Below are 112523 nucleotides of genomic sequence, written 5' to 3' on the forward strand. Positions count from 1 at the left end.
GAAATAGCCGTGCTTGAGCGCTTGCATTAAAACCACAACAGCTAACGCAGACAGAGCCAATGAATTCGCCCCTACAGGTTTGGCATCCGTGGGGCGGGGTGAAACCCGCGCAGCTAGGCTCGGAAGCGCCTCGATGGCGTTCAATCCCGCCGGCGCTTGCCGAACACGGTCTTGGGGGATTTGCCGAAGAAGGCGGTGAAGGCCGCGCTGAAATTGTTCGGGTGGCGGTAGCCCACCTGCCAGGCCGCCTGGGCCACCTGGCAGCCGGACTCCAGCAGCAGGTGGGCCTTGTGCATGCGCATTTCCAGCAGCAGGCGATGGGGGGGGGGTGGCGAAGCAGTGGTGGAAGCCTTGCTTGAGCTTGAACGCATTGAGCCCCACGGCCGCGCAGAGGTAGGCGACGGTCAGCGGCTGGTCCAGCTGCGCCTGCATCAGTTCGCGGGCCTGGTGCAGCCGCTCGATGTCCGCCTGGCTGAAGCGTGCGGTCGGACGGGGTGGCGGGTTCGCCAGCGCCTCCAACTGCGTGGCCAGCAGGCTGAGCGCGTGGATGTGCATCTGCAGCGGGCCGCCCGCTGGTTGTTCCAGGGCGAGGGCCAGGGCATTGACATGGGCCGTGCTGGCCGGGGCGGTGGGGCTACCGGCCAACTGGCACAGGCTGCCATCGCCCAGCAACTGCCCGGCGCGCTCGGCACCCAGGTAGCGGGTGAGTAGGCGGCGGTCCGCCAGCAGGCGCAGTTGCAGGACTTCCTGCGCCGCGTCGTAGCGGCGTTCGCCGCTGCCGCCGTGGAAGCGGCTGACCGTGGTGCGCCCGGCGTCGAAGGCCAGCGCCGAACCGTCGCGCCCCAGGTAGCCGGAGCGGCCACGCAGGCCGAAGGTGATCACCAGCATGGGCTCTGGATGCGGGTTGGTGGATTCCTCCACCAGCGGCCGGTTGGGCAGGTACCGCGTGCTCACCAGCGCCAGGCCATCGTCCAGCGACAGGCGCTCCGTGCGGCAGTCGCCGAATGCGGCGGGCAGGCGGATGCGCTGGCCGCCAGGGTGCGGCGTGGGGCCCGACTCCAGCTGCGCGGGGGGGATCCGCTGGCTTCTTGTGCTGCCCTGTGCCGTTGTCATCTGCCTGCCTCCGTTGGCCGCGCTGCGGATTCCATGGATATCGATCCGTTTCCCATAGTTCTCTGGATGATACTCATTCTCGATAATCCCTAGCATCTCCATGAACGCCGGGCGACGCCTGGCACGGCGGTACAGAGGAGAGGCACCCATGGAAACCCTATCGATACACCCCTTGCAGGCGTGCTGGGACAGCCTGCTGGCGAGCGTGCGTGCCGACGCCTTGCGGGTGGCGCTGGAGCGCAGGCTGTTCGCCGCACTGGAGCAGCCGCTGGACGCAGCGGCTGTCGCCACCGCGCAAGGCTGGCAGGCATCGCCCACGCGGGCGCTGCTGGACCAACTGTGGAGCATGGGCCTGCTGTCGCGGACGGAAGTGGGCGAGGGCGCCTACCGCAACGCGCCGGTGGCCGCCTGCTACCTGCACCCGCAAGCGCCGCGCTACTGCGGCGATGCGTTGCTGTTCCGCCTGCGCACCTTGCGGGCGCTGGGCGCGCAACTGGAGAGCCGGCTTGCCGGCGAGGTGCCCGCCGGACCGCCACCGGGCGGCTGGGCCGAAGCGGCGCGGGTGCAGATCGCCCAGGAGCAGCGGGCGGTGACCGTCGATACCGCACTGGCCCTGATGCAGCGCCTGGAGGCTTTCACCGGCGCGCCGCGATTGCTCGACCTGGGCGGCGGCCCCGGCCTGGTGGCCATCGCCCTGGCCCGCGCCAACCCGCAACTGCATGGCGTGGTGTTCGACCTGCCGGATTCCGCTGCCGTGGCCCGGGAGAACATCACCGCTGCAGGGCTTGGTGGGCGGCTGGAGGCGTTGGGCGGCGATCTGCTGCAGGACGACCTCGGCAGCGGTTATGACCTGGTCTGGTGCTCGTCGGTGTTGCACTTCATGCCGGACCCGCCCGCCGCACTGGCGAAGATTTATCGGGCGCTGCGCCCGGGCGGCACCCTGGTTTGCGCCCACGCCGAGGTGCCGGAACAGGCGGCCGATGCGGCGCGGGTGCTGCCCTATTACCTGGGGCTGCGCATGCAGGGCCGTTACCTGCCGCAGCCGGGCGAGCTGGTCTTGGCGCTGGAGGCGGCGGGCTTCGAGGTGACCGAGCAACGGCCGGCGGTGACCTTCCCCTTGGCGCCAGTGGCGGTGCAGATCGCCCGGCGACGCTAGCCGGGCCGATTGCGCGGGGCGCGTTATAGGCGCCCGTTCCCAGCAGCGGGCCTCTTAGCACCAATCGGTCGAAGGGCCGGCCAAGGGCGGGCGAACTATCACTGTCTATGCTTGGACGACTTTTTTTCAGCGGGCCTGTCGATCCGGTCCACGGCCGTTCGACTAAGGATGCAAGCCCTACAACAAGGAGCGAATGATGAAGTACCTGTGCCTGATCTATTTCGACGAGACCGTGCTCGACTCCATGCCCGCCGAGCGCTTCGAATCCATCGTCGGCCACTGCATGGAATACGAGCAGCGCCTGCAACGCAGCGGCCAGTACATCGCCGCCGAGGCGCTGCAATCCACCGCGACCGCCACCACGCTGCGCCTGCAGGGCGACAAGCTGTCGATCACCGACGGCCCCTTCGCCGAGACCCGCGAGCAACTGGGCGGCTTCTACCTGATCGATGCCAAGGACCTCAACGAGGCGATCCAGATCGCGTCGAAGATCCCGCCGGCCCGCCTGGGCTGCATCGAGATCCGCCCGATCAAGGAACTGCCCAGGCTCTGAAACGGAGGAACCCCCGATGAAGATCGAATCCCATCCCGTGGTCAGCCACGAACAGTGGCTGGACGCCCGCAAGGAGCTGCTACGCAAGGAGAAGGACTTCAACCGCCTGCGTGACGAGCTCAGCGCCGCACGCCGTGACCTGCCCTGGGAGCGGGTGAGCGATGCCTACCGCTTCGAGGGCCCCACGGGGCAGGAGACGCTGGAGCAGCTGTTCGCGGGCCGCAGCACCCTGGTGGTCTACCACTTCATGTTCGGCCCGGGGTGGAAGGAGGGCTGCGACGGTTGCTCCTTCCTCGCCGACCATTTCGACGGCGCCAACCTGCACCTGGCCCATCACGACGTCAGCCTGGTGGCCGTCTCCCGTGCGCCCTGGCAGGAGTTCCAGGACTTCAAGCGGCGCATGGGCTGGGCGTTCAAGTGGGTGTCGTCCCACGGCTGCGCGTTCAACGCCGACTTCGGCGTCAGCGCCACGCCCGAGGCGATCGCCGCCGGCACCGCCCGCTACAACTACGACACCAGCCGCGACCCCGGCGAGGAGATGCCCGGCCTCAGCGTGTTCTTCCGCCTGCCGTCGGGGGAGGTGTTCCACACCTATTCCACCTATGCGCGCGGGCTGGACATGCTGGTGGGCACCTACAACTTTCTCGACCTGCTGCCCAAGGGGCGCGACGAGGACGAGATCATGGACTGGGTACGCCACCACGACCGCTACGAAGGCGCCGGCCCGTGCCACGACTGCTGCTCGGCCAAGGACGGGGGCGATTGATGGAGGCGACCCAGGCCCGCCAGCGGGTGGAAGCGGTCTACCGCGAGGAGTCGCGCCGGGTGCTGGCGACGCTGATCCGCCTGCTGGGGGATTTCGAGCTGGCGGAGGAGGCGTTGCACGACGCCTTCATCGCCGCCGTCGAGCAGTGGCCGGTCGACGGCGTACCGGCCAACCCGCGCGCCTGGCTGGTATCGGCGGGGCGCTTCAAGGCTATCGACGCCTTGCGCCGGCGTGCCCGTTTCGATGCGCGCCAGGCGCAGCTGATCATCGAGCTGGAGCGTGACGAGCCCGAGGAGATCGAGGATGTGGAAGACGACCGCCTGCGCCTGATCTTCACCTGCTGCCACCCGGCGCTGCCGGCGGACGCCCAGGTGCCGCTGACCCTGCGCGAGGTGTGCGACCTGAAGACCGAGGAGATCGCCCGGGCCTTCCTCGCCACGCCGTCGACCATCGCCCAGCGCATCGTCCGCGCCAAGGCGAAGATCCGCGACGCGCGCATTCCCTACCAGGTGCCGGCCATGGCCGAGCTGCCGGAGCGCCTGGATAACGTGCTGCGGGTCATCTACCTGGTGTTCAACGAGGGTTACTCGGCCACCTCCGGGGATTCGCTGACCCGCGCCGACCTTTCGGCCGAGGCCATCCGCCTGGGGCGCCTGTTGCTGGAGCTGCTGCCGGATTCGGAAGTCATGGGGCTGCTGGCGCTGATGCTGCTGCACGATTCGCGGCGCCAGGCCCGCACCGGCGTGGATGGCGAGCTGGTGTTGCTGGAGGACCAGGACCGTGCGCTGTGGAACCGCCAGCAGATCGACGAGGGCTGCGCCCTGGTGGAGCGCGCCCTGGAGTCGCGGCGCATCGGCATGTACACGCTGCAGGCGGCCATCTCCGCCGTGCACGCCAGCGCCGCCACGCCCGAGGCCACCGATTGGGCGCAGATCGTCGCGCTCTACAGTGTGTTGCAGCGCGGTATCGGCTCGCCGGTGATCGAACTCAACCGTGCGGTGGCGGTGGCCATGCACCAGGGGCCGGAAGCCGGGCTGGTGCTGATCGAGGCCATCCTCGAACGCGGCGAGTTGCGCGACTACCAACTGGCGCACTCGGCCCGCGCCGATCTCTATCGCCGCCTCGGCCGCCGCGAGGAGGCCCGCGCGGCCTACCGGGTGGCGCTGGGGCTGACCCGCCAGGACACCGAGCGGCGCTTCATCGAACGGCGCCTGGCGGAGCTGGGGCAGTGATGTGGATTGCCCGGGCTCAAGCCCGGGCCAGGGTTTTTCAGGGTTGGACCACGAAGGAGAAACAGCATGAGCAGCAATGAACAGGCCGTCGCCGAGATCCAGGCCCTGCTGGCCGATTGGGCCGAGGCGGTACGCAGCAAGGACGTGAAGCGCATTGTCGGTTTCTATGCCGAGGAGGTGGTGGCCTACGACGCCATCCTTCAGCTGCAGTTCGTCGGCCGCGAAGCCTATGGCGCGCATTGGGCCTACTGCATGGAGATGTGCCAGGGCCATTCGATTTTCGACCCGCAGCACGTGAGGATCCGCGCCAGTGGCGATGTCGGTTTCGCCCACTTCCTCTGCCTGTGCGGCGGCACCAACGCCGAAGGGGTCGAGCAGCAGGGCTACATGCGCGTCAGCTGCGGCTACCAGCGCAGCGGCGGGCAGTGGCGCATCGTCCATGACCACTTCTCCGCGCCCTTCGACATGGAGAGTGGCCAGGCACTGTTCGACCTGCAGCCCTGATCAGGCGCCGAGGCTGCGGAAGTGCTCGAGCATGCGCTGGGCGTCCGCCTCGGTGCCGCTGAACAGCTCGAAGGCCTTCACCGCCTGGAACACCGCCATGGTGCCGCCGTCCAGGGTGCGGCAGCCGAGGGCGCGGGCGTCCTTGAGCAGCTGGGTTTCCAGGGGGAAGTAGACGATCTCGGCGACCCACAGGGCGGGCCGTAGCAACTCGGCCGGTACCGGTGTGCCCGGCAGCTTGGCCATGCCCATGGGCGTGGTGTTGACCAGGCCGTCCGCCGTCGCCAGGGCGCCGGGCAGGTCCTCGCCCGCGTGGGCACGGCCGGCGCCGAAGTGCTGGTTGAGGTTGTCCGCCAGGCTCTGGGCGCGCCCGGGGTCGACATCGAATATCCACAACTGGCCGACGCCTTCGGCCAGCAGCGCATGGGCCACCGCAGCGCCGGCACCACCGGCCCCCATCTGCACCACGCGCTCACGGGCGACGTTGCCCAGGCCACGTCGGAAGCCTTCGGCGAAGCCCAGGCAGTCGGTGTTGTGGCCGACGCGCCGCCCACCCCGCAGCACCACGGTGTTCACCGCGCCGATGCCGCGCGCCTCGGGGGAGAGTTCGTCGAGCAGCGGGATGATCGCCTGCTTGCAGGGGAAGGTGATGTTGAGCCCGGTGAAGCCGGTGCGCTCGGCGGCTTCCAGCAGCTGGGGCAGGGCGCTGACATCGAGCTGGAGCGGGTCGAGGTCGATCAGCCGGTAGAGGTAGCGCAGGCCCTGGGCATCGCCTTCGTGTTCGTGCAGGGCAGGGGTGCGCGAGGCCTGGATGCCGGAACCGATCAGGCCGGCGAGAACGCTTGCATGTGCAGTCATGGCTTCACTCCGCGAGCCGCTTGGCGAAATGCTGCACGCCGGCGCGGTAGCCGTCGCTGCCCAGGCCACAGATGACCCCGACGGCGATGGCGGAGACGAAGGAGTGCTGGCGGAATTCCTCGCGCTTGTGGACGTTGGAGAGGTGCACCTCGACCACCGGCAGCTCGCTGGCCACCAGGGCGTCGCGGATGGCGACCGAGGTGTGGGTCCAGGCACCGGGATTGATCAGGATGCCGGCGCAGCGGCCGCGCGCCTGGTGGATCCAGTCGATCAGCTGGCCTTCGTGGTTGGTCTGGCGGCACTCGACCTCAAGGCCCAGCGCGGCGCCCGTTTCGCAGCAGAGCCGCTCGATATCGGCGAGGGTTTCATGGCCGTAGTTGGCGGGCTCGCGGGTGCCGAGCATGTTCAGGTTGGGGCCGTTGAGGACCAGCAGGGTGGGGGACATCGCGGACATTTCTCCATTGTTATGAACCCTCCCGGATGCACGGGGAGCGTTGCAATGGAAAATGTACTAACTGGTTAATTTAATCAATCGATGGTGGGCGGACGGTGGGTTTGCCCTGGGTTATTTCGTTCGATAATCGGTCACTCGACGGCGTCACCCGTGTCCAGCAGCACCGGCCCGCTGCCCAGGTCGGAGAGTTCGTCGCCGGGGTTGCGCAGCGGGCAGACTTCCATGGTCAGGCAGCCGCAGCCGATGCAGCCGTCGAGCTGGTCGCGCAACTGGGTGAGGCGGCGGATGCGTTCGTCCAGCTCCGCCTTCCAGCGCGCCGAGAGCGCATGCCAGTCGGCGGCGGTGGGGGTGCGGCCTTCCGGCAGGGTCATCAGCGCCGCGTGGATGGACGCCAGCGGGATGCCCAGGCGCTGGGCCACCTTGATCACCGCCACCCGGCGCAGCACCTCCCGTGGATAGCGGCGCTGGTTGCCGGCATTGCGGGTACTGCTGATCAGCCCCTTGGCCTCGTAGAAGTGCAGGGTGGAGACCGCCACCCCGCTGCGTTCGGCCACCTGGCCCACCGTCAGCGCCTTGCCGATGTTGCTCGCCGTCACCTTGGGCATGCGTGCCATTTCCTCTTGACCTAAAGTTAAGTTGAGGTTTTACCCTCGCGGCCAGCATTGCACAACGGTAGAAGGAGTTTCGGCATGACCAACGAGCATTTGCAGGGCGTCGTCTCATCCATTCATTTCGCGGCCGACCCGGCCTGCCTGCCGGCGCTGGTGGAGGACCTGGGTGTGCGCCTGGCCGCCTGCCTGAAAGCCCAGGTGGGGCTGCTGTCCACCAGCCTGGAAACCAGCGCGGACGGCCGCTGGCTGATCCATCGCAGCCGCTGGGCTTCGGCCGATGCGGCGCAGGCGGCCCTGGACGGCGACTCCTGCAGCGCGCGCCTGCTGGGTGAGGCGATCTGGCGCTACGGGGCCAAGGCGGTGCGCTTCGAGATGCCGGAGGAGGGCCTGGTCTAGGCGATTGGTCTCCCCGTCTTCCGTGGGATTGGCTATAGGGCACGGGTGCTACGGGTCTTAGGCTGGGCCATCCATCCTTGACCCGGAGAGCCTGCATGAAAATCCTCAACCTGATCCGCACCGGCGTTGCCGGCCTCGCTCTCCTGGCCAGCCTTGGCGCCTGGGCCCACGGCGAGGGCCAGGAGACCATCGAGGTGCTCCAGGAACACCCGCTGCAGAACGCCCTGGGCATGAAGGGCACGCTGATCACCGTCGGCTATGCGCCGGGGCAGCAGTCCATCGCCCACCGTCACGGCGGCTCGGTGATCGCCTATGTGCTCGAAGGCGAGGTGGTGTCCCAGTTGCAGGGCGAGCCGGCGCACACCTACAAGGCCGGCGAGAGCTGGTACGAGCCGGCGGGCACAGTGCACCTGGCCTCGCGCAACGCCAGCGCCACGAAGCCGGCCACGCTGCTGGTGTGGCTGCTGACCGAGGAGAAGCAGCCGCTGCTGGAACCCCTGGCGGAGTGACTCGCGCGGGGTGGGTCGGGCCTTGCTACCATTGCCGGCTTTCCCGACCCGAGTCCGCAGCGTGGATATCGACCTGGCACGCACCTTCCTGGAAATCGTCCGCAGCGGCAGCTTCGTCGCCGCCGCCGAGCGCTTGCACGTCACCCAGACGGCGATCACCGCGCGGGTGCAGAACCTCGAGAGCCAGCTGGGCTGCAAGCTCTTCGTGCGCAACCGCGCCGGCGCGCGGCTCACCGCCGAAGGCGAGGTCTTCGTCGGCCACGCCACCCAGTTGGTGCATACCTGGGAAGCCGCGCGACGCGACCTGCCGTTGCCCAAGGGCTACCGCGACCTGCTGGCCATCGGTGGCGAACAGAGCCTGAGCAACCCCTTGCTGCTGGGCTGGATGAGCCGCCTGCGCGAGCGCATCCCCTCCCATGCGGTGCGCGTCGAGGTCGCGCCCGGGCAGCAGTTGCAGAAGCAGCTGGAGTTGGGCCTGCTGGATGCCGCGTTGGTCTACCAGCCGGAGTACTGGCCGGGCATGCAGGTGGAGCAACTGCTGGAAGAGAAGCTCATCCTGATCCGCTCCACCGCCAACCCCGAGCCCTACGTGCAGGTGGACTGGGGCCCGACCTTCCGCCAGCAGCACGACGCCGCGCTGCCGGACAAGGCCCGCGCCGCGGTAACGGTGAACCTCGGGCCGCTGGCGCTGCAGTTCATCCTCCAGCACGGCGGTTCGGGCTACTTCCGTACCCGCGTGGTGCAGAGCTACCTGGACAGCGGCCAGCTGGAACGCGTGGAGCGCGCCCCGGAATTCACCTACCCGACCTACCTGATCTATTCCCGCGACAAGGATTCGCCGCTGCTGCAGCAGGCCATCGCTGTGCTGCGCGACGTGGTGGGCGAGGACATCGACTGGTCGCAGCGCTGGGAAGCCACGCTCTGAGCCCGCAGTGCGTGGCCTTCCCGGGCTGAAGCCCGGGCTACTGGGCGTCAGCTGGCGACTTTCAGCGTTGGGGCCGGAGCGCGGGCGGTGAGGTCCTTGAGCCAATAGCGGTAGAGCCCGCCGATCAGGTCGCTCTGGGTCACCAGGCCCACCAGCGTGTCGTCATCACCCAGCACCGGCAGGCAGTGCAGGCCCTGGTCGGAGAGCATCGAGACCAGCACGCCGATATCGGTATTGCGCTTCACGCAGCGCACCGAGCGGGTCATCAGCTCGCCCAGGCGCGGCGCCGGGCGGTGGCGCAGGCGGCCGAACAGCGAGCCGGGGGTGTCTTCCTGGGCGTGGCGGAACAGGTCGCCGGGGGTGACGATGCCCACCAGCTGCTTCTGTTCGTCGAGCACGGGCAGGGCCTTGATGTGGTGCTTCTCGAACAGCTTCCAGGCTTGCTCGCGGGTGGTCTGCGGGGTGGCGGTGAGCAGGTCGCGGGACATGATCTGCTCCGCCGTCACCTGGCCGACGCTGCGCCGCAGGGCATTGCGCTCGGTCTGGCGCAGCAGGCGTTCCAGGTCGTCGCGGGTGATGTCGACGAACTCGCCGAATTCTTCCAGGGCCTGGTCCAGGTCTTCATCGGAGAACACGCCGCGCTCGCTGGGCAGCGGGTCGGCGGTCAGGTGCTGGCCGCTGCGGGCCTGGCTCGGGGCGGTGCTCAGGGCGCTGCGGGTGACGCGGTTATAGGCCAGGGCCACCGCCACCAGCAGGGCGGAACCGAGCAGAACCGGCCCGGCGACGGCAAAGCCCTGTGCCTCGAACGCGGGGCCGCCCAGGGCCACCGATACGGCGAGCGCGGTGCCCGGCGGGTGCAGGCAGCGCAGGGCGTACATGGCCAGCACGGTCAGGGCCAGGCCCAGTGTGGCGGCCAGTATGGAGTAGTCGATCCACAGGCCCGCGGCCGTGCCCACCAGGGCCGCCACCAGGTTGCCCATCACCACCGACCAGGGTTGCGCCAGCGGGCTGGAGGCGACGGCGAACACCAGCAGCGAGCTGGCGCCGAGCGGGCCGGCCAGGCGCAGGGCGATCTCGGTGCCGAACACATGGCCGCAGGCGATGCAGCACAGCGCCAGGCCCAGGCAGGCGCCCAGTGCGGCACGCAGCCATTCCCCGGGGTGCGCGGTACGTGGGGTGGGGGACAGGCGTTTGCGCCAGCGCTGCCAGAGGGCGTCCGGGTTCTCGTGCATCGGGGTCTCGTTCGCTTTTCAGTCGTTCGGGGCGATAAAAAAGGGCCCTTAAGGGCCCTGCAGGAGTCCCACTGCGTGCGCGGGAGGGGTGCCATCCTTGGACATGGAACAGGAGCAAGGGTGGTGCGATCGTTACCGCAGCCGGCGTAGCCGGGCGGCGAGATGGTGGGCATCCTACGGGCGGCATCAGCCATGTCGCCAATGAATAATATTGCTCGTTTGCAGCAATTTATTTGCATCAAGGGTGCCGGTCGCCGTCTGGGCAAGGATCGGGGGCCGGCGTAGCATCGGCACCCTCCAGGTATTCGAGGCGGTGGTGAAAGCATGCAGCGACACACGGTGGGTGCGGGGCTGGACGCGGAACGGCAACTGCTGGACCAAGTCTACGACGGGCAGCGCGACAGCGGCCTGCTGTTGTGGCGCCCCCTGCATGCGGCGCTGGTGATGCCCCGGCGCATGAGCCGCCTGCCAGCCTACGAGACCGCCCGGCAGGCTTGCCTGGAGCAAGGCTGGCCCATCGCCCTGCGCGACACCGGGGGCGAGCCGGTGCCGCAATCATCGGCGGTGCTCAACGTCGCCCTGGCCTATGCGGTGCCCCGGGAAGAGAGCGAACTGACGCGTATCGAGACTGCTTATAGGCGGCTGTGCCAGCCCCTGTGCGATTGGCTCAGCGGATTGGACCTGGAGCCGGGGCTAGGCGAGGTGGAGGGCGCCTTCTGCGATGGCCGCTTCAACGTCAACCTGCAGGGCCGCAAGCTGGTGGGCACCGCCCAGCGCTGGCGCCGCCGACAAAGCGACGGCCGTCACGTGGTGCTGGCCCACGGCGCCATCCTCATGGGTAACCAGCGCGAGGCCATGGTGGAGGTGGTCAACACCTTCTACCGCGAGTGCGGCCTGGACACCCGCTGCCGCGCCGACAGCCATATCGCCCTGGAGGAATGCCGCGCCGATGCCTGGGATGCCAGCGGGCAGCTCGCCGGGTATTACCAGCGGATGCTGGAAGCTGCCGGAATCGATACCGACCTGTAGCCCGGGCTTCAGCCCGGGAAGCTCAAAGTGTTGCTAGAAGAATTGAGTCCAGCTGATTGCCGAGCTTTGTTGGTGCTTCTGATTTCGCCCACCCGGGCGAGTCACTTTTCTCAGTCGCCAGAAAAGTAACCAAAAGGGCTTGCCCCATCATCCGGCCCCGGCTTCGCCGAGGTTCCCTCACTCCATCGCCGTTACTCGCTACGCTCGCCCTTCGGGCCGCACTGAAGTGCGTTCGCCGCAAGCGGCGTCTGGGGGCCGGCGCGATGGGCCATCCATGGCCTGGCGCGCCTCTCGCGGCATCCATGCCGCTCGTCCCCCGGCGCAACGACTGCGTTCGGCCTCCTGGAGGGGCGTTGGCGGCTGCCCCACCTTTCTTCGTCCAGCGCATCGCCACGTGGTGCGCACGGGCTTTCGTAGGATGGCGTAGAGCGAAGCGAAACCCATGCGGCGGAGCCGGCAGAACCGTTGGGTGCCCGGAAAGCACCGCTTGCTTTAAAACCACAGCAGCAAACGCAGACGAAGCCAATGAGTTCGCCCACATGGGCATGCCGCTTTCCGGTCAGCGATAGATGTAGGCGAGGGTGCCGGCGATGATGAGCGTGACGGCGACCAGGGTTCGGGCCAGCCAGGGCGCGGCGAGCCAGACGCCTGCGACGCCGGCCACCTGGCCGATGTTCTTCTCCGAGAGCAGGCGCGGGTTGGCGCCGCCCTTCATCGGGTAGCCGCATTGCGGGCAGCTGGGGGCTTGGTCGGAGATGGAGCGGTTGCATTCGGGGCAGTCGATGAGGGCCACGTCGGGAACTCCTTGTCAGTGATCGTGCTGACCTTCTGACAAGGAGCGCGTGGCCCGGTTCAGCCGCCGGTCGTGTCGACCTAGAAGTCGAGGGTGGCCGAGACCTTGAGGGTGCGCGGCGCGCCCTGGGTCAGGTAGCCGCTGTAGGCGGATTCCCAGTAGTCCTCGTTGGCCACGTTCTCCAGCCCGGCGCGCAGGGTGATGTCGCGCTCGTCCAGCTTGAAGGCGTAGCGCGCGCCCAGGTCGACGCGGGTCCAGGCGGGGATGCTCAGGGCATTGCCCGTGTCGTAGTACTGGCCGCCGGTGCGTTGCAGCAGGGCGTTGACTGCCAGCCCCTTCACGCCGGGCACATCCCAATCGGCGCTGAGGTTGTACTGGAACTCCGGCACGCCCACGGCGCGGTTGCCGTCGTTGGCGCCGTTGGTGGTTCCCGATAGTTCGGTGTCCATCAGCGTGCCGCCAGCCAGCAGGCGCAGGCCCGTGAGCGGCTCGCCGAAGACGCTGAACTCGATGCCCCGGTTACGTTGCTGGGCGTCCACCCGGTAGTAACCGTCGCCGCCGATGAGCCCCTGGGGCTGTTCGATTCGATAGATGCCGAGCTGTGCGCCGAAGGAGCCCTGGTCGAGCTTCATGCCGGCTTCGATCTGCTTGGTGCGGTAGGGTGCGAACATCTGGCCGGCGGGATTCAGGGACGCCGCCGGCGCAATCGGACCCGGGGCCAGGCCCTCGATACGGTTGGCGTAGAGGGAGATCGAGTCGGTGGCCTTGACCACCAGGCCGTAGACGGGGGTGGTGATCGAGTCGTCGTAGTCGGACGTGCGGACGCCTGCGGTGGACCAGCCATCGGTGGCGATCGACTGGCGACGGATGCCCAGGGTCAGCAGGGCACGATCATCGAAGAAGCCCAGGGTGTCGGAGACCGCCACGCTGCGTGCCTTGCTGGAGCCCGTCTTGCCCGGGTGGTGCAGGTCGCCGTTGCGATTCGGCGTCGGTTCGGGGCTGGGGAAGGGGTCGTAGAGATTCCCCGGTAGGCGATTGGCAAGGCTGGTGGACTGGTTGGCGCTGCGGTATTCCCGCCAGTTGCCGGACAGCCCGAGGTTCACCTGGTGGCTTACCGCGCCGGTATCGAAGTGCCCACGCAGGCCGCTGCTGATGCTGTTGCTTTCCTCATCACGCGGGGCGTACAGACGGCCGACACGGGCGGTGCCGCTGGGGTCGCTGACATAGAGGGAGGAGTAGACGCCGTTCTCGCGGGTGTACTTGCTGCCGAAGGAAAGGTAGCTACTCCAGCTGTCGTTGAGGTCGTACTCGGCGTTGAGCATGCCGTAGGTATCTTCCAGCTGCGACCAGGCCCAGGGCTGGGAGTAGCTGTGGTTGGCATCCGGCACCTTCGGGGTCTTAGGCAGGCTGGCGCCGGTGACCAGGTAGACCACCGAGCGGCCGTCGTTGATGCGCTGCTTCTGGTAGCCGAAGTCGCCGGACAGGCGCAGGCGGTCGCCACGGTAGTCGAGGCCGACGCTGAACAGGCTGAAGTGCTGATGCTCGTCGTCCACCGCCGTCTCGCCGTCACGCTTGGCCATGTTGACCCGCACGCCGAAGCGGTTGTCCTGGCCGAAGCGCTGGCCGAAGTCGAAGTGGCCGCCGACGCGGTCGTCACTGGCGTAATCCAGGGTCAGGCTGCGGGTGGGCGCGTCCTCGGCGCGCTTGGGCACCACGTTGATATTGCCGCCGATGCCGCTGCCGCCGGGGGACACGCCATTGAGGAAGGCGCTGGGGCCCTTGAACACCTCCACGCGCTCCACCGACTCGGTGGCGATGATCTGCCGGGGCAGCACGCCGTACAGGCCGTTGAAGGAGATGTCGTCGCTGAACAGGGCGAAGCCGCGGATCACGAACACCTGGGAGAAGTTGCCGAAGCCGTAGGACTGGCGCACCGCCGGGTCGCTGCGCAGCACATCGCCGATGTTCTGCGCCTGGCGGTTCTCGATCAGCTCGCTGGTGTAGCTGGAGAAGCTGAAGGGCACGTCCTGCATGTCCTGGTTGCCCAGCATGCCGATACGCGCGCCGCGCGCCACCTGGCCGCCGGCGTAGCTTTCCGGCAGGCCGTCGCCCCGCAGCGCACTGTCATTGATGTTGGTGGCGCTCAGCTCCAGGCCCGCACCGGTGGCGGCCGGCACCAGGGTGTAGCCGTTGCCGCTGCTGGCCAACTGGTAGCCGCTGCCGGCAAGCAGGGTGGCGAAGCCGTCCTGCACGCTGTAGCTGCCTTGCAGGCCGGGGCTTTGCTGGTCATCGAGCAGGCCTTGCTGGAAGGACAGCGGCACGCCGGCCTGGGCGGCGAAGCGGGCCAGCACATGGCCCAGCGGCCCGGGGGCGATGGCGTACTGGCGCGCGGCGGCCTGTTGCGTGGCGTCCTCGGCCAGGGCCGGCTGGGCGAACGGTGCGGCGCACAGGGCGAGGCCGATGGCCAGGCTCAGGGCGTGCAACGGAGTACGGGCTGGAGCCGGTTGGGTGGCGGAGCGAAGCTGCTGGGGCGACCACGAAGTCATGCTGCTTTCCTGTCGACGCTTGGATGAAAGGGGTTCATCCAACACACCGGACGAAATCGAAAAAGGTGTCAGGGCACCGCGAAAATAATTCCGCGAGGCCGTGGGGCCCCGTTTCCCTGGGGTTTCGATCCGTGAGGTGAAGCGGCCTGCGGTCCTGTCGCAGGGCGTTGCGTCCGTGGGGGTTGGCGCCTGTCTGGTGGGGTCAGGCGGATGCCGCCGGCTCCAGCGTCACCCAGTAGCGAGTCAGGCTGCTGAGGGCGATGGGCAGGGTGTCTTGCAGCAGGCGCAGGCTGGCATCGGTGTCGCGCAGCGGGAAGGCGCCGGAGACGCGGATATCGGCAATGCGCGGGTGGCAGCGCAGCACGCCGGGGCGGTAGCGGCCGAGTTCGTCCACCAGGTCGGCCAGGCGCATGTCCTGGGCCAGCAGCATGCCGGTTTCCCAGGCGGTGGCGGCCGGGTCCAGGGCGGTGCTTGGCAGCACGTGCTCGCGGTCGAAGGCGGCTTGTCGGCCCGCCTCGATCACCTGCGAGTCGCTGCGCCCGCTGTTGCTGACGCGTACGGCACCTTCCATCACCGCGACCCGGCAACGCTCGCCGTCGAGGCGCAGGCTGAAGCGGGTGCCCAGCGCCTGGGCGATGCCCTGGGGCGTTTCCACCAGGAACGGCCGCGGTGTGGGGGACGGGTCCTTGGCGGTGGTGATCAGCACCTCGCCGCTGAACAGGCGCAGGCGCCGACTGGTGGCGTCGAAGGCCACGTCCAGGGCGCTGGCGGTATTGAGCAGCAGGCGGGTGCCATCGGGCAGGTGCAGGTCCTTCTGTTCACCGGTGGCGGTGCGCAGGTCGGCGCTCCAGTCCTGCCAGGGCAGCTGGCGCCAGGCCGCCCAGGCGACCGGCGCGGCGAGCAGCAGCATGCCCAGGCGGGCGATGGCCTGGCGGCGACCGATGCCTTTGCGCTTGGCATTGTCCAGGGTCTGCAGTGCCAGGCTGCCGGGCAGGTTGCGGAAATCACCGAGGATGCTTTCGGCGCGAGCCCAGGCCTGGGCATGCTGCGGGCTGCGGTTGCGCCACAGCTGGATGGCGCGGTGGTCGTCCTCGGTGGCACTGCCGGAATGCAATTGCACCAGCCAGTCGGCGGCCTCGCCGAGGATCTGCGGGTCGATGCGGTTCATCAGGCCGCGCTAAGGCAGGCGAGGAAGGCGTCGCGCATGTAGCGCTTGACGCTGGCCAGGGACACGCCCAGGCGCGTGGCGATCTCGGCGTAGCCGAGGCCTTCGAGCTGGGACAGGAGGAAGGCCTGGCGGGTCTTCTCGGGCATTTCGGCGAGCAGCGCCTCGATGCGGCACAAGGTTTCCAGGATCAGCAGCCGGGTTTCGGGGGAGGGTGCTTCGGGCTCGGGCAGGTGGGCGATGCTTTCCAGGTAGGCCTGTTCGATGTCCTGGCGCCGCCAGCGGTCGATCACCAGGCCCTTGGCGATATGGGTGAGCAGGGCGCGGGGCTCGTTGCCGAAATCACGCCCGACCTGACGGCCCAGCAGGCGCAGGAAGGTGTCGTGGGCCAGGTCCGCTGCATCCCAGGCGTTGCCCAGGCGCCGGCTGAGCCAGGCATGGAGCCAGCCGTGGTGGTCGCTATAAAGGGAGTGGATCTGGCGGTTGAGGGTCTGATCGGCTGCCGACATGGGCTACTGCGTCCGTCAGGGCGGCCCGCCCTGGATGTAGATAAGAATTGATCTCATTCTATATTCGCGCCCGGAAAGCTGGCAATCGCCGCCGCTGGCCAGCCGTCAGCCGGTTGCGGCCCCTGGGTTCTGGCGGCGACGTTTCCACGAGGTTTTTTTCACGAATTCTTGACCGGTCGCTACCTAGGCTGCGAGCCGTCTCCTGCAACCCCTGCAGGGCCGGTCGAGCCCCCTCCATGCTGAAGAACCTCCGGTTGCGCCCCGAAGCCCTGACCCTGCTGGTCAGCGTCGCGCTGCTGCTTTTCTACAACCTGCCGCTGTGGCGCCATGTCGCACAGATCGTGCCCGACCCCTGGTTGCGGGTGGTCTTCGGCTTGCTGGTGGTGCTGATCTTCAACCTGGTGCTGACGTTGTTTTCCTTCCGCTGGGTGTTCAAGCCACTGCTGACGCTGGTGCTGCTGGGCAGCGCCGGGGTGCTGTATTTCATGACCCAGTACGGCGTGGTGGTGGACATCGAGATGCTGCGCAATGTCGCCGAGACCGATGTCGGCGAGGTGCGTGACCTGCTGACCCTGAAGTTCGCCGGCTTCCTGCTGCTGTTCGGCGTGCTGCCGGCCGGCTTGCTGTGGCACCTGCAGATCGGCCATCGCCCGCTGCTGCGTGAGCTGCTCAGCAAACTGCTGGTGACGGTGGCTTGCCTGGTGGCCCTGGGGGCGATCGCGTTGAGTAACTACCAGGCGCTGGCCTCGTTGTTCCGCAACCACCACGAGCTGCGCCTGATGGTGGTGCCGAGCAACTATCTGGGCGCGTCGTTCAGTTACCTGCGCACTCACTTCGCCACGGCGGACGAGCCCATGCGGGCCATTGGTACCGATGCCCGCCGTGCGCCCGCCTGGCAGGGCCATGCACGCAAGTCCCTGACGGTGCTGGTGGTGGGGGAGAGCGCCCGTGCCGCCAACCTCGGGCTGCTGGGCTACGGCCGCGACACCACGCCGCTGCTGGCGAAGCAGCAGGGCCTGACCGCCTTCACCCAGATGCGCTCCTGCGGCACCGAAACCGCCGTGTCGGTGCCCTGCATGTTCTCCAACATGACCCGCAGCGATTACAGCTACGCCCGCGCCAAATCCCAGGAAGGGCTTTTGGACGTGCTCAAGCACGCCGGCCTGGCGGTGCGCTGGCGCGATAACCAGTCCGGCTGCAAGGGCACCTGCGACCGCGTGGCCTTCGAGGACATGGGCAACGCCAAGGACCCCAGCCTGTGCGCCGACGGCGAATGCCACGACGCCATCCTCCTCGACGGGCTGCAGGGCTATATCGATAACCTCAAGGACGACAGCGTGCTGGTGCTGCACCAGATGGGCAGCCATGGCCCGGCCTACTACAAGCGCTACCCGGCTGCCTTCGAGCGCTTCACCCCGGTGTGCCGCAGCGCGACCCTGAGCGACTGCTCGCGGGAGAGCATCATCAACGCCTATGACAACACCCTGGTCTACACCGACTACCTGCTGTCGAGCCTGATCGACCTGCTGCGCAAGAACCAGGACCGCGTCGACACGGCGATGATCTACCTCTCCGACCACGGCGAATCCCTCGGCGAATACAACCTCTACCTGCACGGCACGCCCTACGCGATGGCACCGGACGAGCAGAAGCACGTGGGCCTGCTGACCTGGTTCTCCGAGGGCTACCAGAAGGACTTCGGCCTGGACAACGCCTGCCTCGGCAGCCAGCGCGACAAGCCGGTGAGCCAGGACAACCTGTTCCATTCCATGCTCGGCCTGCTGCAGATCGAGACCGGCGAATACCAGCGCGACCTGGACCTCTTCGCACCTTGCCGGAGGTCGGCGTCCTGATGACCCTGTCCCCCTGGTTCGGGCGCTGGCGCCAGCGGCAGATCGCCCGGCGCGCCCTCAAGGCCGCCGGCGAGCCCAACCTGGTGCTCGACCTGCCGTGCGGCCTGGGGCGTTCCTGGGCGCTGCTGGCCGAACACCCGAACCGCTTCATCCTCGCCGCCGACCCCTCGCGGGAGGTGCTCGACCGTGCCCTGGCCGCCCGCAGCGGCCCCCTGGTGGAGCGGGTGCGCGGCTTCCAGACCTCGGTGCTGGCCATCCAGCTGCCGGAGAACGCGGTGGACAGCATCCTCTGCCTGCAGTCGCTGAGCCGCCTGAGCCCCGAGCAACGCCTGATGGCCCTGCGCGAGCTGCGCCGGGTGACCCGCGACACGCTGATCCTCTCGCTGCCGGTGGACGGCAACCTGGAGGCCTGGCACTGGCGGCGCCACCGGGGCGAGGGCGCCAGCGTGCCGCCGTTGCGCCGTGACGTGCTGGAGGACGAGTTCCGCCAAGTGGGCCTGCAGATCCTCTCGCACCAGGACTTCCTGCCCGGCTGGGCGATGGTGCGCACCTATGTCCTACGCAAGGACGGGTGATGGAAAAGCCGGTTACAGCTGAACCTTTCCCATTTGCGTCACCTAAGCACTATCATCGCGCCTCCCCGGCATCCCGTTACGGGCGCCCGGCAGTTCGCATTTCCTTTCCAATTGGATGGACTCCGAGACATGAGTAGAACCCGCAACCCGTTGGGCGCCTACCGCCCGACCCTGGGCAGCCACCTGGCCTTCACCCTGTCGTGTGGCCTGGTGTTCCTGGTGATGTACACCCTGTTGCGGGGGGCGTTGCTGGTCTACAACCGCGAGCTGATCGGCGCCACCCCGGCCGCCACCTTCGTCGAGGCCTTCTTCAACGGCTTCCGCTTCGACCTGCGCCTGACCATCTACGCCCTGGCGCCGTTGCTGCTGTCCATTCCCTTCGCCGGTGCCATGGCCGCGCGCCGCCTGCACCTGGTGTGGTTGACCGGCTTCGCCAGCGTCACCCTGTTCTTCGGCCTGCTGGAGCTGGATTTCTACCGTGAATTCCACCAGCGCCTGAACAGCCTGGTGTTCCAGTACATGAGCCAGGACCCGAAAACGGTGCTGAGCATGCTTTGGTACGGCTTCCCGGTGGTGCGCTATCTGCTGGCCTGGGCCATCGCCACCTGGCTGCTGTTCAAGCTGTTCCAGTGGCTGAGCCGGGTGCACCGCCCCCGTGGCGAGGCGCTGGCGGGCGAGGGCAGCGGCCGCGCCGCCATCGCCCCCTGGTACCTGCGCGTCGGGGTCTTCGGCCTGGTGCTGGTGCTCGCCGTGGTCGCCGCCCGTGGCACCCTGCGCCAGGGCCCGCCGCTGCGCTGGGGTGATGCCAACACCACCGACTCGGCCTTCGCCAACCAGCTCGGCCTCAACGGCACGCTGATGCTGATGAACGCCGCCCAGGCGCGCTTCTCCGAAACCCGTGACAACCAGTGGAAGGCCAGCCTGCCGGAAGGCGAGGCCCAGGACGTGGTCCGCGACATGCTGCTGACCCCGCAGGACCAGCTTGTGGACGAGGGCAGCGCCGCCGTGCGCCGCCTGCTCACGCCCAATGCCGATGGCAGCCTGCCGGTGCGCAACGTGGTGGTCATCCTTATGGAGAGCCTGGCCGGGCACTACGTCGGCGCCCTCGGCGGCAAGGGCGACATCACCCCCAACTTCGACCGCCTGAGCAAGGAAGGGCTGCTGTTCACCCGCTTCTTCTCCAATGGCACCCACACCCACCAGGGCATGTTCGCCACCATGGCCTGCTTCCCCAACCTGCCGGGCTTCGAGTACCTGATGGAGCAGCAGGAGGGCACCCACAAGTTCTCCGGCCTGCCGCAGCTGCTCAGCGCCCGCCAGTACGACGACCTGTACGTCTACAACGGTGATTTCGGCTGGGACAACCAGCTGGGCTTCTTCGGCAACCAGGGCATGCGCAACTTCGTTGGCCGCAATGATTTCGTGAACCCGGTGGTCTCGGACCCGACCTGGGGCGTTTCCGACCAGGACATGTTCGACCGCGCCGCCCAGGAGCTGAAGGACAACTACGGCAGCAAGCCCTTCTATGCGTTGTTGCAGACTCTCTCCAACCACACCCCCTACGCGCTGCCCGAACAACTGCCGGTAGAGCCGGTGACCGGTTTCGGCTCGCTGGACCAGCACCTCACCGCCATGCGCTACTCCGACTGGGCCCTGGGGCAGTTCTTCGAGAAGGCCAAGCAGTCGCCGTACTACAAGGACACCCTGTTCGTGATAGTCGGCGACCACGGCTTCGGCACCCCCGAGCAGCTCACCGACATCGACCTCTACCGCTTCAACGTGCCGCTGCTGCTGATCGCCCCCGGCCTCCAGGAGAAGTTCGGCGCGCGCACCGATGTGGTCGGTACCCAGGTGGACGTGGTGCCCACCATCATGGGCCGCCTCGGCGGCGAGACCCGCCACCAGTGCTGGGGCCGCGACCTGCTGAGCCTGGCGCCGGAAGACAAGGGCTTCGGCGTGATCAAGCCCTCGGGCAGCGACCAGACCGTGGCCATGGTGGCCGACGGGCGCATCCTGGTGCAGCCGCGTGGTGGCGACCCGCTGCTCTACGACTACCGCCTCAACAGCGAGCAGGGCGCGACCCGCGTCGAGGACCCGGAAGCGGTACAAGCCATGAGCCGTCGCCTCGAAGCCTTCATCCAGGTGGCCACCAAGAGCCTGCTGGGCAACACCACGGGCGTCGTCGACGCCAAGTGACCCCCGCCGCCCCGGAGCCATTCCGGGGCGCACTCCCTCGCTTAACGGCGCCCTGTTCCTCGCGGAGCGGGCGCTGGCAGAACTGCCAATACGTCTGGCATGCAGGAAAAACCCCGGGCTCTCCCGAGCGGTAAGAATCGACTGACCGCCACCCCATAGGCTGTTTCTCTTCCGGAGCAGCAGCCCTGAGGGCGGCATTTCCCGCAGGGCGCCCCGGTGTCCGCCGGGTGGCCCAGGTCATCAAGGTTCGTTGCATGCCGCATAACAACAAGATCCGCCCGTTCTTCGCTACCGCCTCGTTGCTGTTCCTGCTGCCGGCCCTGCCGGTTCTCGCCGATTGCGGCCAGGCCGGGGTGGAGCGGGGCGCCAATGCCTTCGCCGCCGAATGCTCGGTGTGCCACGCCGCCAGCAAGGATGCCGCGCCGGGCATGGGGCCGAACCTGGCCGGGGTGATCGGCCGCAATGCCGGCAGCCAGCCCGGCTTCGCCTATTCCCAGGCGATGAAGGCCCGCGCTCAACCCTGGCAGCAGGACAGCCTGCAAGCCTTCATCGCCCAGCCGCAGGCCCAGGTGCCCGGCACCTACATGCCCTATGCCGGCCTGGCCGACGCGACGGATCGCCAGGCCATCGCCTGCTTCCTCGCCCAGCAGCACTGAGGCGCCCCGGAACTCCCATGAACGAGGAAAGAACATGAGCAAGGTTGACGTACTGCCGCAGGTCGCGGCCTTCCTGCAACGCCGCCACGGCTGCTTCATCGACGGCCAGTGGGTGGTGCCCGAAGGCGCTTCCACCCCGGTGCTGAACCCGGCCACCGGCGAGGTGATCGCCGATGTGGCGGAAGCCGATGACGTGCTGCTGGACCGCGCCGTGCAATCGGCCCACCGCGCCTTCAAGGCCGGCGTCTGGTCGGGCCTGCGCCCGGCCGACCGCGAACGCATCCTGCTGCGCTTCACCGCGCTGGTGGAAGAGCACGGCGAGGAGCTGGCGCAACTGGAAACCCTGAGCCAGGGCAAGTCCATCAACATGGCGCGGATGCTCGATGTCAGCGCCACGGTGGAGTTCATGCGCTACATGGCCGGCTGGGCGACCAAGATCGAGGGCCAGACCCTGGACGTGTCCATCCCGCTGCCCGAAGGCGCGCGCTTCACCGCCTTCGCCCGTCGCGAGCCGGTGGGCGTGGTGGCCGGCATCGTGCCCTGGAACTTTCCACTGATGATCACCACCTGGAAACTGATGCCGGCGCTGGCCTGTGGCTGCACGGTGGTGATCAAGCCGGCCACCGAGACGCCGCTGACCGCGTTGCGCCTGGCCGAGCTGGCGCTGGAGGCGGGCATTCCGCCGGGCGTGTTCAACCTGGTGACCGGGGGCGGCGCCACCGTGGGCAACGCCCTGGCCTCGCACCCGCTGATCAACAAGGTGTCCTTCACCGGCTCCACCGCCGTGGGCAAGAGCGTCGGCGTGGTGGCGGTGCGCAACATGACCCGCTTCGCCCTGGAGCTGGGCGGCAAGAACCCGATGATCATCCTCGCCGACGCGGACATCGACAAAGCCATCGGCGGCGCGCTGCTCGGCGGCCTGCTCAACCAGGGCCAGGTCTGCGCCGCGGCGTCGCGCTTCTATGTGCAGCGCTCGCGCTACGACGAGTTCGTCGAGAAGCTGGCCGCCGCCGTGTCCGGCATGAGCATCGGTGCCGGCATGGACTGCACGGCAGCCATCAACCCGCTGGTGTCGCGCAAGCAGCAGCAGGGCGTGCTGCGCCATATCGAGCTGGCCCGCAGCGAGGGTGCCCGTGTGGTCACCGGGGGCACGCCGGTGGACAGCGAAGGCTTCTACGTGCGCCCCACGGTGCTGGCCGATGTCGACCACTCCATGACCGTCTCCCGCGAGGAAGTGTTCGGCCCGGTGCTGTCGGTGATCCCCTTCGACGACGAGGAGAGCGCCATCGCCATGGCCAACGACAGCGAATACGGCCTGGCCGCCAGCCTCTGGACCAACGACCTGACCAAGGCGATGAACCTGGTACCGCGCATCGAAGCGGGCACCGTGTGGGTCAACGCCCACGTGCTGCTGGACCCCAACATGCCGTTCGGTGGCGTCAAGCAATCGGGCATGGGCCGCGAGTTCGGCCGCACCGTCATCGAGGCCTACACCGAGCTGAAATCGGTGTGCATCGCCCACTGAGCAAGTGCGACACCCTCCTAATTCACAGGCCTTCGGGCCTGTTTTTTTATGGGGTGGAGTCATTCCTCGCCTGTGTCGACGGCTCGCTCGTAGGGCGGGTGAAACCCGCAGATGTCCTGTGTGGGGTTGTCGGGTTTCACCCGACCTACGCGACGCAAACCCGGTCCCCGGTCATAACCAAATCTGTTGGCCTGGCCCGGAATCAAGGCTAGGCTTCCGGCATTTCCCTGATCGGGCGCCTGCCGTGAATATCGATACCCGCATCAAGTTCCGCCACCTGGTGTGCTTTCTCGAAGTGGCGCGCCAGGGCACCCTGGCGCGGGCGGCGGACAAGCTGGCGGTGAGTCAGCCGGCCATTTCCAAGACCCTCAAGGAGCTGGAGGACCTGCTCGGCGCCAGCCTGTTCGCGCGCAGCAAGAGCGGCGTCACCCTTACCGAGGCGGGCGTGGCCTTCATGCGTTACGCCGGCCCCTGCGTGCAGGCGTTGCGCGATGGCGTGGACAGCCTGCGCAGTGGCGAGCACGAGTCCGCCACCCTGCGCCTGGGCGTACTGTCCACGGTGGAGAGCCTGCTGGTGCCCGAGGTGGTGCGCCGCCTGCACGCACGCCACCCGACCCTGGTGGCCAGCGTGGTGACCGGCCCCAGCGCCTACCTGCTGTCGCAGCTGCACGTGGGCGAGCTGGACCTGGTGGTGGGGCGCATGACCGACAGCCCGCAGATCCAGGGCCTGCTGTTCGAGCACCTGTACAGCGAGTCGATGACCCTGGTGGTGCGCCCCGGCCACCCGCTGCTGGCGGGGCCGCCGGCACGGGAGCGGCTGCAGGATTACCCACTGGTGCTGCCGCTGGCCGGGACCACCATCCGCAAGTACGCCGATGCCTTCTTCGTGCAATGCGGCATCAACCCGCCGCGCCAGCGCCTGGAGACCCTGTCCGTGGCCTTGAGCCGGCGCTACGTGCAGACCAGCGAGGCGATCTGGATCGCCCCCACCGACGCGGTGCAGCTGGACCTGCGCCGGGGTGAGCTGGTGGAACTGCAACTGGGCATCCAGGAACCGGGCGGTTCGGTGGGCATCTGCAGCAACGCCGCGCTGCCGCTGCCCCTGGCGGCGCACTGGTGCGTGGAGGTGCTGCGGGAGCTGGGGCAGTCCTACCGCGAAGGGCAATATCCTTAACTGAATGGTTATGGATGGGTGGCGTTATTTCAGTTTTACCGCCGCCAGCGAGGCGCGACACTCCGCCACAGCCTGCTGCCCCGCAGCCTCCATAAATCCAATAAGAAGGAGATCGACATGTCCGATGCGGAACAGAGCCGCTTCGTCATTCGTGACCGCAACTGGCACCCCAAAGCCCTGACGCCTGACTACAAGACCTCCATTCCCCGTTCCCCGCGCCAGGCGCTGGTGAGCATCCCGCAATCGGTTTCCGAAACCACTGGCCCGGACTTCTCGCACCTGAAGCTGGGGCGTTTCGACAATGACCTGCTGCTCAACTTCGACCACGGCGGCCTACCCATCGGCGAGCGCATCATCGTCGCCGGGCGTGTCTGCGATCAGTACGGCAAGCCGATCCCGCATACCCTGGTGGAGATGTGGCAGGCCAACGCCGGCGGCCGCTACCGCCACAAGAACGACCGCTACCTGGCGCCGCTGGACCCGAACTTCGGCGGGGTCGGCCGCGCGCTGACCGACAGCGAGGGCTACTACAGCTTCCGCACCATCAAGCCCGGCCCCTATCCGTGGCGCAACGGCCCCAACGACTGGCGCCCGGCGCATATCCACTTCTCCATCAGCGGCCCGTCGATCGCCACCCGGCTGATCACCCAGCTGTATTTCGAGGGGGACCCGCTGATCCCCATGTGCCCCATCGTCAAGTCCATCGCCAACCCCGAGGCGGTGCAGAGCCTGATCGCCAAGCTCGACATGAACGCCGCCAACCCCATGGATTGCCTGGCCTACCGCTTCGACATCGTCCTGCGCGGCCAGCGTCGGACCCACTTCGAAAACCGCTGAGGAGCTGCGCGCATGCCCATTCAATTGCTGCCGGAAACCCCGTCGCAAACCGCCGGCCCCTACGTGCACATCGGCCTGGCGCTCGCCGCCGCCGGCAACCCGAGCCGCGACCAGGAGATCTGGAACGAAATGGCCAAGCCCGGCGCACCCGGCGAGCACATCCTGCTCATCGGCCACGTCCATGACGGCAACGGCCACCTGGTGCGCGACTCTTTTCTCGAGTTCTGGCAGGCCGACCATGAAGGCCGCTACGACAGCGCCTTCGACCTGGAGAAGCCCTTCAACGGCTTCGGCCGCACCACCACCACCTTCGATGCCGGCGAATGGACGCTGAAAACCATCAAGCCCGGCGTGGTGCACAACGCCGCCGGGGTGCCGATGGCGCCGCACATCAACGTCGCGCTGTTCGCCCGGGGCATCAACATCCAGCTGCAGACGCGCCTGTACTTCGACGACGAAGCCGACGCCAACGCCCGGTGCCCGGTGCTCAACCTGATCGAGCAGCCGCAGCGGCGTGAAACCCTGGTCGCCAAGCGCTGCGAGGTGGACGGCAGGCTCGCTTACCGCTTTGATATCCGCATCCAGGGGGAAGGGGAAACGGTCTTCTTTGACTTCTAACGCGCAGATTCATGAGGCGGGTCAGCCCGCCGAAGCGGTCCTCGATCGCGTGCGGCGACACTTCAATGCCGTGCTGGAGGCGCGGGGCTACCGTGCCGACAGCGCGCAGCAGGCGGCCATCGAGCACCTCGGCGACTGGCTGGGCAAGCACCTGGCCGCCCGCCATGGCTGGTTCCGCCGGCCGGTGGCGGGCGTCTACCTGTGGGGTGGCGTCGGCCGTGGCAAGAGCTTCGTGATGGACGCCTTCTTCGCCGCGGCGCCGGTGCAGGCCAAGCGCCGCGTGCACTTCCACGCCTTCCTGCAGGAGCTGCAGGTGCGCATGCTCGCCTTCAGCGGCCAGGCCGACCCGCTGGTGCGCGTGGCCCGGGAGATCGCCCAGCAGACGCGCCTGCTGTGCTTCGACGAATTCCACGTGCACGACATCGGTGACGCCATGCTGCTCGGGCGCCTGCTCAAGGTGCTGGTGGAGGAGGGCGTGGGCCTGGTCTGCACCTCCAACTACAGCCCCGACAAGCTCTGCCCCAACCCGCTGTACCGCGAGCGCTTCCGCCCGGCCATCCAGCTGATCGAGAAGCGCTTCGACGTGGTTTCCCTGGATGCGGGGCAGGATTACCGCCAGCACAGCACCGAGCTGGAAGCCTGGGGCGATTACTGCTGGCCCGAGCCGGATGACGGCGGCGCATCGATCCGCCGTGCCCTGGGGCTGGGGGAGGGCGCCTTGCTGGACCAGGTGCTGGAGGTCAATCACCACCCGCTGCGGGTGCATGCCCTGGAGGGCGACCGTGCCTGGCTGGACTTCCACGAACTGTTCGCCACGCCGCGCTCGGCCAGTGACTACCTGTGGCTGATCGAGCATTTCCCGCATATGGCGGTGGGCGGGCTGGACCGCCTCGGTGACCACCCCCAGGACGTCAGCCAGCGCTTCCTCAATTTCATCGACATCGCCTACGACCGTGGACTGCACCTGCGGCTGTACTCCGCCGTGGCGCTGGAGCAGCTGGCCGAAGGCGGCAATGCGGTGGACTTCGCCCGCACCCTGAGCCGCATGAAGCAGCTGCGCAGCGTGAAGCTGGATGCTGCCCAGTAGTCCCGTATTCGCGAGGGTGCGCCGACAATTGCGATAACCGCCCACCGCTTCGATAATCGCCCGACTCTCGCCGTGACCGCCAAGGACAACAACAATGAGCGACGAACAACGCGTCCCCCTACCGCCCCTGGCGCCGCCCATCATCGCCTCGCCGGCCAAACGCATCGAAGCCTTCACCGGCGACCCCAACTTCATGACTTCCCTGGCCCGCGGCCTGGCGGTGATCCACGCCTTCCAGGAGCGCAAGCGCCACCTGACCATCGCCCAGATCAGCCACCGCACCGAGATTCCCCGCGCCGCTGTGCGCCGCTGCCTGCACACGCTGATGAACCTCGGTTACGTGACCACCGACGGGCGCACCTATTCGCTGCTGCCCAAGGTGCTCACCCTCGGCCACGCCTACCTGTCGTCGACGCCCCTGGCGGTCACCGCGCAGCCGATCCTCGACCGCCTCAGCGAGCAGCTGCACGAGGCCTGCTCCATGGCCACCCTGGAGGGCGACGAGATTCTCTACATCGCCCGCTCGGCCACGCCGCAGCGGTTGATCTCGGTGGACCTCAGCGTCGGCAGCCGCCTGCCGGCCTATTGCACCTCCATGGGCCGCATTCTTCTCGCCGCGCTGGATGACGCGGCGCTGGAGGAGTACATCGAGCACGCCGACCTGCAGATCAAGACCAGCCGCACCGTGCACACGCCCGAGGGGCTGCGCGCGAGCGTCGCGGAGATCCGCACCCAGGGCTGGGTGATCATCGACCAGGAGCTGGAAGTCGGCCTGCGCTCGGTGGCGGTGCCGCTGAAGGACTCCGCCGGCCAGGTGCTCGCCGCCCTTAACGTCGGCACCCACGCCGGGCGCGTCACCCGCCAGGAATTGGAGACGCGCTTCCTGCCGGTGCTGCTGGAGGCCAGCAAGGAAATCAGCGCGCGTCTGTTCCAGTGAGGGCATTCCCACGCGGCGTGGATGTCGCTCCGACATCCACGCACAGCACCGCTTGCAAAGCGTTCGATAAGCGCACGCATAGTCGATTATCGAATTGAACTGCCCCGGGCCTCTCCGTAGTGTTTGCCGGGCCGCACGACACGATGCGGCGCCATAAAAACAATGAGAGTCAGCCATGGCCAGCAGCCATCCGCAGCGCGCAAGCGCTCCGTCGTCGCACGCCGCAGGGGTTCGCCTGCCGGGCACGCTCATTCCTGTCTCATTCGCGCAGTCCGGTTTAGAGGTCGAACCCATCGACCCGCGCCGCGCGAAGACGCCTTCACAGGAACTTCCTACATGACCCGCCCTGCACAGCTACCGGCCGCCGGTACCCTCGACGTCCAATCCTTCATCAATGCCCAGCCTCTGTCCCGCTACCAATGGCGGATCGTGCTGCTGTGCTTCCTCATCGTCTTCCTCGACGGCCTCGACACCGCCGCCATGGGCTTCATCGCCCCGGCCCTGACCCAGGACTGGGGCATCGACCGCGCCAGCCTCGGCCCGGTGATGAGCGCCGCGCTGATCGGCATGGTCTTCGGCGCCCTGGGCTCCGGCCCGCTGGCCGACCGCTTCGGCCGCAAGATCGTGCTGGTGGTGGCGGTGTTCCTCTTCGGCCTGTTCAGCCTGCTGTCGGCCTTCAGCAGCAACATCGACCAGTTGCTCGCCCTGCGCCTGCTCACCGGGCTGGGCCTGGGCGCGGCGATGCCCAACGCCACCACGCTGCTCTCCGAATACACTCCGGAACGGCTCAAGTCGCTGCTGGTGACCAGCATGTTCTGCGGCTTCAACCTCGGCATGGCGTCTGGCGGCTTCGTCTCCGCGAAGATGATCCCGGCCTTCGGCTGGCACAGCCTGCTGCTGCTCGGCGGCGTGCTGCCGCTGCTGCTGGCGGTGGTGTTGGTTGTCTGGCTGCCGGAATCCGCCCGCTACCTGGTGGTGCGCAATCGCGGTGCCGACAAGGTGCGCCAGGTGCTGGCCCCCATCGCCCCGGCGGAAGTGGCCGTGGCCACGGACTTCAGCGTGCCGGAGCAGAAAACGGTGCAGAGCCGCAACGTGCTCAAGGTGGTCTTCGCCGGCACCTACAGCGCCGGTACCCTGTTGCTGTGGCTGATCTACTTCATGGGCCTGGTGATCGTCTACCTGCTCACCAGCTGGCTGCCGACGCTGATGCGCGACAGCGGCGCGAGCATGGAGCAGGCCGCCTTCATCGGTGCGCTGTTCCAGTTCGGCGGCGTGCTCAGCGCCGTGGGCGTGGGCTGGGCGATGGACAAATTCAACCCGCACAAGGTCATCGGCGTGTTCTACCTGCTGGCGGGCGTCTTCGCCTACTTCGTCGGCCAGAGCCTGGGCCAGGTCACCCTGTTGGCGACCCTGGTGCTGCTCGCCGGCATGTGCATCAACGGCGCCCAATCGGCCATGCCGTCCCTCGCCGCACGCTTCTACCCCACCCAGGGCCGCGCCACGGGCGTCTCCTGGATGCTCGGCATCGGCCGCTTCGGCGCCATCCTCGGCGCCTGGATCGGTGCCACGCTGCTGGGCCTGGGCTGGAACTTCGAACAGGTGCTCACCGCGCTGGTGGTCCCCGCTGCGATCGCCACGGCGGCGGTGGTGATCAAGGGGCTGGTGAGCCATGCGGATGCGACCTGAGAGGACCTGTTTGGGCTGCCTCTTTGAGATCATGCCCAGAGATTTTTGATCAGCGCTCGGCCTCTACGAGGCCGATATTGAGGGATAGGACATCGTGCTACTGAACAGCCTGTTCTCCCCAGGTGACTAGGTGATCGAGGGACTGATGAGTCATGAGGGGGCGGCCCGTTATCGGTGTCTCGGCTTGGGTCTGATGCGCCGGGGCTTTCCTTCCCTGCGTATCCGGACCGATCCCGTGACCCACCGTCCTTGGCGGTATCCAACGCACATCTTTCCCCGCCAGATGCGGGGTGCTGGCGGCTCTATCCGAGCAGTCCCCGTGACCTTCGCCTTCTTCCTTCCCCGTTTCTTGACCGTTCATCTACTGGACCGGTCGTCGGCAGACAGGCGGTTTTCAACCAGGGACAGGCGGTGGCCTTTGTGTCTGAGCTAAAACAATAGCGACAACTTCCAACGCGAATCACTGTCGGACAATAAGCCAATTGTCCTGATGCCTTTAAGGCCGACTCAGAGATTCGTTGTATGACTATTGGAGTTTTCGCAATGGACCTGCTAGCCGAATCTGCTCGTTTACCTGAGTTCCTCCCACCATTCGACGAGAGGAGTCGTCCTGTCCAATCGGGCTTCTCGTTAATTGAAATGATGGTGGTGGTCGCGCTGCTGTCGTTGTTCGCCGGCATCGCCTTGCCGTCATTCGGCACGTTGATCCAATCCAATCGCGTGGAGTCCAGCGCCTTTTCCGCTTTTCGTGTACTGCAGTTGGCACGCTCCGATGCCGTCACCACTCGTTCTCCGCAGACGCTGTGCCAAAACGGTAGTGCAGCCGAATGGTTGCTGGTTCGGGCAGCAAATTGCAGCTCCCTGGATGACAACCTGGTTGCCCAGCGCCTGAGCTTGCCCAGCAGCCTTACGGTCACCAGTACCGTGAGCAGTGTGCCGTTTCGATCGGATGGCACCGCGACTGCCATGACGCTGACGCTGTCCAGCAAGAGAACCAGCAGTGTCTATACCGTCAAGGTGGCTGGGTCCGGCTTTATCACCATGTCATCGAGCAAGTAGCCCATGGTCTATGCCCGGCAGGCTGGATTCGGCCTCATCGAAGTATTGGTGGCACTGGTGGTGATCTGTATCGGCGTGCTGGGAATGTTGTCGATGCAGGGCCGTACCGTCGGCTATGCCCAGGACACCAATCTGCGCAGCAATGCGGCCGAGTTGGCAGACGAGTTGATGGAGATGATGCGTGCCGATCTGTACTCGACCCAGGACGGCAGCAGTACCGCCCTGACTCCGCCCGCATCCTGGGGGTACTACAAGGCCAAGGGCAGCGATTTTCCCAGTGCACCCAGCAATTGCACTTCCATGGCTTCGCTGTCGGCGTCTCAGCGTCTCGGCTGCTGGGCCCAGCGTGCGCAGCTGGCATTGCCGGATTCGGTCAACCTGATGAAGCCGGAGTTCTATATCTGCCGCAGCAACGGCGCCAGTCTCTGTAGCGGTACTGGATCGGCCATCGAGATCCAGGTCGCCTGGCGGGTCAAGGCGGGGGAGTGCCTGGATGCCAACGCCGGCAGCGACAGCGACCCCACCATCTGCCGCTACGTTCTCAGGGAGGCGCCCTAGGATGAACGACGCTCCCGCTCGTCAGGCCGGTTTTTCTCTTGTCGAACTGATGATCTCCATGACCATCAGCCTGTTCCTGATCCTGGGTGTCACCCAGATGTACATCGACGGCAAGACGCGTGCGCTTTACTTCAATGGCCAGGCACAAAACCAGGACAACGCGCGGTACGCGCAGATGGTTCTGGAGGGTCGCCTGGCCAAGGCCGGCTACCGGCGCTTGCCGTCGACCCGCATGAGCGCTGCCTTCCCGACACAGACCGCCAATGGTTGCAGCTTCACATCCGGCCAAGCACTGGTACGGGTCGATGCCAGTACCCTGTGCTTGCGCTACCAGCCCCGGGACAACGTCGACGTGGATTGCACCGGAGCCTCCTTGAGCGGTGTAGCCGGTGTGAGTACGCCCTACGGTGTCTTCAGCCCCAGCAACAACGTGGTGGAAAAGATCACCCTCAGCGGCGGCAACCTGACCTGCAACGGCACCGTGCTGGTGGAGAACGTGGTGGCGGTGCAGTTCGACTACGGAGTGGACACCAGCAGTGACGAGTTCAAGCGCAAGATCGCCCAGTACTCCGCATCACCTGGCAGTGGGCAGACGGTACGGGGCGTGCGCTATGCGCTGTTGCTCACCAGTAGCCACAGCAACCTCACCGACGGCATTGCCGCTACCGCGTGCCAGAACTGGAAAACACTCACCGGCGTCACCTCCTGCAGTGACACCGACGGCAGCCTGCGTCGCATCGTCAGCGGGACCAGCATGTTGAGGAACCTGATGCCATGACCGCCACCTCTCCGGAATACCAGCGTGGCGCCGCGCTCTTCGTCGCCCTGATCATGCTGTTGGTGCTGACCATGGCTGCGGTGAGCGGCATGCGCCAGATGCAGCTGGAAGGGCGCATGACCGGCAACCGCCTCGAGCAGCAGCGTTTGATGAGCGCGGCGGATTCCGCCCTGCGCGAAGCCGAGGGCAGGCTACGCGGCAGCAACAAAGCGTTGAACGCCTGCTCGGCATCGTCCAGTCCCTGCTACATGTCCCAGGCCAGCACCTACAACACCGACTTTTCCGGCTCCATCCTCTATTCGGGCCTGGAGGGCTCCACCAGCCTGCTGCGTAGCGCCCGCTGGTATTTGCGCTACATCAGCACCAGTTGTACCGGGGGCTCGGGTGGCGGTGGCAACGCCTACCTGTCCAAGGGGCAGTCGGGCTGCACCTACTATTACGAGATCAATTCCGAGGCCTACAAGGGGACCGCCACTTCCAAGGCCTGTGGCCCTGATGCCCTGTGCCTGCGCTCGACCTTCGCCCTGGTGGTGCAGTGAAGCCCCGTTTCGATCGAGGAATGCCGTCCATGTCCGTTTCGCGCGCCATCCAGCTGTTCATCCTCCTCCTTATCCTGGCCAGTGGTGCCGCCAGGCCGGGGGTGATGGCGCAGACACCGCTCTTCGTCAGCAATATCGCGCCGCCGATGAACATGCTGGTGGTGGGGCGTGACCAGAAGCTCTATTTCCCGGCCTACAACGACGCCTCGGACATCGACGGCGACGACCAACTGGACATCTACTACAAGCCCGCCATCGACTACACCGGCTACTTCGATTCCTACAAGTGCTACACCTACGACGCCCTCAATGGCGTCTTCGTCCCCGCATCCACCACCAGCACCAAGAAGTGCACCAGCGCCACCGGGCGCTGGAGTGGCGACTTCCTCAACTACCTGTCCATGTCGCGCCTGGATGTGCTGCGCAAGGTGCTGTACGGCGGTTACCGCTACACCGACAGCGCCACCTCCACGGTGCTGGAGCGCACCTTCATCCCCAACGACGCCCACAGCTGGGGCAAGGAGTACCTGAGCATCGCCCGGGACGGCTACAGCATCGCCGACTACACACCGCTGGCCGTACCCACCAACGGCAAGTACATCCTCTTCGCCAACACCTCGATCGGCAGTAGCACCCTCAGCGCCTACAGCAATACGGCCGTGCCCAAGCTGCGCATCATCAGCAGCACCAACCAGAGCATCTACACCTACCGTATCTGGGGCTGGGTATCCCGGGAGAGCCCCCAGGCCACCAACAGCGTCACCAGCACCACCAACGTCACCAACACCATAGTTCCGGACTACGACCTGACCGTGAGGGTCCGGGCCTGCGTCAGTGGGCTGCTGGAGGCCAACTGCACCCAGTACGGCAGCGCCTACAAGCCCACCGGCGTACTCCACGACTACGGTTCGGCCGACAAGATGTACTTCGGCATGGTCACCGGCACCTACAGCAACAACCTGCGTGGCGGGGTGGTGCGCAAGGCGGCGGCGTCCTTCAGCAACGAGTTCACCTCGGCCAACGGGCGCTTCCTCACGGATGCCACGTCCGGCACCGGTTGCCAGAACGCCCGTTGCTATGTGAACAACAGCGGCATCGTCGCCAACCTCGATCGGCTGGTGTTCTCCGCCGGTTGCACCTCGTCTTCGGGCTTCAACCTCAATCCGTTGACCAACGGCAACTGCCTGGACTGGGGCAACCCCCTGGGCGAGATGGCCTACGAAACCCTACGCTATTACGCCGGCAAGGCACCCAACAGCGCCTATGCGGCCGGCACCTCGGACACCAGCCTGGGCATGAGCAGCCTGGCCAGCTGGACCAATCCCTATTCCACCTACCCGTCGTGCACCAAGCCGTTCATGACCCTGATGAGCGACATCAACCCCAGCTACGACTCCGATGTGCCGGGCAGCAGCCTGGGCTCGGACAGCAAGCCGACCACGGATATCGGCTTCGACTTCGCCGCCCTGGGCGCGACCCTGTGGAGCAAGGAGGTAGGCGGCTCCGTCTCGGTAAACGTCGGCCAGTCCGGCAACACCAGTGATTCGGCGCCCACCGCCAAGAGTGCCAGCAGCTTCGCCACCATTCGTGGGTTGGCCGAGGAGCCCACCCGCCAGGGTAGCTACAGTGCCTCGGCCGTGTCCTATTTCGGCAGCCAGACGGCCCTGACCACGGCAGGCTCGAACAAGGTGCAGAGCTTCTCCATCGCCCTGTCTTCCACCTTGCCCAATATCCGTATCAAGACCAGCCGGGGCACGCTGAAGCTGGTGCCTTTCAGCATGAACGTCAGCCAGAGCGTGGTGAGCCAGATCACCGGCTTCTACATCGACACCCTGACCAACGACAGCGCGGGCAACCTCACGTCCATCACCTTCCGTGTGGTCTACGACGACGCGGCCCAGGGTCGCGACTACGACATGGACGCCATCGTCCTCTATACGGTGACGGCCAAGAGCGACGGCACGGTGGACGTCACCGCCCGCACCGAGTACTCGGTGGCCGGTGACGAGTCGCACATGGGCTACACCATGGCGGGTACCACCAGCGACGGCGTCTACCTGGAGGTGTCCGGTGGTGGCAGTGGCAACGTGCGCAACCGGCTCGATACGCCGGATGGCCGTTCCCCCGGCGATTGCGCAAGCATCACATGCGCCTTGCTGCCCGGCCTGGGCAACAACAGTTCCGCCCTCAGCGGAAATCGCCCGGCCTTCCACACCCGCAATTTCACCCCATCCGCCTCCAGGGCCGTCACCACGCTGCAGGACCCATTGTGGTACGCAGCCAAGTACGGTCAGAGCGACCTGGCATCCTGGGACCAGGACGGTGATGGCACGCCGGACAACTACTTCCTCGTCAGCGACCCGAGCAAGCTCGCCAGCCAGTTGAAATCGGCCTTCGACGAGATCCTCCAGCTCAACAGCTCGGTGACCGCGGTGGCGGTGGATTCCCAGTCCACCGACAGCGGCAGCTATGTGTACAGCACCGGTTTCACCTCCGCCGACTGGAGCGGGGACCTGATGAAGAAACAGAAAGCCAGGACCACCACCGGCGGTACAACGACCACGACCGGCGGTACAACGACCACGACGACCACCACCTTGTGGCGGGCCGCGGCGCAGCTGGGTACGCCCAGCAGCCGCAACATTCTCTTCGCCAAGAACGGAGTGCTGACCGGCTTCTCCTGGGCCAACCTGACCAGCACTCAGCAGACCCAGTTGAACAGGAACGTTTCGGGGACGGTGGACAACCTGGGGCAGACGCGGGTGGGCTTCCTGCGTGGCGAGAACAGCAGCTTCAGGACCCGCGCCTCGCTGATCGGCGACATCATCAACTCATCGCCCGTCCTGGTGAGCGGTGCCGATTACCTCAGCGCACGGGCCGACGCCCTGGAGGGCAGTACCAACTACTCGACCTTTGCCAACGGCCAGGCCTCCACCTCGCCAGTGGTCTATGTCGGCGCCAACGACGGCATGCTGCATGCCTTCAATGCCAGCACCGGAGCGGAGCTCTTCGCCTTCATCCCCAGCGCGGTGTTCTCCAGCCTCAATGCCCTCACTGCCAGCGACTATGGCCAGCGCGATGGCACCGAGCACCGCTATTACGTCGACGGCACGCCGGTGGTGGCGGATGTGTACTACAACTCGTCCTGGCGCAAGGTACTGCTGGGCACCCTGGGTGGAGGCGGACGGGAAGTGTTCGCCCTGGATATCACCACGCCGTCCTCGCCAAGGCTGCTCTGGGAGTTCACCAGTGACAACGACGCCAGTCTCGGCTACACGGTGGCCAAGCCCACCATCGCACGCCTGCATAACGGCAAATGGGCGGCCCTGGTGCCCAGCGGCTACGACATCGGCTCGACCTCGGCCTCCCTGCTGGTGATCGATATCCAGACCGGTGCCTTGCTGACCAAGCTCACCGCCACCCCGACCCTGGCCACGGGCGAAACCGTTGACTCCCTCGGCAACGGCCTGTCCCGACTCTATGTGGCCGATATGAACAGCGATGGCATCGCCGACTACGCCTACGCCGGTGACCTGCTGGGCAACCTGTGGCGGCTCGACCTGATCGATACCAGCGCGACCAGCCCGCTCACTGCCACCGCTGCCGAGAACCGCTACGCTGTGGCCTTTGGTGGCAACCCCCTCTACGTAGCGCGCAGCGCGGGTGGCGCCAGACAGCCCATCACGTCCGCGCCGTACCTGATTCCGCACCCGAGCGGCACCGGCTACATCGTCACATTCGGCACCGGCCGCTACCTGGTGACCTCGGACAAGACCTCCAGCGCGGGGCAGAGCATGTACGGCATCTGGGACCGGCGCACTGCCGGCCAGGCCAGCACCAGCTCGCCGTCCTCCGACAAGGTTCGGGCCAATCTGCAGCAGCAGACGCTGACCGCCAGCAGCCTCAGCGGCGTCACCACTTATGGCTTGAGCGGGACTGAAGTGGGTTGGTACGACAGCTCCGGCAATACCGCCGACAGCAATGTCAGCCGCTGGGGCTGGTACTTCGACTTCACCCAGACCGGCGAGCGGCTCATCTATGACACGACGCTCTATGGCTCCAGCCTGATCTTCAGCAGCGTGACACCGCAGACCGGAACCTGCGCGGCAGGGCTGTCGGGTACGGTGTACGCCATCAATCCCGACACCGGCGGGCAGAGTCTCTACAAGGTGTTCGACATGGACGGCGACGGCACCTTCGATGACCTGTCCGGCTTCGTTACCGACGGTGGGGATATCACGCTTTCCGGGGGCTACACCTGGGGCAACTCCCAGCTCACCAATACCCTCGACGGCGTCGCCACCGACACCGGGGCGGTCACCGGACGACGGACCTGGTACATCCAGCCGGCCAATTCAAATTGACGCAGAGGTGATATGAAACGAGCAGCCCATATAGGTGGCTTCACTCTTCTGGAGATGCTGATCGCGATGGTGATCCTCGCCATCCTGGCATCCATAGCCCTGCCTAGTTACCTGAGTTATGTGCTGCGTAGCAATCGCAGCGAGGCCCAAGCGCTGCTCAGCGAGGCGGCGTCCCGGCAGGAGCGTTATTTCACCCAGAACAACAGCTACGCCAGCACCGCTGCGGCGCTGAACATGACCAGCTACGTGGCCAACCTGAAGAGCTACAGCCTTTCCATCTCCAACGTCGGTGCTGCCACCTACACCCTGACCGCCACGGCCATCGGCTCCCAGGTGAAAGACAAGGACTGCAAGACCCTCACCCTCGACCAGGCCGGCGCCAAGGGCTACAGCGGCACTGCGGCCTCCGCCAGCACCTGCTGGCCCTGATGCTTGTGGGTCGCTTAAGTGTTCGATAATCGAACGAATAGTCGATTATCGAATTGTCCAGGGGCAAGTGGGGAGGTACCTTGCCAAGCACCCGGCACTCCGCCTGGCCTGGACACGAACACGAGATCGACATGGCTGAAATCATCTCCCTGCGCGAAGCGGTCGAGCGCTTCGTCAACGACGGCGACACCGTCGCCCTCGAAGGCTTCACCCACCTGATTCCCACGGCCGCTTCCCACGAGCTGATCCGCCAGAACAAGCGCGACCTGACCCTGGTGCGCATGACGCCCGACCTGGTCTACGACCTGCTGATCGGTGCCGGCTGCGCGAAGAAGCTGGTGTTCTCCTGGGGCGGCAACCCGGGCGTGGGCTCGCTGCACCGCCTGCGTGACGCGGTGGAGAAGGGCTGGCCCCGTGAGCTGGAGATTGAGGAACACAGTCACGCCGACCTGGCCAACTCCTATGTGGCCGGCGCCTCCGGGCTGCCGTTTGCGGTGCTGCGCGCCTATGCCGGCTCCGACCTGCCCAAGGTCAACCCGCTGATCAAGAGCGTGACCTGCCCCTTCACCGGCGAAGTGCTGGCCGCCGTGCCCTCGGTGCGCCCGGACGTGACCGTGATCCACGCGCAGAAGGCCGACCGCAAGGGCAACGTGCTGCTCTGGGGCATCCTCGGCGTGCAGAAGGAAGCGGCCCTGGCGGCCAAGCGCTGCATCGTCACGGTGGAAGAGATCGTCGACGACCTTAATGCACCGATGAACGCCTGCGTGCTGCCCACCTGGGCCCTGACCGCCGTCTGCCACGTGCCCGGCGGCGCGCACCCGTCCTACGCCCACGGCTACTACGAGCGCGACAACCGCTTCTACCAGGCCTGGGACCCCATCGCCCGCGACCGCGAGACCTTCAGCGCCTGGATCGACGACTACATCCGTGGCACCGAGGACTTCGCCCAGTTCCAGCAGAAAATTGCGGAGGCCAAGCAATGAGCGCCCAATCCACCGGCTACAGCACCAATGAAATGATGACCGTCGCCGCCGCCCGCCGCCTGAAGAACGGCGCGGTCTGCTTCGTCGGCATCGGCCTGCCGTCCAAGGCCGCCAACCTGGCGCGCCTGACCTCGTCCCCGGACGTGGTGCTGATCTACGAATCCGGCCCCATCGGTGCCAAGCCCACGGTGCTGCCGCTGTCCATCGGTGATGGCGAACTGGCCGAGACCGCCGACACCGTGGTGCCCACCGGCGAGATCTTCCGCTACTGGCTGCAGGGCGGGCGCATCGACGTCGGCTTCCTCGGCGCCGCCCAGGTCGACCGCTTCGGCAACATCAACACCACCGTGATCGGCGACTACCACAAGCCCAAGGTGCGCCTGCCCGGTGCCGGTGGCGCGCCGGAGATCGCCGGCTCCGCCAAGGAAGTGCTGATCATCCTCAAGCAGTCTCACCGCACCTTCGTCGACAAGCTGGCCTTCGTCACTTCGGTCGGCCATGGCGAAGGCGGCGATTCGCGCCAGCGCCTGGGCCTGCCCGGCAAGGGCCCGGTGGGCATCATCACCGACCTGTGCATCATGGAGCCCGAAGCCGGCACCCACGAATTCATCGTCACCTCGCTGCACCCGGGGGTGACCCGCGAGCAGGTGGTCGAGGCCACCGGCTGGGCGATCCGCTTCGCCGACAGCGTCAGCGAAACCCTCGCCCCCAATGCCGAGGAACTGGCCGCGCTGCGCGCCCTGGAGGCCCGTACCGCTGCCGCCCACGGCCAGCAGGGAGGTGAGGAATGAGCCGCGACGTATTCATCTGCGATGCCGTGCGCACGCCCATCGGCCGCTTCGGCGGGGGCCTGGCGCCGGTGCGTGCCGACGACCTGGCGGCCATCCCGCTCAAGGCGTTGATCGAGCGCAACCCGCAGGTACGCTGGGACGAAGTCGATGAAGTCTTCCTCGGCTGCGCCAACCAGGCCGGTGAGGACAACCGCAACGTCGCGCGCATGGCGCTGCTGCTGGCGGGCCTGCCGGAAAGCGTTCCCGGCGTCACCCTCAACCGCCTCTGCGCCTCGGGCATGGACGCGGTGGGCACCGCCTTCCGCGCCATCGCTGCCGGCGAGATGGAGCTGGCCCTGGCCGGTGGCGTCGAGTCCATGTCCCGCGCGCCCTATGTGATGGGCAAGGCGGACAGCGCCTTCGGCCGCAGCCAGAAGATCGAAGACACCACCATCGGCTGGCGCTTCATCAACCCGCTGATGAAGGCGCAATACGGTGTCGATGCCATGCCGCAGACCGCCGACAACGTCGCCGACGACCATCAGGTCAGCCGCGAGGACCAGGACGCCTTCGCCCTGCGCAGCCAGCAGCGCGCCGGTGCGGCCCAGGCGGCGGGCTTCTTCGCCGAGGAGATCGTCCCGGTGGTGATCAAGGGCAAGAAGGGCGACACGGTGATCGACCAGGACGAGCACCTGCGTCCGGACACCACCCTGGAGGCCCTGGCCAAGCTGAGGCCGGTCAACGGTGAAGGCAAGACCGTCACTGCCGGCAACGCCTCGGGCGTCAACGACGGCGCCGTGGCGCTGATCCTCGCCAGCGCCGAGGCGGTGAAGAAACACGGCCTGACCCCACGTGCCAAGGTGCTGGGCATGGCCAGCGCCGGCGTGGCACCGCGGGTCATGGGCATCGGCCCGGTGCCGGCGGTGCGCAAGCTGCTGGAACGCCTCAACCTGGGCATCGACCAGTTCGACGTCATCGAACTCAACGAAGCCTTCGCCGCCCAAGGGCTGGCAGTGACCCGTGACCTAGGCCTCGCCGATGACGACGCCCGGGTCAACCCCAACGGCGGCGCCATCGCCCTCGGCCATCCCCTGGGCGCCAGCGGCGCGCGCCTGGTGCAGACCGCGTTGCACCAGTTGGAGAAGTCCGGCGGCAAGCTCGGCCTTGCCACCATGTGTGTGGGGGTAGGGCAAGGGCTCGCACTCGTCATAGAGAGGGTGTGACAGGCTACTGCGCTCGCTACGCCTGCTGTGCGCGGCGCAGCTGTAGGGACGTTCCGTGGAGCTGCGAGGCACATGATGGGTTTCGCTCCGCTCTACCCATCCTACGGCTGGTCGGCGTGATGCAGTCGTAGGGTGGGCTTCAGCCCACCATGACCCATCCGACGAAGCGGTTTGAGCTCGCTACGCCTGATGTGCCAGGCGAAGTGCGTAAAGGCTGGTCGTGACGGGCCGGCTGCTATAAAACGATTCACCTTCCTGATTTCCGGAGCACTGGCTTGAACAGCCCGAGCAACCAACTCTTCGATGCCTATTTCACCGCGCCGGCCATGCGCGCGATCTTCTGCGACCACGGCCGGGTGCAGGGCATGCTGGATTTCGAGGCCGCGCTGGCCCGCGCCGAGGCCCGTGTCGGGGTGATCCCTGCAGAGGCGGTGGCGGCCATCGAGGCGGCCTGCAAGGCCGAGCTCTATGACTTCTCCGCCCTGGCCGTGGCCATCGGCAGCGCCGGCAACTCGGCGATTCCGCTGGTCAAGGCGTTGGGCAAGCGTATCGTCGCCAGTGATGCTGCCGCCGAGCGCCATGTGCACCTGGGCGCCACCAGCCAGGACGCCATGGACAGCGGCCTGGTGCTGCAGCTGCGCGCCGCCGTCACCCTGCTGGAAAACGACCTCGCCACCCTGGCTGATGCACTCGCCAGCCAGGCCCGCCTGCATGCCGATACACCGTTGGCCGGGCGCACCTGGCTGCAGCACGCCACGCCTGTGACCCTGGGCATGAAGATCGCCGGCTGGCTGGGCGCGGTGACCCGTCACCGCCAGCGCCTGGCCGAGCTGAAACCGCGCCTGCTGTGCCTGCAGTTCGGCGGCGCTTCCGGCAGCCTCGCGGCACTGGGCGACAAGGCCTTCGCCGTGGCCGGCGCCCTGGCGGAGGAACTGGACCTGACCCTGCCTGAGCAGCCCTGGCACACCCAGCGTGACCGCCTGGTGGAGTTCGCCAGCCTGCTGGGGCTGGTCGCCGGCAGCCTGGGCAAGCTGGGGCGCGACCTCAGCCTGCTGATGCAGACCGAGGCGGGCGAAGTCTTCGAGCCCGCCGCGCCGGGCAAGGGCGGCTCGTCCACCATGCCGCACAAGCGCAACCCGGTGAGCGCCGCCGTGCTCATCGGCGCCGCCACCCGCGCGCCGGGACTGGTGGCAACCCTGCTGGCCGCCATGCCCCAGGAGCACGAACGCAGCCTCGGCCTGTGGCACGCCGAATGGGAAACCCTGCCGGAGCTCTGCTGCCTGGTGTCCGGCGCCCTGCAGCAAGCGCTGCTGGTGGTCCCGGGCCTGGAGGTGGACGCCGCGCGCATGCGCCACAACCTGGACCTGACCCAAGGGCTGGTGCTGGCCGAGGCGGTGAGCATCGCCCTGGCCCAGCGCATCGGCCGCGACGCCGCCCACCACCTGGTTGAGCAATGCTGCCGCCAGGCGGTGAAGGAGGGCGCGCACCTGCGTGCCGTGCTCGGCGCCAACCCCGAGGTCACCGCGCAACTCTCCGCCGACGAGCTGGACCGCCTGCTCGACCCGGCCCATTACCTCGGGCAGGCGCGTCGCTGGGTCGACCGCGCCGTGGCCGAGCATCAGAATTTCTCGCGTTAGGAGCCTTTGCATGCCTGCCGTACGACTCGCCGATGGCGACCTGAATTACCTGTTCGAAGGCCCGGCTGGTGCGCCGGTGCTGGTACTCAGCAACTCCCTGGGCACCGACCTGCACATGTGGGACGCGCAGATCCCGGCCTTCACCGAGCACTTTCGTGTGTTGCGCTACGACACCCGTGGCCACGGCGCCTCGCTGGTGACCGAAGGCCCCTACAGCATCGAGCAGAACGGCCGTGACGTGCTGGCCCTGCTGGATGCGCTGGATATCGCCCAGGCCTCGTTCTGCGGCCTGTCCATGGGTGGGCTGATCGGCCAGTGGCTGGGGATCCATGCGCCGGAACGCATCCAGCGCCTGGTGCTGTGCAACACCGCTGCGAAGATCGGCACCCCGGATGTGTGGAACCCGCGCATCGAGACGGTGCTGCGCGATGGCCAGGCGGCCATGGCGGCTCTGCGCGATGCCTCCATCGCCCGCTGGTTCACCCCGGACTTCGCCGAGGCGCAACCGGGCAAGGTGGAGCCCATCGTCGCCATGCTGGCGCAGACCTCGCCCCAGGGCTACGCCGCCAACTGCGCAGCGGTGCGCGACGCCGATTTCCGCGAACAACTGGGCGCCATCCGCGCGCCGACACTGATCGTCTGCGGCAGAGGCGATGCGGTGACCACGCCCGAGCACGGCCGCTTCCTGCAGGCGCACATTGCTGGCGCGGAGCTTGTGGAGTTCCATGCCGCGCACCTGTCCAATGTCCAGGCCGGCGAGGCCTTCACCCGCCGGGTGCTGGACTTCCTGATCGCCTGAAGGCCCAGGGTTAGCGAGGAGCCACCGATGGACGAAAAAGAACGCTACGAGGCCGGCATGCAGGTGCGCCGTACGGTGCTGGGCGATGCCCATGTCGACCGCAGCCTGCAGAACCTCACGCCCTTCAACGAAGAGTTCCAGGAGATGATCACCCGCCACGCCTGGGGTGATATCTGGACGCGCCCGGGCCTGCCGCGCCACACCCGCAGCCTGGTGACCATCGCCATGCTCATCGGCATGAACCGCGAGGGCGAGTTGCGCCTGCACCTGCGCGCGGCGAAGAACAACGGCGTGACCCGCGACGAGATCAAGGAAGTGATCATGCAGAGCGCCATCTACTGCGGCATTCCCGCTGCCAATGCCACCTTCCACCTGGCCGAATCGGTGTGGGACGAGCTGGGCGTGGAATCGCTGCAGGACTGACTCGCGCGCCACACAAACGCCGCCCGGACCCCGCATCCGGGCGGCGTTTTTGTGTGTGCGGTGTATCTCGCCCATGCACCAAGGGCCACCGCCGCCCATGGCACCTGTAGGGGCGAATTCATTCGCCAAGCAGGCCGCAGGGCTGCCCTCGCACCGAGTTCACCGGTGGCACCGCCTGGTGGATGGGTGAAGCGTCATCCACCCCCCGATGGGTGTTTTTGATCGTGCACGGTGGCGCAGCCCCCTGTGGGAGCGGCTTCAGCCGCGAAAGACCTTCCGCCGGCACCTGGCTGTGGATGGCCGGGCACTCCATCGCGAATGAATTCGCTCCCACGGGATGGGCGGTCCGTGCCACCCGACGATCCCTGCGCCGGGTTTTGCGGGTTCTACCCGCCCCATAAAAAAGCCCGTCACAAGGACGGGCGAGGGGCTGCAGCTACGAGGATGAAGCGGGGATTCAGAGCAGCGAGAAGGGGTAGCTGACGATCAGGCGGTTCTCGTCGAAGCTGTTGGTGTTGCCCCAGTCGCGGCGCTGGCTGGAGTTGCGCCATTTCACCGCCAGGCTCTTGAAGGCGCCGGACTGCACCACGTAGGCGAGTTCGCTTTCGCGGCCCCATTCCTTGCCGTCGGTGACGCTGCCGGTGTGCACGTTGGAGCCGTGGATGTAGCGGTTCATCAGGGTCAGTCCGGGGATGCCGAGGGCGACGAAGTTGTAGTCGTGGCGCAGCTGCCAGGACTTCTCCTTGGCGTTCTCGTAGCTGGAGTTGTAGCTGTCGTTGGCCAGGGTGCCGCCGCTGGTGCCGTTGACGCGCATCCAGGCGTCATCGCCGCTGACCTTCTGCAGGCCGAGGTAGAAGGTGTTGCCGCCGATCTTCGCCGAGAACAGGCCGGACCAGGTGCGGTTGTCCAGGTCGCCGGCCAGGGCGCTGCCGTCTTCCTTGCCGTTGAACCAGCCGATGTTGGCGCCCAGGGTCCAGTCGCCGATGGGCTGGCTGTGGGTCAGTTGCAGGTAGTTCTGCTGGTAGATGTCCTCCAGTCGGACGTGCCAGGCGCCGAGCAGGGTGCGGCCCTGGTTGAAGGCGTATTCGCTACCGGCGAAGTCGAAGCGGTCCGAGGTGAAGGCCGCGCGGCCGTTGAGGGACATGTCTTCCATACTGGCGTCGTTGCGCGGGCTGTTGCCGCGGAACTGGCCGGCGTAGAGGGTCAGGCCGTCGAACTCCTTGGAGGTCAGCTGGGCGCCCTCGAAGGTCTGCGGCAGGGAGCGGCCGTCGTCGGAACGCAGGATGGGCAGCACCGGCATCCATTCGCCGACCTTCAGCTCGGTCTTCGACAGGCGCATCTTGCCGGCCACGCCGAGGCGGCCGAAGTCGTCGGCGGGGCGGCCATCGTCATGCACCGGCAGCAGCTGGGTGCCCCGGGTGCCCTTGCCACCGTCGAGCTTGAGGGAATACAGGCCGAGCATGTCGACACCGAAACCCACCGGCCCCTGGGTGAAGCCGGAGCGGGCGTCGAGAATGAAGCTCTGGGTCCATTCCTCGGCCTGGGCCTGGGTGGTGTCGCCGACGAAGTTGCGGTTCATGTAGAAGTTGCGCGCCGTCAGCGTCGCGGTGGCGTCTTCGACGAAGCCGGGCTCGGCAGACACGGCGCCGGCGCTTAGGGCCAGGGCGATGGCCAGCGGCAGGCGGGTGTGGGAAAGGCGGTTGCGATGCGGCTGTTGCATGGTGATCGTGCCTCTTTGCTTGTTGTTTTCAGGCATGGCGAAGCCGTCTCGCGCCGTGGCGCGAAAGGCGTTGAGTGGTGCAGGTGAGTGCGGGGCCCCGGAGGAGCCCCGGGGGCGTCAGTGGCTGGCGACGCGCAGGCTGTTTTCGCGGCTGCTGTCGTACTGGGTCTTGTCCATGGGCTTGGCGTCGGGCTTGCCGAGGTCTTCCATGCCCAGGCGGTAGGTCTCGGGCGCCAGGTAGGCGGCGAGGGCGCAGATGCAGGTGATGGCGAAGGCCAGGCTGCCGACGATCACCGGGACGTTGTCCGAGCCGGGCGGGGCGACGGCGGCGAACAGCGCCGGCAGCATGGCGGTGAACAGGGTGCCGATGTTCTGCGAGATGGCCATGGCCGAGACGCGGTAGCGGGTCTGGAACAGCTCCGGGTAGAAGCTCGGGAACACCGCGTTGTAGCCCTGGTAGACCATGCCCCACATGAGGATCGACATGCCGAAGGCCAGCGGCACGTTGTGGATGCTGATGGCGTAGAGGTAGGCGAAGGCCAGCAGGCCCGAGCCCAGCGCACCGGCGATCATGGTCGGGCGGCGGCCGATGCGGTCGGAGAGGTTGCCGACGAAGGGGATGACCAGCACGGCGACGATGTTGCCCACCACCGGTATCCACAGGTAGACGCTCTTGTCGAAGCCGATGCCGTAGGCGGGCTGCACCGCGTAGGCCGCGCCGAAGATGGTGGCGACCACCGGGACCACGTTCATCAGCGCCATGAAGGTGACCAGGATCATGTTCTTCCAGCTGTGGCGGAAGGCTTCGGTGACCGGCGACCTGGCGACCTTCTGCTGTGCCTCCTCGTTGACGAAGGCCGGGGTCTCGTGGACTTCGCGGCGGATGATGTAGCCAGCCACCAGCACCAAGGCGCTGAGCAGGAAGGGAATGCGCCAGCCCCATTCATTGAAGGCGTCGCTGGGCATGAAGTAGGCCAGCGGCAGGAACACCGCGGCGGCCATCACCTGGCCGGCCTGCACGCCCTGCAGGGTGAAGCTGGCGTAATAGCCCCGTCTGCCGAAGGGCGCGTGCTCCATGATCATCGAGCTGGCCCCGGAGATTTCCCCGGCCACGGCGAAGCCCTGGATCAGGCGCAGCACCACCAGCAGCACCGGCGCGAGGATGCCGATGTCGTGGTAGGTGGGCAACAGGCCCACGGCCATGGTGGAGATACCCATAAGGAACATGCACAGCAGCAACACGTTCTTGCGGCCGCGGGTGTCGCCCCAGTGGCCGAGCACGAAGGCGCCGATGGGGCGCGCCAGGTAGCCGACGCCGTAGGTGGCCAGCGAGGCGACGATGGCGATCTTCGGGTCGGTGGAGGGGAAGAAGATCTGCGGGAAGATCAGCGCCGCGGCCTGGGCGTAGATGAAGAAGTCGTAGTACTCGAGGGCGGAGCCTATCCACCCGCTGGCAGTTGCTTTCTTGGCTTGGGAGCTTGAGGGAGTAGCCATCGTTGTCTCCGTTGTTCTTGTCTGTACGCCGGGCAAGCGGGCTCGACCGGTAGTGTGCCGGGTCGAATGAGGTGCACGCAGGCTTGGCCGGACTGGCGGTGCCCTAGGGGCACGTACCGGGTTGACCGGTCTGGTTCAGGGAGTGCTGCCGGGGATGGCTAGGCCGTTCGCGCCCGGGTGTCGGGGCACGGCATGGCTGGGGGAGGGGGGAGTGCGGTGAGGCGGCTTGGCGTGAGCATGAGCATTTACCCGATTCTTGAAATTGTTATGTGGTGACGCTGGGTTTCGATTGCGTTTTGCCGTGGCGTTTTCAGCAGGCTGTGCCGACGGCGGGTTGCAATGTGGTGAAGATGGTTGCGCAGCGAGCGAAAGACCGTCAATTCGATAACCGGCCTTCTGTTCGATAATCGAACACAAAACTAACCAGTTCGTACATTTCAATTGCTGGGCGGACTTTAGCTACGAATAATCGATTGCGCTACGGCTGCCGCGCAAAATCCTCCGACATCGTGTCGGGACTCGCGGCGACCACCCCTGCCGCCGACCGCAGAGCCGGCGCCCTCGATCAGGAGCTGAAGCATGCAGCGTTCGATTGCCACCGTCTCGTTGAGCGGCACCCTGCCGGAAAAGCTCGAAGCCATCGCCGCCGCCGGTTTCGACGGTGTGGAGATCTTCGAGAACGACCTTCTCTACTACGCTGGCAGCCCCCGTGAAGTGCGCCAGCTGTGCGCCGACCTCGGGCTCGCCATCACCCTGTTCCAGCCGTTCCGCGACTTCGAGGGCTGCCGCCGCGACCGCTTGCAGAAGAACCTCGATCGCGCCGAACGCAAGTTCGACCTGATGCAGGAGCTGGGCACCGACCTGGTGCTGGTGTGCAGCAACGTCGCCGCCGATTCCCTGGGCGATGAGCGCACCCTGGTGGACGACCTGCGCCTGCTCGGCGAGCACGCCGGCGCGCGCGGCCTGCGCATCGGCTACGAGGCCCTGGCCTGGGGCCGCCACGTCAACACCTGGCAGCAGGTCTGGAACCTGGTGCGCCAGGCCGACCACCCGGCCGTGGGCGTGATCCTCGACAGCTTCCACACCCTGTCGCTCAAGGGCGACCCCCGGGCCATCGCCGACATCCCCGGCGAGAAGATCTTCTTCGTGCAGATGGCCGACGCGCCGATCCTGGCCATGGACGTGCTGGAGTGGAGCCGCCACTTCCGCTGCTTCCCCGGGCAGGGCGAGTTCGACCTGCCGGGCTTCCTCGCACCCATCCTGCGCAGCGGTTATCGCGGCCCGCTGTCCCTGGAAATCTTCAACGACGGTTTCCGCGCCGCACCGCCCCGGGCCAATGCCGCCGACGGCCTGCGCTCGCTGCTGTACCTGGAAGAGAAGACCCGCGACCTGCTGCGCCAGGACCCGACGCCGCCCGCCGACCTCGACCTGCAGTTCGCGCCGCCGCCGGCCGGCCGCTACGACGGCGTGGAGTTCCTCGAATTCGCCGTGGACGGCGAGCAGGGCGCGCGCCTGGCCACCTGGCTGGAGCGCCTGGGCTTCGCCCGCGCCGGGCAGCACCGCTCCAAGGACGTCAGCCTGCTGCGCCAGGGCGATATCAACATCGTCCTCAATGCCGAACCCTATTCCTTCGCCCACGGCTTCTTCGAGGCCCACGGCCCGTCCCTCTGCGCCACCGCCCTGCGCGTGGGCGACAGCGCCTCGGCACTGGAGCGGGCGCGGGCCTATCGCGGGCAGCCCTATCGCGGCCTGGTCGGCCCCAACGAGCGGGAAATCCCCGCCGTGCGCGCGCCGGATGGCAGCCTGATCTACCTGGTGGAGCCCTCCGCGCCGGGGCAGACCATCTACGACAGCGACTTCCGCCTCGACGCCACCGCGCAGCCCAGCGGCAGCCTCACGCGCATCGACCACATGGCCATGGCGCTGCCGGCCGACAGCCTCGACAGCTGGGTGCTGTTCTACAAGGGGCTGCTGGATTTCGAGGCCGACGACGAGGTGGTGCTGCCCGACCCCTACGGCCTGGTGAAGAGCCGCGCCCTGCGCAGCCGCTGCGGCAGCGTGCGCCTGCCGCTGAACATCTCGGAGAACCGCAACACCGCCATCTCCCACGCGCTGTCCAGCTATCGGGGCTCGGGCGTGCACCACATCGCCTTCGCCTGCGACGACCTGTTCGCCGAGATCGCCCGGGCCAAGGATGCCGGCGTGCCGCTGCTGGACATCCCGCTTAACTACTACGACGACCTGGCCGCGCGCTTCGACTTCGACGACGAGTTCCTCAGCGAGCTGGCCTACTACAACGTGCTCTACGACCGCGACGCCCAGGGCGGCGAGCTGTTCCACGTCTACACCGAGCCGTTCGAGGGGCGCTTCTTCTTCGAGCTGCTGCAGCGCAAGGGCGGGTATGCCGGCTACGGCGCGGCCAACGTGGCGGTGCGCCTGGCGGCCATGGCCAAGGCGCGCAGTGGCCTCGCGCGCCAGGCCCGGCTCTAGCCGATGGGCGGGCCGGCGCTTCCTTCGACGGGGCGACCGGCCCATAATCGGGCCGGTATGCATTTGGCCTGAGTCCGTTATGACCCTTACTGCTGACCTGCCCGACGAGCCTGTCGAAACACCCCGCAAGAGCCGCAAGAACAACCCCGAGAAGACCCGCGAGAACATCCTCCAGGCGGCCGTCGTCGAATTCGTCCAGCAGGGCCTCACCGGTGCCCGCGTCGACGCCATCGCCGAGCGCACCCAGACCTCCAAGCGGATGATCTACTACTACTTCGAGAGCAAGGAACAGCTCTACCTGCGGGTGCTGGAGAAGCTCTACGGCGACATCCGCCACACCGAGGCGCAGCTGCACCTGGCCGAACTGGAGCCCCGCGAGGCGATCCGCCGGCTGGTGGAGTTCACCTTCGACCACCACGACCGCAACGTCGATTTCGTGCGCATCGTCAGCATCGAGAACATCCAGCACGGGCAGTACATCCGCGAGTCCGATGCCATCGGTTCGCTCAACGTCACCATCCTCACCAGCCTCGACGACATCCTCCGCCGTGGCGTGGCTGCGGGCGCCTTCCGCGCCGGCGTGCAGGCGATGGACGTGCACCTGCTGATGTCGTCGTTCTGCTTCTACCGCGTGTCCAACCGCCACACCCTGGGCGCGATCTTCGCCATCGACCTCAACGAGGACGAGGTGAAGGCACGCCACCGGGACATGATCGTCGAATCGATCCTGCGCTTTCTCCAGGCCTGACCCCGGGCGGGGTCAGATACCCAGCAACTGGCGCTGGCGCACGGCCGGGGCGCTGGTGGGGAACAGCGGGCGGGTGGGGATGTAGCGGGCGAGGGCGCAGGCAGCGGCGACGCGCTGGCGCTGGTAGCCGGTCTTCAGTACGTCCAGGCAGCGGGCCTCGCTCAGGGGCTGGCCCAGCAGGTAGCCGGTGCCCTTGGTGAAGCGCTCCTGATTGGCCTGCCACCAGGCTTCCACCCGTGCCGGGTCCGGCCAGGCCAGGTCGGTGTCCGGGTCCATGTCCACGTTCGGGTCGTCGGGGTCGTCCGTGGGGCCGGCGTCGTAGTCGGGGTAGACCTTCAGCTCCAGGTCCAGTTCGGCCAGGTCCGCCCCGGTGATCAGGGTGAAGGCTTCGCCGGCCACGCGGGCATGGGGCAGGTCGCCCATCTGCTGGATCAGCCAGGGCACCGTCACCGGGTCGCCGAACAGGCCGGTGGCCTGGATCACCAGGCGTCGATGCTGCGGGCTCTGCATCAGCCCGCGCAGCCAGGCGATGCTGGCCTCGCGGGGTTGCCAGCAGAGCAGGGCGTTGAGGGCCCGCAGGCGGAACACGCCTTGCTGCTCGGCCAGCAGGCGCAGCGGGCCCAGGGCCTCTTCGTCACCCATCTGCACCGTTGCCCAGTTGGCCCAGAAGCGCACCGCCTCGTCGGCGTGCAGGCGATGGGCACGGATGGCTTGCATCAGGTCGCGCCGGCGCAGTTCGCCGGCGGTGCGCGCGGCACGGGCCAGCACGCCGGGGTCGGCGTGGGAAAGCCCGGCGATCAGCGCCGGGCCCGGGTCGCGGCGGTGCATGCCGCAGGCGGCCAGGCCCAGGCGGCGGAACAGCGGCTCCTGGGACGCCAGCAGGCGCTCGGTCCAGGGTTCGACCTTGTCCCACTCCAGCCAGCCAAGGGCCGCGGTGAAGGCCCGCTCGCCGTCCGGCGCCTTGCGCAGGTGCTCGGCAAGGGTTGACAGCGCCGGGCCGTTGCCGGCCATGAAGGCCAGCGCGGTGGCGGCGAACACCTCGCCCGTGGCCAGCGGATGCAGCCCCTTGAGCAACAGGTCCAGCCCCTTGAGCCCGGCCACCAGCAGCCCGTCCAGGTGCGCCTCGATGCGGCCATCCAGGGTGCGCAGGTGCTTGAGGTCGTAATGCGGCGCGCGCACGGCATAGTCACGCAGGCCGGCGAGGAAGCCGGCCTCTTCGGCGTGCTGGTCGAGGACGATGGGCAGGGCGTTCATCGTCCTTCGCTCCTCTCGTCCCTGGAGGGGGTCAGTGCGCTATCAGCCAATTTGCAGGATCCGCTTCCAGGTGGAACCGTTGAACTCCATGACGTCCTTCGGGCCGATGGACCACATGATCCCGTCCGCGGCGCTGAGGTGGTAGCAGCTGCCCGGCACGTCATCACCGAAATCGACGGCCTTGAGCTTGCCGTCCACCAGGCGGTAGACGAAGTGGGTGGACGCCACGTAGACCTCGCCATTGAAGACTTCCATGCCCCAGAGGTCTTCGGTGGTGCTGTCGTGCTCGATCACTTCCCACTGGTCGCCACGGCCGCGCAGCAGGGTGCCGAGTTGGCCGCAGGCGTAGACGAAGCCGTCCGGCGCGCAGCGCACCTTGTACAGCGCCAGGTTGGTGGGGCTGGTCAGCTGGGTGAAGGTGGCGCCGTCGTATTTCCAGATCTCGCCTTCCCAGCCGACGGTGTAGATCTCCTGCTCGTCGAAGCCGTCAATGGATTCGAAGCTGGTGTCGGTGATGTCCACGTCGCCGCCCTGGGCGGACTGGTCGATGCATTTCCACTGGCTTTCGTCGGTGCGCACATAGGCCTGGCGGCAGGTGCCGACGGCATAGGCGCGACCTTTGGCGAAGGCGCGGATTTCACGCAGCGGGCCACGCTTCTTCGGGTCTACGCCGCAACTGGCGATGGGCGACTCTTCCTTTACCGAACCACCACCGCTGGCACGGATCGAGCCATCGGTACCCAGCACCAGGTAGCGCTCGGCGGGGGTGTGGCAGACAGTTCCGGAGCAGGCCAGCCAGTCGACGGCACCCGCACCCCAGGTGCCACGGTCCAGGGTGAACAGCAGGGAGCCGGTGTGCCCTTCGCTGATGGCCTCGTCATTGGTCGTGACCAGATAGCTGAGGTCTGAGTAGCGAACGGTTCCGGTACCGATGCTGTAGCCGCTGAATCGTGGATCTCGGGTGTCCATGGTGTTCTCCTGGGTGCTTTGAAATTAACGGGCGGATTCGCTGGCGAACATCTCCGCCGTCGCCTTGTTTCGTTCCGCCGGATCGCTGGTCATGGTGGCATTGGCCTTGATTGGCTTTTCCGGACCATCGTCCTTGGCTTTGTCGTGGTACTTGTTCAACTGGGCTTCCAGGCATTCCTGGGAGCAGTTGGAGTCGGGGAAGGTCTTCTTGGCAGCCTTGGCCCCGGTTTCAGTAGCTTTGGAGCGAGGCCATTCCCCGTTCTCCTGGCGCAGCGCCACCACGCCACGGCGGGTGTGCATCTGGCCGTGGGTGGCGGTGGTCTGGTTCGGCCCTTCGGCGCACATTACCGGTGCCTTGTCGGTGTTGTACTTGCTCCAGCCATCGATCTTGGTGCCGTCCCGGGGGCCGAAGGAAGCGGCGTCCACCAGGTGGTCGCCGGTCTGCCCCGGGCAGCAGCGGTTGGGCTTGTAGGGTGCCAGGAAGCAGCGCATGGCCTTCTGGCAGGGGTCGTCGTTCATGGTCTTGGCCAGCGCCCCGTAGTGGCCCTGCACCTCGGCATGCTTTTTCATGTACTCGGGGTCAGCCTGGAAGTTGTCGCCGGCCTTGTCCTTGGCCTGCTTGCGCGCCTTGGAGGCGGCCTGCAGTGCGGAAATGTCCGGGCAGATCATCTTCTTGCTGGTGTCGCCGCAGGCCTTCTCGGCCCGGTCCTTCTCGCCCGAGCATTGGGTGATGCCATCGGCGAAGGCCATGCGGTCCGCGTAGGTCCAGGGGGCCGTGTTGCCGGGTGGCGAGGCATGGTTGTGGGTGGTCAGGTCGAGGTGTCTGACCACGTTTTCCGCTTCGAATTTCACGTTCATCGACCAGGACGTGAAATAAACCTTGCCCTTGATCTTGCTGGTGATCACCCCTTTCTTCGGCGCGCAGCCGGCTTCGTCGCCATAGCTGGTCTTGAAGTAGCTCTTGTTCTTGAGCATCGCCTCCTTGCCGGTGATCTTGATGGTGCGCGTGCCGTTGGTGGTGTCGCTGGCCATCCCGGTATTGGGGTAGGGGATGGGCACCCCGGTGGGCGTGGGCGGCGCCTGGGGCGGGGTGAAGCAGACGTCCGGGAAGCAGGCGATGGCCTTGCCTCCCGCCGACTTGCAGGAGACCTCCATGTTGTTGGCGTAGACCTGGTTGCTCATCAGGCGGCCCTCACGTGCTGATAGGTGAGCAGGGCAACGGCACGCTGCCCCGCATCATTGCCGAGCTGGCAGCAGATATTCGGCCCGTCGCCGTAGTCCTTGCGGCTGGCGGCCAGGGCCACCACCAGCATGGCCGGGCCGATGGCGGCGCCGCATTCGCCGATGCAGTCGGCGGGGTGCCAGATATGGAAGAACTCCTTGCGCACGCGCAGGGTGCGGCTCAGGGCCAGGGATGCTTCCTTGAAGTAGTACTGCTCGCCGGAGAGGTCGGTGAGGCGGTAGTCCATGCTTTCGAGGCCGCATCCGGCTTCCGCGAGGGCGGTCTTGAGCGCCTGGGTCAGCCCATCCGCGCGCAGCTTCTTCTCTTCGGTATCCACCGTCACCGGCTCGACGCCGAAGCCCAGGGCGATGCAGGCCAGCTGGGGTGCGTCGCTCTGCACCGGCGCGCTGAGGGTGATGGCCGCGGCGCCTTCGCCGGGGATGAAGCCGTTGGAGTTCTGGCTGGTGAGCAGGCGGTCGCGCTTCTCGAATGCGCTCAGGGTGGCGCCGTTGAGGAAGGAGTCGACGCCGGCGACCAGCACGTGGCGGTGGCCCTGCTCGTGAACCAGCTTGCGGGCGTTGAGCAGGGCCACCGCGCCGCTGACGCGGCCACGGGGAATGAGGCTGGAGGCTTCGTGGAAGCGCAGGCCCAGCTCCTGCTCGATCTCGCGCAGCAGGCTGCGGTCGAGGTTGGGCAGGCGGCCCGGGCGCTCCTCCTCGGCGACGCAGAGCAGCAGCGGGGTTTTCTGTGGGTCCACACCCGGGGTCGTGGCCAGGGCTTCGGCAATGGCGCGGGCGGCCATCTTCACCAGCTTGATGCGGCCGCGCCAGGGTTGCTCGAAGGGTACGCTGGCGCCCAGCAGCCACTCACCGGCCTGATCGACGAAGCGGGTTTCCTGGAAGTTGTCGATGGCGCAGCGGATGGCTGCGCAACTGGAGGGGGCGTCCAGGCCCACGGCACTGACCATGCCGGTGCCGACGATGCACAGCGCGCTCATCGCAGGGCATCCTCGCGGGCACGCTTGGCCCGGCTCAGGGCATCCAGCGAGGTGTAGTAGTCCTTGCCCAGCAGGCGGGCGCGCCACCAGGCCCTGGGCATTTCGCCGATGAGAATCTGCGGGATCTCGAACATGTCCTTCTTCAGCACCCGGCTGGTGCGCCAGGTGATCTCCACCTTGCCGGCGTCGGTGTCGATCACCAGGGTGTCGATCACGGCATGGACCTGCTCATGCTGGTTCTTCTTCAGGAAGAAGGTCACCGGCACCTGCATCCTCGGCACCTTGAAACCGGCGCGTTCCTGCTTGGTCAGGTTGAGCAGCAGCACGTCCTCGCCGCCTTGCAGGTGTTCGGTCTGCTGGTCCGGCGGGGCGGCCTGGTAGTAGCGGGGGTCGAAGTCCGGTGGCAGGAAGGGGAAGTGGTCGGCCAGCCAGGCGTCGTCGTAGGTGCCGGCGTAGCTGATGCGCGGCGGCCAGTGGCGGCCGATGGGGCCGAGGGCCATGGGGGTGAAGTCGCCGTGGGGGCCGTCGATGGGCTGGCCCAGGGCTTCGGTATTGGGCATGGGCATGCCGACGATCTCGGCGGTGCCGGCGCTCTTCGGGTACCAGCCGGTGCCGGCCGGGTTGGGCAGGTAGGTTTCGGCGAAGTCCGGGCGGTCGGCCATGGCGCGGCTGCCGCCGAAGGCGTGGGCGTAGCCGATGTCCTGTTCCAGGAAGGGCTGCGGTACGCCGGGGCTGGCGCCGAGCATGCCGGGCTGCCACTGGCGCGGGCCGAGCACGGTGAAGGCCTTGCTGACCCGGCCGACGCGGATGCCGGCGGTGAACTGGGTGGCGGGGCGGCCGTTGGGGGCGTGGGCCTTGCCCATCACCAGCACGTCGCAGAAGGGTTTGAGCGGGGCGAAGTCCATTTCCTGGCGCGGCGCCGAGAGGCCGGGCTCGCCGACGTATTCGTCGGCCATCAGCAGCGGGCGCTGGACCTCGGCCAGGCGCGCTTCGCTGCCGTCCAGCGGCAGGTCGAAGGTGCCCTTGGCGACCACCACCAGGGACTCGCGCCCGTCGGGGGCCAGGCCTTGGGTGTAGGCGGCCATCAGGCGGGTGGCGTTGAGCAATTCCATGTGCGCGGCTCTGTCAGTTGATCTGCACCGAACCGCCCTTGATGCGGTTGACCCCGGAGGAGCGGCTGGAGAGGTAAGCGCCCTTGATCAGCACCTTGCCTTCGCGGGTGAGGGTGATGCTGGCCTTGCCGCAGCGCAGGACGATCTCGCGCTCGGCGGAGAACTCCAGGCGCTCGCCGTCGATATGCGCCACCGCCGGTTCCTTGCGGGTTTCCGGCAGGCGCTGGATGCGGCCGATCACCAGGGGCTGGGCCGGGTCGCCACCGACGAACATCAGCGCCACCTGGGTGCCGATGTCCTCGCGGGCGAGCACCGTGGTGGTGGTCGCGGCGATGCCGGTCTCCGAGGGGCAGCCGGGGAAGGCCACCACCGGGCTGGAGGCCTCGGGCACGTCGAGGAGGATGCCGATCACCACGCCGTCGAGGCGGGTGGCGGCGGGGGTGTGGATCTGGACTGTCATGCTCTGTACTCCCTGACCGAGCGCGGGCTCAGTTCTGCAGGATCTTCTGACCCTTGACCACGACGTTGCTGCTGGCCTTGATGTTGATCGCGCCGGAGCCGTCGATGGTGATGTTCTTGCCACGGATGACGATGGTGCCGTCCTTCTTCATGGTGATGCTGGCAGAGCCGGTGACCAGACTGATGGAGTCGCCTGCGTTGAGCGAGAAGCTCTTGCCGATGTCGACGCTGTCGTTCTGGCCGACATCGGTGCTGCGGTTCTGGCCGATGCTGCGCGACTCGTTCTTGCCGATGCTGGTGGTCTGGTTGCTGCCGATGTCCACCTGCTCGTTGGCACCCACGCTTTCGGTGCGGTCGGCGCCGATGGTGATGTTCTCGTTGCTGCCCACGCTCTCGGTGCGGTTGCTGCCGATGGTGATGTTCTCGTTGCTGCCCACGCTCTCGGTACGGTTGGTGCCGATGGTGATGTTCTCGTTGCTGCCGACCTTCTCGGTGCGGTTGGCGCCGATGGTGATGGTCTCGTTGCTGCCGACGTCCTCGGTGCGGTTGACGCCGATGGTGATCTTCTCGTTGTTGCCGACCTTCTCGGTGCGGTCGACGCCGATGGTGATGGTCTCGTTGTTGTCCACGGTCTCGGTGCGGTCGTGCTTCACGTGCACCGTTTCGTCGTGGTCGATGGTCTTGGTGCGGTCATGGCCGACCCAATGGGTCTCGTCGTTCTCGACCTCGATGTCCTGGTTCTTCTCCGCGTGGATGAAGAGCTGCTCCTCGCCCTTCTTGTCCTCCATGCGGATCTCGTTGAAGTTCGCCGGCGTGCCACCCTTGCTCGAGCGGCTCTTGGTGCCACTCTGGGTGGCATTGGCGGGCAGCTCGTAGGGCACGGTCTGTTCGGCGTTGTACACGCGGCCGGTGATGATCGGCCGGTCGGGGTCGCCTTCGAGGAAGCTGACGATCACTTCCTGGCCGATGCGTGGAATCTGGATATGGCCCCAGTTCTTGCCGGCCCAGGCCTGGGAGACGCGCATCCAGCAGGAGCTGTTCTCGTTGGACTGGTCGTGGCGGTCCCAATAGAAGTGCACCTTCACCCGGCCGTACTGGTCGGTCCAGATTTCCTCGCCCTTGGGCCCGACGACCATGGCCGTCTGCGGGCCCTGGACGATGGGCTTGATGGTGGTGGGCATGGGGCGGAAGGCCTGGGAGGCCTCGATGCAGTCGAGGGCGCTTTCGAACTGCAGCACGCCACCGGCGGAGCCGCTTTCGTAGCTTTCCTGGCTGACCGAATAGCGCGCGCCGACGATCAGGTACTCGCGGTTCTGGTCGTCGCGGGGGTAGCCGGTCATCTTGAACAGGTGGCCGCAGCCCAGGCCGCGGGCGTTGGTGCGCAGCTGCACGCGCTCGAACTGGGTCTGGATGGCTTCGATGCGGTTGCGCGCGTACTGCTCGCCGTCCTTGCTCTGCACGTATTCGCCCGGGTAGTCGTACAACGGGTGCTCGGCGTTGCTGTGGGAGCGGCTCACGGTGGAGCGTACTTCCAGCCGCGCGCTGGGGCGCTGGAAGTCATAGTCGTTGAGCGCCAGGGAACCCGGTTGCACCTCGCGGGCCAGGTACCACTCATAGATGTGGTCGCGCTCGCGCATCTGGTCTTCGAGCGGGTAGAAGGGCACCGAGGCGTAGTCGGCCACCGTCTTGTGCGCGCCATAGGCATCGGAGAGCACCAGCACGTGGCGCTCCTTTTCATGGCGGAAGTAGTAGTAGATGCCTTCCTGTTCCATCAGGCGGCTGACGAATTCGAAGCTGGTCTCGCGGTACTGCACGCAGTACTCCCACTCACGGTAGGAGCGTGACAGCGAGTCTTCGAAGTCGGAGAAACCGAGGTCGCGGAACACCTGCTTGATGATGTCCGGCACCGTCTTGTTCTGGAAGATGCGGCAGTCGGAGGTGCGCGACAGCAGCCAGAACCAGGGGCGCAGGCTGATCTGGTAGCCGGCGAACTGGCCGGTACCGGAAGTCTGGCTGCAGCGGCAGGCGATGCCGTGGAAGTAGCGCTGGCTGCCGTCGGGCAGTTCCAGGGAAACGCCCATGGGCTTGCCCAGCAGCGCATCCAGCTTGATCGAGTAGTTTTCCGAAACCAGGCTCAGTTCGTAGTCGAAGAGCCGGCCGAGCTCCTCGTGGCCGTCGAGCCGGTCCAGGACCAGCACGTTGGGCCCCAGCGGGCTGCTGACCTTGGCCATGCGGGCCTGTTGTGTGATTGCCATGCTGTCCTTGCCTCGTATACCACTGGGGATCGGAGCGAACCGCCAACGGGCCGACGTCAGGGTATCGACGCGGGGCGGGCAGGCCGGGATTTCCGGGGAAACCTTGGTCGAAGTATTAGCAGACGACGCTCGTCCCGGGCGCTTTTTCCGATATCCGCGAATCCATTCGGGGGTGGCGAGAAACAACTGTGCCGATCATGCGGCAGAGTCTCGCCGGCGATTGTTGTAGTGCAGAGCGGCTCCGCTGTCCAGACGCCCGTTCTTCGAGCGCCCGATGCGCGCTCCACTTCAAGACGGGGTTCACATTCATGGCAACGGGGCGGGCGAGGGGGGACAGGGGCCGGGTGCTATGCTCGCCGCCTGCCCGAACCCCGGAGCCCTCCATGAACGACACCCTCGAACGTGCCATCGCCCTGGCCTGCCGTGTGCACGCCGGCCAACGCGACAAGGCCGGCAAGGCCTATATCCTCCACCCCCTGCGCCTGATGCTGCGCTTCGACGATGCCGAGTCGCAGATGGTCGCCGTGCTCCACGACGTGGTGGAAGACGGTGACGTCGGCCTCGACGACCTGCGCGCCCTCGGCATTCCCGAACCGGTGCTGGCCGCCATCGACTGCCTGAGCAAGCGCGAGGGCGAAGGCTACGAGGCCTTCATCGAACGCGTCCGCCCCAACCCCCTGGCCCGCCGGGTCAAGCTCGCCGACATCCGCGACAACCTCGACGTCTCGCGCCTGCCGCACCTGGACGACAAGGACCTGGCGCGGGTGGCCAAGTACCACAGGGCGTTGCAGGTGCTGGAAGCACAGGGCTGACCTCGCGATTCCGGGCTGGCCCGTAGGAGCGAATTCATTCGCGAAAAGACCTGCAGCGCCTATCGCGCCCCATCGCGGATGAATCCGCTCCCACCCGACCTGCTCCCCTGTAGGTCGGGTGAAACCCGACAGGTCGCTCCCCGCGCAGATAAATCGAGACCTGGGGCATATCCAGCGGCCTTGCTCCTTGATGTTTGTTTCGCGTTCCCCGAAAATTTTTCGCCTCACCGGTTGTCGAACCCGCACCCCCGGGTCGCGACGAGGTATTCGGCGACCCGCTCATGCGCGATACAGACTAGGGAAGGCCTTCAGCAGTGACTCTCTACCGACTCCACGAGGCGGATCTGGATATTCCGGACTCCTGGCAGGACCAGAGCATCAACATCTTCAAACTGCCCGCAACGGGCCCCGCCAAGGAAGCCAGCTTCGTCATCAGCCGCGACCCCAGCAAGGGCGATGGCGTGTTCGCCGATTACATCGAGCAGCAGCTTTCCAATGCGCGCCAGCAGTTGCCGGGCTTCGCCCTGATCAAGCAGTGGGACATCAACATCCAGGGCTCACCCGCCGTGCTGCTGGATTACACCTGGCAGCGCGAAGGCCGCCAGCTGATGCTGCGCCAGGTGTTCATCGAGCTCAGCGCCACGGTGCTGATCGCCACCCTCACCACCACGCCCCAGGACCTGCCGTACCACGAGCCGGCCTGGAAGCAGGCGATGCAGACCTTCAAGCCGCTGCCTCCGGCGGCCTGAACCGAGCGCCGCGAGGCGCCCCGCAACAAGGATGTAGACGTAACCCATGGATGCACAGGCAGCAGCACGGCTCGGTGATGAGATAGCCCACGGTTTCGGCGTGGCGGCCATGGTCGCCGGCGCGGTGGCGGGTGCACTGATCGGTGCGGCGGTGATCGCCGCCACGGCCGCCACCGGCGGCGTGGCCCTGGCGGTGATGGCCGGCTCCATCGCTGCGGGCGGCCTGTCGATGTTCCAGATCCTCAAGGGCCTGAACACCATCTTCAACCTCCCCGAACCCACCACGGGGGTGTTGATACGGGGCAGCCCGAACGTCTTCATCAACATCCGCGCCGCCATGCGCGCGGGAGACGATGCCTCGTCTTCCTGCAGCGGCTTGCCCTGCAACCACCCCATCTGGCCCTTCGAGGTGACCATCGCCGAGGGCAGCGCCACCGTCTACATCAACGGCAAGCCGGCGGCGCGCATCACCAGCAAGATGGTCTGCGGCGCGCACATCAAGAGCGGCAGCGAGAACACCTTCATCGGTGGCCCCACCGAGCGGGTCGCCTTCGTGCTGGACATCGAGGGCTGGATGCATACGGGGCTGGAGGCCCTGGGCCTGGCTGCCCTGGGTGTCGGCCTGGTGGTGGCGGCCATGGCCGGCCTGGCCGCGCTGGCCACTACTGTGCTTATCGGTGGTGCCATCTTCGGCGGCATGGAGCTGCTGGGTGACCTGGGCGACCGTCTCGGCCCCGGCTACCGCGACCTGCTGCAGGGCGTGGCCGGCATGGCGATGCTCGGCCTGGGGCCGAAGATGGCGCGCCTGGGCCGCCCGGCGGCCGAAGTGCCCAAGTTCAAGCCAGGTATCAGCGAGGCAGACATCCTCGCCATTCCCAAGGGCTCGCGTCCGCCGGCTACTGATTACCTGACACCGGAATACGTGTCCCAGCATCTGGGCCAGTTCGACAAGGGGGCCTCGCGCTTCATGACCAAGTCGAACCTCGACAAGTACGGGATCGCCCAGCGCGATGGCACCTCGTTCATAATGCCCAAGCACGAAGCCGACCAGTTGCTGGCCTCCACCAAGGGCAACAAGCGCGCCATGGAAGAGGCCCTGGGCCTGCCGAAGGACTTCCTCGAAAGCAACAGCCTGGTCCGGGTCGACATCCCGGAGCCTGGCAAGCTGAACCTGCGCATACCATCGGGTAACGAGGCAGGTGCCAACGAATTCTGGATACCGGGCGGCAAGCTGCCCAATGGCAATACGGAAGCTGTGATCGACGCTGGCAAGATCAGCTCCAGCGAGTTCAACTGGCTACCCTTGGATCTATAGAGGTAATGATGAAATTCACCGATCTGTTCGTCAGCCGGGAGTACCTGTTTTCCCTGGGGATCGAGGAGGAGTCGGGCCGTTTGTTCCTGTCGATTCCCGTGAGCAATGGTCTCGTTGATTACGAGGAGTATTACGAGGTCAACAAAGCGACTTTCGACTTGCTCGAGAACGATGTCGAAGCGGCGATCGAGTTCGCCCGTCGATGCAAGAACCGCGAAATGGATGACCTGCTGATGGTCAAGCCGGGCAAGCTTCGCGGCACCGCAATCTAGGTGGTTCAAAGCTCGCTTCGTCTCGCCCTCGCCAACGATGAACTGGACTGCTTCCTGGTGGGCGAGCCGTTCTACTTCCTCGAAGCGCGCAGCGACAACGACGAGCCGCAGAACGTGGTGGCCGCCTTCGACCAGTTGGTGGTGCCCTATTGGCGCGAAACCCGCGACCCGGCCTTCCCCCAGCGCTTCGTCGCGGCGCTGCTGAAGATCCTGGCCACCTACCCGGACCGCAACCGCGCCATCTACCTGGCCCACGACTGGGTCTGGTACTACCGCTTCTGCCTGGCGAAGAAACGCGCCCAGCCGGAAGGGCCCTATGGCGAGCTGTTCGAGGTGGACATGAACGGCGTGGCGATAGCCCTGCAACGCCAGCTGGAAGCCAACAAGGCCGCCCTGCAAGCCGACACCCGCTGGGCCGGCGCCGCCTGGAACAGCCCCGACGGCATGTGGACACCGCTGCTGCGCACCGCCGTGACCGTGCGCGACAAGCTCGGCGGCCCGGACTTCGTGCCGGCCAACGCCTGACGCACCGCCTGATGGGCAACGCCGTTGCCCTTGGGCGAATGAATTCGCCCCTACACCATCCCCAACCCGGGCGCCGTGCCGTGGCGCGCCTCGTGGGAGCGAATTCATTCGCGATGGAATACCCGGCGACTCGCCGCCCTGTACCGGCTGCAGATCTTTCGCGGCTGAAGCCGCTCCCACAGGGAGAGCCCGCCGCAAGACCGGACATGGCGGTGTTGGGCCTCGCTGCGCTCGGCGCCAACCTACGGCACCGCGCCCAACCCGAACCACGGTGCCAACCGGTGTGTAGGGTGGATGGCGCTTTTTCCATCCAACGGTGTGGCCGGCGAGCACGCAAGGTGGACCGATGGAGCGGGGTCCACCCTACGCGGCGGGGGCATTGGTGATCGGCCGGCGGCACCGCATCGCGAGTGAGCTCGATCCTGCAGGGGCGGGCCTTGGGATATCGCGGCCCCCCTCGTAAACCGAACTCCGCCCGTAGGATGTGCTGCGCGCACCGAGAACGTCACGCGCACCTCGAAACCCTATGAGCAAAGGCTGGTGGGGCAGCGACAAACGCCCCTTTCAACCGGGTAGGGCGATCAGGCCTTGGGCGGGGGGAACAGTGCCTTGACCATGGCGTCGATGGTGCCCTTGATGCCCTTGCCCTTGCTCGGCACTTCGCTGGCGACCCCGGAGTTGAGGTCGAGGCGGCTGCCCGTGTCGATGGCGGTGTTGCCGCTGGTGTAGAGGTTGAAGGCGGTGCCGGAGATGTTGATCTCGCCGCTGGCGTTGAATTCCAGCACGCTCTTGCCGCACACCAGGCGGATCTGCGCGCCGGCTTCGATCAGGTACTGGGTGCTCACGCTGTCGGTCTTGGCGCCGCCCACCATCAGGGTGTCGTTGCGTTTCACCGCGCGGGTGCGGTCCTGGCCGATGCGCGCCAGCTCGTCGTTGTCCACGCTCTTGGTGCGGTTGTGGCCGACCCAGTGGGATTCGTCGTGCTCGACGGCGATGTCCTGGTTGCGCTCCGCGTGGATGTACAGCTGCTCGGCGCCCTTCTTGTCCTCCATGCGGATTTCGTTGAAGTTCGCCGGCGTGCCGCCCTTGCTCGAACGGCTCTTGGTGCCGCTCTGGGTGGCGTTGGCGGGCAGCTCGTAGGGCACCGTCTGCTCGGCGTTGTACACGCGGCCGGTGATGATCGGGCGGTCGGGGTCGCCTTCGAGGAAGCCGACTATCACTTCCTGGCCGATGCGCGGGATCTGTACCGAGCCCCAGTTCTTGCCGGCCCAGGCCTGGGACACGCGTATCCAGCAGGAGCTGTTTTCGTTGGACTGGTCGTGGCGGTCCCAGTAGAAGTGCACTTTCACCCGGCCGTACTGGTCGGTCCAGATTTCCTCGCCCTTGGGGCCGACGACCATGGCCGTCTGCGGGCCCTGGACAATGGGCTTGATGGTGGTGGGCATGGGGCGGAAGGGCTGGCGCGCCTCGATGCAGTCCAGCGAGCTGTCGAATTGCAGCGGGCCGCCCGAGGCGCCGCTTTCATAGCTTTCCTGGCTGACCGAATAGCGCGCGCCGACGATCAGGTACTCGCGGTTCTGGTCGTCGCGGGGGTAGCCGGTCATCTTGAACAGGTGGCCGCAGCCCAGGCCGCGGGCGTTGGTGCGCAGCTGCACGCGCTCGAACTGGGTCTGGATGGCTTCGATGCGGTTGCGCGCGTACTGCTCGCCGTCCTGGCTCTGGGTGTATTCGCCCGGGTAGTCGTACAGCGGGTGCTCGGCGTTGCTGTGGGCGCGGCTGACGGTGGAGCGCACCTGCAGGTGGGCACTGGGGCGCTGGAAGTCGTAGTCGTTGAGGGACAGCGAACCCGGCTGCACCTCTCGCGCCAGGTACCAGTCATAGACGTGGTCGCGTTCGCGCATCTGGTCCGCCAGCGGGTAGAAGGGCACCGTGGCGTAGCCGGCCACCGGCGCATGGGCGCCGTAGGCATCGGAGAGCACCAGCACATGGCGCGCCTGCTCGTGGCGGAAGTAGTAGTAGATACCTTCCTGTTCCATCAGCCGGCTGACGAACTCGAAGCTGGTCTCGCGGTACTGAACGCAGTATTCCCACTCGGTGTAGGGGCGGGTGAGGGCGTCTTCGAAATCCGAGAAGCCGAGGTCGCGGAACACCTGCTTGATGATGTCCGGCACCGTCTTGTTCTGGAAGATGCGGCAGTCGGAGGTGCGCGACAGCAACCAGAACCAGGGCCGCAGGCTCACCTGGTAGGCGGCGAACTGGCCGGTGCCGGCGGCCTGGCTGCAGCGGCAGGCGATGCCATGGAAGTAGCGCTGGCTGCCGTCGGGCAGGTCCAGGGAAACCCCCATGGGCTTGCCCAGCAGGGCGTCGAGCTGGATCGAGTGATCCTCGGAGATCAGGCTCAGTTCATAGTCGAACAGCCGCCCTAGTTCCTCATGGCCGTCGAGCCGGTCCAGCAGCAATGCATCGCCGCCCAGCGGGCTGCTGACCTTGGCCATGCGTGCCCGTTGCGTAATCGCCATCCCACTACTTCCTTAGCGCTGCGCGCGTCACTGCCGGGTTCCGACGCGCCGGAACCGTTTACATCAGGCGGCGCACTCCAGGGCGGAGTGCGCCGCGTCGCTTCAATCGAAGCTGTAGGTGAACTCGCCGTTCTCGGCGCCCACCACCACCTTCTCGACCTTGCGGCCTTCCAGCATGCGGCCGAGGAACTCGCGGGAGAGGTCCGGCAGCATGCTGTTGGTGAGGATGGCGTCGATCTGGCGACCGCCGCTCTCGGTTTCGGTGCAGCGCGAAACCACCAGGTCCACCACCTTGTCGTCGAAGTCGAAGGGCACCTTGTGCGAGCCTTCCACGCGCTTCTTGATGCGGCCCAGCTGCAGGCGGGTGATGCTCTTCAGCATCTCGTCGGTCAGCGGGTAGTAGGGGATGGTCACCAGGCGGCCGAGCAGGGCCGGCGGGAAGATCTTCAGCAGCGGCTCACGCAGCGACTTGGCGATGCCTTCGGGTTCGGGCATCAGCTCGGGGTCGTTGCACAGGCTGGCGATCAGGTCGGTGCCGGCGTTGGTGGTGAGCAGGATCAGGGTGTTCTTGAAGTCGATCACCCGGCCTTCGCCGTCTTCCATCACGCCCTTGTCGAACACCTGGAAGAAGATCTCGTGCACGTCCGGGTGGGCTTTCTCCACCTCGTCCAGCAGCACCACGCTGTAGGGCTTGCGCCGTACCGCCTCGGTGAGCACGCCGCCTTCGCCGTAGCCGATGTAGCCGGGCGGGGCACCCTTGAGGGTGGAGACGGTATGGGCTTCCTGGAACTCGCTCATGTTGATGGTGATGACGTTCTGCTCACCGCCGTACATAGCTTCGGCCAGGGCCAGCGCGGTTTCGGTCTTGCCCACGCCCGAGGTGCCGGCGAGCATGAACACGCCGATGGGCTTGCTGGGGTTGTCGAGCCCTGCGCGAGAGGTCTGGATGCGCTTGGCGATCATCTCCAGGGCGTGGTCCTGGCCGATGATGCGCTTCTTCAGGTGGGTGCCCAGGTTGAGCACGGTCTCGATCTCGTTGCGGGCCATGCGGCCCACCGGGATGCCGGTCCAGTCGGCCACCACCGAGGCCACGGCCTGGTAGTCCACGGTCGGCAGGATCAGCGGGTTCTCGCCCTGCAGCGTGCTCAGGCGCTGTTGCAGGTCGGCCAGCTTGGCGCGCAGGCCATTGAGCTCGTCCTCGCTCAGGCTCGGCGCATCGGCGCCACCTTCGCGGCTGGTGCCGTCCACCGGTTCGGCGGCGGCGCGCAGGCTGGCACGGGTGGCCAGCAACTCGTCCACCAGGGCCTTCTCTTCGTTCCAGCGGGCTTCCAGCTCGGCCAGGCGGCCGCGCTCTTCCGCCAGCGCGTTGTCGACGTCGGTGCGACGGCTGCCGATGGCGACGCCGATGGCGTGCTCGCGGCCGATGATGGCCAGCTCGGTTTCCAGGGCTTCGATGCGACGGCGGCTGTCGTCCACCTCGGCCGGCACGGCGTGCAGGCTGATGGCGACGCGGGCGCAGGCGGTGTCCAGCAGGCTCACCGACTTGTCCGGCAGCTGGCGGGCAGGGATGTAGCGGTGGGATAGCTTGACCGCAGCCTCGAGCGCTTCGTCGAGGATCTGCACCTGGTGGTGCTTCTCCATGGTCGAGGCGACGCCGCGCATCATCAGGATGGCGCGGTGCTCGGACGGCTCGTCCACCTGCACCACCTGGAAGCGGCGGGTAAGGGCGGGGTCCTTCTCGATGTGTTTCTTGTACTCGGCCCAGGTGGTGGCCGCGACGGTACGCAGGGTGCCGCGCGCCAGGGCCGGCTTGAGCAGGTTGGCCGCGTCGCCGGTGCCGGCAGCACCACCGGCACCCACCAGGGTGTGGGCTTCGTCGATGAACAGGATGATCGGCTTGGGCGAGCTTTGTACGTCTTCGATCACCTGGCGCAGGCGCTGTTCGAATTCGCCCTTCATGCTGGCGCCGGCCTGCAGCAGGCCCACGTCCAGGGCGCGCAGCTCGACGTCCTTCAGCGAGGGCGGCACGTCGCCGGCGACGATGCGCAGGGCGAAGCCTTCCACCACTGCGGTTTTGCCCACGCCGGCCTCGCCGGTGAGGATCGGGTTGTTCTGGCGGCGACGCATGAGGATGTCCACCAGTTGGCGGATCTCGTCGTCACGGCCGACGATGGGGTCCAGCTTGCCGCTGCGGGCCTGCTCGGTGAGGTCGACGGTGAAGCGCTTCAGCGCTTCCTGCTTGCCCATGGCGGAAGGGGCCATGGCACCGCTGGCCTCGCCCGGGGCGGCGCCGGCGTTGAAGCCGTCGGTGGCGGTCAGGGCGTTTTCCGGGGAGCTGCCGACGATCTCGTCGAAGCGCTCGATCAGGGTTTCCACCTTGATCTTGTCGAACTCGCGGGAAATGGAGGTCAGCGCGTGGCGCAGGCTCGGCGTCTTGAGGATGCCGACCACCAGGTAGGCGGTGCGCACCTGGCTTTCACCGAACATCAGGCTGCCGTAGACCCAGCCGCGCTCCACCGCTTCCTCGACGTGGGAAGACAGGTCGGTGATCGAGGTCGAGCCACGGGGCAGGCGATCCAGCGCCTCGGTGATGTCCTTGGCCAGGCGCCCGGGTTCGATGTTGAACTGGCGGATGATCTGGTGCAGGTCGGAATCCTGCAGCTGCAGGACCTGGTGGAACCAGTGCACCAGTTCGACATAGGGGTTGCCACGCAGCTTGCAGAATACCGTGGCCGCTTCGATCGCCTTGTAGGCGAGGCTGTTCAGCTTTCCGAACAGCTTGGCACGACTGATTTCGCTCATCTTGCTCTCCTTTTCCTGACGGCACGCTTGCTGTGATGGCCGTGTGGTTGGTCCTGTCTGAAGCACTCCATGCGCTTCGTGTTGTTTTCTATCGGCGGGTAGCGGTGGCGTGCACTCAGGCGCGCGCCTCCGCACCGTGGTTCAGGTGGCTCACCGCCAGCAGCAGGTCGTCGGCGTCGCCTTCGGGCTTGCCCAGCCAGGTGTTGAAGCCCAGTCGGTCGCCGCCGCCCAGGGTCATGGGCGGCACTTCGTCACGTTCCAGCACCAGGTTGCTGTCCCAGTCCAGCTCCTCGCCCAGGTACTCGGCGACCCAGGCGGCCAGTTCATGGAACAGCTCGCCACCGGGGAGGAAGCGCTGGTACTGCGAGAGCCCCAGCGGGCCGATGCGGATGCGGAACTTGTGCTGGCGGTCCCACACGTGGGTGCCCAGGCACAGGTCGACGCCCAGGGTGCTGGCCTGGGCGCCCAGGCGGCTGTATTCGGGGAGTTCCAGCCACTGGCCGACGTACTCCTCGATGGCCACGGGCACGCCGAAGAACTCGGCGAGTATGGTGCGCAGGCCGTCCGGGTAGCGGGTCTGTGCCGCCAGGTGGCCGGTGAAGTAATAGCGCGCGGCGTCGTCGATCGGGCCCTGGCCCATCAGGCTTTGCATGCCGCGGCCGGAGAGGGCGCCGAGGCGCGGCGACCAGTAGTCGTCGCCGGGGCGGTCCTGGCTCACGGTCGGCCGGGCCTCGGCCCAGGCGCGGTAGAACAGGGTCAGCAGGCGGTGATTGAAGACGTCGAGAAAGCGCTTGAAGGTGGCGTCGGCATTGTTGCGCTGGCGCTCACGGGCGTATTCGGTCAGGTGCAGCGGCAGCGGGCCGTTGGGGCCGGTGAGGCCGAAGAAGTACTGCTCGATGCGTGGCGTGCCGTCGGGGTTGTGCTCGACGCTGGCCAGGGTCGAGGGAGCGAAGCCGCAATCGGGTTTCTGCCCCAGGCGCAGCGGGTCGTCGGCCAGGCGCACGGAATGCCCCAGGCGCGGGCGCTCGGGGAATTCGCACTCGATGCGGCGCAGCGCCTGGAAGAAATCGTAGTTCCAGGGCGCGGTCTCCATGGCCGCGAGGGTGTTCACAGATTCGGACGGCGTCCGGGCTTCGCCCGCCATCGCATCACCTCGCCCCGTTCAGTGGTCCGCATCACCGTTTCGGTGAAGCTGTTGATCGACACGTAACGTGTCAGGAAACGTTCCAGCACCGCGCCCAGGAGGAAGACCCCGGTGCCGCGGAAGGCGTTCTCGTCGAACTCCAGGCCGATCTCCAGGCCGCGGCCGAAGACGATGGGCCCCGGCATCGGCAGGCGCCGCGTGCAGGGCTTGCTGGTGACCTGGCGCAGGCCTTCGATCTGCATCTGCAGCGCCGAGTCGGTGGGGTCGCCATACAGGCGCAGCAGTTCGCGCAGGGCGGCGGCGCCCTGGCCTTCCTGGCTCAGCGATAGGTAGTTGAGCGAGAGCTGGCTGATCAGGCGCCAGGCGCTGGCGTCATGGGCGCGGCTCACACGGGGGCGGCTCGGCCCGGCCAGGCAGCGCACGGACACCACCGGGGCGCTGTCTTCCAGGGTGAAATCGCTGCGGCCGTTGCCCACCGGCATGAACAGCGGCAGGTCGCGGTTGGTACACAGCGCACCGATGCCCAGCTGGCGCAGGTCGTGGCGGTAGGGCGCCTGGTTGGCGTCCACCAGGGAAACGAAGGTCTCGCTGCCGATGTAGGTGGAGCGGGGGCCCTTGCGGCGCTGCTTGCTGGAGAGCACGCGGGGCTCGCGGCGCACCGTGTACCAGGCCTGCTCGCGGCCATAGCGGGACGGGTCGCGCACGGCATAGAAGGGCTGGAAGGGCTGCTCCGGGCCAGCACCGTGGCCGCTGACCTCGGTGAGCGAATGCACCTCGAAATCCAGCGGGCGGGTGCGGTCGACGATCACCTGGTGTTCGTGCACGCGGTCGCTCAGGTGGATGCGGTCGGCGCGCCGGGGGAACAGGTTCACCGCCGGGGTGCAGAACAGCTTGAACTGCTCGGTGCCGATGCTGCCTTCCAGGCTCTGGTCGATGCGGTTGAACAGCACGATGACGTCCAGCTCCTGGCCGGCGCAGCGCTGCACCGGGCGGCGCAGGTTGGCCACGTCGATGAACAGGAAGCGGTTGGGCAGGGCGAAGTATTCCTGCAGCAGGCGGTAGCCCTGGAAGGCGCGGGGCACCACCGGCAGCACCGCGTCCTCGTCGTCGAAGCCGCGCGGGCGCAGGCTTTCCGGCGGCAGGCGCTCGACCCAGTCGCCGCCGGGGGCCTGGACGAACACCGCGCAGGCATTGCCCAGCAGTTGCTCGTAGAGGCGGAAGGGTTGTTCGTCGGCGCCGTGCAGGTAGAACGACAGGCTTTCCAGGGGCAGGGCGCTGAAGGGCAGCCCGGCACCGGTGCGCAGGCGCAGGCGCAGCGCGGCCTTGGCGCTGGGCTCGGAGGCGGCGAGGCGGCCGAGCACCGAGGCGGGGTTGCCGAAGTATTCGACCTTGGCCACTTCCAGCGGCCACAGGGTCACCGGCTGGGAGGTGCGATACTCGCAGGCGGTCTGTTCGTCGGTGCCCAGCAGGCCGCGCAGGGAGGCATTGCGCTCCACGGTGAAGCCGCTGGCCAGGGAGCCTTCGTTGGGATCGGCCTGCAGTTGCACCACGGTCATCGACGGGGTCGGCGCCAGGTAATGCGGGTAAGCGATCTCCAGCAGGTTATGGGTGAATGTGGGGTACTCGGCGTCGAGCTTCAGCTGCACCCGCGCGGTGAGGTAAGCGAAGCCTTCCAGCAGGCGCTCGACATAGGGGTCGGCGCAGTCGATGCCGGAGAGGGTCAGGCGGCTGGCGATCTTCGGGTACTCGCCGGCGAATTCCGCCGCGCTTTCGCGGATGTGCTGCAGCTCCTGGTTGTAGTACTCGAGCATGCGCGGGTTCATTTGTTGCGCTTCCGCAGGTGGTCGGCGGGGACGATCTGCACGTGGCCGGTCTCCAGGTCCAGGTCGGTGGTGAGGAGCATGCGCAGGGGCACGGGTTCGGCCCACAGGTCGCCTTCGATCTCGAAGGACAGGGCGTTGTGGTTCATCTGGTCGGCTGCCAGCTGGGCGCGCACGCGCAAGGTGGATCGGATGATGCGCGGCTCGTAGTCGGCGATGGTCTCGGTGAGCAGGGCCTCGATGGCCTGTACGTCGACGCTGGAGGCGGTGTGCCCGGCCAGCGGCGGCAGGCCGTAGTTGACCACCGAGTTGCCGGCCTGGATCTCGCTGGAGGTCTCGCTGTCCAGCGGCGCGATGGTGTTGAACAGCCAAGCCAGGTCGCGCAGGACGGACGCCTTGAGCTGGGTCAGGGAGAGCACGCGCTTGTCGACGCTCTCCTTGGCGTTGCTCGGGTCTTCGTCGGTCAACCGGTCCAGAAGGGAGGGTTGCAGACGTTCCTGCAGCGTCAGCTCGGCCATGCTCAGGCCTCCGGCTGCCCGAAGGCGAGGGTGCGCAGTTCGAACAGCGCGGTGTCGCCCTGGTCGGTGACGAACAGGCGCTGGCCGATGGGGCGGCCGTCGTCGAGGAAGTCGGTCTTGCGACTGAGGCGGATGGCGCCGTCGGCGTCGTCCTGGCTGCCGGGGTAGCGGCTGGGGATCAGGCCCACGGTGGCGCCGCCGTTGACCAGGGTGACTTCCACCGGCAGCCAGACCAGGTCGCGCAGGTCGGTGGGTGCCTCGGTCACCAGGCTCTGGATGTTGTGCATCGGCAGCCACACGTAGCGGCCGTTGACGATGAGTTCGAGCACCGGGCCCAGGCGCGGGTCGGCGTCGGCGAACCATTCGAAGGGCTGGTCGTTGAGGGTGCCGGCGACGGCGGGGGCGGCTTCGAAGGCCTGGTCGCGCAGGGCCTGGGCGGCTTCGTGCTGGCCTTCGGCGTCATGCTTGAGGGCCTGGATCAGCGGCGCCACCCATTCGGCGGGCTCGCCCAGCACCACGGGGGTGAGGCGGCCGGCGAAGACTTCGGCGCGCAGGGCTTCGCATTCCAGGGCGGTGCGGTAGGTCTGCACCATGGCCAGGGTGCTGGCATCCAGCTCGCCGGCAACTTTCAGCTGGTTCTGTGCGCGGCTCCATTGGCCGAGCACCGCCAGCAGCTGGAACAGGAACACCCGCAGCTCGGCGTTGGAAGGTTGGGCACGCACCTGGTCCTGCAAGGACTTCAGGGCTTCGTCGGCGCGTCCTGCGCGCAGTAGTTCTTCGGCGGTCATGGTCGTCCTGCCTGCAGCCGGGCTGCGCGAAGGGAATGGGGGATGTGGCTCGAGGTGGCGCTCTCCACTGCGGCCTGGGGCAGGCGGCAGTGGGCAGCGTCACGAAGGTCGACCGGCGGAGGGGAGGCCGCTGCGTGGGAATCGGGCAAGGGTCTGGCCATGGTCGGTCCGGGGGAGGGTGGCTTGAAACGCATCCGGGCCCGCTTGCGCAGGCCCGGATGAGAGAGCATCAGATCTTGACGTTCTCGCGGATGTTCCAGCCGTATTTGACCGGGCCGCCATCTTTGGCGCCGTCGGCTTTCTGCGGCTGGTAGTCGACCTTCACCTGGGCGAAGTTCAGGCTGATGTTTTCGGTCAGGCGATCCTCACCACCGCTACCGCCGGTGCTCACGGAGGAGATCAGCACTTCGCTCATGGTGATGATCAGGTACTCGACCGGCGACTCGCCGCCCGCCTTGCGGATGGTCAGCTTGGCTTCCGGGTAATGCTTACCGCTGGAGCAGGCCATCATCAGGTTGGGGCTGGACTTGTCGACGTACTTGGTCAGCGACAGGTCCTGCACGCTTACCTTGCCGGCGCCGCCGCCACCACCCTGGTGCATGTTGCCGGATTGGGACATGCCCCAGCTCCAGGCCAGCACGTCGATTTCCTTGCCGTGGCTCTTGTCGGCGGACTCGCCTTCGACGTCGCCGATCTTGATGAACATATCTACAGCCATCATTCCTCCTTCGTGGCTTTCGCCACTTTGTCAGAGACGCCCGCCACCTGGCGGGCGCTTAAAGTGACGCGCCTCAGGCCCCCTTGGCCGAAGGCAGCTTGGATACCAGGCGCAGCGACACGGTCAGCCCTTCGAGCTGGTAGTGCGGACGCAGGTAGAACTTCGAGCTGTAATAGCCCGGGTTGCCCTCGATCTCCTCGACCACCACTTCAGCGGCTGCCAGCGGGTGCTGCGCCTTGGTGGTTTCGGTGGAGTGAGCGGGATCGCCATCGACGTAGTTGAGGATCCAGTCCTGCAGCCAGCGCTGCATGTCGTCCTTCTCCTTGAACGAGCCGATCTTGTCGCGAACGATGCACTTGAGGTAGTGCGCGAAGCGGCAGGTGGCGAACAGGTACGGCAGGCGCGCCGCCAGGTTGGCGTTGGCGGTGGCGTCCGGGTCGTCGTATTCGGCCGGCTTCTGCAGGGACTGGGCGCCGATGAAGGCCGCCAGGTCGGTGTTCTTCTTGTGCAGCAGCGGCATGAAACCGTTCTTCGCCAGCTCGGCCTCGCGGCGGTCGGAGATGGCGATCTCGGTCGGGCACTTCATGTCCACGCCACCGTCGTCGGTGGGGAAGGTGTGCGCCGGCAGGTTCGGCACTTCACCACCGGACTCCACGCCACGGATGCGCGAGCACCAGCCGTAGAGCTTGAACGAACGGTTGATGTTCACCGCCATGGCGTAGGCCGAGTTGGCCCAGGTGTACTTGGCGCTGTCGGCGCCGGCGGTGTCTTCCTCGAAGGCGAACTCTTCCACCGGGTCGGTCTTGGCACCGTAGGGTTGGCGGGCCAGGAAGCGCGGCATGGTCAGGCCGATGTAGCGCGCGTCGTCGGACTCGCGCAGCGAGCGCCAGCCGGCGTATTCCGGGGTGGTGAAGATCTTGGTCAGGTCACGCGGGTTGGACAGCTCCTGCCAGGAACCCATGCCCATCACGGTGGGGGAGGCGGCGGAGATGAACGGCGCGTGCATGGCGGCGGAGACCTTGGCGATCTCGCCCAGCAGCTCCACGTCCGGCGGCGACTGGTCGAAGTAGTAGTCGCCCAGCAGGCAGCCGTAGGGCTCGCCACCGAACTGGCCGTATTCCTCTTCGTAGAGCTTCTTGAAGATCGGGCTCTGGTCCCAGGCGGTGCCTTTGAATTTCTTCAGGGTCTTGTGCAGCTCGCCCTTGGAAATGTTCAGCACGCGGATCTTCAGCTGCTCGTCGGTCTCGGTGTTGTTCACCAGGTAGTGCAGGCCACGCCAGGCGCTTTCCAGTTGCTGGAAATCCGGGTGGTGCATGATCAGGTTGACCTGCTCGGTGAGCTTGGCGTCGATCGCAGCGATGATGGATTCGATCGACTTGATCGCATCGTTGGAGATCAGGCTGGTCTGTGCCAGGGCATGCTCGGCGAGGGTGCGCACGGCGGTTTCCACCGCTTCGCGGGCACGCTCGGTCTTGGGCTTGAATTCCTGCAGCAGCAGCGAGGCGAACTCGCTGGTCTGCTCGGTCGCTTCGCCGCCCTGGGGCGCAGCTTCGGTCATCAATTCGGCCATCTGGGTGTCCTCTTAAGCTTGCGGCTCGTTGTCTTGCGGCTTCGGCGCGCTGGCCAGGGCCTGCAGCAGGGCCGGGTCCTTGATCGCTTTCATGATCAGCTCTTCAGCGCCGGTCTTGCCGTCCATGTAGGTCAACAGGTTGGCGAGCTGGGTGCGGGCTTCGAGCAGCTGGTTCAGCGAGTCGACCTTGCGCGCCACGGCGGCAGGGCTGAAGTCGTCCATGCTCTCGAAGGTGATGTCCAGGGACAGGTTGCCGTCGCCGGTCAGGGCGTTGGGCACGTTGAAGGCGACGCGCGGCTTCATGGCCTTGAGGCGCGAGTCGAAGTTGTCGACGTCGATCTCCAGGAACTTGCGGTCCGCGACGGCGGCCAGGGGTTCGGCCGGTTTGCCGGCGAGGTCGGCCATGACGCCCATGACGAAGGGCAACTGCACCTTCTTCTCGGCGCCGTAGAGTTCCACGTCGTACTCGATCTGGACGCGGGGCGCGCGGTTGCGTGCGATGAATTTCTGACTGCTGGTGCTACCCATGGTGCTCCTCCTTCGCTGCCTGTGCGGCTGTATTGGCGTCATCGGCAGCTAGCCGGTAACGGATGCGTGAACCCGCTTCGAACGTGCCCTGCACTATTCGGACTCGGGGCCCCGCAAATTCTCGAACTGCGACATTCCATCCGGGATCAGGTTGCGCACGATCGCCGCGAAGTCCGCCGTGACCAGGGTCTTCGCACGCTTGAGCAGGATCGGCACCGGGCTCGATGGCTCCTGGCGCGCGTAGTACTCGAGGATGCGGTCCAGGGTCTTGAGCACGTCGTCGCGGTTGGTCACCTCGCCGGAGATGCGCGGCGTGGCACGGGCGCTCGGTGCGCTACCGCTGCTGCCGGCGTCGGTGGCGGTGTCGTCACCTGCCGCCGGCTCGTCGGCTACGGCGTCGTCGCCGGGGGCCTGGTCCTTGTGGATCTGCAGGGCGTGGCGCAGCAACTGCTTGAGGGCACCGAGGTCGGCGCTCTGGGCCGAGCCCACGCGATCGGAAAGGGTCGACTCGATGGTGGCCAGCGCGGACTGGGCATCGGTCAGGGCGTTGCGGGTGCTGGCGAGCAGCGCTTCATCGCTGTCGCGGAAGGCGCCCTGCAGCTGCTCGGGGGTCAGCGTTTCACTGGGGAAACGCTGCAGGTCGAGGGCGTTGAGGGCGGCACGCAGGCTCACCGAGCCAAAGGCCCGCGAGCTGGTCAGGCTGCTTTCGCGCAGCAGCTGGATCACCGGTTCCGCCGCCAGCCCGGTGAGGGCGTTGATGCGGAAGGTGGGGTCGTTGTCATCGTCGGCGTCGAGCTGCGGGTACAGGCCGTCCCAGTATTGGGTCAGCAGCTCGCGCACCAGGATCAGACCCTGGGCGAGACCCGGCAGCCCTTCGAGGGCGAGGGTGCTCTGCAGGAAATAGTTGGCGATGCGCAGGTCTTTGCTGCGTTGCAGCAGCTCACTGGAAAGCTCGCGGACATCACGCCAGACAGGGGGCTCGGCGGGGAGTACGGAGTCGCCCATCTGGCGCTCGGGTTGCCCTTGGGCAATACGTTCCAGTTCGAGATACGCAGCGTCGTATTCGAGGTCGTCGCCGCAAGGCGAATCAGCGGAAACAGGGGATAGCAAACGCGACACATCCACCACGGTGGGTGTTCTCCTTGTCAGGCCTCAGGGGGAGGGCAAGCTGTATTCAGAGTGAACGTACGGCCTGATCACAGTCCTTTGGATCAACGTTCCGATGACGCCAATTTCATGGCTTCACCCGCTGCAACTCTTTTCCATTCTTGGGGTCGTATTTCGCCCTTGTCAAGACAATCCCAGAGCACAAACGACAGATGTGCACCAGTCCACGCTAGCCTCTTTCAGCTGTCATTTTTGTCTTTTTTCGATCTAAGATATTTCGGCTAAAGCCATGCATATTTTCCGTTCGTCTATACGATGGGTGTATGGCAAAGGGCCACGTGCAGAACAGGGACCGGATCGAAGTTGCACGGCATCGAAGGGACTCGGTGCTCGCGTCCACAGTGAGAAGTGCAAGGAGTCGCAATGCCACTGCGTTTGACCATCACCAGTTATCACAAGCTGACGCCCGGACAACGTCCCGAGGTGGAGCTTGATCGTGGTGAGCTGAGGATTGGCCGCAGTGCCGATAATGATTGGGTGTTGCCGGATCCCGAGCGCCTCGTTTCCAGCCAGCATTGCACCATCCAGTTCCGCGACGGCACCTACTACCTGACCGACACCAGCACCAACGGCGTGATGCTCGCGCAGTCGGGCGTGCGCCTGCGTCGCGGTAACAGCGAGCCGCTGCTGGATGGCGAAATCCTCAAGCTCGGCGAGTACGAGATCCTCGTCCAGGTGCAGGGCATGAGCATGAACATGCAGCCCGCCAGCGCCGCGCCGATGAGCGGGGGAGGCGACCCCTTCAGCAGCTTCGATGCGCTGATGAGCCGGCAGACCTCCATGCCCTCCATTCCCGAGCCGATGGCGCCGCCGCCGGCTTCCATGGCCCACATCCAGGGTGGCGGTTCGCCGCTGGACACCAAGCCCGACCTGTTCGACTTCCTCAATCCGCCACCGGCTGCGGCACCGTCGATTCCCGATCACGTGCCCGCCGAGCGCCATGACTTCCGCCCGCCGACGCCGATCCCCAGTTTCGAGCCGACGCCAGCGCCGCCCGTGAGTGCACCTGCCGCATTCGCCGAGCCTGCAGGCGCCGCACCGGCGATCCCCGCCGACTGGGACCCCTTCGCCGACCTCGGCCTTACCAGCCCCGCGCCCCAGCACGCGCCGGCCGTTCCGGTGCCGATGCCCACGGCGGCGGCACCGCTGGAGCCGGCACCGGTAGCCGTCGAGCTGCCGGCGGACTTCTTCAGCAATCCGCCGCTTGGCCACGACTCCGCCGCCACTTCGATCCCGACGCCCATCCCCGATCCGCAGCCCATCGCCCAGCAGACCATCGCGCCGATGCCGCCCGCCATCGAAATGGCGCCAGCGGCGATCCCGGCGCCTGCCGTTGCCACGCCCGCACCGCCCGCGCTGACGCCCACTGCCCAGGCCACCCACGCCGCTGCGGTGTCCGCCCCGGCCACTCAGGCGCCGGCCCATGCACATGCACCGAGCGGCGACGACGGTGCGCTGATGGATGCCTTCCTGCGCGGCGCCGGTCTTGGCCAGCTGCGCATCGATCGCGCCGAAGCTGCTGCGCAGATGGAAGCCATCGGCCGCAGCTATCGTCTGATGGTGGAAGGGCTGGTGGATGTGCTGCGTGCGCGCTCCAGCCTCAAGGGCGAGTTCCGCATGGCGCAGACCATGATCCGACCGGTGGAGAACAACCCGCTCAAATTCGCCCCCAACGTCGACGAGGCCCTGTTGCTCCTGCTGCGCCACGGCAACGCCGCGTTCATGCCGCCGGACCAGGCCGTGGGCGAAAGCTTCGACGACCTCAAGGCCCACCAACTGGCAGTGATGGCCGGCGTGCAGGCGGCCATCAAGCACATTCTCAAACGCTTCGAGCCCTCGGTGCTGGAAGCGCGGCTGAACAAGCCCTCGGGGCTTTCGGCCTTGCTGCCGGGTTCCCGGCAGTCGCAATACTGGGAGCTGTTCACCGACCTCTACGCGAGCATCTCGCGGGAGGCCGAAGACGATTTCCAGGACCTTTTCGGGCGCGAATTCAGCCGCGCCTACGAGGAGCACAGCGCCAGACTTCGCGGGCATTGACCCCCGCAACCCCTTGGGTGCCAGGCAGTCGGCCCCGCGGATCAACAGCAGTCATTGAGGACGAATCGAAATGCCAAGGATTCTACTGGTAGCCGTAGTAGCGCTTCTGGGCGCATGTGCTTCCGAGCCACCGCCGCCACCACCGCCCACCGTGGTGCAGCTGCATATCGAAGCCTCCAGCGACGTCAACCCGGGTCCGGGCGGGCAGGGCGCACCCGTGCGCGTGCGGGTGTTCGAGCTCAAGAGCGCCACCGCCTTCAACCGTGCCGATTACTTCTCCCTGGTGGAGCAGTCGCAGGCCACCCTGTCCACCGACCTGGTCGCCCAGGACGAGTTGCTGGTCAAGCCCGGCGACAAGCAGATGCAGGAGCGCAAGCTGGACGACGCCACCCGCCAGTTCGGCATCGTCGTCGGCTACCGCGAGCTCGACAGCGCGGTCTGGCGTGACGTGATCACCGTGCCCCTGAACCAGACCAGCGCCTACAGCGTGAAATTCGGCGCCCACGCCATCAGCGTCTCGCCGGCTCCCATCGCCGAGCCGGCCAAATAGAAACGGAGAGTTCGTCCATGTCCTGGAACAACCGAGTGGTCTGGTCTGAGGGGATGTTCCTGCGTCCGCAGCATTTCCAGCAGCACGACCGCTACCTGGAGTCCCTGGTGGAAGGCCGCTGCCGAGCGCTGCAAGCCGGCGGCTGGGGTTTCTCCGAGCTGAAGATCGACGAGGCGCTGCTCACCCAGGGCAAGCTGGCCATCGTCTCGGCCCGTGGCGTGCTGCCCGACGGCACCCCCTTCGACATCCCCGGCGACGACGTGGCCCCGGTGCCGCTGGACGTCGAGGACAGCCTGCGTGACGGCATCATCTACCTGGCCTTGCCGCTCAAGCGCGCCGGTGCCCGCGACACGGTGGAGGAGGGCGAGGCCCTCGGCGGCGCTCGCTACCAGAGCAGCGTGCGCGAAGTACGCGACGACAACGCCCCCTTCGAAAGCCGCGCCCCCGTGTCCATCGGTGGCCGCGCCCTGCGCCTGCTCACCGCCCGTGACGGCCTCGGCGAATACGCCGCCGTCGGCGTGGTGCGGGTGGTGGAAAAGCGTGCCGACCGCTCCCTGGCGCTGGACGAAAGCTACATTCCGCCGCTGCTGGATGTGACCGCCTCGCAACCCCTGGCGGCCTTCCGCAGCGAACTGCTGGGCCTGTTGCACCAACGCGGCGAGGCCCTGGCCGGCCGCGTGGTCGCCTCCGGCGCCGGTGGCGCCTCGGAGATCGCCGACTTCCTCCTGCTGCAACTGGTCAACCGTGCCGAGCCCCTGGTCTCGCACCTGGCCAACATCACCCCGTTGCACCCGGAGTGGTTCTACCGCGAGGCGGTGAGCCTGGCCGGCGAGTTCTCCACCTTCTCCGCCAGCGGCCGTCGCCCGGCGGAATTCCCGGCCTATGAGCACGACGACCTGGCCACCACCTTCGCCCCGGTGATGCTCGCCCTGCGCCAGGCGCTGTCGATGGTCATCGACAGCCGCGCGGTGCCCATCCCCATCATCGAGAAAGCCTACGGCGTGCACGTGGCGATGCTCGCGGACAAGAGCCTGCTGGACAACTCGGCGTTCATCCTCGTGGTGCGTGCCGATGTGCCCGGCGAGTCGCTGCGTTCGCGCTTCCCGCAGCAGGCCAAGATCGGCTCCGTGGAGCACATCCGCGACCTGGTCAACCTGCAGCTGCCGGGTATCGCGCTGCTGCCGATGCCGGTGGCGCCACGGCAGATCCCGTACCACGCGGGCAGCACCTACTTCGAACTCGACCGCGGCAGCGACCACTGGAAGCAACTGGTGCATTCCGGCGGCTTCGCCTTCCACATCGCTGGCCAGTTCCCTGGCCTGAACCTGGCCTTCTGGGCCATCCGGAGTTAATTCGCGATGCATCCAATCGACGATCCCTTCGGCGGGCCGCCCGCCGGTGGTGGCAGCGGCGGCAACGGTAACGGCAACAACGACCGCACCATGATCATGCCGCGCCCCGGTGGCCGCGCCCCGGACCCGGCCGCGCCGCGCTACGACGCGCCCACGCCGCCGCCTGCCGGTCCGGCGCCCACCGGCCCGATGCTCACCGCGCGCGGCCAGGGCCTCAACCCCCTGGAAGCCGCCGCCGGGCCGATGCTGGCCTTGCTCACCCGCCTGCGCAACACCATCGCCCACCCGATGCCCGCCAGCCTGCGCGCGCAACTGCTGGGCTACCTGCGCCAGTTCGAAGAGAAGGCCCGTGCCGCCGGCATCGCCCAGGACGAGGTGATGCTCAGCCGCTACGTGCTCTGCACCGCGCTGGACGAAGCCGTGCTCAGCACCCCCTGGGGCAGCGGCAGCGACTGGAGCAAGCAGAGCCTGCTGATCACCCTGCACAACGAAGCCTGGGGTGGCGAGAAGGTCTTCCAGCTGCTCGACCATTGCCTGCAGAACCCGCGCCAGCGCCTCAACCTGCTGGAGCTCCTGTACCTGTGCATCAGCCTTGGTTTCGAAGGCCGCTACCGGGTGATGAACGATGGCCGCAGCCAGCTCGACGCCTTGCGCGAGCGCGTGGCCGGCACCATCCGCAGCACCCACGGCGAGATCGAGCGCGAGCTGTCGCCGCACTGGCGCGGCCTGGTGGTGGCGCGTGATCGCCTGCGCCAGTTCCTGCCGCCCTGGGTGGCCGTGGCCATCGGTGCCGCGCTGCTCCTGGCGCTGCTGTTCGGCATGCGCCTGAAGCTGGCCGCCGAGGCCGAACCGGTGTTCAAGAACCTGCATGCCCTGGGTGACGTCCCGGTGCAGACCATCGACCGCCCGCCGCAACAGCCGAAGATCGTCGAGCGCCCGCGCCTGGCCGGCTTCCTCGCCGAGGAGATCCGCCAGCAGAAGGTCGCGGTGGAAGACGCCGTCGACCGCTCGGTGGTGACCATCCGCGGCGACCAGCTGTTCGCCTCCGGCAGCGCCACCATTTCCGATGACTTCCAGCCGCTGCTGCTGCGCATCGCCGAGGCGATCCGCAAGGTGAAGGGCAATGTGCTGGTCACCGGCCACAGCGACAACCGGCCCATCGCCACGCTGCGCTACCCGTCCAACTGGAAGCTGTCCCAGGACCGCGCCCAGCAGGTGATGGACGTGCTCGCGGCCAAGAGCGGCCAGCCCGAGCGCTTCCGCGCCGAGGGTCGCAGCGACACCGAGCCGGTCGCATCCAATGACACCGCCGACGGCCGTTCGCGCAACCGTCGGGTGGAGATCACAGTCTTTGCGGAGGGCGTCGAGTGAAGGCGTTTTTCAGTTTCCTCGCCCGCTGGGTGATACCGGTGCTGGGCCTGATCGCCCTCAGCCTGGTGATCTGGTTCGTCGGCCCGCTGATCGCCATCGGCGACGTCGAGCCCCTGGCTTCGGCCACCGTGCGCTGGGTGCTCATCGGCCTGCTGTTCGCGGTGTGGATCGGCTGGTGCGTGCTGCGCATCATCCAGGCGCGCCGCAACGCCGCCAAGGTGATGCAGGGCCTGGTCGCCGTGGCACCGGATGCCGCCAGCGTCGCCACCAGCGAAGAGCTGGCCACCCTCAAGCAGCGCATGGACGAAGCCCTGGTCCTGCTCAAGCGCGCCAAGCTCGGCGGCAGTGAGCGGCGCAACCTCTATGAGCTGCCCTGGTACGTGATCATCGGCCCGCCGGGTTCGGGCAAGACCACCGCGCTGGTCAACTCCGGCCTCAACTTCCCCCTTGCCGAGCAGATGGGCAGCGGCGCCATCCGTGGCGTCGGCGGCACCCGCAACTGCGACTGGTGGTTCACCGACGAAGCCGTGCTGCTCGACACCGCCGGCCGCTACACCACCCAGGACAGCCACGCCCAGGTGGACAAGGCTGCCTGGCTGGGCTTCCTCGACCTGCTGAAGAACCAGCGCAAGCGCCGCCCCATTGACGGTGCCTTCGTGGCCATCAGCCTGTCCGACCTGCTGCTGGGCAGCGAAACCGAGCGTGCCGCCCACGCCCGCGCCATCCGCGCCCGGGTGCAGGAGCTCTATGCCCAGCTCGGCGTGCGCTTCCCCATCTACGTAATGCTCACCAAGCTCGACCTGGTGCCGGGCTTCATGGAGTTCTTCGATTCCCTGAGCAAGGAAGACCGCGCCCAGGTCTGGGGCATGACCTTCGCCCTCGACGACGGCAAGAGCGCCGAGGGCCCGCTGTCGGTGTTCGGCAACGAGTTCGCCCTGCTCGAACAGCGCCTCAACGACCGCCTGGTGGAACGCCTGCAGCAGGAACGCGACCCCGCGCGGCGCGACCTGATCTACGGCTTCCCGCAGCAGTTCGCGGCCCTGCGCGATGCGCTGTCCACCTTCCTCGACGGCGTGTTCAAGCCCAACCCCTATGAAGAGCGCGCGCTGCTGCGTGGCGTCTACTTCACCAGCGGCACCCAGGAAGGCAGCCCCATCGACCGCCTGATCGGCGCCATGGCGCAGAGCATGAACCTCGACCGCCAGCACCTGGCCCGCCAGACCGGCACCGGGCGCAGCTACTTCATCGAGCGCCTGTTCCGCGAAGTGGCCTTCGGCGAGCGCGGCCTGGTGGGGGCCAACCCCAAGGTCGAGCGCCAGCGCAAATGGATGGCCCGTGGCGTGCTCGCCGCGACGGCGATCCTGGTCCTGGGCATCGCCGCCATCTGGTTCGCCAGCTTCAGTGCCAACCGCAGCTACATCGCCGCCGTCGACGGCCGGGTCAAGCCGCTGCACGGTGAACTGCAGGGCCTGAGCCCGGCACAACGCGACGTGCTTGCGGTGCTGCCGCTGCTCAACGCCATCCGCAATGTGTCCGGCGATGCGCCGAGCTGGGCGGAAGGCTACGGCCTCTACCAGGGCGACATGCTCGGTGCCGAAGGCGCCAGCGTGTACCGCAAGCTGCTGATCGCGGTGATGGCGCCACGGGTCATGGCGCGGGTCGAAGAGCAACTGCGTGGCGGCGGCTCCTCGGACTTCCTCTACGAGGGCCTGAAGGCCTACCTGATGCTCGCCGACCCGGAACACTACGACGGCGACTTCATCAAGGCCTGGGTGGCGCTGGACTGGGACCGCAGCCTGCCGCGCGACCTGGTGCCCGAACAGCGCCAGGCGCTCAACGAGCACCTGGCCGCGCTCTACGACCGTGCGCCGCCAGCGGTGCGCCTGGACGACAACCTGGTGCAGGACACCCGTCGCCAGCTGCAGCAGCTGTCCATCGCCCAGCGCGTGTACGACCGCGTCAAACGCCAGAAGCTGCCCCAGGGCCTGCCGGACTTCCGCATCAGCGAAGCCGCCGGCCGCGACGCCGCCCTGGTGTTCTCGCGCAAGAGCGGCAAGCCGCTCAACGACCCGCTGTCGGGCTTCTTCACCCAGCGTGGCTACCGCGAAGTGTTCATGGTCTCCAGCCTGAGCCAGTCCGGCACCCTGGCCGAGGAGCAGTGGGTACTCGGCCGCACCATGGACGACACCCAGGACGCCGCCAGCCTGGCCCTGGAAGTGCGCCAGCTGTACTTCCAGGACTACCTGCGCCAGTGGGATGCGCTGCTGGCCGATATCGACTTCGTCGCCATCACCAGCACCGCCCAGGCCGCCGACGTGCTGCGCGTGCTCTCCGGCCCGCAGTCGCCGCTGAAGAAGCTGCTCGAAGCGGTGGCCAAGGAAACCGACCTGCAGAAGGAAGAGCGCCTGGCCGCCGAGAAGCTCAAGGGCACCAGCGACACCGTCGGCAAGCTCAAGGATCGCCTCGGCTCCCTGGTGGGGCAGGGTGGCGACGCCCCGCAGGAGCAGCAGGCGCCGAGCGAGGACCCGATCACTTCGCACTTCGCCGAGCTCAACAGCCTGGTGGCCAAGAACGACAACGAACCGGCGGCCATCGACGGCCTGCTGGCGGACATGAACGCCCTCTACGTGCAGATCAGCGCCATGAGCGGTGCCAGCGGCGACGCCCTGCTGGGTGAAGCGAAGAACCAGGCCCAGGCCGCTGCCCAGCGCGTCAGCCTCGGTGCCGAGCGCCAGCCGCCGCTGGTCCAGGGGCTGGTCAAGTCCGTGGTCAGTGCCACCACCAGCACCATGATGGGCGGCATCCGCAACCAGTTGAACGCCGCCTGGACGGCCGAAGTGGTCAACGTCTACCGCCAGTCCCTGGCCGGCCGCTACCCGCTGGATCGCAACAGCACCCGCGACGCCACCCTGGACGACTTCGGCGCCTTCTTCGGCGTCGGCGGGGTGATGGACAGCTACTTCCGCAAGTACCTGCAGCCCTACGTCGACACCTCCGCCACCACCTGGCGCTGGCAGCCGGGCGCGGCGGAGAAGCTCGGCATCGGCTCCGGCGTGCTGGGCACCTTCCAGCGTGCCGCGCAGATCCGCGACGCCTTCTTCCGCTCCGGCAACACCACGCCCATGGTGCGCTTCGAGCTGAAGGCGGTGGCCATGGATGCCGCCATCGACCAGTTCCAGCTCGACCTGGACGGCCAGCAGTTCAGCTATGACCACGGCCCCAGCCGGCCGGTGGCCATGCAGTGGCCGAGCCCCAACAGCCTGGGCGTGGTGCGCCTGACCATCTCGCCGCCATCCTCCAGCGGCCGTTCGGCCATCACCATGGAAGGCCCCTGGGCCTGGTTCCGCCTGCTCGACCAGTCGGACCTGACCCAAGGCAACGCGCCGGACCGCTTCACCCTGCGCATGCGCGTGGACAACGCCAGCATCTCCAGCGAGCTGCGCGCCAGCAGTGCCTTCAACCCGTTCCGCAGCCGTGTGGTCAGCGGCTTCGGCCTGCCGGAGCGCCTATGACGACGGCGGGCTTCTACGGCAAGCTCGCCGGCCGCGGCGACTTCATCCATCGCGGCCTGCCACCGGCCTTCATCGAGGCCTGGGACCAATGGCTGGCCGCCGGCATGGCGCAGAGCCAGGCCGAGCTGGGCGCTGCCTGGCTGGATGCTTACCTGGTCAGCCCGCTGTGGCGGTTCGCGATCGCGCCCAACCTGCTAGGCGGTGACGCCGTGGTCGGCGTGGTGATGCCCAGCATCGACCGGGTCGGCCGCTACTTCCCGCTGGCCATCGCCGTGCTGCTGGACGAGCGCACCAACCTCGGTGCCATCGTCGGCGGTGCCGATGACTGGTTCGACCGTGCCGAAGCCTTGCTGCTGTCCACCCTGGAGCCGGAGGCGGATTTCGACGCCTTCGAAGCCGGGGTGCAGGGGCTCGGCTCGCCGCTGGTGACCACGCGCCATGACGCGCGGCTCAGCGAGGTGGGGGCGTTGCGTTACGCGGTGCAGGGCGGCGAGTCGCGACAGGCGGTACTGGCGCAGATCGCCAGCGACGGCTGCAGTTTCTGGTGGGGGCATGGTTCAGAGCGTGTCGCGGCCGAGCTGGTGAGATTCCAGGGCTTGCCGCCGACGCGGTATTTCAGCCGCTTCCTGGTGGGCGAGGGCGCCGTAGAGCAGCCCGCCGGCATCGGGCAGATCGATTTCGGGAGCCTGTGATGCCACTGCCTCCGGTTGCGCAATACCGCTCGGCCAGCCACAGCCACGTCGGCATGGTCCGCCAGGTCAATGAAGACGCCTGCCTGGATGCCGGCGACAACGGCCTCTGGGTGGTCGCCGACGGCATGGGCGGCCACGCCGCCGGTGACTACGTCAGCAACCTGATCGTCGATACCCTTCGCGGCGTGCAATACGGCGACGGGCTCGATGCCTATGTCGACGCCTTGCGCGCGGCGCTGATACACGTCAACACCCTGGTCCGTGCGGAGACCCAGCATCGCGGGGTGAGCACCATGGGCAGCACGGTGGTGCTGCTGGCTGCGCGGGGCAGCGAGGGGACCTGCCTGTGGGCCGGTGACAGCCGCCTTTATCGCCTGCGCGAGGGCAAGCTGGAACCCATCAGCCGCGACCACAGCTACGTGCAGGAACTGGTGGACAGCCACCTGCTCAGCGAGGCCGAGGCCAAGGTGCATCCCATGGCCAACATCGTCACCCGTGCGGTAGGGGTCCAGGATGACCTGGACGTGGAAGAAACGAGGTTCGTGGTGCTGCCCGGCGACAGCTTCCTGCTGTGCAGCGACGGTCTGAACAAGACCGCCGAAGACCACGAACTGTGTGAAGTGCTGGGCCACGAGGACCCCTATCAGGTGGTTCGCAGCCTGGTGCATCTGGGCTTGACCCGGGGCGCGCCGGACAACATCACGGCGGTAGTCGTCAAAGCATCCTGAAAAAGAAAAAAAGACCAGCATGGACATAGAAATTCCGGGGTATGAAATCGAGCGCGAGCTGGGCGACGGCGCGATGGCCGTGGTCTACCTGGCCACCCAGCGTTCGCTGGAGCGCAAGGTCGCGCTGAAGGTGATGGCCGCGGCGCTCGCCGCCGACGCCAGCTTCTGCGAACGCTTCCTGCGCGAGGGCAAGACCCTGGCGCGGCTGTCGCATCCGCACACCGTCACCATCCACGACATCGGCAACGTCGGCAGCCTGTACTACATGGCCATGGAGTACCTGCCCAACGGCACGCTGAAGGAGCGCATCAACGCCGGCCTCAGCCCCGAGCAGGGCCTGGTCTGGCTGCGCCAGATCGCCTCGGCGCTGGGCTACGCCCACGCCCAGGGCCTGGTGCACCGTGACGTCAAGCCGGCCAACATCCTGTTCCGCGCCGACGGCGGCGCGGTGCTCTCGGACTTCGGCATCGCCAAGGCGCTGGACGACCGCACCCAGTTCACCCAGGCCGGCTTCGCCGTCGGCACCCCCAGCTACATGAGCCCCGAGCAGGCGCGCGGCCTGGAGATCGACGGCCGCGCCGACCTCTACGCCCTGGGCGTGGTGCTCTATGAAATCCTCACCGGCAAGCTGCCCTATGTCGGCTCGGACTCGCTGTCCACCGCCCTGGCGCACCTCACCGAGCCGCTGCCGGAGCTGCCCATCAGCCAGGGCCGCTACCAGGAGATCCTCACCCGCCTGCTGGCCAAGGACCCCAAGGACCGCTACCCGGACGCCGCCGCGCTGATCGCCGCCCTCGACCGCCTGCCGGCCCTGCCCGCAGCGGCCCCGGCGGACGACGACGGCGCCACCCAGTTCCGCCCCCTCGGCCTGCCGCCGACGCCGCCCGCCGCGCAGACCGGCAGCGGCATGACCGGGCTGACCCCGGTCTCGGTGACCATGCCGCCCCTGGACGCCCCCGCGCCGCCGACACAGGTGCCGCCACCGGCGACACCCCCGGTCACGCCGCCCAAGAAGGGCAAGCGCGCCTCGGTGCTGGACACCGAACTCAGCGCCGCTGCCGCCCAGCCGTCCAGTGGCCCCAACCGCGCACCGCTGATCGCCGCCGCCGGCCTGGCCGTGCTCGGCCTCGCCGGTATCGGCGGCGGTGCCTACTGGTGGCTGAACCAGTCGCCAGCCAAGCCCGACACCACCCAGGTCGACGGTGGCCAGGTCGATGGCGGTGCCACCGACACCACCGGCGGCGAAGGCGACAAGCCGGCAGACAGCGGTTCCAGCGCCGACGCCAAGCCCGTGGGCAACCAGGACGGCGGCAGCCGGCCGTTGATCATGGCCGGCAAGAAAACCCTCTTCGAACGCGTGCTGAGCAAGCCCGGTGCGCGCTTTGCCAGCGCCGCCGGCGCCCAGGCTGATGGCGCGCCGGTGCCGGCGTTCTCGGTGTTCTACGTGTACGCGCGCAAGGTCGTGGGCGGTACGCCCTGGGTGGAAGTGGGCGCCTCCAGCGATGGCCACCGCGATGGCTGGCTGCCCCTGGACAAGCTCAGCGACTGGAAGCAGAGCCTGGTGCTGAAGTTCACCGAACGTTCCGGCCGCTCGCCGGTGATGTTCCTGCGTGACCCGGACCAGGTCGAGCTGTTCCTCGCCGACTCCAACAAGGCGCGCAACGCCGTGCACCAGGCCCAGTTCGGCGACAGCAGCGACCCCGAGATCGTCGCCATCGAACCGGCCGCCAGTGCTATTCCCCAGGACCAGTTCTACCTGCTGCCGATCTTCGATTCCCGCGAGAGCTTCGACGCCAGCGGCCAGCCGGTGCAGCTGCTCAACGTCGCCTCCATCGACCCGGGCGATACGCCGCAGATCAGGGGCGAGGGCAATGTCCCGGCGGCGAAGACCGACGCCTTCCGCACCGCCATCGTGCTGGTGGTGGACACCTCGGTGTCCATGCAGCCGTACATCGACCGCGTGCGCGACGTGGTGCACGAGCTGCACAACCAGATCGCCGCCCGTGGCGAGCTGGACAGCGTCAGCTTCGGCATGGTCGGTTTCCGCAGCAACACCGACAAGACGCCGGGCCTGGAGTACACCGCCAAGACCCTGGTGAGCCTGGACGAGGGGCGCAATCCGGACCAGTTCCTGCAACTGGCGCAGCAGGTCAAGGCCACCAACGTGTCCAGCCACGACTTCAACGAGGACGCCTTCGCCGGCGTCATGGAAGCGGTCGACGGCATGGACTGGAGCGGCTACGGCGGGCGCCTGATCCTGCTGGTCAGCGATGCCGGCGCCCTGCGCAAGAACGACCCGCTGGGCCGTACCCAGATGAACGAGGCCGAGGTCCGCGAGGCGGCGCTGCGCAAGCAGATCAAGATCTACGCCCTGCACCTGAAGACCGATGCCGGCAAGAAGAACCACGGCTTCGCCGAGCAGCAGTACCGCAGCCTCACCGCCGACGCCAACCCGCAGATCGGTGACCTGTACATCCCGGTCGCCGGCGGCGACGTGAAGAAGTTCGGCGACAGCATTGGCGAGATCGGCAACGTCTTCGCCGACCTGGTGCACCAGGTGCGCAGCGACGCGCCCCTGCAGGCGCCGGCGGCGGGCAACAGCATCGCCGCCAAGTCCGCCGCCATCGGCTATGCGATGCACATGGACTTCCTCGGCCACAAGTCCCAGGCCCGTGCACCGCAGCTGGTGACCGCCTGGACCTCCGACCGCGACCTGACCAACCCGCAGCTGCCGGCCTTCCAGGTCTGCGTGCTGCTGACCAAGCTGCAGCTCAACGACCTGCAACAGTCGCTGAAGGTGATAGTGGACGCCGCGCGTCGCACCCAGAGCTCGCCCAAGGACTTCTTCCAGGAGATCGCCAGTGCCAGTGCCCACATGGCCCGCGACCCCTCGAAGCTGGCCCGTGGCAGCAACCTGGCGGAGAGCGGCATCCTCGGCGAGTACCTGGAAGGGCTGCCGTACCGCAGCAAGTCGCTGAACATGAACCAGGACCTGTGGCTGTCGCTGTCGGTGGCCGAGCAGGAGGACTTCATCGACGAGCTGGACTCGAAGATCCGCCTCTACGAAACCTTCCACAACGACACCGCCAACTGGGTGCGCTTCGGCGACGCGGCGCCCGGTGACGCCCTCTACCGCGTGCCGCTGTCGACGCTGCCCTGATGCTCAGGCTTCGCGACCTGCGCAAGACGCGGGGGCAGGGCGCCCAGCGCTACAGCCTGGAAATCCCCAGGCTGGACCTGCGCGCCGGGCAACGCCTGGCCCTGGTCGGCCCCAGCGGCAGTGGCAAGAGCACGGTGCTGGACCTGCTCGCACTGATCCTCTCGCCGGATGCCGGCGGGGTGATGGAGTGCGAGCTGGACGGCCGCGTGCGCGATGTTACCGCGCTCTGGCGGCAGGGTCGCAACGACGAACTGGCGGCCCTGCGCGGCCGTGGCATCGGCTATGTGCTGCAGACCGGTGGCCTGCTGGGTTATCTCGATGTGGCCGGCAACATCGGCCTGTCCCGCGCACTGCTGGGCATGCCCGACGATGACACGGTGCGCCACCTGGCGACCCACCTGGAAATCGCCGACCAGCTCGGCAAACGCCCGTCGGCGCTCTCGGTGGGGCAACGCCAGCGCGTCGGCATCGCCCGCGCCCTGGCCCACCGCCCGCGCCTGCTGCTGGCCGACGAGCCCACTGCGTCCCTCGACCCGATCAACGCCGAGCGGGTGATGCAGCTGCTGGTGGAACAGGCCCGCGCCCATGACCTGTGCCTGGTGGTGGCGACCCACGACCAGGCCCTGGCCGCCCGCGCCGGCCTCACCCCCTTGCCCCTGGCACTGCAACGCGGCGTCGACGGCGGCGTCACCGCCACCCTGGCGGAGGCCGGCTGATGCGCAAGGGGCTGCTCGCCACGCTGGCCTGGCACGACTACCGCAACGAGGCGCGGCTCTCGGCCTGTGCGGTGCTCGCGCTGGTGGCCGTGGTTGCACCGCTGCTGGTGCTCTTCGGCCTCAAGCACGGCCTGGTCAGCACCCTGACCGAGCGCCTGGAGCGCGACCCCGCCGTGCGCGAGGTGATCCCCCTGGGCGGTGCCCGCTACAACCTGGACAGCATCGCCGAGCTGGCCGCGCGCCCCGAAGTGGCCTTCGTGGTGCCGCGTACCCGGCAGATCGCCGCCACCGTGGACCTGCACGCCGACGGCGGCAGCCAGCCACTGACCGTGGAGATGGTGCCCACCGCCGAGGGCGACCCCCTGGTGCCGGCCGAGCAGCTGCCCCGGGGCAGCGGCGAGGTGGTGCTCAGCCAGCGCGCCGCCGAGCGCCTGGGCGTGAAGGTGGGCGACGAGCTCACCGCCGCCTTCGGCCGCTCGGTTTCCGGCACGCCCGAATACCAGCGCACCCGCGTGAAGGTGAAGGCGGTGCTGCCCCTGGAGGTCTTCCAGCGCCAGGCCCTGTTCGCCCGCCTGGACCTGCTGGAAGCGGTGGAGGACTACCGCGACGGCCTGGCCGTGGAGCGCTTTGGCTGGCCGGGCCGCGAAGCCGCCGGCACACGGGCGCGGGTCTACCCCGGCTTCCGCCTCTATGCCCGCGACCTCGATGCCGTGGAGACCCTGCGCCTGCACTTCGCCGAACACGACCAGGAAGTCGCCACCCAGGCCGAAGCCATCGCCCAGGTGCGTTCATTGAGCCGCAACCTCACCCTGGTGTTCTGGATCATCGCCGGGCTGGCCCTGGCCGGCGCCTTCGCCGCCATGGCCGCCAGTACCCTGGCGGCGGTGGAGCGCAAGCGCCGCGAACTTTCGGTGCTGCGTTTGCTGGGCTTCTCTACCGCCGCACTGGTCGGCTTCGTGGTGCTGCAGGCGCTCTACACCGGCACCTTCAGCCTGGCCCTGGCGGGCGTGCTGTACCTCGCCGCCGAGACCGGGCTCAACCAATTGTTCCAGTCGGCGGCGGGCGAATACGCCTGCCGTCTGCTGTTCTCCCATTACCTGCTGGCGTTGCTGGCGACCCTGGCCTGCAGCGCATTGGCTGCGGCCACCGGTGGCTGGCGTGCGGCCCGAATCGAAGCTTCGGAAGGATTACGTGATGTTTAAGTTGCTGACAGTCGCATTCTCACTGTCCCTGGCGGTGGCCTCGGCGCACGCCGACCCGGACCCGCTGTACAACCCCAAGCCGCTGCCGGACGACGTCAGCCTGCCGCTGCCCTGCGACGGCGAGATGGTCTTCCGCTACGTCTACGTGCTGGCCAAGGGCACCCTGGACGACCGCGAAGTGAGCCTCGGCTACCCCTTCAGCGAGAGTGAGACCGGCTACCAGCAGTCGTTCATCTCCGGTTATCGCCGCGACTACATCAACGGCCAGTTCACCCTGTCCGACCTGTCCAAGGACTGGCAGGCCAAGCTCGGCGGCAGCCTGCCGAAGCCGGAGAAGGGCACGCCACTGAAGCCGATGCTGTACTTCGTCGGCAAGTACGAAGTGACCCAGCGCCAGTACGACCTGGTGATGGCCCAGGCGGCCTCCCTGGCCGGTCAGGGCGAGGCGCCGGCCTGCGAGCCGGCACCGGCTGGCATGGCTTCGCGCCTGCCCAAGGTCAAGCTGTCGCGCTTCGAGGCCGAGCGCTTCGGCGCGGTGTACAGCGCCTGGCTGTTGAAGAACCACCGCGACCTGCTGCCCATCAGCGGGCGTGGCAGCAAGGCCGAGGACGGCGGCGTCGGTTTCGTGCGCCTGCCCACCGAAGTGGAATGGGAGTTCGCCGCCCGTGGCGCCCATGCGGTGAGCCGCCAGGAGCTGGAAGCACGGCTGTTCCCGCGCAAGCAGGAAGGCGCCGAGGGTGACGGCCCGCTGGGCGACTGGGCGGTGTACAACCAGGTCGCCGGTGGCACCGGCCAGGCCGCGCGCCTGCTGCCCATCGGCCTGAAGAAGCCCAACCCCATCGGCCTGTTCGACGTCATCGGCAACGCCGCCGAGATGGTCCAGGAATCCTTCCAGCTGGTGCACGCCGGGCGTCGCCAGGGCACCTATGGCGGATTCGTGGTTAAGGGCGGCAACTACCTGGAAGGGGAGATGACCCTGTTCACCGGCATGCGTCGCGAGTACCCGCTGTTCGCCGCCGACGGCACCGAGCAGCAGAACGAGACCACCGGCTTCCGTGTCGCCATCGGCGCGCTGTCGGCGCCGCGCTCGCGCTACAAGGACCTGTTCGAGCAGTGGAAGGCCGAAGGCCGCGCCTCCTCGCTCACCGATGAGATCGCCGATGACCAGGACCCGACTCAGTTGCTCGACAGCATCATCGCCGGCAGCACCGACACCGAGTTGCAGGGGCGCCTGGCGCTGGTCAACGAGGAGCTCAAGCGCAACATTTCGCTGATCGCCAAGCAGCGTGAAGAGGCGGCGGGCAACCTGATCCAGTCCGCTGCACTGGTGGCCGAGACCATCAACAACTACAACATCCGCCTGACCAACCTGAAGAAGAGCCGTGACCAGGCGAAGACCGCCAAGGACGAAGCCTCGGTCAAGCTTTACGAGAGTGCGATGGCCAACGGTAAAACGGCACTCGACGGCGCCGTGGCGATCTATATTGACAACCTGGCGACCGGTACTCGCTATACCGATGCGGTGATCCAGGCGCAGTTCCAGCGGACCAAAGAAGAACTCAATCGCAACCCGGTGCTGGGCAAGAGTCTCGTGACGCGCGCCACGCTTTTCGTCAAGCATGTGGGCGAGTATCGTCAGCAGCGCAGGGCGGACCCGGAAGCGATTCTGAAAGAACTGCTCGGCCCCTGAGGCCACGCTACAAGGACGGCGTTTTAGGTGGCTTCCGTGAAGCCTTAATGGATTGGCAAGCCGCTGGGAAACGTAGGCGTAGTTTCTCAGCGGCCTGTTAGACACACTCAAGAACGAGAGCAATGACCATGGCAACCCCACGTAACATTCCCGCATTTTCCGCAGTACGCACTGCACTGTTCACCGCCGTCACCTGCACCAGCGTGCTGCTCACCGGCTGCGCCGGGATGGGCTCGCCCAGCTCCAAGGTCGCGGCCAGCACCAAGGCCGAGTACTACCCGCAGTGCTACCAGCCGGTCAGCCAGCTGCGTGCCTCCGACCAGGCGATGACCCAGTCGGTCGCCACCGGCGCCATCGCCGGCGGCGTGCTCGGCGCGATCGCCGGCGGCCTGTCCAGTGACGACCATGCCGGCCGCAACGCCCTGATCGGCGCCGCCGGTGGCGCACTGGTGGGTGGCGCAGCCGGTTACTACACCGCTCGCCAGCAGCAGATCGCCGACGACAACGCGCGCATTGCCTCCTACGCCAGCGACATCAATCGCAGCAGCGGCGAGATCGACCGCAGCATCCAGTACGCCAGCGCCGCGCAGAACTGCTACCAGCGCGAGTTCGCCTCGCTGCAGGCCTCGCGCAAGGCCAAGACCGTGAGCGAGACCGAGGGCCGCCTGCGCCTGGCCGAGATCGTCAGCGGGCTGAACGAAACCAACGCCCTGATGGCCGCCGTCGACGGCCGTGCCGGCGAGAACATCAACACCTACACCCAGGCCTATGAAAAAGACCTGCAGACCGTCGGTGTCGAGCGCAAGGACGTGAGCCAGGTCGTCGCCGCCGAGACGCCGGTCACCCCGGCTACCACCAAGACCACGACCAAGGCCAACACCAAGACCACCACACCGCCGAAGAAGACCACCACCACTGCCAAGGCCGTGCCGAAGGAAGCGGTGAGCACCGAGCGCACCCTGCAACAGGCCGAAGCCAAGCGCGCCGAAAGCCAGAAAGTCGCCAGCCGTGGCCAGACCATGGTCAGCGACGTGTGCAACAGCCCCGATATGGGTGACTGGGCCCCGGCCAGCTGCGCCTCCAAGGCCTGACCCCTCGGCGGGCCCAGCCGAGCCCGCCTGCTTCACCCGCCCGCCTGGGCGGGTGATTCCTCTCCCGCGATTCCCCTTCCTTTATTCCCTTGTGGCCATTCGTGGTGCGGCAAGTCCGTGGGCGAATGAATTCGCCCCTACACAGTCCCCCCTGTTGCACCGTGCCCATTCGCGGTTGAAACCGCTCCCACAGGATCACGCCCTGTTGCTGGGTCGTAGGTCGGGTGTAACCCGACGGTGATGGGCACAGAGCCACGCGGGTTTCACCCGCCCTACAAGCTGATGCATGGCACCTGTAGGGGCGACTTCAGTCGCCAAGCAACCCGCAGGGTTGCCCGTGGGAGCGAATTCATTCGCGATGGTCGGGCACGGTGCAATTCGCGGTTGAAACCGCTCCCACAGGTGGCGTTGGGCTACAGGGCAATACCGAGCCGTAGGAGCGAGCTCTGCTCGCGAAGCTTCTGCATTTATAGGACGGGAAGGCGGCTTAGCGCCGATCCGGACGCGACCAGATCCACAGGTTGCCGAGCAGCATGCCGGCCATGACCAGGTAGAGCCAGGCGCCGTGGGGCAGGGTGATGAGCATGATGGCCAGGGCCAGGAGCATCGAGGCGCTGGCGGCGAGCTTGGCACGGCGGGCGATGGCGCGGCCGTTGCGCCAGTTCTTGAGAATGGGGCCGAACAGGCGGTGGTTTTCCAGCCAGTTGGCCAGGCGCGGCGAACTCTTCGAGGCGGCCCAGGCGGCGAGCAAAACGAATTCGGTGGTGGGCAGGCCCGGCAGCACCAGGCCGACCATGCCGACGCCCAGGCTGGTGTAGGCCAGCAGGGCGAAGAGCAGGCGGCTGATGCGCGAACGCGATGGAGCGGGCGCGGCGACCGGGAGGTCGCCGGCCAGGGACTCAGGCGGGGGTGTCGGCACTGGCGTAGGCGTGTTGCAGCAGCTCACGGAAGCGGTTGAAGGCGGCGAGGGCGCCCTTGTCCACATCGGCTTCCTGTTCGGCGCTCAGTTCCAGGCCGTCGAGGGTGCGGGTGAAGCTCTTCCAGCCTTCGGCGCGGCCGCCGGCGGGCTCACCCAGGTGACGGGCACCTACTTCTTCGGTCAGGCCCAGTGCGGCGACGCGCTTGATCAGGAAGGCGGCGCCAAGCTTGGAGCCTTCGGAAACGAACAGCCAGCCCAGGGCTTCGGCGAAGCTGGGGTTCTGCACGGCGCCGGCGACCGGGGCGGGTACGTCGGTGTCCAGGTCGGCCAGGTCCAGGCGCGCCTGCTCGGCACGGCAGCGGGCGGGCAGGTCGGGGAATACTTCCACCAGCGCGGCGTCCTGGTACAGGCTCTGCAGCTCGGCCTGGAACAGGTACTGGGCGACCACGAAGCGGGAGAAGTTCTCGCGGTTGGCGAAGGGATCGTTGGCTTTCACCGCCTGGTCCAGCTCGGCGTGGGGCGCGTGGGTGATCTGGTTGATGCGTTGGGAACGGAGGGTGCTGGTCATGGAGTCATCCTGAAAATTGGCTTCTGTTGACGAGACGAACGAGCCTGTCCATCGCGTAAAAATGCCCGCAAGGTGGTGTCGCGCCTGGCGGCCTCCCCATCACGCCGAAGCAGGAGGGGAGGCCTGGCCGGCGGCGATCAGATGTCCCAGACGAGGTTGACGGAGAAGTTGCGGCCCGGTTGGGTCAGGCGGTCGAGGTTGGCCGGGGCGGTCACGCCGGCTTCGCCGACGCCGTCGTAGCCGCGCACGTCATCCCACAGCCAGTACTTCTTGTCGGTCAGGTTGTAGAGGCCGGCGTTGACGGTGAGGTCGTCGGTCAGCTTGTAGTAGCCGGTCAGGTCGAGCATGCCGAAGCCCGGGGTGGCGAACTGGCTGGGGCTGCCATCCGGGGAGTTGAAGTTGTCCTCGTCGATGCGCGTCTTGCGCTTGACCAGGGTCCAGCTCAGCTGGGTGCCGAAGGCGTCCTGCTCGTAGCCCAGGCCGAATACGCCGGTCAGCGGGTTGATGCTGTTCAGCGGCTGGCCGGTTTCGTCGTTGCGGCCACGGGCATAGGCAATGGAGCCCTGGGTGTAGAGGCCCGGGAAGGCACCGAAATGCTCCAGGTCCAGGCGCCCCTTGACCTCCATGCCGCGGATGCTGGCACGGCCGATGTTCTTGCTCTGGAACACGGTCAGGCTGCCGCTGCGGCCGACGGCATCGTTGTCGAGGAAGTCGCGGTAGCGGTTGTAGAACACCGCCACGTCGAAGCTGCCGCCTTCGAAGTTGCCACGCAGGCCGGTTTCCAGGCTGCGGCTCTTCTCCGGTTCCAGGTCCGGGTTGGGCTCGACGATGTAGCCCAGGGAGGTGTTCTCGAAGCGGCCGTACATTTCCTTGGCGTTGGGGGTGCGGAAGCCTTCGGCGTACTGGCCGAACCAGGTGTAGTTGTCGTCGAAGGCGTAGGTCACGCCGAACTTCGGCGATACACGCTGCCAATGCTTGGTTTCGTCGCTCGGGCGGAAGGCGCTGGTACCGATGGTGCGCAGGTAGTCCGGGGTCAGCTCGGGCTCGAGGTCGGTGCGGTCATAGCGAACGCCGGGGAGAAAGGTCCACTGGTTCCAGCGGATTTCATCCTGGGCGAACAGGGCGTAGGTCTTGACGGTGGGATCGGGGAAATCGCTCTGCGGGGTCAGGCTGTCACTGGCGGTGGGGCTGACCTGGCCGACGCGGTTGGTGCACGTGCCGATGGAGGTGTAGCAGAAGGCGGTGCCGCTGCGCAGGCCGGTGACTTCCTGGTGCTTGAGGTTGAGGCCATAGGTCAGCAGGTGCTCGGTATCGCCCAGGCTAAAGGCCTTGTCCAGTTGCGCATCGATCACCCACAGACGGTCCTTGTAGTAGGTGTCGCGGTAGCGCATCACGTCACGGGAGATGACGCCGGTGAAGGGGTTGCTGGGGACGTAGCGTTCCTGGGTGCTCTGATCGGTCTTGGCGATCTGGTAGTTCAGGCTCCACTTCAGGTTGTCGGCCAGCAGGCTGTCGAGGGCGACGGTGTGTTCCAGGCCGAAGCGCTCGCGGGTGATGGTGTCGTTGCCGCTGCGCGACTTGTAGTAGCCGGAGCCCACGCCGATGGTGGGGGCGTTGAAGGGGCCGCCAACGGCGCTGAGCTGGTTGGTGTCGCGATCGTCCTTGTACTTCTCGTAGGTCAGTTGCAGGCGGTCGGTGTCGTTGTAGTTCCAGCCCAGCTTGGCCAGAACGTTGGTGGAGCGCACGTCTTCCGGGTTGGCTTCGGTGCGGTCCAGGCCGGTGCCGCCGTGGCCGCCGAAGGATTCGGTCTCGTGGCCGTTGCGCTGGGACAGGTGCAGCAGGGCGTCGAACTGCTCGTGGCGGCCGGCGACGGTGGCCGAGTTGAGCCAGCTGTCGTCGGCGGAGCTGTAGCCGGTCTTCAGGCGGGCGCCGACATCGCTGCCGGGCTTGATGATGTCGTCGGCATCCAGGGTGAAGTAGCTCACCGCGCCGCCGATGGCGTTGCTGCCGTAGAGGGCCGAAGCCGGGCCGCGGAGGATTTCCACGCGCTTGACGATTTCCGGGTCCACGTAGTTGCGGTGGGTCTGGGCGTAGGGGCCGTAGAAGAAGCTGGCCGGTACTTCGACGCCGTCGATCTGGGTCAGTACGCGGTCGCCATCGATGCCACGGATGTTGTAGCCGCTGGTGCCGGCGCGCTGGCCGGCGCCGCCGACGGAGACGCCCGGCTCGTCACGCACCAGGTCGCGGATGTTGTTGACGTTCTTGCGGTCCAGCTGTTCGCGGCTCTTCACGCTGACGGTGACCGGCACGGTGCTGGCGCTCTGCTCGTGGCGGGTGGCGGTCACGGTGGTGGGGTTCAGCTCCATGGCCAGGCCCTTGGCCGGGGTGCGTACCAGCACCACGCTGCGCTCGCCGACGGCGCGGTATTCCAGGCCGGTGCCTGCCAGCAGGCGCTGCAGGGCCTGTTCGGCCGGCAGGCGACCGTTGACGCCGGGAGACTGCACGCCAGCGGCGAGATCGGAAGAGAGGCCGACCTGCCAGCCGCTCACGGCGCTGAAGGCGTTGAGCGCTTCCACCAGGGGCTGGCGGGCGATGGCGAAGCTGTAACCGCTCTGGCTGGCCAGCTGGGTCGGCGCGACACCGGTTTCGGCGGCCTGGGCGATGCCGATGGGCAGGCTGCCCAGGGCGATGGACAGGGCCAGCAGCGACACGCCGGTGGGGGCGGACAGGCGCAGGGTGGGGCGGTTTGAGCGGGTGGTCATGGGAGCGGCTCTCTTCGGTCCGTTAATCGCATTTCTAATGCGAATCAGTGTCATTGGCTTTTGACGAGACGAACGAGAAATCGCAATCGCGTAAAAATAATTTCGGGGTTGTTCCGACGGGGCGTGACAAGGCCCATAGGCGCGTGCCGGGCGAGGCCTCCGAACCGGCAACAGGGCTGCGCCTTGGTGAGCGCGAACGCATGGCTGCGTAGGGTGGATGACGCTCTTTTCATCCACCAACGGAGTGACCGGCGAGCCCGAACGGTGGACCGATGAAGCGCGGTCCACCCTACGCCCGGTTAATCGCCCTCATGCAGCGAGTGGGGTGGGCGCGGACGGCCCGTCCATTCAGTCGAGGATGACCAGGGCGGGGAATTCGTGGAGCTTGGCCGAGGTGATGTGGGCGAGGGAGCGCACCACGCCCAGGGGATCGTCCAGGCGGTAGTTGCCGGTGACGGTGCGCTCGCCCAGGCGCTCGTCGGTGCTGATGATCCAGCCCGGGTAGTAGCGACGGAGCTCGGCCAGCACTTCACGCATGGGGCAGTCTTCGAACACCAGACGGCCCTTGACCCAGGCCAGCTGGTCGGCCTTGCCGTGGCGGCGGTCACCGAAACCGGCGGGCCCGATGCGGATGCTGTCGCCGGCGCTGAGGCTGACACGGGCGTTGTCTTCCCGCGAGCGCAGGTCGACTTCGCCGCGCTCGACGCTGACTTCGGCCTCGTCACCCAGGTAGCGCACGGCGAAGGCGGTGCCGCGCACCGATACCTGCACCGGGCCGGCGTCCACCTCGAAGGGGCGGCTGCGGTCGTGGGCGACGTCGAAGTAGGCCTCGCCCTGGTAGAGGCGGGCACTGCGCTGCTGGTCATCGATGCGGCTGGAGAAGGCGGTGTCGGTGTTGAGCAGGATGCGCGAGCCGTCGGCGAGCTCCAGGTTCTGGCGCTGGCCGACATCGGTGAGGTGGTCGGCGCGCAGGCGCAGCAGCAGGTCGCTCTGCAGGCCCACGCCCACCGCCAGGAGCAGCACGGCGGCTGCGGCCAGGGGCTTGAGCAGGGCGCGGCGGACCGGGCGCTTGTGTTCACGGTCGAGGCGAGCGGCGGCGGCGGTGAGCAGCGGCGACTGCCAGAGGCTCTGGGCCAGGCGGAAGGCCAGGGCGTTGTCCGGCGAGGCGGCCATCCAGGCCTCGAAGCGGGCGCGGCATTCGGCGTCGGCGTTGTCGAGGAGGATCAGCCAGTCCAGCGCTTCGCCCAGGCGCGCGTCGTCGGCACCGGGGCCGGCTGCGGGCGGAACGGGATCAGGCTGGGGCACGGCGCGTACCTCGGATTCGGGGGCGCCTATTCTTGTCGAACCCGAGGCCGAGCGGAAGTCCTTCATGTCGGCGGATCCAGGCGGCTGAGCAGGTTCATGCAGATCGCCATGATCAGCTTGAGTTCCTTTTGCACCGTGCTGGGCGACACATCCAGCTCTTCGGCGATCTCCGCGTAGCCATGCCCGTGCAGGCGGCTGAGGATGAAGATGCGCTGCTGGCGCTGGGTCAGCTGGGACAGGGTGCTGCCCAGGCGCTGCAGGAGTTTCTCCGCGTGGAGCCCGTCCTCGGCCGAGGAGATGGGCGCGGCAACGGCCTGGATGACTTCGTCGGGCACATCGTCCATCAGCGTGCGCGATTGCATGCGCATGTGCCGCAGGTGGTCGAGGGCCAGGTTGCGGCCGGTCTGGAAGAGGAAGGGTTCGAGGTGGTCGATGGGGCGTTCGGCCAGGGTGCGGGCGACGCGCAGGTAGGTCTCCTGCACCAGGTCCTCGGCGACGCTGGGGTTCTTCACCATCCTGGCCAGGGTACGCAGCAGGGGCATGCGCTGGGCGAGGAACACGCTGTCGAGGTTGGAGGGGGTCACTGCAGCATCCGGCCACTGGAAAATGGCGCAAATGATAATCAGTTTTATTGGTATCGGCTAGCTACCGCGTCCCGCAACCTCGCCATCGCCTGGAGGCCCCGTCCCGTGGGGCTCCGGGCGCCGTTCGCTCCGCTCAGCGGCCGTCGAAGGCCTTCTGCAGGGCGGCGATATCCAGCTTCTTCATGCCCAGCATGGCCTGGAAGGCGCGCTGGGATTTCACCGCGTCCGATGTCTGCAGCATGGCGGGCAGCACCTGCGGCACGATCTGCCAGGACAGCCCGAACCTGTCCTTGAGCCAGCCGCATTGCTGGGCTTCCACCGGGCCGCCGGCACCCAGTGCGTTCCAGTAGTGGTCGACCTCGGCCTGGTCGCGGCAATCCACCTGCAGCGAGAGGGCTTCGTTGAACTGGAACACCGGGCCGCCGTTGAGGGCGGTGAAGGCCTGGCCGTCCAGCTCGAAGGCCAGAGTCAGCACGCTGCCGGCGGGGCGACCGTGGATTTCCTTGCCGGCCTCGCCGTAGCGGGTGACGGCGGTGATCCGCGAGTCGGGGAAGATGCCGATGTAGAAATCGACGGCGGCTTCGGCCTGATCGTCGAACCACAGGCAGGGGGTGATGCGCGGGCGGATGGGCATGGCGGTTCTCCAGTGCGGGCCGGTTCGAGGATAGCCGGCATACCCCTGGTCGTCTGGCGTGGCGCCGGATCGACAACCGTTCAGCGGCGGGTGGCCTTGCGTCGGGGCGTGGGCTCGGTATCCCGGGTGGGCCGGGGGCTGTCGCCGTCGCTGCGCACCTGGGCGTGGCTGATCAGGGCGAAGATCAGGCTGCCACCGACGATGTTGCCGGCCAGGGTGGGGCCGGCGAAGGTCAGCCAGAACTCGCGCCAGTCCAGGTGCCCGGCGAACACCAGGTAGGAGACCTCGGCCGAGCCGACCACGATGTGGGTGAAGTCGCCCAGGGCCATCAGGTAGGTGATGAGGATGATGATCCACAGCTTGGCGCTTTCCTGGGAGGGGATCATCCAGACCATGGTGGCGATCATCCAGCCGGAGACGATGCCCTTGGCGAACATCTGGTTGACGTCGTTCTCCATCACCTTGCGGCCGATGTCGAGGAAGGCAGCATCGGTGGCGGCATCGAAGATCGGCAGGCGCAGCATCACCCAGGCCACCAGCAGGGTGCCGGCCAGGTTGCCGGCGAGCACCACGCTCCACAGGCGCAGCAGGCGGCCGAAGTTGTTCAGGGTGGGTTTGCTCATCACCGGCAGCACGGCGGTGAGGGTGTTCTCGGTGAACAGTTGCTGGCGCGCGAGGATCACCGCGAGGAAGCCCGCCGAGTAGCCGAGGCTGGCGATCACCTTGCTCGCCTCGCCAGCGGGCAGGCGCGCGTTGAACAGCCCCATGGCCATCAGCGACAGGCCCATGGTCAGCCCGGCGGCCAGGGCCGACCACCAGAGCGCAGCGGCGTTGCGCTCCAGCTCCTGGTCGCCCTGGGTACGGATGATCTCGTGGAGGACGGCGGCCCGGGGTGGCTGGTTTTCGTTGACGTCCTGTTTCTCCCGGGCGGACAACCCCGGTGTCTTGCCGTCTTTGGCCTGGCTCATGGCGACTCCGCTGGTGATTGGCGTATCGGTTGATCGTCGGAACGCCCGGGAAGTTCGCCGCTTGCTGCTTGTCAGCTCACGAGGGCTGGCTACTCTTTGTTCACTATGCCGTCGGAGCCGAATCGGGCGCCGGCGACCACAGCGAGGCGCGGCCGCCCTGGGCGAGGGCTGCGGTCACGTCGGCAGTTCGCCACCAGGCCTTCGGCTTTCAGGGCAACGAAAGAAGATGGGATGGGACCTGAGCAAGCGCAGCGGCACCGAACGCACCGGGCTGATCACCGACCTGGCGTTCCATGCGGCGGAGCAGGGCGAGCCCGTTTACCAGGACAGATCGGCCGGCTGCGAGGACACCCAGCAGGCGTGCACCTACTTCAACATGGATGGCATGAGCGTCTGCATGGTGGGGCATATCCACGTGCAGCTGAGTGTGGCGCGCACGGGCGCCGGTTCATCGGCGGGCTGGCTGGGTTGGTCGGCGCGCCTGGCGGAACCGCGCTTCGCTGCATTGGCAGGCGCGGGCCATGGTGTGCCGCCGGGACGGCAGGCCCGCTGAGGGGCCTGCGCGCGAAGGTGGGATGAGCGGTTACAGGTCCAGGCGGTGGATCACCTGGGTCGGGTCTTCGGCATCGCGGCGACGCTGCAGGCCGAGCTTGCGGGCCAGGCCGCGCATGCCGGCGTTGCTGGCCGAGTCGATGGAGTAGAGCTGGCGGAAGCCGTTGCGCCGGGCGCTGTCCGCCAGGTGTTCGAAGAGGATGCTGCCGAGGCCGCGACGCAGCCATTCATCGGCCACGGTCACGGCGAATTCGCACTGGCCGAGCTCGCCGACCTTGGCGTAGCGGCTGATGCCGACTTCCAGCAGTTCGCCGTCCACATGGGCCAGGGCCACCAGGGCGACGCGGTCCTTGTCGTCGACATCCATGAGTTGGTTGAGCAGTGCCGGGGCCACTTCGCGGAACTCACCGAGGAAGCGGTTGTGACGGGCCTCCGGTGACAGGCGGTTGATAAAGGCGCGCTCGCGCTCGCGATCCTCTTCGCGCAAGGGCCGGATGAGCACATGGGTGCCGTCTTCCAGGGGCTCGATCCAGTAATCGCCTCGTGGCGATTGGTGCAGCGGCTTGGCGGCGAGGGCGGAGTTGAGTGCGGACATGGCTGTCTCCAGGTAAGGGAAAAGGGGCGGCGCATTGCGCCTATGCCTCCTGTTTACCCTTCTGGCGGGACGTTTGATTGATCGAAGTCAAAATGCACTGGACGGTGCCCTGCGCCGGGTTGTCGCAGGGGCGTCGTGGACGGGACTGACCCAGGTCAATTTCCGCTCTGCGACGGGCAGTAGCGTAAGGACAAAGCCATTGCCGGAGAACACCCATGGACAATCGGGACTGTGCATCCGCACACGCGTTGATCGAACTGCTGCTCCTGGGCTGCGACGGCCCGGAGCGGCCATCCTCGCCGCTGCTAGCCGGCCTGCTCACGGCCCGAACGCCAGGCGCGCGGCCGTCATCGGCCTCCATGGGCGACGCCCTGATGTCCGGCGGCCTCATGCCCCGGGCCTATTCGCGCCGGGATTGAGCCTTTGCCCAGTGGGAGCGAATTCATTCGCGATGGGGTGTCCGGCCGCTCGCATGGCCATGTGCTGGCGGCGGGTCTTTCGCGGCTGAAGCCGCTCCCACAGGGAGGGGGAGTCCGCAGCGGCACGGTGCTAACCGGTGTGTAGGGTGGATGACGCTCTTTTCATCCACCAAGCGGTGCTGCCGGGAGGCACCGAGCGATGGCAGCCCTACGGCCTGCTGGGCGAATGAATTCGCCCCTACCTGTCGTTACACCACGAAACGCAGGATCGCCACGAAGTGCAGCAGGCTGCCGGCGATGACGAACAGGTGCCAGATGCCGTGCCAGTGGCGGAAGCGGCTGTCGAAGGCGAAGAAGATGATGCCGACGGTGTAGAACACCCCGCCCGCGGCGAGCCAGGTGAAACCGGTGGTGCCCAGGGCGGCGATGAGCGGCTTGATGGCGATGAGCACGATCCAGCCCATCACCGCGTAGATGATGATCGACAGCACGCGGGCTTCCGAGCGCGGCTTGATCTCCTGCAGCATGCCGATGATGCCGAGCGTCCAGACGATGCCGAACAGCGTCCAGCCCCAGGCGCCTTTCAGGGTGACCAGGCAGAAGGGCGTGTAGCTACCGGCGATGAGCAGATAGATCGACAGGTGATCGAGCTTGCGCATGATCACCTTCGCCCGCCCACGGACGCTGTGATAGACCGTGGAGATGCTGTAGAGCATCACCAGCGTCACGCCGTAGATGGCGACGCTGACGATCTTCGCCGTGCTCCCATCCAGGGCCGCCAGGACCAGCAGCCAGATGGCGCCGATGCCGGCGAGCACCGCGCCCACCAGGTGCGTCCAGGCGTTGAATCGTTCTCCGTGGTACATGCATCGCTTCCTCGAGTCGCTGCGACTGCGCAGCGCGGCGGCCTTTATCGCTGAAAACGCCGCGCGCCGCGAGCGTTGTGTGTTTGCGATGCGTTGACGCGCGGGCGAGTCACGCCGGAATGGCGGTCAGTACACGTCGGGCACGAGGATTTCCCGGGGCGTCGGGTTGCGCACGTAGTCGGCGTGGCGCAGGCGTTGCGGCAGCTGCACGCTGGGCTGCTCCACTTCCTCGTAGGGCATCTGGCTGAGCAGGTGGTGGATGCAGTTGAGCCGCGCCTTCTTCTTGTCGTCGGCCTGCACCACCCACCAGGGCGCCTCTTCGATGTGGGTGCGCTCGAGCATGATCTCCTTGGCCTTGGTGTAGGCCTCCCAGCGGCGGCGGGATTCAAGGTCCATGGGGCTGAGCTTCCACTGCTTGAGCGGGTCGTGAATGCGTGCCAGAAAGCGCAGGTGCTGTTCCTGGTCGGAGATGGAGAACCAGTACTTCACCAGCTGGATGCCGGAACGCACCAGCATGCGCTCGAACTCGGGCACGGTGCGGAAGAACTCCTCGTACTGCTCGTCGTTGCAGAAGCCCATCACCCGCTCGACGCCGGCGCGGTTGTACCAGCTGCGGTCGAACAGGACGATCTCGCCGGCGGCCGGCAGGTGCGAGACGTAGCGCTGGAAGTACCACTGGGTCTGCTCGCGGTCGTTGGGGGCCGGCAGGGCGGCGACCCGGCATACGCGGGGGTTGAGGCGCTGCGTGATGCGCTTGATCACACCGCCCTTGCCGGCGGCGTCGCGGCCTTCGAAGAGGATCACCACCTTGTGCCCGGTCTTGACCACCCAGCTCTGCAGCTTCACCAGCTCGCCCTGCAGGCGGAACAGCTCCTGGAAGTAGTTACGCCGTGCCTGACGGCCGGGGTTGTCCTCGACGTGGTTGTCGAAGTAGGCGTCCAGGTCGTGGCCGTCTTCCAGCAGCTCCAGTTCGAGTTCTTCGTCGCTGTGGTCCAGCAGCTCACGATGGATGCGCTGTGCCAGCAGGTCGTTGCCAAAGCTCATCTGCCACCTCCTTGGTTTATCGATTTTGCGGAGGTTATGACTCTTTTGTGACACGGAAGTGACAGGGGCCCTGGAACGAGCGAGCCCGCGCAGGCGCGGGCTCGTTGCTCGGGGAGGGAAAACCCGGCGCCCCGTACATCCCTGTACTCAAGGCGACGGGGGAAACGCTATCAGCTGCAGGGGGCCTGGGCACCGCCGGTCATGGCTTCGACGTTGTTGAGAATCTCGTTGCCCTTGTTGATCTTCTGGGCGTTCTCGACGTCCTGCATGGTGTAGCTGTTGTAGCCATTGTTGGCGTTATTCATGTTGGCCTTGGTCTGCATGATGCTGGTGCCGATTTCCAGCAGGCTGCGGCCGGTGGAGATCAGGTCGGCGGTGGCATTCGGGGTGCAGGGGGCATTGGCCGAGGCGACCTGGGTGCCGGCGGCGGCATTGTTGGTAGCCGGGGGCGTGAACAGGCCTTGGGTCTGGCCGTTCTGCGGGATGCAGCCGGTGGTGAGCAGGGTGGAGGCGAGGGCGAAACCGGCGGCGATTCCTTGGAGTTTCATGGGGGCATTCCTTTGGTGCGTGATCCGGGCCTGCCTGGGGCGGCAGGTGTCGTTATCGGCGTGGCGGCGGGAGGGGGCCGCAGGACCCGGAACTGGCGGGCGGGCCATGGCGCCTGGAGGGGAGTCTAGGGAGGGAGGCGAAAGGCTTGAATAGTACGGGTGTGCTAGTGCCTGTGACTCAGTAGCCACTTCGCCGGTGGTTGTGTCGGCACGATCGCAACGGCTGCCGTCGCGCTTATACTCGCCGCCTCCCTTCTATTGGAAAGCAGCCCTCATGCTCAGTGCCGAGCTCAAGGCGTTCTACATGGTCGCGCGCCTGGGCAGCATCACCCAGGCCGCCAAGAAGCTGGGCCTGAGCCAGCCGACCGTCACCACCCAGATCCGCAACCTGGAAGGCCAGTACGCCGTCGAGCTCTTCCATCGCGGTGGCCGCCGGCTGACCGTGAGCGAGGAGGGCGCGCGCCTGCTGCCCATGGTCAAGGTGCTGCTGCAGCAGGAAGCCGATATCGAGTTCTTCCTGCGTAACAGCGGGCAGATGCAGGGCAGCCTGCGCATCGGTGCCACCTCGCCCTATTACATCCTCGGGCTGGTGCGGACCTTCCGCGAGCGCTACCCGCAGATCGAGGTCTCGGTGGAGATCGGCAATTCCCAGCAGGTGCTGGAGGCGCTGGAGGAATACCGCGTGGACCTGGCCGCCTCGTCGCAGAAGCTCGACGACCACCGCCTCATCCGCCTGGTGCTGGGCAGCGACCCACTGGTGCTGGCGGTGCACCGCAGCCACCCCCTGGCCGGGCGCGTGTCGGTGGATATCGCCGCGCTCAAGGGCCACAACCTGCTGATGCGTGAACGCGGCTCCATCACTCGCCAGCTCACCGAGGCGCTACTGGAAAAGGCCGGGCTGGACATCGGCCCGCTGCTGGAGATCGGCAGCCGCGAATCCATCCGCGAGGCGGTGATCCGCAATATCGGCATCAGCATCATCGCCCGCCACGAAGTGCCGGATAACCCGGAGCTGTGCGTGATCGAGCTGGAGCAGGCGCCGCAGATCGACGAATACCTCTACTGCCTCAAGGACCGTCGCCAGGCGCGTTTGCCGGCGGCCTTCATGGCCCTGGGGCGAGAGGCCTGCGAAGAGGGCCGCTGAAGGGCCCTCTAGAAAGGAAGCCCCCGGCAGCGCCGGGGGCCTTGGCTCAGAGCCGGTTGAAGCTGACGTTGTCCAGGTACAGGGACTGGTCCTTGCGGGTGCCCAGTACCAGCAGCTCCACGCGGCGGTAGGTGCCGGCGGGGATCTGCACGTCCTGCTGCAGGCGGCTCCACGCACCACCCAGGGTGGGGCTTGCACCCAGCGGCAGGTAGCGACCCTGGCCGCTGGCATCCTCCAGGTAGAGGTAGCCGTAGGTGAGGCCCTTGATGCCGGCGTTGCGGCCGATCATCACGTCGGCTGCCAGGCGGTAGTTCAGGCCGCCCTGCACCTTGCCCTGCAGCGGGATGCTGGCGCCGCTGCCTTCGTACTGACGGGCGTAGCTTTCCAGCGAGGTGCCGGTGTTGCCGCCCAGGGCGACCAGGCGGGTGGTGCCGTGGAAGCCCGCCCAGCCGGCCGCGCCGTTTTCGAAGTTCCAGCCCAGCGTCGAGGGAACGGTAGGCGTGGTCGGGTTGGTGGGCGTCGGTTCGGCCACTTCGGTCAGTTCCACTTCGTCCACCAGCACGCTCAGGCCGTCGCGGCTGATCAGGCCCACGTAGGTGCTGCGCGGCGGGGTCTGGGCGCGGGTGTAAGTGAAGGTGCGTTCCAGGGTGGTGAACTCGCTGCTGGTGACCGACTGGGTCAGGCCCGAGGCGTTGCTGTAGCTGATGCGGTCGTTGGCCTCGTGGAGGACGCCCAGGTAGATGTTGCCGCGCGCATTGGCGCCCTTGAGCATGACCTTGGCGCGCAGGCGGTAGCGGGTGCCTTCACGCAGGGCGGTGACCGGGGTGGCGAGGATGTCGCTGCCGCCCTTGGCCAGTTCGAACAGCAGGGCGTTGTCGCGGCAGGTCTTGCCGACGTTCACCAGGCTCATGTTCGCGCTGCCCAGCAGGCCCTGCCAGCCGTCCGCAGTGCGGAATTCACCGTTGGCCACCAGGCCCTTGAGTGCCGGCTTGTTGCACCAGGCCGGGGTCGGCGTGGTGGGCGGCGTCGTCGGTGGTGTGGTCGGGGTGGTCGGCGGCGTGGTGGGGGTGCCCGGGTTGGTGGGGTTCTGCGTCTCCGGCACCTTGGTGGCCCGCAGTGCGGCGATCTGCGTGGCCATGGCGTTCAGCGCGCGAGCGGCGTCGGCCTGGTTTTCCTGGCCGCAGGCCTGGTTGGCGCAGCTGCTGTCGACCACGCGCGGCGAGGAGAACAGCGGCGCCTGGACGCGGGCGTTGAACACGTGGGGGTAGCCCATGATGGTGGAGAACTGGCCCTGCACGCCGTAGCCACGGCTCCACTCGAAGGTGCCCTGGTGCCAGCTGGACTGGTAGTAGCCCTCGGTCATGTCCTGCTCGTAGGAGTGGCGCAGGCCCATGTTGTGGCCGATCTCGTGGGCCATGGTGCTCAGGCTGCAGTCGACGCCTGTGATGGCGTAGGCGCTGTTGGCGGAGCCGGTCTGGAAGGTGCCGCTGTTCTTCGGCCCGGAGAGCACGTAGCCGATGCCGCACACGCCGTAGCCCTGGCCTTCCTGGGTGCGACCGATGAGGTGGACCATGTCGGCGCCATAGGTTTCACGCAGCTGCTGCACGCGGCTGTCGGCGGCGAAGGCGGCCAGGTCGCGGCTGGAGACGGTGGGGTAGCTGGCCCAGTCCAGCAGCTGGCGGTGCACCAGGCGCAGGCGCAGGTCGACGTTGCTTTTCTTGTAGGCGTTGTTGGCGTACTCGATGTAGCTGGCGATGCGCGCATCCATGTCGCGGCCGTTGGGCAGCGCCTGGGCGTCCTTGGTGTAGAGCACCAGCAGATCCACGGTGCGGGGTTCGGCGGCATGGGCGGCCTGTACGGCGACGGCCAGCAGGGTGCCGATGAAGAGTCTTTTCATGGTGGGACGTTCCTTGTGGGATCAGCCTTGGGCGGGCGGCGGCAGGGGCGGCAGTTGCTTGGCGTCGGGGGTGATGATCGGGTCCGGCGTGGCACGCATCAGCAGCTCGTTCTGGTCCGTCACCTGGGTGGCGCCGGTGGCGTTGTCCACCACGAAGGACAGGGTCTGCTCGGTGGTGGCGAGGGTGATGTGGGTCTCCAGGCGGCCCTTGACCACGGTCAGGGTGTCGGCGTCGCTGCCGCCTTCCACCGCGCCGGTCCACACGGCGGTGGTGCCGGTGTTATGGGTTTGCTCCAGCGTGGCGCGCAGCGGCTCTTGCTGGCCCGGTACGCCCAGTTCCAGGGTGCGGCCCACGGCGAAGGTGCCCAGCAACTCGGGGGCGACCTGGGTGCGGTACACGGCCAACCCGTCTTGCTCGGCGGCCTGCAGGGAATCAGGCGCCCACAGGGCCAGGGGCGCGTCGGAGGCGCTGTCCGGCGCTGCAGCGGACGATGGATTTGCCGTGGCCTGGCCGCTGGTCTGGACCGCAGCCTGTGCCCCGGCTGCGCCAGGCAATGCCGGGAGGGATGCGCTGCCCGCGCCGGTCGGGGCCGAGGCGACGGGCGCCTGCCCGCTCTGCGCCGGCGTGTCCTGCAGCAGGATGGCGAGGGTCGTGCCGGCCGTCACCAGGGCGACGGCCGGGTAGAGCCAGATTTTCCGCATGGGGTTCTCCTTGTTCGATACCCGGCGAGGGCCGAGCATTCCTGAATTGCCACCGCCAACGAATTGATGGCGGCGACAACTAAATCGGCCTGAACAGTGAAGGGAGTTGTTTGCTGGAGCGAGCCCGCACCTTCATTTATTTGAAGTAAGTCCGGGTGATTGGAGTTGGCGGTATCAGGGTGTGAAGTTGTTATCTTTCAGTGGGCGAGGTGCAATCAATATGGCATTACAAGAGATGGGTATTTATAGGGCTCTTATTGTTTGTGGGAACTTGTAGAACAATCCGATGCAGTTCGAGCGACCCAGGCCGCGTCTGCGTTAGCGGCTGGCGGCGGGGCTGTCAAAGCAGGCAGTGTGCTGGGGGTCGCATTTATCGAGATGTAAAACATCACCTATCAAAAGGTGATGGCTGGTTCACTGGTAAAGAATGACCCGGTTCAATGTTTTGAAGTTGATGACTTCGATATATCCATTGTCCATTCGCCGGCCAACGGCAGGTTTCAATGTGGTGCGCAATAAGTGGGTGTGTGAACGAATAGTCGTAATTCATAGTGAATAACGGCACCCTGATATCAACTTGAACAACACCGTGCTTGCAGTTCCGAAGTGCAGCCAAATCCGCCGCAGGATTTGTTCAGGCCGCTGCTCTCAACCTGCAAGGGCCGGCTTCCAGCTTCCCGCTCTCCGCTCCCCACTTCCCCATCTGGCCTATACCAAATCCACCAATGCCACTATCGGTGAGCTTTGGGTTATCGCCACATAGATTTCGCATTGCCTCCCTAGCATCAGCCTCGTCGAGTCGTACCGCGCTTCCTGCGCTACGCCCACCGTTCTACGAGGTCATGTCATGCATCACGCCGCCCATCTCCAGGTCCGCGACATCCATAAGCGCTTCGGCAGCTTCACCGCCCTGGATGGGGTGTCGCTGGATATCGCCGAGGGCGAGCTGGTGTGCCTGCTGGGGCCTTCCGGCTGTGGCAAGACCACCTTGCTGCGCTGCATCGCCGGGCTGGAGCGCCAGGACAGCGGCAGCCTGCACATCGGCCCGCGCGACATTTCCACCCTGCCGCCCCAGGCCCGTGACTACGGCATCCTCTTCCAGTCCTACGCGCTGTTCCCCAACCTCAGCGTGCAGCAGAACATCGCCTACGGCCTCGCCGGTGCCAGCCGCGACGAAGCCCGCCAGCGGGTAACCGAGATGCTGGAGCTGGTGGGCCTCGCCGGCAGCGAGAAGAAATTCCCCGGCCAGCTGTCCGGCGGCCAGCAGCAGCGCGTGGCCCTGGCCCGTGCCCTGGCGCCGTCGCCATCGTTGCTGTTGCTGGACGAACCCATGTCGGCGCTGGACGCCCGCGTCCGCGAGCACCTGTGCACCGAGCTGCGCCAGCTGCAGAAGAGCCTGGGCATCACCACCCTGATGGTCACCCACAACCAGGACGAGGCCATGCTCATGGCCGACCGCATCGCGGTGATCAACCAGGGCCGCGTCGAGCAATACGGTACCCCGCGGGAGATCTACGAAAGCCCGGCCACGCCCTTCGTCGCCGAGTTCGTCGGCCAGGGCAACTGGCTGCCGTTCCAGGGGCGCCAGGATGGCCACGCGCGGGTCGGCGAGCTGAACCTGCGCCTGCCGGAAGCCGCAGGGGGGGCCGAGCAGGGCCGCCTGTTCTGCCGCCCCGAAGCCATCGCCATCGACCCGCAGCAGGGCGATGACAACCGCTTCCGCGCCCAGGTGCGCGAAATCACCTTCCTCGGCAACCGCTGCCGCCTGAGCTTCGAGCTGGAGCAGCTGCCCGGCCACCCGCTGCTGGCGGAGCTGGACCCGGCGCTGCTGCCGCGCCTGGGCGGTGCCGATATCTGGGTGGCCTTGCCGTCGCGCAGCCTGCAGGTGTTCGCCTGAGATGGCGCGGGTGATGGAAATGCCGGCATCGCTCAAGACCGCTCCAGTGCGGGCCGCACGCAGCGACCTGGGTGACCGCCTGTTCGTGGTGGGCGGCAAGCTGCTGCTCCTGGTGCTGCTGACCTTTGCCGTGCTGCTGCCCCTGGCGGCCATCTTCTGGCGCGGCTTCAGCGGTGAAGCCGGGCAGGGCGGTGGCCTGGTGGCGGCGCGTGAGCTGCTGGCCAGCGCCAACCTCCACTGGCTGCTGGGCAACAGCCTCAAGGTGTCCCTCAGCGTCGCCGCCATCGTGGTGCCGCTGGCTTATCTGTTCGCCTATGCGCTGCAACGCACGCTGATTCCGGCCAAGGGCCTGTGGCGGGGCATCTCCTTGCTGCCGCTGCTGGCACCGTCGATGCTGCCGGGCATCGCGCTGATCTATTTGTTCGGCAACCAGGGCCTGCTGCGCGGCTTGTTGCCGGACAATATCTACGGCTTCTGGGGCATCGTCCTCGGGCAGGCCATCTACACCTTCCCTCACGCGCTGATGATCCTGCTGTCGGCGCTGTCCCTGGCCGATGCACGCCTGTTCGACGCCGCCTCCAGCATGGGCGCCGGGCCCTGGAAGGCCTTCCGCAGCATCACCTGGCCGGCCACCCGCCAGGGCGTGTTCGCCGCCTTCTGCCTGGTGTTCACCCTGTGCATCACCGACTTCGGCGTGCCGGTGGTGGTGGGCGGCGACTACCAGGTGCTGGCGCTTGAGGCCTACAAGGCCGTGGTCGGCCAGCAGCAATTCGGCCGGGGCGCGCTGATCGGCATGATCCTGCTGCTGCCGGCGCTGCTCAGCTTCGGCGTCGATGCCTGGCTGCGCCGCGGCCAGGGCGACTCCATGAGCGGCCGCGCCCAGGTCTACCACCCGAAACCCTCGCGGCTGCGTGACGCCTGCTTCCTGGCCCTGGTGCTGCTGGTCTGCCTCGCCCTGCTGGCGGTGCTGGGCATGGCGGTGTACTCGTCGCTGGTGAAGTTCTGGCCCTACAACCTGTCGCTGTCCCTGCGTCACTACGCCTTCGAAGAGAGCGCCGGTGGCGGCTGGCTGGCTTATCGCAACAGCCTGACCATGGCCAGCTGCACCGCGCTGTTCGGCGGCGCGCTGATCTTCACCGGCGCCTACCTGATGGAGAAGACCCGCGGCCAGGTCGGCCTCAACCAGTTGCTGCGCATGCTCAGCTTCGTGCCCATGGCGGTGCCCGGGCTGGTGCTCGGCCTCGGCTACGTCTTCTTCTTCAACCTGCCGGCCAACCCGCTGCACGGCCTCTACGGCAGCATGGCGCTGCTGGTGGTCTGCTCCATCGCGCACTTCCTCACCACCGCGCAGATGACCGCCACCACCGCGCTGCGCCAGTTGGACGGTGAGTTCGAAGCCGCCGCCCTGTCGCTGAAGATGCCGCTGTACCGCCACTACCTGAAGGTGACGCTGCCCATCTGCCTGCCAGCATTGCTGGACATCGTCCGCTACCTGTTCGTTTCGGCCATGACCACCGTGTCCGCCGCGATCTTCCTCTACAGCCCGGACAGCGTGCTCGCCGCCGTCGCCGTGCTGAACATGGACGACGCCGGCAACGTCGGCGGCGCGGCCGCCATGTCCACCCTGATCCTGCTCACCTCAGCCGCTGTCTCGCTGCTGCTGGCCGGGGCCTCGCGCGGCTTGCTGCGCCGCTCCCAGGCCTGGCGCCAGACCGCGCCCGGCCACTGATCCACGGAGAACACCATGCATTACCAGACCCCCACCTACCTGCAGGCCGCCATCCTCGATTGGGCCGGCACCGTGGTCGACTTCGGCTCCTTCGCGCCGACGCGGATCTTCGTCGAGGCCTTCGCCAGCTTCGACGTGGAGATCAGCCTCGAGGAGGCACGCGGCCCGATGGGCATGGGCAAGTGGGACCACATCCGCACCCTGTGCGACGTGCCGGCCATCGCCGCACGCTTCGAGCGCCGCTTCGGCCACCTGCCGACGGATGAGG

General features: G+C 67.1%; 99 protein-coding genes (1 of these 99 running past the window's edge). 58 read left to right on the forward strand and 41 right to left on the reverse strand.

Going from position 1 to position 112523, the window contains the following annotated elements; all coding sequences use genetic code 11:
- Nucleotides 1-140 precede the first annotated feature (140 nt).
- Entirely contained in the window at nt 141-371 is a 231-nt protein-coding gene (locus tag OEJ36_RS16995) for a helix-turn-helix domain-containing protein (protein WP_317891585.1), read from the reverse strand.
- Between the two features lie 172 nt (nt 372-543).
- Here OEJ36_RS16995 and OEJ36_RS30470 point away from each other — a divergent pair, with 172 nt between their 5' ends.
- The 6 genes from OEJ36_RS30470 to OEJ36_RS17025 all read left to right on the forward strand — a co-directional run bounded on the left by OEJ36_RS30470 (nt 544) and on the right by OEJ36_RS17025 (nt 5324).
- A complete protein-coding gene (locus OEJ36_RS30470; protein WP_317891586.1) occupies nt 544-711 on the forward strand; it encodes a hypothetical protein in 168 nt (55 codons plus the stop codon).
- Between the two features lie 550 nt (nt 712-1261).
- Nucleotides 1262-2269 carry a methyltransferase gene (locus tag OEJ36_RS17005; protein WP_263402513.1) on the forward strand — a complete coding sequence of 336 codons (1008 nt, stop codon included), beginning with the start codon at nt 1262-1264 and terminating at the stop codon, nt 2267-2269.
- Between the two features lie 196 nt (nt 2270-2465).
- Entirely contained in the window at nt 2466-2822 is a 357-nt protein-coding gene (locus tag OEJ36_RS17010) for a YciI family protein (protein WP_021221023.1), read from the forward strand.
- A gap of 16 nt (nt 2823-2838) precedes the next feature.
- Entirely contained in the window at nt 2839-3588 is a 750-nt protein-coding gene (locus OEJ36_RS17015) for a DUF899 domain-containing protein (RefSeq protein WP_263402514.1), read from the forward strand.
- Nucleotides 3588-4820, forward strand: a complete 1233-nt coding sequence (locus tag OEJ36_RS17020; RefSeq protein WP_263402630.1) for an RNA polymerase sigma factor — start codon at nt 3588-3590, stop codon at nt 4818-4820. Before OEJ36_RS17015 ends, OEJ36_RS17020 begins: the two co-directional genes overlap by 1 nt.
- 66 nt (nt 4821-4886) lie before the next feature.
- A complete protein-coding gene (locus tag OEJ36_RS17025) occupies nt 4887-5324 on the forward strand; it encodes a YybH family protein (RefSeq protein WP_263402515.1) in 438 nt (145 codons plus the stop codon).
- Here OEJ36_RS17025 and OEJ36_RS17030 read toward each other — a convergent pair whose 3' ends face one another.
- The 3 genes from OEJ36_RS17030 to soxR form a co-directional block, all read right to left on the reverse strand.
- Nucleotides 5325-6179 (reverse strand): shikimate dehydrogenase, encoded by an 855-nt coding sequence (locus OEJ36_RS17030; protein ID WP_263402516.1) that lies wholly within the window; start codon nt 6177-6179, stop codon nt 5325-5327.
- Nucleotides 6180-6183: 4 nt separating this feature from the next.
- A complete protein-coding gene (gene aroQ / locus OEJ36_RS17035; protein ID WP_263402517.1) occupies nt 6184-6624 on the reverse strand; it encodes a type II 3-dehydroquinate dehydratase in 441 nt (146 codons plus the stop codon).
- Between the two features lie 140 nt (nt 6625-6764).
- Entirely contained in the window at nt 6765-7238 is a 474-nt protein-coding gene (gene soxR, locus OEJ36_RS17040) for a redox-sensitive transcriptional activator SoxR (protein ID WP_021221017.1), read from the reverse strand.
- 84 nt (nt 7239-7322) lie between these two features.
- Between soxR and OEJ36_RS17045 the strand changes: the two genes are divergently transcribed.
- The 3 genes from OEJ36_RS17045 to OEJ36_RS17055 all read left to right on the forward strand — a co-directional run bounded on the left by OEJ36_RS17045 (nt 7323) and on the right by OEJ36_RS17055 (nt 9074).
- Nucleotides 7323-7640 carry a hypothetical protein gene (locus tag OEJ36_RS17045; protein ID WP_263402518.1) on the forward strand — a complete coding sequence of 106 codons (318 nt, stop codon included), beginning with the start codon at nt 7323-7325 and terminating at the stop codon, nt 7638-7640.
- 95 nt (nt 7641-7735) lie between these two features.
- The gene (locus OEJ36_RS17050) at nt 7736-8149 is read left to right on the forward strand and encodes a cupin domain-containing protein (RefSeq protein ID WP_263402519.1); all 414 of its coding nucleotides are present in this window, start codon (nt 7736-7738) and stop codon (nt 8147-8149) included.
- Nucleotides 8150-8210: 61 nt separating this feature from the next.
- On the forward strand, nt 8211-9074 hold the full coding sequence (locus OEJ36_RS17055) for a LysR family transcriptional regulator (protein WP_263402520.1): 864 nt from the start codon (nt 8211-8213) through the stop codon (nt 9072-9074).
- 47 nt (nt 9075-9121) lie between these two features.
- Here OEJ36_RS17055 and OEJ36_RS17060 read toward each other — a convergent pair whose 3' ends face one another.
- Nucleotides 9122-10306: an HPP family protein gene (locus OEJ36_RS17060; protein WP_263402521.1), complete on the reverse strand. Its 1185-nt coding sequence runs from the start codon at nt 10304-10306 to the stop codon at nt 9122-9124.
- 324 nt (nt 10307-10630) lie between these two features.
- On the opposite strand from OEJ36_RS17060, the gene OEJ36_RS17065 reads away from it, so the two are divergent.
- On the forward strand, nt 10631-11335 hold the full coding sequence (locus OEJ36_RS17065; RefSeq protein WP_263402522.1) for a biotin/lipoate A/B protein ligase family protein: 705 nt from the start codon (nt 10631-10633) through the stop codon (nt 11333-11335).
- Between the two features lie 559 nt (nt 11336-11894).
- On the opposite strand, the gene OEJ36_RS17070 is transcribed toward OEJ36_RS17065, so the two are convergent.
- The 4 genes from OEJ36_RS17070 to OEJ36_RS17085 all read right to left on the reverse strand — a co-directional run bounded on the left by OEJ36_RS17070 (nt 11895) and on the right by OEJ36_RS17085 (nt 16348).
- Complete coding sequence (locus OEJ36_RS17070; RefSeq protein ID WP_263402523.1) at nt 11895-12128, reverse strand: zinc ribbon domain-containing protein; 234 nt, start codon at nt 12126-12128, stop codon at nt 11895-11897.
- Between the two features lie 80 nt (nt 12129-12208).
- On the reverse strand, nt 12209-14674 hold the full coding sequence (locus tag OEJ36_RS17075; RefSeq protein WP_263402524.1) for a TonB-dependent receptor: 2466 nt from the start codon (nt 14672-14674) through the stop codon (nt 12209-12211).
- 202 nt (nt 14675-14876) lie between these two features.
- Nucleotides 14877-15842, reverse strand: coding sequence for a FecR domain-containing protein (locus OEJ36_RS17080; protein WP_263402525.1), 966 nt, complete (start codon nt 15840-15842; stop codon nt 14877-14879).
- Nucleotides 15842-16348 carry a sigma-70 family RNA polymerase sigma factor gene (locus tag OEJ36_RS17085; protein WP_263402526.1) on the reverse strand — a complete coding sequence of 169 codons (507 nt, stop codon included), beginning with the start codon at nt 16346-16348 and terminating at the stop codon, nt 15842-15844. The genes OEJ36_RS17080 and OEJ36_RS17085 overlap by 1 nt, the downstream gene beginning before the upstream one ends.
- Before the next feature lie 236 nt (nt 16349-16584).
- On the opposite strand from OEJ36_RS17085, the gene OEJ36_RS17090 reads away from it, so the two are divergent.
- The 23 genes from OEJ36_RS17090 (at nt 16585) to pcaC (ending at nt 43054) form a co-directional block, all read left to right on the forward strand.
- Nucleotides 16585-18201, forward strand: coding sequence for a phosphoethanolamine transferase (locus tag OEJ36_RS17090; RefSeq protein ID WP_263402527.1), 1617 nt, complete (start codon nt 16585-16587; stop codon nt 18199-18201).
- A complete protein-coding gene (locus OEJ36_RS17095) occupies nt 18201-18776 on the forward strand; it encodes a class I SAM-dependent methyltransferase (protein WP_263402528.1) in 576 nt (191 codons plus the stop codon). Before OEJ36_RS17090 ends, OEJ36_RS17095 begins: the two co-directional genes overlap by 1 nt.
- A gap of 129 nt (nt 18777-18905) precedes the next feature.
- A complete protein-coding gene (locus OEJ36_RS17100) occupies nt 18906-20972 on the forward strand; it encodes an LTA synthase family protein (protein WP_263402529.1) in 2067 nt (688 codons plus the stop codon).
- Between the two features lie 254 nt (nt 20973-21226).
- The gene (locus tag OEJ36_RS17105) at nt 21227-21628 is read left to right on the forward strand and encodes a c-type cytochrome (protein ID WP_263402530.1); all 402 of its coding nucleotides are present in this window, start codon (nt 21227-21229) and stop codon (nt 21626-21628) included.
- 34 nt (nt 21629-21662) lie between these two features.
- A complete protein-coding gene (locus OEJ36_RS17110; protein ID WP_263402531.1) occupies nt 21663-23153 on the forward strand; it encodes an aldehyde dehydrogenase family protein in 1491 nt (496 codons plus the stop codon).
- Nucleotides 23154-23397: 244 nt separating this feature from the next.
- Nucleotides 23398-24327 carry a pca operon transcription factor PcaQ gene (pcaQ, locus tag OEJ36_RS17115; protein ID WP_021221002.1) on the forward strand — a complete coding sequence of 310 codons (930 nt, stop codon included), beginning with the start codon at nt 23398-23400 and terminating at the stop codon, nt 24325-24327.
- Between the two features lie 117 nt (nt 24328-24444).
- The gene (pcaH, locus tag OEJ36_RS17120; RefSeq protein ID WP_263402532.1) at nt 24445-25164 is read left to right on the forward strand and encodes a protocatechuate 3,4-dioxygenase subunit beta; all 720 of its coding nucleotides are present in this window, start codon (nt 24445-24447) and stop codon (nt 25162-25164) included.
- A 12-nt stretch (nt 25165-25176) separates the two neighbouring features.
- The gene (gene pcaG, locus OEJ36_RS17125; RefSeq protein ID WP_263402533.1) at nt 25177-25782 is read left to right on the forward strand and encodes a protocatechuate 3,4-dioxygenase subunit alpha; all 606 of its coding nucleotides are present in this window, start codon (nt 25177-25179) and stop codon (nt 25780-25782) included.
- 49 nt (nt 25783-25831) lie between these two features.
- Entirely contained in the window at nt 25832-26869 is a 1038-nt protein-coding gene (gene zapE / locus OEJ36_RS17130; RefSeq protein WP_263402534.1) for a cell division protein ZapE, read from the forward strand.
- Between the two features lie 94 nt (nt 26870-26963).
- Entirely contained in the window at nt 26964-27806 is an 843-nt protein-coding gene (locus OEJ36_RS17135) for an IclR family transcriptional regulator C-terminal domain-containing protein (RefSeq protein ID WP_263402535.1), read from the forward strand.
- A gap of 336 nt (nt 27807-28142) precedes the next feature.
- Complete coding sequence (locus OEJ36_RS17140; protein WP_263402536.1) at nt 28143-29492, forward strand: MFS transporter; 1350 nt, start codon at nt 28143-28145, stop codon at nt 29490-29492.
- 543 nt (nt 29493-30035) lie between these two features.
- Nucleotides 30036-30551, forward strand: a complete 516-nt coding sequence (locus tag OEJ36_RS17145; RefSeq protein ID WP_263402537.1) for a GspH/FimT family pseudopilin — start codon at nt 30036-30038, stop codon at nt 30549-30551.
- Between the two features lie 3 nt (nt 30552-30554).
- The gene (gene pilV, locus OEJ36_RS17150) at nt 30555-31109 is read left to right on the forward strand and encodes a type IV pilus modification protein PilV (protein ID WP_263402538.1); all 555 of its coding nucleotides are present in this window, start codon (nt 30555-30557) and stop codon (nt 31107-31109) included.
- 1 nt (nt 31110) lies between these two features.
- On the forward strand, nt 31111-31887 hold the full coding sequence (locus OEJ36_RS17155) for a prepilin-type N-terminal cleavage/methylation domain-containing protein (RefSeq protein ID WP_263402539.1): 777 nt from the start codon (nt 31111-31113) through the stop codon (nt 31885-31887).
- Entirely contained in the window at nt 31884-32426 is a 543-nt protein-coding gene (locus OEJ36_RS17160) for a PilX N-terminal domain-containing pilus assembly protein (RefSeq protein WP_263402540.1), read from the forward strand. The genes OEJ36_RS17155 and OEJ36_RS17160 overlap by 4 nt, the downstream gene beginning before the upstream one ends.
- Nucleotides 32427-32455: 29 nt before the next feature.
- A complete protein-coding gene (locus OEJ36_RS17165) occupies nt 32456-36790 on the forward strand; it encodes a pilus assembly protein (RefSeq protein WP_263402541.1) in 4335 nt (1444 codons plus the stop codon).
- 12 nt (nt 36791-36802) lie between these two features.
- Nucleotides 36803-37219, forward strand: coding sequence for a type IV pilin protein (locus OEJ36_RS17170; protein ID WP_263402542.1), 417 nt, complete (start codon nt 36803-36805; stop codon nt 37217-37219).
- Nucleotides 37220-37350: 131 nt separating this feature from the next.
- Entirely contained in the window at nt 37351-38202 is an 852-nt protein-coding gene (locus tag OEJ36_RS17175) for a CoA transferase subunit A (RefSeq protein ID WP_263402543.1), read from the forward strand.
- Nucleotides 38199-38993 carry a CoA-transferase subunit beta gene (locus OEJ36_RS17180; RefSeq protein ID WP_021217570.1) on the forward strand — a complete coding sequence of 265 codons (795 nt, stop codon included), beginning with the start codon at nt 38199-38201 and terminating at the stop codon, nt 38991-38993. Before OEJ36_RS17175 ends, OEJ36_RS17180 begins: the two co-directional genes overlap by 4 nt.
- Nucleotides 38990-40195, forward strand: coding sequence for a 3-oxoadipyl-CoA thiolase (pcaF, locus tag OEJ36_RS17185; protein ID WP_263402544.1), 1206 nt, complete (start codon nt 38990-38992; stop codon nt 40193-40195). Before OEJ36_RS17180 ends, pcaF begins: the two co-directional genes overlap by 4 nt.
- 275 nt (nt 40196-40470) lie before the next feature.
- Nucleotides 40471-41832 (forward strand): 3-carboxy-cis,cis-muconate cycloisomerase, encoded by a 1362-nt coding sequence (locus OEJ36_RS17190; RefSeq protein ID WP_263402545.1) that lies wholly within the window; start codon nt 40471-40473, stop codon nt 41830-41832.
- 10 nt (nt 41833-41842) lie between these two features.
- The gene (gene pcaD / locus OEJ36_RS17195) at nt 41843-42631 is read left to right on the forward strand and encodes a 3-oxoadipate enol-lactonase (RefSeq protein ID WP_263402546.1); all 789 of its coding nucleotides are present in this window, start codon (nt 41843-41845) and stop codon (nt 42629-42631) included.
- 27 nt (nt 42632-42658) lie between these two features.
- Entirely contained in the window at nt 42659-43054 is a 396-nt protein-coding gene (gene pcaC, locus OEJ36_RS17200; RefSeq protein WP_263402547.1) for a 4-carboxymuconolactone decarboxylase, read from the forward strand.
- Nucleotides 43055-43511: 457 nt separating this feature from the next.
- Here pcaC and OEJ36_RS17205 read toward each other — a convergent pair whose 3' ends face one another.
- Nucleotides 43512-44774, reverse strand: a complete 1263-nt coding sequence (locus OEJ36_RS17205; RefSeq protein WP_263402548.1) for an OprD family porin — start codon at nt 44772-44774, stop codon at nt 43512-43514.
- Nucleotides 44775-44891: 117 nt separating this feature from the next.
- Complete coding sequence (locus OEJ36_RS17210; protein WP_263402549.1) at nt 44892-46268, reverse strand: MFS transporter; 1377 nt, start codon at nt 46266-46268, stop codon at nt 44892-44894.
- Between the two features lie 579 nt (nt 46269-46847).
- Between OEJ36_RS17210 and quiC the strand changes: the two genes are divergently transcribed.
- Both quiC and OEJ36_RS17220 read left to right on the forward strand, forming a co-directional pair.
- A complete protein-coding gene (gene quiC / locus OEJ36_RS17215; protein ID WP_263402550.1) occupies nt 46848-48758 on the forward strand; it encodes a 3-dehydroshikimate dehydratase QuiC in 1911 nt (636 codons plus the stop codon).
- Nucleotides 48759-48837: 79 nt separating this feature from the next.
- Nucleotides 48838-49506, forward strand: a complete 669-nt coding sequence (locus OEJ36_RS17220; RefSeq protein WP_263402551.1) for a TetR family transcriptional regulator — start codon at nt 48838-48840, stop codon at nt 49504-49506.
- Nucleotides 49507-49518: 12 nt separating this feature from the next.
- On the opposite strand, the gene OEJ36_RS17225 is transcribed toward OEJ36_RS17220, so the two are convergent.
- Genes OEJ36_RS17225 through OEJ36_RS17255 form a run of 7 tightly spaced genes read right to left on the reverse strand, consistent with a single transcriptional unit; the run spans nt 49519 to nt 57774 of the window.
- The gene (locus OEJ36_RS17225; RefSeq protein ID WP_263402552.1) at nt 49519-50760 is read right to left on the reverse strand and encodes a TIGR02270 family protein; all 1242 of its coding nucleotides are present in this window, start codon (nt 50758-50760) and stop codon (nt 49519-49521) included.
- A 42-nt stretch (nt 50761-50802) separates the two neighbouring features.
- Entirely contained in the window at nt 50803-51729 is a 927-nt protein-coding gene (locus tag OEJ36_RS17230) for a WD40/YVTN/BNR-like repeat-containing protein (protein ID WP_263402553.1), read from the reverse strand.
- Nucleotides 51730-51753: 24 nt separating this feature from the next.
- On the reverse strand, nt 51754-52911 hold the full coding sequence (locus OEJ36_RS17235) for a PAAR-like domain-containing protein (RefSeq protein ID WP_263402554.1): 1158 nt from the start codon (nt 52909-52911) through the stop codon (nt 51754-51756).
- Nucleotides 52911-53948, reverse strand: coding sequence for a hypothetical protein (locus OEJ36_RS17240; protein ID WP_263402555.1), 1038 nt, complete (start codon nt 53946-53948; stop codon nt 52911-52913). The genes OEJ36_RS17235 and OEJ36_RS17240 overlap by 1 nt, the downstream gene beginning before the upstream one ends.
- The gene (locus OEJ36_RS17245; protein ID WP_263402556.1) at nt 53945-55060 is read right to left on the reverse strand and encodes a DUF2169 domain-containing protein; all 1116 of its coding nucleotides are present in this window, start codon (nt 55058-55060) and stop codon (nt 53945-53947) included. The genes OEJ36_RS17240 and OEJ36_RS17245 overlap by 4 nt, the downstream gene beginning before the upstream one ends.
- Nucleotides 55061-55073: 13 nt before the next feature.
- Nucleotides 55074-55520 carry a DUF6484 domain-containing protein gene (locus OEJ36_RS17250; protein ID WP_021217654.1) on the reverse strand — a complete coding sequence of 149 codons (447 nt, stop codon included), beginning with the start codon at nt 55518-55520 and terminating at the stop codon, nt 55074-55076.
- A 28-nt stretch (nt 55521-55548) separates the two neighbouring features.
- Entirely contained in the window at nt 55549-57774 is a 2226-nt protein-coding gene (locus OEJ36_RS17255; RefSeq protein WP_263402557.1) for a type VI secretion system Vgr family protein, read from the reverse strand.
- Between the two features lie 383 nt (nt 57775-58157).
- Here OEJ36_RS17255 and OEJ36_RS17260 point away from each other — a divergent pair, with 383 nt between their 5' ends.
- From OEJ36_RS17260 to OEJ36_RS17280, 5 genes are all read left to right on the forward strand, one after another.
- Nucleotides 58158-58586, forward strand: a complete 429-nt coding sequence (locus tag OEJ36_RS17260) for a GTP pyrophosphokinase (RefSeq protein ID WP_263402558.1) — start codon at nt 58158-58160, stop codon at nt 58584-58586.
- Between the two features lie 314 nt (nt 58587-58900).
- Nucleotides 58901-59335, forward strand: coding sequence for a DcrB-related protein (locus tag OEJ36_RS17265; protein ID WP_184492199.1), 435 nt, complete (start codon nt 58901-58903; stop codon nt 59333-59335).
- A 46-nt stretch (nt 59336-59381) separates the two neighbouring features.
- Nucleotides 59382-60650, forward strand: a complete 1269-nt coding sequence (locus tag OEJ36_RS17270; RefSeq protein ID WP_263402559.1) for a PAAR domain-containing protein — start codon at nt 59382-59384, stop codon at nt 60648-60650.
- Nucleotides 60651-60658: 8 nt separating this feature from the next.
- Nucleotides 60659-60922 carry a hypothetical protein gene (locus OEJ36_RS17275; RefSeq protein WP_263402560.1) on the forward strand — a complete coding sequence of 88 codons (264 nt, stop codon included), beginning with the start codon at nt 60659-60661 and terminating at the stop codon, nt 60920-60922.
- On the forward strand, nt 60923-61447 hold the full coding sequence (locus tag OEJ36_RS17280; RefSeq protein ID WP_263402561.1) for a hypothetical protein: 525 nt from the start codon (nt 60923-60925) through the stop codon (nt 61445-61447).
- Between the two features lie 581 nt (nt 61448-62028).
- On the opposite strand, the gene OEJ36_RS17285 is transcribed toward OEJ36_RS17280, so the two are convergent.
- The 10 genes from OEJ36_RS17285 to tssA form a co-directional block, all read right to left on the reverse strand.
- The gene (locus tag OEJ36_RS17285) at nt 62029-63942 is read right to left on the reverse strand and encodes a type VI secretion system Vgr family protein (RefSeq protein ID WP_411861024.1); all 1914 of its coding nucleotides are present in this window, start codon (nt 63940-63942) and stop codon (nt 62029-62031) included.
- 126 nt (nt 63943-64068) lie between these two features.
- On the reverse strand, nt 64069-66768 hold the full coding sequence (gene tssH / locus OEJ36_RS17290; protein ID WP_021217513.1) for a type VI secretion system ATPase TssH: 2700 nt from the start codon (nt 66766-66768) through the stop codon (nt 64069-64071).
- A gap of 115 nt (nt 66769-66883) precedes the next feature.
- Nucleotides 66884-67912, reverse strand: coding sequence for a type VI secretion system baseplate subunit TssG (tssG, locus tag OEJ36_RS17295; protein WP_021217512.1), 1029 nt, complete (start codon nt 67910-67912; stop codon nt 66884-66886).
- Complete coding sequence (gene tssF, locus OEJ36_RS17300; protein ID WP_031287034.1) at nt 67876-69735, reverse strand: type VI secretion system baseplate subunit TssF; 1860 nt, start codon at nt 69733-69735, stop codon at nt 67876-67878. The genes tssG and tssF overlap by 37 nt, the downstream gene beginning before the upstream one ends.
- Nucleotides 69732-70250 (reverse strand): type VI secretion system baseplate subunit TssE, encoded by a 519-nt coding sequence (gene tssE / locus OEJ36_RS17305; protein WP_021217510.1) that lies wholly within the window; start codon nt 70248-70250, stop codon nt 69732-69734. The genes tssF and tssE overlap by 4 nt, the downstream gene beginning before the upstream one ends.
- Before the next feature lie 2 nt (nt 70251-70252).
- A complete protein-coding gene (locus OEJ36_RS17310; protein ID WP_021217509.1) occupies nt 70253-71038 on the reverse strand; it encodes a type VI secretion system accessory protein TagJ in 786 nt (261 codons plus the stop codon).
- A gap of 229 nt (nt 71039-71267) precedes the next feature.
- Nucleotides 71268-71756, reverse strand: a complete 489-nt coding sequence (locus tag OEJ36_RS17315) for an Hcp family type VI secretion system effector (RefSeq protein WP_031287032.1) — start codon at nt 71754-71756, stop codon at nt 71268-71270.
- 73 nt (nt 71757-71829) lie between these two features.
- Entirely contained in the window at nt 71830-73326 is a 1497-nt protein-coding gene (tssC, locus tag OEJ36_RS17320) for a type VI secretion system contractile sheath large subunit (RefSeq protein ID WP_263402563.1), read from the reverse strand.
- Between the two features lie 12 nt (nt 73327-73338).
- Nucleotides 73339-73854 carry a type VI secretion system contractile sheath small subunit gene (tssB, locus tag OEJ36_RS17325; protein ID WP_021217506.1) on the reverse strand — a complete coding sequence of 172 codons (516 nt, stop codon included), beginning with the start codon at nt 73852-73854 and terminating at the stop codon, nt 73339-73341.
- A gap of 93 nt (nt 73855-73947) precedes the next feature.
- Nucleotides 73948-74982 carry a type VI secretion system protein TssA gene (gene tssA / locus OEJ36_RS17330; RefSeq protein WP_263402564.1) on the reverse strand — a complete coding sequence of 345 codons (1035 nt, stop codon included), beginning with the start codon at nt 74980-74982 and terminating at the stop codon, nt 73948-73950.
- A gap of 402 nt (nt 74983-75384) precedes the next feature.
- Between tssA and tagH the strand changes: the two genes are divergently transcribed.
- From tagH to tagQ, 12 genes are all read left to right on the forward strand, one after another.
- Nucleotides 75385-77058 carry a type VI secretion system-associated FHA domain protein TagH gene (gene tagH, locus OEJ36_RS17335; protein ID WP_263402565.1) on the forward strand — a complete coding sequence of 558 codons (1674 nt, stop codon included), beginning with the start codon at nt 75385-75387 and terminating at the stop codon, nt 77056-77058.
- 70 nt (nt 77059-77128) lie between these two features.
- Entirely contained in the window at nt 77129-77608 is a 480-nt protein-coding gene (gene tssJ, locus OEJ36_RS17340; protein WP_031287028.1) for a type VI secretion system lipoprotein TssJ, read from the forward strand.
- 17 nt (nt 77609-77625) lie between these two features.
- Nucleotides 77626-78960, forward strand: coding sequence for a type VI secretion system baseplate subunit TssK (tssK, locus tag OEJ36_RS17345; protein ID WP_263402566.1), 1335 nt, complete (start codon nt 77626-77628; stop codon nt 78958-78960).
- Nucleotides 78961-78966: 6 nt separating this feature from the next.
- Nucleotides 78967-80331: a DotU family type VI secretion system protein gene (locus tag OEJ36_RS17350; RefSeq protein WP_263402567.1), complete on the forward strand. Its 1365-nt coding sequence runs from the start codon at nt 78967-78969 to the stop codon at nt 80329-80331.
- Nucleotides 80328-83843 carry a type VI secretion system membrane subunit TssM gene (gene tssM, locus OEJ36_RS17355; RefSeq protein ID WP_263402568.1) on the forward strand — a complete coding sequence of 1172 codons (3516 nt, stop codon included), beginning with the start codon at nt 80328-80330 and terminating at the stop codon, nt 83841-83843. Before OEJ36_RS17350 ends, tssM begins: the two co-directional genes overlap by 4 nt.
- Entirely contained in the window at nt 83840-84535 is a 696-nt protein-coding gene (tagF, locus tag OEJ36_RS17360) for a type VI secretion system-associated protein TagF (RefSeq protein ID WP_043247245.1), read from the forward strand. The genes tssM and tagF overlap by 4 nt, the downstream gene beginning before the upstream one ends.
- Nucleotides 84535-85263 (forward strand): PP2C family protein-serine/threonine phosphatase, encoded by a 729-nt coding sequence (locus tag OEJ36_RS17365; protein WP_021217498.1) that lies wholly within the window; start codon nt 84535-84537, stop codon nt 85261-85263. Before tagF ends, OEJ36_RS17365 begins: the two co-directional genes overlap by 1 nt.
- Before the next feature lie 19 nt (nt 85264-85282).
- Nucleotides 85283-88423: a serine/threonine-protein kinase gene (locus OEJ36_RS17370; RefSeq protein WP_263402569.1), complete on the forward strand. Its 3141-nt coding sequence runs from the start codon at nt 85283-85285 to the stop codon at nt 88421-88423.
- Nucleotides 88423-89139, forward strand: coding sequence for an ABC transporter ATP-binding protein (locus OEJ36_RS17375; protein WP_184490496.1), 717 nt, complete (start codon nt 88423-88425; stop codon nt 89137-89139). Before OEJ36_RS17370 ends, OEJ36_RS17375 begins: the two co-directional genes overlap by 1 nt.
- The gene (locus tag OEJ36_RS17380) at nt 89139-90341 is read left to right on the forward strand and encodes an FtsX-like permease family protein (protein WP_263402570.1); all 1203 of its coding nucleotides are present in this window, start codon (nt 89139-89141) and stop codon (nt 90339-90341) included. Before OEJ36_RS17375 ends, OEJ36_RS17380 begins: the two co-directional genes overlap by 1 nt.
- Nucleotides 90334-92031 carry a formylglycine-generating enzyme family protein gene (locus OEJ36_RS17385; protein ID WP_263402571.1) on the forward strand — a complete coding sequence of 566 codons (1698 nt, stop codon included), beginning with the start codon at nt 90334-90336 and terminating at the stop codon, nt 92029-92031. The genes OEJ36_RS17380 and OEJ36_RS17385 overlap by 8 nt, the downstream gene beginning before the upstream one ends.
- A 128-nt stretch (nt 92032-92159) precedes the next feature.
- Nucleotides 92160-93122 carry a type VI secretion system-associated lipoprotein TagQ gene (gene tagQ, locus OEJ36_RS17390; RefSeq protein WP_263402572.1) on the forward strand — a complete coding sequence of 321 codons (963 nt, stop codon included), beginning with the start codon at nt 92160-92162 and terminating at the stop codon, nt 93120-93122.
- A 487-nt stretch (nt 93123-93609) separates the two neighbouring features.
- Here the strand turns inward: tagQ and OEJ36_RS17395 are convergent, their stop codons facing one another.
- From OEJ36_RS17395 to OEJ36_RS17425, 7 genes are all read right to left on the reverse strand, one after another.
- Entirely contained in the window at nt 93610-94041 is a 432-nt protein-coding gene (locus OEJ36_RS17395; RefSeq protein ID WP_263402573.1) for a YbaN family protein, read from the reverse strand.
- Nucleotides 94022-94609, reverse strand: coding sequence for a biliverdin-producing heme oxygenase (locus OEJ36_RS17400; RefSeq protein ID WP_184490492.1), 588 nt, complete (start codon nt 94607-94609; stop codon nt 94022-94024). The genes OEJ36_RS17395 and OEJ36_RS17400 overlap by 20 nt, the downstream gene beginning before the upstream one ends.
- 137 nt (nt 94610-94746) lie before the next feature.
- Nucleotides 94747-97371, reverse strand: a complete 2625-nt coding sequence (locus tag OEJ36_RS17405) for a TonB-dependent receptor (RefSeq protein ID WP_263402574.1) — start codon at nt 97369-97371, stop codon at nt 94747-94749.
- 348 nt (nt 97372-97719) lie between these two features.
- Nucleotides 97720-98742 carry a FecR family protein gene (locus OEJ36_RS17410; protein ID WP_263402575.1) on the reverse strand — a complete coding sequence of 341 codons (1023 nt, stop codon included), beginning with the start codon at nt 98740-98742 and terminating at the stop codon, nt 97720-97722.
- Nucleotides 98739-99218: an RNA polymerase sigma factor gene (locus OEJ36_RS17415; protein WP_411861025.1), complete on the reverse strand. Its 480-nt coding sequence runs from the start codon at nt 99216-99218 to the stop codon at nt 98739-98741. Before OEJ36_RS17415 ends, OEJ36_RS17410 begins: the two co-directional genes overlap by 4 nt.
- A gap of 175 nt (nt 99219-99393) precedes the next feature.
- Nucleotides 99394-99894 carry a VOC family protein gene (locus OEJ36_RS17420; protein WP_263402577.1) on the reverse strand — a complete coding sequence of 167 codons (501 nt, stop codon included), beginning with the start codon at nt 99892-99894 and terminating at the stop codon, nt 99394-99396.
- Nucleotides 99895-99974: 80 nt separating this feature from the next.
- Entirely contained in the window at nt 99975-100862 is an 888-nt protein-coding gene (locus tag OEJ36_RS17425; protein WP_263402578.1) for a formate/nitrite transporter family protein, read from the reverse strand.
- Between the two features lie 226 nt (nt 100863-101088).
- Between OEJ36_RS17425 and OEJ36_RS17430 the strand changes: the two genes are divergently transcribed.
- A complete protein-coding gene (locus OEJ36_RS17430; RefSeq protein WP_263402579.1) occupies nt 101089-101415 on the forward strand; it encodes a hypothetical protein in 327 nt (108 codons plus the stop codon).
- Nucleotides 101416-101445: 30 nt separating this feature from the next.
- Here OEJ36_RS17430 and OEJ36_RS17435 read toward each other — a convergent pair whose 3' ends face one another.
- Nucleotides 101446-102009, reverse strand: coding sequence for a GNAT family N-acetyltransferase (locus OEJ36_RS17435; protein WP_263402580.1), 564 nt, complete (start codon nt 102007-102009; stop codon nt 101446-101448).
- Nucleotides 102010-102224: 215 nt separating this feature from the next.
- Between OEJ36_RS17435 and OEJ36_RS17440 the strand changes: the two genes are divergently transcribed.
- Nucleotides 102225-102428: a hypothetical protein gene (locus OEJ36_RS17440; protein ID WP_021217469.1), complete on the forward strand. Its 204-nt coding sequence runs from the start codon at nt 102225-102227 to the stop codon at nt 102426-102428.
- Nucleotides 102429-102676: 248 nt separating this feature from the next.
- On the opposite strand, the gene trhA is transcribed toward OEJ36_RS17440, so the two are convergent.
- The 3 genes from trhA to OEJ36_RS17455 form a co-directional block, all read right to left on the reverse strand.
- Nucleotides 102677-103294, reverse strand: coding sequence for a PAQR family membrane homeostasis protein TrhA (trhA, locus tag OEJ36_RS17445; RefSeq protein ID WP_021217468.1), 618 nt, complete (start codon nt 103292-103294; stop codon nt 102677-102679).
- A gap of 126 nt (nt 103295-103420) precedes the next feature.
- Nucleotides 103421-104338 carry a polyphosphate kinase 2 gene (gene ppk2 / locus OEJ36_RS17450; RefSeq protein ID WP_263402581.1) on the reverse strand — a complete coding sequence of 306 codons (918 nt, stop codon included), beginning with the start codon at nt 104336-104338 and terminating at the stop codon, nt 103421-103423.
- A 170-nt stretch (nt 104339-104508) separates the two neighbouring features.
- Complete coding sequence (locus OEJ36_RS17455; RefSeq protein ID WP_263402582.1) at nt 104509-104886, reverse strand: hypothetical protein; 378 nt, start codon at nt 104884-104886, stop codon at nt 104509-104511.
- 274 nt (nt 104887-105160) lie between these two features.
- On the opposite strand from OEJ36_RS17455, the gene OEJ36_RS17460 reads away from it, so the two are divergent.
- Nucleotides 105161-106030: a LysR family transcriptional regulator gene (locus OEJ36_RS17460; protein ID WP_263402583.1), complete on the forward strand. Its 870-nt coding sequence runs from the start codon at nt 105161-105163 to the stop codon at nt 106028-106030.
- 46 nt (nt 106031-106076) lie between these two features.
- Here the strand turns inward: OEJ36_RS17460 and OEJ36_RS17465 are convergent, their stop codons facing one another.
- Both OEJ36_RS17465 and OEJ36_RS17470 read right to left on the reverse strand, forming a co-directional pair.
- Entirely contained in the window at nt 106077-107927 is a 1851-nt protein-coding gene (locus tag OEJ36_RS17465; RefSeq protein WP_263402584.1) for a zinc-dependent metalloprotease family protein, read from the reverse strand.
- Between the two features lie 21 nt (nt 107928-107948).
- Nucleotides 107949-108629 (reverse strand): hypothetical protein, encoded by a 681-nt coding sequence (locus OEJ36_RS17470; protein WP_263402585.1) that lies wholly within the window; start codon nt 108627-108629, stop codon nt 107949-107951.
- An 847-nt stretch (nt 108630-109476) separates the two neighbouring features.
- Here OEJ36_RS17470 and OEJ36_RS17475 point away from each other — a divergent pair.
- The 3 genes in view from OEJ36_RS17475 to phnX are tightly spaced (at most 19 nt apart) and all read left to right on the forward strand, a layout consistent with a single transcriptional unit that may run on beyond the window.
- On the forward strand, nt 109477-110526 hold the full coding sequence (locus OEJ36_RS17475) for a putative 2-aminoethylphosphonate ABC transporter ATP-binding protein (protein WP_263402586.1): 1050 nt from the start codon (nt 109477-109479) through the stop codon (nt 110524-110526).
- A gap of 19 nt (nt 110527-110545) precedes the next feature.
- Entirely contained in the window at nt 110546-112255 is a 1710-nt protein-coding gene (locus OEJ36_RS17480; RefSeq protein ID WP_263402587.1) for a putative 2-aminoethylphosphonate ABC transporter permease subunit, read from the forward strand.
- A gap of 15 nt (nt 112256-112270) precedes the next feature.
- A protein-coding gene (phnX, locus tag OEJ36_RS17485) for a phosphonoacetaldehyde hydrolase (protein WP_263402588.1) crosses the window boundary here: on the forward strand, nt 112271-112523 show its beginning. The gene runs 575 nt beyond the window's last position; the window shows 253 of its 828 coding nt (coding positions 1-253); its start codon is at nt 112271-112273; the stop codon falls past the right edge of the window.

It is taken from the genome of Pseudomonas sp. PDM13 (assembly GCF_025685765.1).
In the GTDB taxonomy this organism is placed as follows: domain Bacteria; phylum Pseudomonadota; class Gammaproteobacteria; order Pseudomonadales; family Pseudomonadaceae; genus Metapseudomonas; species Metapseudomonas solani.

What these genes read in the sequence shown, in the direction of transcription:
- OEJ36_RS16995 (WP_317891585.1), bottom strand. Translation starts at nt 371, where the DNA reads ATGCGTTCAAGCTCAAGCAAGGCTTCCACCACTGCTTCGCCACCCCCC.
- OEJ36_RS17005 (WP_263402513.1), top strand. Translation starts at nt 1,262, where the DNA reads ATGGAAACCCTATCGATACACCCCTTGCAGGCGTGCTGGGACAGCCTG.
- OEJ36_RS17010 (WP_021221023.1), top strand. Translation starts at nt 2,466, where the DNA reads ATGAAGTACCTGTGCCTGATCTATTTCGACGAGACCGTGCTCGACTCC.
- OEJ36_RS17015 (WP_263402514.1), top strand. Translation starts at nt 2,839, where the DNA reads ATGAAGATCGAATCCCATCCCGTGGTCAGCCACGAACAGTGGCTGGAC.
- OEJ36_RS17020 (WP_263402630.1), top strand. Translation starts at nt 3,588, where the DNA reads ATGGAGGCGACCCAGGCCCGCCAGCGGGTGGAAGCGGTCTACCGCGAG.
- OEJ36_RS17025 (WP_263402515.1), top strand. Translation starts at nt 4,887, where the DNA reads ATGAGCAGCAATGAACAGGCCGTCGCCGAGATCCAGGCCCTGCTGGCC.
- OEJ36_RS17030 (WP_263402516.1), bottom strand. Translation starts at nt 6,179, where the DNA reads ATGACTGCACATGCAAGCGTTCTCGCCGGCCTGATCGGTTCCGGCATC.
- aroQ (WP_263402517.1), bottom strand. Translation starts at nt 6,624, where the DNA reads ATGTCCCCCACCCTGCTGGTCCTCAACGGCCCCAACCTGAACATGCTC.
- soxR (WP_021221017.1), bottom strand. Translation starts at nt 7,238, where the DNA reads ATGCCCAAGGTGACGGCGAGCAACATCGGCAAGGCGCTGACGGTGGGC.
- OEJ36_RS17045 (WP_263402518.1), top strand. Translation starts at nt 7,323, where the DNA reads ATGACCAACGAGCATTTGCAGGGCGTCGTCTCATCCATTCATTTCGCG.
- OEJ36_RS17050 (WP_263402519.1), top strand. Translation starts at nt 7,736, where the DNA reads ATGAAAATCCTCAACCTGATCCGCACCGGCGTTGCCGGCCTCGCTCTC.
- OEJ36_RS17060 (WP_263402521.1), bottom strand. Translation starts at nt 10,306, where the DNA reads ATGCACGAGAACCCGGACGCCCTCTGGCAGCGCTGGCGCAAACGCCTG.
- OEJ36_RS17065 (WP_263402522.1), top strand. Translation starts at nt 10,631, where the DNA reads ATGCAGCGACACACGGTGGGTGCGGGGCTGGACGCGGAACGGCAACTG.
- OEJ36_RS17075 (WP_263402524.1), bottom strand. Translation starts at nt 14,674, where the DNA reads ATGACTTCGTGGTCGCCCCAGCAGCTTCGCTCCGCCACCCAACCGGCT.
- OEJ36_RS17080 (WP_263402525.1), bottom strand. Translation starts at nt 15,842, where the DNA reads ATGAACCGCATCGACCCGCAGATCCTCGGCGAGGCCGCCGACTGGCTG.
- OEJ36_RS17085 (WP_263402526.1), bottom strand. Translation starts at nt 16,348, where the DNA reads ATGTCGGCAGCCGATCAGACCCTCAACCGCCAGATCCACTCCCTTTAT.
- OEJ36_RS17090 (WP_263402527.1), top strand. Translation starts at nt 16,585, where the DNA reads ATGCTGAAGAACCTCCGGTTGCGCCCCGAAGCCCTGACCCTGCTGGTC.
- OEJ36_RS17095 (WP_263402528.1), top strand. Translation starts at nt 18,201, where the DNA reads ATGACCCTGTCCCCCTGGTTCGGGCGCTGGCGCCAGCGGCAGATCGCC.
- OEJ36_RS17100 (WP_263402529.1), top strand. Translation starts at nt 18,906, where the DNA reads ATGAGTAGAACCCGCAACCCGTTGGGCGCCTACCGCCCGACCCTGGGC.
- OEJ36_RS17105 (WP_263402530.1), top strand. Translation starts at nt 21,227, where the DNA reads ATGCCGCATAACAACAAGATCCGCCCGTTCTTCGCTACCGCCTCGTTG.
- OEJ36_RS17110 (WP_263402531.1), top strand. Translation starts at nt 21,663, where the DNA reads ATGAGCAAGGTTGACGTACTGCCGCAGGTCGCGGCCTTCCTGCAACGC.
- pcaH (WP_263402532.1), top strand. Translation starts at nt 24,445, where the DNA reads ATGTCCGATGCGGAACAGAGCCGCTTCGTCATTCGTGACCGCAACTGG.
- pcaG (WP_263402533.1), top strand. Translation starts at nt 25,177, where the DNA reads ATGCCCATTCAATTGCTGCCGGAAACCCCGTCGCAAACCGCCGGCCCC.
- OEJ36_RS17135 (WP_263402535.1), top strand. Translation starts at nt 26,964, where the DNA reads ATGAGCGACGAACAACGCGTCCCCCTACCGCCCCTGGCGCCGCCCATC.
- OEJ36_RS17140 (WP_263402536.1), top strand. Translation starts at nt 28,143, where the DNA reads ATGACCCGCCCTGCACAGCTACCGGCCGCCGGTACCCTCGACGTCCAA.
- OEJ36_RS17145 (WP_263402537.1), top strand. Translation starts at nt 30,036, where the DNA reads ATGGACCTGCTAGCCGAATCTGCTCGTTTACCTGAGTTCCTCCCACCA.
- pilV (WP_263402538.1), top strand. Translation starts at nt 30,555, where the DNA reads ATGGTCTATGCCCGGCAGGCTGGATTCGGCCTCATCGAAGTATTGGTG.
- OEJ36_RS17155 (WP_263402539.1), top strand. Translation starts at nt 31,111, where the DNA reads ATGAACGACGCTCCCGCTCGTCAGGCCGGTTTTTCTCTTGTCGAACTG.
- OEJ36_RS17160 (WP_263402540.1), top strand. Translation starts at nt 31,884, where the DNA reads ATGACCGCCACCTCTCCGGAATACCAGCGTGGCGCCGCGCTCTTCGTC.
- OEJ36_RS17165 (WP_263402541.1), top strand. Translation starts at nt 32,456, where the DNA reads ATGTCCGTTTCGCGCGCCATCCAGCTGTTCATCCTCCTCCTTATCCTG.
- OEJ36_RS17170 (WP_263402542.1), top strand. Translation starts at nt 36,803, where the DNA reads ATGAAACGAGCAGCCCATATAGGTGGCTTCACTCTTCTGGAGATGCTG.
- OEJ36_RS17175 (WP_263402543.1), top strand. Translation starts at nt 37,351, where the DNA reads ATGGCTGAAATCATCTCCCTGCGCGAAGCGGTCGAGCGCTTCGTCAAC.
- OEJ36_RS17180 (WP_021217570.1), top strand. Translation starts at nt 38,199, where the DNA reads ATGAGCGCCCAATCCACCGGCTACAGCACCAATGAAATGATGACCGTC.
- pcaF (WP_263402544.1), top strand. Translation starts at nt 38,990, where the DNA reads ATGAGCCGCGACGTATTCATCTGCGATGCCGTGCGCACGCCCATCGGC.
- pcaD (WP_263402546.1), top strand. Translation starts at nt 41,843, where the DNA reads ATGCCTGCCGTACGACTCGCCGATGGCGACCTGAATTACCTGTTCGAA.
- pcaC (WP_263402547.1), top strand. Translation starts at nt 42,659, where the DNA reads ATGGACGAAAAAGAACGCTACGAGGCCGGCATGCAGGTGCGCCGTACG.
- OEJ36_RS17205 (WP_263402548.1), bottom strand. Translation starts at nt 44,774, where the DNA reads ATGCAACAGCCGCATCGCAACCGCCTTTCCCACACCCGCCTGCCGCTG.
- OEJ36_RS17210 (WP_263402549.1), bottom strand. Translation starts at nt 46,268, where the DNA reads ATGGCTACTCCCTCAAGCTCCCAAGCCAAGAAAGCAACTGCCAGCGGG.
- quiC (WP_263402550.1), top strand. Translation starts at nt 46,848, where the DNA reads ATGCAGCGTTCGATTGCCACCGTCTCGTTGAGCGGCACCCTGCCGGAA.
- OEJ36_RS17220 (WP_263402551.1), top strand. Translation starts at nt 48,838, where the DNA reads ATGACCCTTACTGCTGACCTGCCCGACGAGCCTGTCGAAACACCCCGC.
- OEJ36_RS17225 (WP_263402552.1), bottom strand. Translation starts at nt 50,760, where the DNA reads ATGAACGCCCTGCCCATCGTCCTCGACCAGCACGCCGAAGAGGCCGGC.
- OEJ36_RS17230 (WP_263402553.1), bottom strand. Translation starts at nt 51,729, where the DNA reads ATGGACACCCGAGATCCACGATTCAGCGGCTACAGCATCGGTACCGGA.
- OEJ36_RS17235 (WP_263402554.1), bottom strand. Translation starts at nt 52,911, where the DNA reads ATGAGCAACCAGGTCTACGCCAACAACATGGAGGTCTCCTGCAAGTCG.
- OEJ36_RS17240 (WP_263402555.1), bottom strand. Translation starts at nt 53,948, where the DNA reads ATGAGCGCGCTGTGCATCGTCGGCACCGGCATGGTCAGTGCCGTGGGC.
- OEJ36_RS17245 (WP_263402556.1), bottom strand. Translation starts at nt 55,060, where the DNA reads ATGGAATTGCTCAACGCCACCCGCCTGATGGCCGCCTACACCCAAGGC.
- OEJ36_RS17250 (WP_021217654.1), bottom strand. Translation starts at nt 55,520, where the DNA reads ATGACAGTCCAGATCCACACCCCCGCCGCCACCCGCCTCGACGGCGTG.
- OEJ36_RS17255 (WP_263402557.1), bottom strand. Translation starts at nt 57,774, where the DNA reads ATGGCAATCACACAACAGGCCCGCATGGCCAAGGTCAGCAGCCCGCTG.
- OEJ36_RS17260 (WP_263402558.1), top strand. Translation starts at nt 58,158, where the DNA reads ATGAACGACACCCTCGAACGTGCCATCGCCCTGGCCTGCCGTGTGCAC.
- OEJ36_RS17270 (WP_263402559.1), top strand. Translation starts at nt 59,382, where the DNA reads ATGGATGCACAGGCAGCAGCACGGCTCGGTGATGAGATAGCCCACGGT.
- OEJ36_RS17275 (WP_263402560.1), top strand. Translation starts at nt 60,659, where the DNA reads ATGAAATTCACCGATCTGTTCGTCAGCCGGGAGTACCTGTTTTCCCTG.
- OEJ36_RS17285 (WP_411861024.1), bottom strand. Translation starts at nt 63,942, where the DNA reads ATGGCCAAGGTCAGCAGCCCGCTGGGCGGCGATGCATTGCTGCTGGAC.
- tssH (WP_021217513.1), bottom strand. Translation starts at nt 66,768, where the DNA reads ATGAGCGAAATCAGTCGTGCCAAGCTGTTCGGAAAGCTGAACAGCCTC.
- tssG (WP_021217512.1), bottom strand. Translation starts at nt 67,912, where the DNA reads ATGGCGGGCGAAGCCCGGACGCCGTCCGAATCTGTGAACACCCTCGCG.
- tssF (WP_031287034.1), bottom strand. Translation starts at nt 69,735, where the DNA reads ATGAACCCGCGCATGCTCGAGTACTACAACCAGGAGCTGCAGCACATC.
- tssE (WP_021217510.1), bottom strand. Translation starts at nt 70,250, where the DNA reads ATGGCCGAGCTGACGCTGCAGGAACGTCTGCAACCCTCCCTTCTGGAC.
- OEJ36_RS17310 (WP_021217509.1), bottom strand. Translation starts at nt 71,038, where the DNA reads ATGACCGCCGAAGAACTACTGCGCGCAGGACGCGCCGACGAAGCCCTG.
- OEJ36_RS17315 (WP_031287032.1), bottom strand. Translation starts at nt 71,756, where the DNA reads ATGGCTGTAGATATGTTCATCAAGATCGGCGACGTCGAAGGCGAGTCC.
- tssC (WP_263402563.1), bottom strand. Translation starts at nt 73,326, where the DNA reads ATGGCCGAATTGATGACCGAAGCTGCGCCCCAGGGCGGCGAAGCGACC.
- tssB (WP_021217506.1), bottom strand. Translation starts at nt 73,854, where the DNA reads ATGGGTAGCACCAGCAGTCAGAAATTCATCGCACGCAACCGCGCGCCC.
- tagH (WP_263402565.1), top strand. Translation starts at nt 75,385, where the DNA reads ATGCCACTGCGTTTGACCATCACCAGTTATCACAAGCTGACGCCCGGA.
- tssJ (WP_031287028.1), top strand. Translation starts at nt 77,129, where the DNA reads ATGCCAAGGATTCTACTGGTAGCCGTAGTAGCGCTTCTGGGCGCATGT.
- tssK (WP_263402566.1), top strand. Translation starts at nt 77,626, where the DNA reads ATGTCCTGGAACAACCGAGTGGTCTGGTCTGAGGGGATGTTCCTGCGT.
- OEJ36_RS17350 (WP_263402567.1), top strand. Translation starts at nt 78,967, where the DNA reads ATGCATCCAATCGACGATCCCTTCGGCGGGCCGCCCGCCGGTGGTGGC.
- tagF (WP_043247245.1), top strand. Translation starts at nt 83,840, where the DNA reads ATGACGACGGCGGGCTTCTACGGCAAGCTCGCCGGCCGCGGCGACTTC.
- OEJ36_RS17365 (WP_021217498.1), top strand. Translation starts at nt 84,535, where the DNA reads ATGCCACTGCCTCCGGTTGCGCAATACCGCTCGGCCAGCCACAGCCAC.
- OEJ36_RS17370 (WP_263402569.1), top strand. Translation starts at nt 85,283, where the DNA reads ATGGACATAGAAATTCCGGGGTATGAAATCGAGCGCGAGCTGGGCGAC.
- OEJ36_RS17375 (WP_184490496.1), top strand. Translation starts at nt 88,423, where the DNA reads ATGCTCAGGCTTCGCGACCTGCGCAAGACGCGGGGGCAGGGCGCCCAG.
- OEJ36_RS17380 (WP_263402570.1), top strand. Translation starts at nt 89,139, where the DNA reads ATGCGCAAGGGGCTGCTCGCCACGCTGGCCTGGCACGACTACCGCAAC.
- OEJ36_RS17385 (WP_263402571.1), top strand. Translation starts at nt 90,334, where the DNA reads ATGTTTAAGTTGCTGACAGTCGCATTCTCACTGTCCCTGGCGGTGGCC.
- tagQ (WP_263402572.1), top strand. Translation starts at nt 92,160, where the DNA reads ATGGCAACCCCACGTAACATTCCCGCATTTTCCGCAGTACGCACTGCA.
- OEJ36_RS17400 (WP_184490492.1), bottom strand. Translation starts at nt 94,609, where the DNA reads ATGACCAGCACCCTCCGTTCCCAACGCATCAACCAGATCACCCACGCG.
- OEJ36_RS17405 (WP_263402574.1), bottom strand. Translation starts at nt 97,371, where the DNA reads ATGACCACCCGCTCAAACCGCCCCACCCTGCGCCTGTCCGCCCCCACC.
- OEJ36_RS17410 (WP_263402575.1), bottom strand. Translation starts at nt 98,742, where the DNA reads ATGAAGGACTTCCGCTCGGCCTCGGGTTCGACAAGAATAGGCGCCCCC.
- OEJ36_RS17415 (WP_411861025.1), bottom strand. Translation starts at nt 99,218, where the DNA reads ATGCCCCTGCTGCGTACCCTGGCCAGGATGGTGAAGAACCCCAGCGTC.
- OEJ36_RS17420 (WP_263402577.1), bottom strand. Translation starts at nt 99,894, where the DNA reads ATGCCCATCCGCCCGCGCATCACCCCCTGCCTGTGGTTCGACGATCAG.
- OEJ36_RS17425 (WP_263402578.1), bottom strand. Translation starts at nt 100,862, where the DNA reads ATGAGCCAGGCCAAAGACGGCAAGACACCGGGGTTGTCCGCCCGGGAG.
- OEJ36_RS17430 (WP_263402579.1), top strand. Translation starts at nt 101,089, where the DNA reads ATGGGATGGGACCTGAGCAAGCGCAGCGGCACCGAACGCACCGGGCTG.
- OEJ36_RS17435 (WP_263402580.1), bottom strand. Translation starts at nt 102,009, where the DNA reads ATGTCCGCACTCAACTCCGCCCTCGCCGCCAAGCCGCTGCACCAATCG.
- OEJ36_RS17440 (WP_021217469.1), top strand. Translation starts at nt 102,225, where the DNA reads ATGGACAATCGGGACTGTGCATCCGCACACGCGTTGATCGAACTGCTG.
- trhA (WP_021217468.1), bottom strand. Translation starts at nt 103,294, where the DNA reads ATGTACCACGGAGAACGATTCAACGCCTGGACGCACCTGGTGGGCGCG.
- ppk2 (WP_263402581.1), bottom strand. Translation starts at nt 104,338, where the DNA reads ATGAGCTTTGGCAACGACCTGCTGGCACAGCGCATCCATCGTGAGCTG.
- OEJ36_RS17455 (WP_263402582.1), bottom strand. Translation starts at nt 104,886, where the DNA reads ATGAAACTCCAAGGAATCGCCGCCGGTTTCGCCCTCGCCTCCACCCTG.
- OEJ36_RS17460 (WP_263402583.1), top strand. Translation starts at nt 105,161, where the DNA reads ATGCTCAGTGCCGAGCTCAAGGCGTTCTACATGGTCGCGCGCCTGGGC.
- OEJ36_RS17465 (WP_263402584.1), bottom strand. Translation starts at nt 107,927, where the DNA reads ATGAAAAGACTCTTCATCGGCACCCTGCTGGCCGTCGCCGTACAGGCC.
- OEJ36_RS17470 (WP_263402585.1), bottom strand. Translation starts at nt 108,629, where the DNA reads ATGCGGAAAATCTGGCTCTACCCGGCCGTCGCCCTGGTGACGGCCGGC.
- OEJ36_RS17475 (WP_263402586.1), top strand. Translation starts at nt 109,477, where the DNA reads ATGCATCACGCCGCCCATCTCCAGGTCCGCGACATCCATAAGCGCTTC.
- OEJ36_RS17480 (WP_263402587.1), top strand. Translation starts at nt 110,546, where the DNA reads ATGCCGGCATCGCTCAAGACCGCTCCAGTGCGGGCCGCACGCAGCGAC.